Consider the following 111,744-nt stretch of genomic DNA (forward strand, 5'->3'; position numbering starts at 1 on the left):
TGCTCCCGACGTTGGCATTGACCAGCGCATCGAGAGGCGAGACTGTCGCATCTCTAACTGGCCCAACTGTCGCATTACTAAATAGCCCTTACAAACGAAGATCGCATAAGATAGATTATGGAACTAACCGATACCCCGGAAAGCAGCAAGTCTCGATCCCTTCGGCAGTCCGGCTCCGCTCGCCACTACCGGGCAACGGCAAGGATCAAAGTTCGACGGCGACTTCGATCGTCAGGCCGTCATAGGCCGGCTCGACATGCGGCGGCGTTTCCGCCATCACCGTGTCGTAGTCGAGCGGAAGATGCATGTGCGTCAGGATCGCGCGTTTCGGCGCGAATTTCGCGATCCATTCGAGCGCCTGTTCGAGCGACAGATGGCTCGGATGAAATCTGTATTGCAGCGTATCGATGATCAGCACGTCGAGCCCGCCGAGCCTTGCGACACTTTCGGGCGGAAAATCGCTGACGTCGCTGCAATAAGCCACGTCTCCGATCCGGAAGCCCAGCGAATGGATGTCGCCATGGACCTGCAGATGCGGCAGGAAACGGATTTGACCGCCGGGCCCGTCGATGATGATCGGCTCGTCCATGGTCTCGATCAGGAACGGCCGAACGATCGGCGGATAATTGCCGCCAGGCGGCGTTTCCAGGCAGTAGCCGAAGCCCTGGCGGATCCGGTCCATGGTGAACGGATCCGCATGGATCGGAATGCGATGGTGCTGCAGGATGAAATAACCGCGCAGGTCGTCGATGCCGTGCAGATGGTCCGCATGCGCGTGGGTATAAAGAACCGCATCGACCCGCTGCACCTTGGCGGCGATCATCTGCTCGCGAAAATCCGGCCCCGTATCGACCACCACGACGGTGCTGCCGCCGTCGGGCGCGATCTGCTCGACCATGAAGGCGGCGCGGGTGCGGCGGTTCTTCGGGTTTGCCGGGTCGCATGCGCCCCAGTCGCCATTCAGCCGCGGCACGCCGGGCGACGACGAACAGCCGAGAATGGTGAAGCGCCGCCGATATGTCGTCACCGGTCAGAGCCTCGGCATCTTGGAGAAGATGCGGAATGCGTTCTCCGTGGTGATCCTGGCGATTTCCTCATAGCTGACGCCCATGCATTCGGCGAGCACTTCGGCGGTATTGACCACGTAGGACGGCTCGTTGCGCTTGCCGCGCCAGCGTTTCGGCGCCAGATACGGTGCGTCGGTCTCGACCAGCAGCCGGTCGAGCGGCACGGTTTTAGCGATCGCGCGCAGGTCTTCGGATTTCGGGAACGTCAGGATGCCTGAGAACGAGACGTAGCCGCCGAGCTCGACGCCGATCCGGGCAAGCTCGGCTCCGGACGAGAAGCAATGCAGGATGAAAGGGAAGGCCCCCTTCCCGCTTTCCGTGGTCAGGATCTCGGCCATGTCCTCGTCGGCGCTGCGGCTGTGGATGACGAGCGGCAGGCCGGTTTCGCGGGCGGCGGCGATATGGCGGATCAGCCCGGTCTTCTGGTCGGCCGGCGTCTGGGTGTCGTAGAAATAGTCGAGCCCGGCCTCGCCGATCGCGACGATCTTTTCATGCGCGTTGGCGAGCCGCACCAGGTCTTTCGTCTGGATATCCAGCTCTTCGCCCGCATTGTTCGGATGGGTTCCGACCGAGCAGAAGACCGACGGATATTGCTCGGTGAGCGCCAGCAGTCCGTCGAGTTTTCGCACCCGCGTCGAAATCGTCACCATCTGGCCGACGCCGGCCTCATGGGCGCGCGACACGATCGCGTCGCGCTCCTCGCCAAAATCCAGGTGGCAGTGGGTATCGATCAGCATGGAAAAGGCCTTACGCGCTCGCTTCAGGCGCCACATAACGCGGGAAGACCGGCGTCGGTGCTTCGAGCGGCGTACCGGGTGTCAGCCGTCCGACCTCGCCGAGCGCGGCGAAATCCCGCTTGTCGGCCGGCGCGGCCACCAGATCGAGCAGCTTGGCCGAAGAGCCCGGCATGAACGGCTGCAGCAGGATGGCGATCTGGCGCACGACTTCCGCCGTGACATAGAGCACCGTGCCCATGCGGGCCGGATCGGTCTTTTTCAGCACCCACGGCGCCTGCGCCGCGAAATAGCGGTCGGTATCGGACACGACGCCGATGATCGCCGCCAGCGCACGGTTGATCAGCTGCTTGTCCATTTCCTCGCGGCAGATGGCGATGAGGCCGTCGGCCGCCGCCAGCAGCTCCCTGTCGGCATCGGTCAGCTCGCCCGGTTCCGGCACATGGCCGTCGCAGTTCTTGACGATCATCGACAGCGAACGGCTTGCAAGATTGCCGATGCCGTTCGCCAGATCCGCATTGACGCGGGTGGCGATCAGCTGGTCGTTGCAATTGCCGTCCTGGCCGAAGGAAATCTCGCGGCAGAGATAATAGCGCACGTAGTCGAGCCCGAACTTCTCCAGAAGTTCGAACGGATCGACGACGTTGCCGAGCGACTTCGACATCTTCTCGCCGGCGTTGAGCACAAAGCCGTGGGCAAAAACGCGCTTCGGCAAAGGCAGCTTCGCCGACATCAGGAAGGCCGGCCAGTAGACCGCGTGGAAGCGGATGATGTCCTTGCCGATGATATGCACGTCCGCCGGCCAGTATTTGGCACGCGGGCCGTTCGGGTCTTCCATATAGCCGGTGGCGGTGATGTAGTTGGTCAGCGCGTCGACCCAGACATACATGACATGCGCCGGGTCATTGGGTACCTTGATACCCCAGTCGAAGGTGGTGCGCGACACCGACAGGTCGCGGAGGCCCGACTTCACGAAGGAAATCACCTCGTTGCGGCGTTCGTTGGGGCCGATGAAATCCGGGTTTTCCTCGTAATGCTTCAGCAGCCTGTCGCCGTATTCGGAGAGCTTGAAGAAGTAGCTCGACTCTTCCACCCACTCGACCGGCGTTCCCTGCGGCCCGTACCGAACGCCGTCGCGCACCGACGTTTCGTCCTCGGCGTAGAACGCCTCGTCGCGCACCGAATACCAGCCGGCATAGGTGTCCTTGTAGATATCGCCATTGTCGGCCATCCGGTTCCAGATGTCCCTGGAAGCCTCGTGGTGGCGCGGCTCGGTGGTGCGGATGAAATCGTCGTTGGATGCGTTGAGCAGCTTGCCCATCGAGCGGAATTCACCGGAATTGCGCTCGGCCAGCGCTTCCGGCGTGATGCCTTCGGCGCGCGCCGTCTGCTGCATCTTCTGGCCGTGTTCGTCGGTGCCGGTCAGGAAGAACACATCCTTGCCGTCGAGGCGCTGGAAGCGCGCCATGGCATCCGTCGCGATCAACTCATAGGCATGGCCGATATGCGGCTTGCCGTTCGGGTAGGAAATCGCGGTGGTGATGTAATAGGGCGTCTTGTCGGACATCGGGGCACTCGGGCGCGTGGATCTGGGGCACTTGGGGATTCAGCTCATGCCGCTCTTAGCGCATGTTTCGCGGATGCGAAACACAAAGTTCCGGCAGAGGTTCCCACCCCTGCCCTCACGTCAGCGCCGCGCTGCGTCGAGGATCGAGAGGATCGTCTGCTTGCGATCGAGATTATAGGCCTGGGCGATGGTGATCTTCTCGTTCATGTCGCTGACGAGTTTCGCCTGCCGGTCGGCCGTCGGGAGATCGCCGGCCAGAGCGGCGTGGCGCGCGCGGTCGATCAGATGGTCGCTCAGGTGTTCGAGGAAAAAGCCGAAGATCACGTCGCTGTCCTTGCCGGACAGCACGTCCGCCAGCCGGTGCATCGCCTTGCGGGCCGTCGGCCCGTCGGCGGCGATCACCTCCTCGAAGGCGGAGATGATCTCGGTGCCCCCGTAGTTCAGGAGTTTCAGGGCCTGGGAAACGCTGCCCTTGGATAAACCCAGCACCATTTCCTCCGTCTTGCCGCCATCGAGCCGCGTGCCCAGACCTGCCAGCGCCCTGGAAAGGTCCTGGTCACCGAGCGGCGACAGCCGCAGCGACTGGCATCGTGAGCGGATCGTCGGCAGCAGTTTTCCCGGGGCATGCGAGAGGACCAGGAAGAGCGCGCGGCGCGGCGGTTCCTCGAGGATCTTCAGGATGGCGTTCGCGGCATTGCGGTTGAGGTCGTCGGCCGGATCGATGATGACGATCCGCCAGTTGCCGGTGCCGGATGTCTGGGAGAAGAAATGCCCTGCCCTGCGCACCTCGTCGACGGTGATCGCCGTCTTTACCTTGCCGGTCTTTTCGTCCACCGGGCGGGCCAGATGCAGCAGGTTGTGCGAGGCGCCGGAAGCGATCTGCCGGCTGACCGGCGAATTGAGATCGGGATCGGCTAGATGGTCAGGCGCCGTCGCAGGATCGGGATGGGACAGAACGTGGTTGGCGAAACGGAAGGCGAGCGTCGCCTTGCCGATGCCTTCCGGCCCTTCGATCAGGATGGCGTGATGGCCTTTTCCGGAGCGGTAGCCGCGCGCCAGAAAATCCTCGGCTGCGTGATGGCCGTAGAGATGCGGATTGCGCGCCGGCGGCACGGCGCCGTCCAGAATGCCGGCTGCCTCGTCGCTCATCCGACCGATTCCGCACTGCTCTTCTGGGTGAAGCTCAGTTCGCGCACCAGCGGCTCGACGATCGCGAAAATCTCATCGGCGATCTCGTCTTCGGAACGCTCGGCATTGACCACCCGGCAACGTTCCGGCTCCGCTTCGGCGATTTCCAGATAGGCTTCGCGGCGTTTTTCGTGCGTCTCGATCTCCTCGCGCTCGAAGCGATCGGGCGCGCTGTCGGCGCCGCGCTTGCGGGCACGCTTCAGGCCGACTTCGGCCGGCAGGTCGAGGATCAGCGTGCAATCGGGCACAACCCCGTTGATCGCCACCCGCTGCAGCGCCTCGATATAGTCCGGCTCGAGATTGCCGGTGACGCCCTGATAGACCCGCGAGGAATCGATGAACCGGTCGCAGAGCACGATGGCGCCGCTTTCGAGCGCCGGCCGGATCACCTCCTCGACATGGTCGTTGCGGGCGGCGGCAAACAGGATCGCCTCCATGCGCACGCCGAATTCTTCCGCAGCTCCGGAGAGCAGAACGTGGCGCACGGCTTCTGCCCCCGGCGAGCCGCCAGGCTCCCGGGTCATCAGCACGTCATGGCCGCGGCGGCGCAGCTGATCCGCCAACCGGCGAATCTGGGTGGATTTGCCAGCCCCCTCGCCGCCTTCGAATGTTACGAACAATCCGGAATGTTCTGCCACGCGTCTTTCCGCACTCATATTATGCTCAAGCTTATAACCCATATGGGTGCGCTGCGAAACATCGGGTTGTCAAAGCCAGAAGAACATAAGTTCCAGCAGGGCATCCGTCGCCTGGCTGACGAGGCTGCCGGTTCCGACGGGCTTTGCCGTTACCAGCGGCACTTCGCGCACCACGCGGTCGCCGGCCGAAATTCTCAGCACGCCGACATCCTGGCCTTCCGTCACCGGAGCCCTGAGCGGCCACCGATAGACGATTCGCCCGGACAGGCGATCGGGATTGTTGGCGGGGAGGTAAATATCGACCGGCTCCCTGGCGATGAGATCGACATGGCTCGACATGCCGCCATAGACGCTTGCCTGGCCGATCACCTCACCCTGTTTGAACAGGACCCTGGTCTCGAACGAGGAAAGCCCCCATTCGAGCACGCGCCGCGCCTCTTCCAGACGTTCCTTGTCGCTTGCGAGCCCGCCCATGGCCAGGAACAGCCGCGTGCCGTTGCGGGCAACCGATGCCACCAGGGCATAACCCGAACCCTCCGCAAAGCCGGCGCCGAGCCCGTCGACGCCGATCCCGAGCGAAAACAGGGGATTCTTGTTGCGCTGGTAAATCTTGTTCCAGGTAAAGTCCGGCTGCGCATAGATCGGATAGAATTCCGGATATTCGCGATAGATATGGCGGGAGAGCTCGACAAGGTCGCGCGCGGTCGTGCGGCTCTCCGGGTCCGGCAGGCCGGTGGAATTGCCGAAGACGGAGCGCCCGAGACCGAGATCCTTGGCGCGCGCCGTCATCCGGGCCGCAAACTCCCGCTCGGAATGCGAAATACCCTCCGCAAGCACGATGCAGGCGTCGTTGCCATTCTGGACGACGACGCCCTTGACGAGGTCTTCGACGCGGATCTGAGATTTCAGCGCCGCGAACATGGTTGTCGTGCCCGAGGGCGCGCCGCCGGTGCGCCAGGCGAATTCGGAAACGGGAAAAGTGGTATCGCGGGTGATCTCGCCGCGCTTCAATGCGCTGAAGACCAGTTCCATGGTCATCAGCTTGGCGAGCGACGCCGGCGGGAAACCCTGGTTTTCATTGGAAGCAAGCAGGACCGTGCCGGTTTTCGCCTCGACCATGTAGACCTGCTTGGCCTTGGTCACGAAAGCGGGCGGCGGCTCCTGCGCGCTTGCGGCGCCCAAAGGTGCACCGGCTTGCAGGAATACCAGACAGAAAAGAATCAGCAGGCGCCGCATGATCACCCCACGAACCGTTCCTGCCCATGCGTAGCAGCGGCGATTGCACCCCGCAATCGCCCTTCAGTCAGCGCACGGGCTTTTGAGCGGACCTGGGGCCTTCCAGCACCATGTTGCCGAACATGACCTGCGGAGCTCTTCCCTGCGGGGCCGATGCGTAGGCCGATTCCAGGTTCCGCGCCTGCGGCTGCCGTGCCTGAGCTTCGACCGGATAGGAAGAGGCGACCTGACGGGCCGGCGCGGCAACGGCGCCGGCCACCGGCCGCTCCATCGGAAGCGGGCCGACATGCGGCAGCATCGAGAAATTCTCGAACGCCTCGAAGGCCTGGGGCGCGGCGGAGGCCGGCGCCGGGCCGCTCGGCGTGCGGCCCGCCAGCGCGGTCGGACGCGGCATGGGCGAGCCGTAGCTCTGGAGCTGATCGCCGAACGTCTGGTTCGATGCGACCATCACGCCCGTTGCGATCTGGCCCTCCGGCCGGATCGACGGCAGGCGATCGCCCTTGCGGATGTAGGACGCCATCAGGAACGGCATGTCATTCCCGTCCATGCGGGCGCGGCCGACATATTGCACGTTGACGCGCGCCGTGCCGATCCGCTTCATGTCGAGCATCTCTGCCGTCTTGTCGGAAACGTCGATGATGCGACCCGGATGATACGGGCCGCGGTCGTTCACACGAACGATGACCGAGGTGCCGTTATCGACATTGGTCACCCGCGCATAGCTCGGCAGCGGGAAGGTCGGATGTGCGGCCGACAGGTGGTCGCTGTCGTAAACTTCGCCATTGGCGGTCAGGCGACCGTGGAAGGCCGAGCCATACCAGGAGGCAAGTCCGCTCCTGTTATAATTCGGATCTTCCTTGGGAACGTAGGTCTGACCCTTGACCTCGTAGGGCTGGCCGACCATGAAGCGCCCGCCCCCCTTCGGCACGGGCCGGCCATCGCTTACCACGCGCGGGCTGGCCTTAACGCCGTATTCCTTTTCGGAGAAATATTCCTTGCTTCTGGGCTTCGACTTGGTCGGCGCCTCCGTCGTTGCGCAGGATGCCATTCCCGCACAGACCATCGTCACCCCGAGCCATTTCGCACCCAGCGAAAGCTTGCCGCCACTCAAACCCAAACTCATCCGTCCCATGCCGCCTTCACTGCAATAGGCTGCCAGCGGCCCTCGCGACCGCATCGCTTTTCACAGCCATTGAACCGGTCCGGGACATACCCCTATGCCACGGACGCAATGGAGATGAACTCTTGCTAGCAACGTGGCGAAAATGCGAACGAAATCGGGCAAATAGATAAAATTCTATTTGATATGGTTAATGATTTATAAAGATTGATTGTTTGGAAACCAAGTCTAACCGCGCATAGACTTTCCCCCTACGCAATTAGATCTCCGGTTCATCATGCCACTGCGTCTGGAATAACAGATGGCCGGTCAACACCGGGTGGCCCCGTTCGTCGCGGACTTTGATGGAGATCGCCCCGTTCTGCCGGTCGGGCAGTTCATCGCGGGCGAGGTCCGCCAGGATCCGGCTCACTTCCCGCGTCACCCCCTCGCGGGTCGAGACTTCCTGCCCCTGATCGTCACGGACAGCTCCGTCGCCATTGATAAGATCGAAGAAATATCGCGCCATGCCATGCTCGCTGCCTTGATACGACCGACCGAATTACCGGTGCGGAAATTTGTTCCGACCAACGGTCAGCCATTTCAAGGGATCATATGGCGTCCTCATCCGTTTCCATCTGGAAATTGATCTCCATCGAGGAAAACCGTGATCGATCCCCTGCTTCTCAACCTCGAACAGCATGATGTCCTTACCGATGAAGAGCGCGACATCCTCAGGCGCATCGTGGTCCGCGAAAAGCGCTTTTCCGCCGGAGAGGATCTTGTGGTAGAGGGTTCCAGACCGGGCCAGAGCAGTCTGCTCGTCGAGGGGTTCGCAGCCCGATACAAGCTGACGGCTGAGGGCATGCGGCAGATTACGGCGCTCCACGTCGCAGGCGACTTTGTCGATCTGCACGCCTTCCTGCTGAAAACCATGGATCACGGTGTCGTCGCCCTCTCGCCATGCCGCGTCGGCCTGTCAGATCATGCGGACCTCAAGATCGTGACGGAACGCTACCCTCACCTCACCCGCATGCTGTGGCTCGACACGTTGATCCACGGCTCGATCCACCGCGCCTGGATCGTCGCCATGGGGCGGCGCTCCAAGGCATCCCATCTCGCCCACATCCTTTGTGAACTCTATGTCCGGCTGGGGGTGGTCCGCCGCACCGACAGCTGGAGCTTTCACCTGCCGCTTTCGCAAAGCGAGATGGCCGACGTGCTCGGCCTGTCGCTCGTCCACATGAACCGCGTCATCCAGACACTCAGGCGGGAAAGCCTGATCTCCTGGAACAATCAGACCATCACCATTCTCGACTGGGCGCGACTGAAGGAGGTGGCAGAATTCGATCCGACCTACCTGAGCCTTTCGGCGGAGCCGCGATGAGAGGGGTCTGGCAGGATCCGAAAATGCAATACTGGCGGGCGGCGCCCGAGGGAGATGAGAACTATGAGATCGGATTGTGCGCGGTGACGATCCACGTCGCGCCGTCGATCATCACCGACCGGTCGCCGGGGCGGCCCGCGAAGGCGGCACGAACCGCGGCCGAGGCGCGGGCGCGGATGTCGTCGGGCTGATCAGCGAGCGCGCGCGCGAGCGGGCCAACCTCGAACGTCATCTTCACCGCGTCGTCGATCGCCGCGTCGCGCGTCGCGCCCTCGCCAAACGCGATGGAAGCATCGAAAGGCGCTATAGCGATATCGTTGAAACCGGCCGCCGTCAGGATTCGCGCCAACCGCCCCCGGTCGCCGAACGAGAACGGGCCGGGCATTTCGGGATCGGGCGGCGCCGTCGGCGGGATGATGCCCTTGATCGCGGCGATCGGCAGGCGCACCCAATCGTTCTCGGCCATGCCGCGCCAGCAGACGAAAGCGACCCGCCCTCCCGGCTTGAGCGCACGGCGCATATGACTGAACGCGCCCGTCGGATCGCCGAAGAACATCACTCCGAAGCGCGAGAACAGGATGTCGAACGCGCCTTCGGGCAATTCGGTGCTGCTGGCGTCGGCCACTTGGAACAGGACCGGCGTATCCTGCGGCGCCAGCGCGCGCGCTCTGCCGATCAGCGGTTCGGATATGTCCACGCCGAGCACATGGCCCCTCGCGCCGACGCGGGCGGCCAGATCCAGGCTGGACGCCCCCGCGCCGCAGCCGACGTCCAGCACGCGTTCGCCCTCAGCGGGCGCGGCGGCTTCGATCGCGGCATGGCCGAATACCGCCATCATGGCATCGAGCCGGGCTTGGTAAGCGACCCAGCGCTCCCCGCTTTCGCCAGTCCAGTCGGCGACCTGATCGGCATTTTGCTGTGCCATGACATATCCTTGTTCTGCAACCCAAGAAAGGAATCGGTGCGCTCAAACCAGCATCGACTGCTGGGCGAAGATACCCGCCATCGCGCCTTGCCATGTTGCCGTGGTGACCGAGGGGATACCGGGGTTGGCGAGGTCGCCGGCGGCGTAAATGCCGGGCATGCTGGTTTCGCGGCGCTCGTCGGTCTTGAGGGCAATGCCGGTTGGCGTATCGACCGTGGCGAGGCCCAATGATTCATGCAGGCTTGCGGACGGCTTGTTGCGCGGATGCGCGAACAGGATATCGACCGCGACATCGGGGCCGGTATCGAGCTTGATGGTGGCATCATGGCTCCCGTGACGGGCGATCCCGGTGATCCGGCCATCAACGACAGGTACCTGACGGCCCGCCAGATCGGCCCGGATGTCGGGTGCAATGTTGTGCCCGTCGGCGAAGACGGTCAACCTGTCGGTCCAATCGTGAAACAGTCTGACCTGATTCATCGACTGCGGACCCGACCACACAAGGCCCCAATGCTGGCCGGCGACTTCAAAGCCATCGCAATAGGGGCATGGGATGACGGATGTGCCCCAGTTTTCGGCAAATCCTGGAACAGCAGGCATCTGGTCAACAACGCCGTAGCTCAGGATCACGCGGCGCGCATTTAGGGTTTCGCCGTCGCCGGTGAGGACGGAGAAATTGTCGATGGCACCGGAGATGCTCTGGGCGCGGGCATTGACCATTTTGATCGCAGGATATCGCGCGAGTTGCTGCCGCGCCTCGGTCAGGATGGCCGATGGTGGCTTGTCATCGTGGCCGAGCACGCCATGCGAGCGGCCGGCGAAGCGATTGCGCGGCAGGCCGGTGTCGAGAACGGTGACCTTGCGGCGGGCACGGCCGAGCTGCAGGGCGGCGGCGAGACCGGCAAAGCTGCCGCCGATGATGATGACGTTATCCATGGGGATGGGCTCCGTGTTACGGGTGGAGGGGGTTGGGTCTGGCTTGGCGCGCGATGTCGTCCAGCGAAACGCGCTCGAAACGGGCAGCGAACAGGGCTTCGGGATCGGCGAGAAAGTCGCCCATCACTGTATTGATCGACCGGACCCTGCCGCATTCGATATCGCCGGGCAGCCCGGATTTGGAGGACATGGTTGAAACCTACCCAATGGCTTGCATGTTTTGGAAACTGTATGGTATCGTAATTCATGAATTAGGATACTGTCAAGTACTGGAATTGTCGTGACCGAAAACAGCCAGGGCCGACGCGGCCGCCCCGCCAACGAGGCGCTTGGCCAAACGATAGTCGACGCCGCGGGCGAACTCTTTGCGGAACTGGGTTTTCAAGGGACGACGTTGGACAAGGTCGCCCAGCGAGCGAAGATATCCAAGCTCAGCATCTATCGGCACTTCGAGAACAAGGAGGCGCTGTTCAGCGCTTCCTTTGCGGCCCGCTGCAATCAGTTTGTACCACAGGCCCTTTTCGAAGGGGTCGACGGTTCGGCCGAAGATCAGCTCATGGCGGTGGGATCATCCCTGCTTCGCACGCTGTTGCGCCCGGACGTCCGCAATATCGAAGCAGTGGTCCTGGCCGACAAGACGAATCAAAAGTCGTTAAGCCAGCTCCATTACGAAGCCGGCTCTGCCCACATCATCGCCCAAATCGAGGCCCTGTTGCGTCGCTTGCACGCGAAGGCGGTTCTGAACGTGCCCGATCCTCTCCAGTCCGCCCGCTTGTTTGGCGCGCTTTTCAAGGGATCCGATCTCCTGAGTATCGCACGTTTCGATGAGGCGAGAGCAGAGGACGACAACGAAATCGAATCCTATTGCCGGTCGGCCGTCACCATGTTCATCGCCGCGCACGGCGGCAACGCCCACGCGGGCGGATAAGCATCTGATTGCTCCGGGCAGCTTGGCCGGGGCCGTCGTCAAGGCGCTTCGTCATAGTGGGCCGGGCTACACTGCAAGCGGCACGTTTGCGCATGGCCGCGTTTGGGATCTCGATTTTCCCTGCGGATAGCTTGCTCCGGTCGAAAGATACCGCACTGCCGGCCCGGGCACGCAAGTATCGGGCAATAGCGTGGAAACGGCGGTTCCTGCGCCGCATGGCATGTGCGGTGATCGGCGGCGATATCGGATCATGGAGGGACATCGGCGGGGCTGGCGGAAGAGGTGGGATTCGAACCCACGGTACGGTTTCCCGCACGCCGGTTTTCAAGACCGGTTCCTTAAACCACTCGGACACTCTTCCCTGTGCGCTGGCTTTATAACGGGAGCCCGTCCAGCGTCAACCTCGTCTCATTACCGGTCCTCGGCGAAACTCCTGAGCGTTTCTCCCGAAAGCCGGTAGCGGATCCATTCGGACATCGGTTCGGCGCCGATCGCCTCGTAGACGCGGATCGCCGGTTCGTTCCAGTCGAGCACGCTCCATTCGAACCGGCCGCAACCGTTCTCCACCGCGATCCGCGCCAAGCGCTTCAGCATCGCCTTGCCGGCGCCGAGACCGCGTGCCTTCGGCGTCACGTACAGATCTTCGAGATAGAGACCGTTCCTGGCCTGCCAGGTGGAATAGCTGAAGAACCAGATGGCCATGCCGACGGGTACGCCGTCCTGTTCGCAGACCAGTGCTCTGGTCACAGAGGTCTCGCCGAAAATGGAGTTCCCGATCGTCTCGACGGTCGCCGCAACCTCGTGCTCGGCTTTTTCGTAGATCGCCAGTTCGCGGATGAACCCGAGCAGCGTCGCGGCATCCCCGCGGACGGCCTCACGTATGGTCAACGCCATGGAAAACCCTTTGAATTGAATGGGCTGAAGCTATGTCTTGAAGCGGAGTTCGGTGTCAAGACACATACCGCCGCGGTCACTCGGCGGCGGTCTTGATCTCGACGACTTCAACTTCGTAGGAATAACCGTCGAGCATGCCATAGGCCTGTTCGATGTTCTCGATCTCGGTCTCCGCCTTGCCGATCGCATCGTCGATCGCCTCGCAGCGGGACCGCAGCATGCGTCCCAGCACGTCCGCGTCCGGCTTGCGGCCGATCCGGTCGATATGGTTGCGGATGCGGGCGCGGTGCCGCTCCATCTCGAGGATGTGGAAGCGGGCGTTGACGATCTTGTCGGTGAGCTTGCGGCGCATGGCGGCGACCGGATCGAAACTGCCCGGCTCGCGTTCGTCGAGAATGATCTCGTTGACCAGGGTCTCGAGAATCACCAGGCCCTGCAGGTCCTTGGTATCGGCGAGTTCCGGGTCGTAACCCGTATCGTCATAGACCTTGCGGCGGACGGGATCCGAAAGCAGTTCATAGGATGCCGTCAGTTTTCCAAACGCATCGACGTCGCCGCCGGCATCGGGATGGACCGTTTTCGCGCGTTTGCGATAGGCCGACTTGATGGCAACGCCATCCGCCTCGCGCGAAACACCAAGCATCTCATAAGGGTCGATCACAGTGTCACCTGTTTTCGGCAAATCCGATTTCATTGTCTAACGGCTAAGGCCAGTTGCCTCAACCCCTCGCCCACGGTTATGGCCAATTATGGGCAGGGTCACGCCCCTGCCCGTCTTTCCCACAGACCAGTCCGATCGGGCTATGTTCTGCGACGCGGCCAGGCCAGACGGCGGCCTTCGGCGACGGGAGCCATCAGGAAGCTGACTGCCACGCAGGGCAGAAGCACGAGGAAGGTCGCGACAAGGCTGACATGTTCGGCGATGAAACCGAGCAGCGGCGGGACGCCGATCGTCGATAGCATCAGCGTCAGCGACAGCGCCGCAAGATTTTCCGACGGCTTGCCCTTGCCGAGCGCGATCGTCGTCGAGACCGCCAGCGGAAAGGCAAGCGCCACCCCGCAGCCGATCAGGAAAAGCGCAATACCCGCAAGCGTCAGGTTCGGCGTCGCCACCAGAAGCGTGACCCCGGCCGCGACCGAAACGGCCGAGGCCCTGACCAGGATCCGCGGGCCAAAACCGTCCCGCAGCATGTCGCCCGACAGCCGCGTCAAGCCCATGCCGACGGTGAAGGCGGCATAGAGCATGCCGGCAATCGCCGGATCGGCCTTCAACTGTTCGCGCAGGAAAAAGATGCCCCAATCGTAGATCGCGCCCTCGACGATGCAGAGGCCGAAAACCATTACGCAGATCAGCAGGATCGTCCGGTCGGGAAGCACGTAGGCCGAACCTTTGCGGTCGGGCGGCGTCTCCGGCGCCGGCTCCTTCGGCGTAACCCAGAAGACGAACAGGCAGGCGGCAATGACGAAACCGGTGGCGAGCGTCTGCTGCACGAAGGGCGTCACCGCCTTTTCGGCGAGGAAACCGGAACACAAGGATCCCACCAGCAGCCCGACCGACCAGAAGCCGTGGCTGCGGGACAACACCTTGCGGCCGGTGCGCTGTTCGATGCCGGCGGAGATCATGTTGGCGGCGACGTCGAAAATCGTGCGGAAAAAACCGAACAGAAAAAAGCAGATGACAAAGCCCGTGACCGGCAGGACGGTCAGGGCCGGAGTAAGAAGAGCGCAGATCGGCAAGGTGACCAGCGCCGTCAGCCGCGGCGAGAAACGATCGTTGATGCGGCCGGCGATCGGCAGGGCGAGAAACGTGCCGACCGGAGCGCTGAGCAGGGCCAGCCCCAGCGCCGCCTTGTCGATCCCCATCGAGGCCTGAATGGCCGGCAGCCGGGTAAACAGCGAAATGAACAGGATCGCATTGCTGAAATAGAGCAGAGCGGGCGGCAAAAGGCTTTTCATCGAAATTGCATGTCCGGGCGAATCAAAATTCCCGCCGCATTCCTGACAGCGTCGCCGCCCATCGACAAGCGGCGATAGCGGGACCCTGCCCTGCGCCGCCTGCGGGCGGAATATCGCGAAAATGTGCGGATAACGGCTGCGTCTGCATCGACGCGTCATCACCCTGTCATCCTTCGCATTTCGCCTACCTCGAAGAAAGGCGTTGCGCGGAAAATCTGCAGGCGTCATCTTCTCCTTCAGCCGAAAAGCGCTAGCCTTCTGGTGCTCGCCCCTGGAGAAAGTCCGATGCTCGTTCGATTTGTCGTGCTGTGTCTCGCTCTCTGTTTCTTTACAGCAGCCAAGGCCGAGGATCCGGTCGCCAATCCCCAGGCGGTGATCGCGAGCCAGATCGCCGCGCTGATGCATAACGACGCGGAAAAGGCCTATTCCTTCGCCTCGCCCGGCATTCGCAGCCTCTATCCCAACAAGGACCGGTTTCTGGATATGGTCCGCAAGGCCTACGAGCCGGTCTATCACGCCGGCAACTACGCTTTCGGCCGTTCGAAAATGATCGGCGGCGGCGAAGTGGTGCTGCAGGAGGTGATGATCAGCGCCAAGGAAGGCAAGGACTGGACGGCCATCTACGAGATGCGGCTGATGGACGACGGGTCCTACAAGGTCAACGGTGTGCGGATGATCCGCAACACCGCCAGCCAGGGCATCTGATCGCGAGGCTCCACCAGAGGCCGATCGGACGAGCCGATCAGACCGGGTCGATATCGCCCTTGGCCCAGGCTTCCTGCGTCTCGGCATAAAAATCCGCGAACCGGCCTTCGGCGATCGCCTGGCGGATGCCCTTCATCAGGTCCTGATAATAATTCAGGTTGTTCCAGGAGAGCAGCATGCCGCCGAGTGCCTCGTCGGCGCGCACGAGATGGTGCAGGTAGGCGCGGGAGTAGTCACGCGCGGCCGGGCAGTTCGATTCCTCGTCCAGCGGCCGCATGTCCTCCGCATGGCGGGCATTGCGGATATTGACCTTGCCGCGGCGGGTGAAGGCCAGCCCGTGTCGGCCGGACCTTGTCGGCATGACGCAGTCGAACATGTCGATGCCGCGCGCCACCGATTTCAGCATATCGTCGGGGGTGCCGACGCCCATCAGGTAGCGCGGCTTTTCGAACGGCAGGACGGGAAGCGTCGTCTCCAGCATTTTCAGCATGACATCCTGCGGCTCGCCGACGGCGAGGCCGCCGACCGCATAGCCCTTGAGATCGAGCTGCTTCAGGCCTTCGGCCGAGCGGATGCGCAGGTCTGGTTGGTCGCCGCCCTGGACGATGCCGAACATCGCCTTGCCCGGCTGATCGCCGAAGGCGACGCGGCAGCGTTCGGCCCAGCGCAGCGACAGTTCCATCGCCCGCTCGATCTCCTTCGGTTCGGCGGGCAGCGCCACGCATTCGTCGAGCTGCATCTGGATATCGGAGCCGAGCAGGCCCTGGATCTCGATCGAGCGCTCCGGCGACATATGGTGCAGGCTGCCGTCCACATGGCTCTTGAAGGTGACGCCCTTCTCGTCGAGCTTTCTCAAGCCCGACAGCGACATCACCTGGAAACCGCCGCTATCGGTGAGGATCGGATGTTTCCAGCGGATCAGTTCATGCAGGCCGCCAAGCCGCGCGACGCGCTCGGCGCCCGGCCGCAGCATCAGGTGATAGGTATTGCCGAGAATGATGTCGGCGCCGGTGTCGCGCACCTGGTCGAGATACATGGCCTTAACCGTGCCGACCGTGCCGACCGGCATGAAGGCCGGGGTGCGGATCGTGCCGCGCGGCATGGTGATTTCGCCGAGCCTGGCGCCGCCATCGGTGGCCTTGAGATTGAACTGGAAAGTCTCGGTCATCGGTTGTCCCGGAAAAGCAGGCTGGAATCGCCATAGGAATAGAAGCGGTAGCCGGTTTCGATCGCGTGGGCATAGGCCGACCGCATCGTTTCCAGCCCCGAAAAGGCCGAGACGAGCATGAACAGCGTCGATCGCGGCAGATGGAAATTGGTCATCAGCATGTCGACCGCCTTGAAGCGGTAACCGGGCGTGATGAAGATGCCCGTCGCGCCGCTCCACGGTTTGATCGTGCCGTCATCGGCCGCGGCGCTTTCGATCAGTCTGAGCGAGGTGGTGCCGACGCAGACGATGCGGCCGCCGGCACGCTTCACCGCGTTCAGCCTTGCTGCGGTCTCGGCGCTGACATGACCGATTTCCTGATGCATCTTGTGGTCCGCGGTGTCGTCCGCCTTGACCGGCAGGAACGTGCCCGCCCCGACATGCAAAGTGACGAAATGCCGTTCGATACCGGCGGCATCGAGGGCAGCGAACAGGTCCGGCGTGAAATGCAGACCGGCGGTCGGAGCCGCGACGGCGCCCTCCTCGCGGGCGTAGATGGTTTGGTAGTCCTTTTGATCCTGCGCATCTTCCGGGCGTTTCGCGGCGATATAGGGGGGCAACGGAATATGTCCGACCGCCATGATCGCCTCGTCCAATGCCGGGCCGGAGAGGTCGAAGCGCAGCGTCACTTCCCCGCCTTCGCCCTTGTCTTCCACGGTCGCGGCAAGCGAACCGATCAGGCAGGCATTGCCACTATCACCGAATTCGATCCGGTCGCCGATCTTGATGCGTTTGCCGGGCTTGGCGAAAGCCTTCCAGCGATCCGGCGCGACCCGCATATGCAGCGTCGCGGAAACCTGTTGTCCGCCCGCCCCTTCCCGGTGGCGGACGCCCTCGAGCTGTGCCGGTATGACCTTGGTGTCGTTGAAGACCAGGGCATCGCCCGGTTTCAGGAAAGCCGGCAGATCGGATACACGGTGATCGGCAAGCACCGGCTCGCTTTCCGGCCGAACCACGAGCAGCCGGGCGCTGTCGCGCGGGCTTGCCGGCCTCAGCGCAATGTTTTCTTCCGGCAGATCGAAGTCGAAGAGATCGACGCGCATGGATTTTCCAGAAATAAGAAACCCGCCCCGCCGACAGACGGAGCGGGCCATTCTGTTACGTGAGATCAGACGTCGGCGGCAACGCGGACGGAAACGATCGAGTCCGGATCCTTGACCGGCTCGCCCTTCTTGATCTGGTCGATGAAGTCCATGCCTTCGATGACCTGGCCCCAGACGGTGTACTGCTTGTTCAGCCACGGAGCGTCGGTGAAGCAGATGAAGAACTGCGAATTGGCCGAGTTCGGGCTCTGCGAACGGGCCATGGAGCAGGTGCCGCGCACGTGCGGAACGGCGGAGAATTCAGCCTTCAGGTCCGGCTTCTCGGAGCCGCCCATGCCGGCACGGGCCGGGTTGAAGCTCTCGGAACCCTGCTTGCCGAACTTCACGTCACCGGTCTGGGCCATGAAATCGGGAATGACGCGGTGGAAAACGACGCCGTCATAGGCCTTTTCGCGAGCGAGTTCCTTGATGCGGGCGACGTGGCCCGGCGCGAGGTCTGGCAGAAGCGAGATGACGACCTTGCCCTTGGTGGTTTCCATGATGAGGGTGTTTTCCGGATCCTTGATCTCGGCCATATGCTTTCTCCTTGGTACGGCGCCCGATTGTCATCCGCGACGGGGCGCCCTTCGTTTATTTCCAGCGGCTTTACGTCTTGCCGCTTACTTCTTGCCGACGATGACCTTGATCATCTTGTCGGGGTCGGTGACTTCGCCATTGCCGCCCTGGCCGCGCTTGATCTTGTCGACGAATTCCATGCCCGACACGACCTTGCCGACCACGGTGTACTGGCCGTCCAGGCTTGGATACTTGGTGAACATGATGAAGAATTGCGAGTTTGCGGAATTCGGGTCCTGCGACCGCGCCATGCCGACGATACCGCGCTCGAACGGCACCTTCGAGAATTCGGCGGGAATATTCGGCATTTCGGAGCCGCCCATGCCGGCGCGGGCCGGGTTGAAGCTCTTGCCGCCCTGCTTGCCGAACTGGACGTCGCCGGTCTGGGCCATGAAGCCGTTGATGACGCGATGGAAGACGACATTGTCGTATTCGCCCTTGGCGGCGAGCGCCTTGATCTGGGCCACGTGTTTCGGCGCGACTTCCGGCATCAGCTGGATCACCACCGGGCCGTCCTTCAGCTGAATGGTCAGGATATCATCGGGTGCGGCGAGAGCCGGCAGGATCATCGACGCGAGGGCGAGAGCGCCGGCAACGGCAAGACGAAGCAGTTTCATGGAAAGAACTCCGGGGTTCGAAAACGATCAGCGTTTCAGCTTGTTGTTCAGGGCCTTGAGGACCGCGGCAGGCACGAAGGCGCTGACGTCGCCGCCCATCGCCGCGATCTGCCGGACCAATGTGGCCGTAATGGGCCGCGAGGCGGTGCCCGCCGGCAGGAAAACCGTCTGGATATCCGGCGCCATCTGGCGGTTCATGCCGGCCATCTGCATCTCGTAGTCGAGATCGGTACCGTCGCGCAGACCGCGGATCAGAAGGCTGGCGCCATTGGCACGGGCGGCATCGACCACCAGCTTGTCGAAGGCGACGACGGAGACGTGGCCGGCCCTGCCCGGCAGCGCCTCGGCGAGCGAGGCGCTGATGAGCTCGGCACGCTCTTCGAAGGTGAACATCGGCACCTTGCCCGGATGAATGCCAATCGCGACGATCACCTTGTCGGCGACATTGAGCGCCTGGACGAGCACGTCGAGATGGCCGTGAGTCATCGGATCGAACGAACCGGGATAAAAAGCGGTGGTCATGCCGAGGTCCGGGCCTGTTTCAGCGAAATTTCCTGGCGCCTTTTGTCACGGAAGCCGCCTTACCGCAAGCATCTCCAATTCTGAACGAAATATGAATGGCCCGTTCAAGGGCATTTCAGCGGCGCTGTGGTCTTATGACGATCGTGGCGGGCGCAAGACCCGTCGGTATATCGGGAGAAACGACCAGAAATGCTGGCTTTATTGGTGTTGGGAGCCGTGGTTCTCGCTTTTGCACTGGAAGCCTTCATCGTCGCCTTCGGGCCGGAAGACGCCTGAACGATTTCGAATTCTGAACGCCAGATGAACAGAGCATTCAAGATGGCTTCAGAGCGACAAGGTTAAGTAACCCTCAAAATGCGGTGGAACCTGTTTGCGCGATGCGCGTTCAGGCTAACAAGAAGGACAGATGGCGATGATCGCGAGAAGGAAAACGGTCATGCTCGACAAGATCACCATGATCAACCTGGTCTGGACGGCCATGATTGCGGTGATGCTGACGGCAACAGTAACCCTTTATCAAGATAAATCCCAATTGGCAGATCTGAATTATCCGCAGGTAACGGCTCGTTATAGCGATCTCTCTTACTACTGAGGCGGATACACGGACGAGAAAGGAACCCCATGTTCGTGACGTTGACAGTACTCGCAGGTTTGATCAGCATCATGTTCGTGGCTTCCGTGGCCTCAACGATTTCCGAGCTTAGGCGCGAACGCGCCGACATGAAGGATTTCAGGGATTTCGCGCGCCGCCACAGCGCATTCTGACGAATTGCGCCGCGCTTACGATTTGCGCGCTCTGACGATTTCAAAGTAGCGAACCGCGTTCACGCAGACTTCCCGTCGCAAGCGGTTCAAACAAAAGCCGGAGGATTTTCATCCTCCGGCTTTTTTATTTGCCCACTGCTTGATGGGGGTGCGGCTTATTCAGCCGCCCCCTCGTCCGTCGGTCCGGCGTCCGTCGTCCCGGTCTCCGGGGCAGCGGCTCCGAGATCGCCGGTCTCGCTGACGATTTCCTCCGGCAGGCCGTTGCCGTTTTCATCGTCGCCTTCCGGCTCGCTGATGCGCTCGACCGACACGACCTTCTCGTCCTTGGCCGTCGAAAAGATCGTGACGCCCTTGGTGGCGCGGCTGGCGATGCGGATGCCGTTGACCGGCACGCGGATCAGCACGCCGCCATCGGAGACGAGCATGATCTGGTCGTTGTCCTCGATCGGGAAGGCGGCGACCAGTTCGCCGATCTCCGCGGTCTTTGACGTGTCGGTGGCGCGGATGCCCTTGCCGCCGCGGCCCGAAGTGCGGAAATCGTAGGACGAAGACCGCTTTCCAAAACCCTTTTCGGAGACCGTCAGCACGAACTGTTCGTGTTGCTTGAGATATTCGTAGCGATCGTCGGGAAGCTGTCCCTCTTCGGTGACTTCCTCGCCGACCAGCGCGATATCCTCCTCGTCGACGCCTGCGGCACGCCGTTCGGCCGCCGAGCGCTTGAGATAGGCAGCGCGTTCCCAAGGTTCCGCATCGACATGGCCGACAATCGTCATCGAGATGATACGGTCGCCTTCGCCGAGCGAAATGCCGCGCACGCCGATCGAATTGCGGCCGGCAAACACGCGCACGTCATCGACAGGGAAGCGGATGCACTGGCCGAGCGCAGTCGTCAGCAGCACGTCGTCGCCCGGCTCATTAAGGTCGAGGTTCGGACCCTTGCAGGTCTCGACGGAGAGGATCTCATCGCCCTCCTCCTCCAGCTTCATGGCGATCTTGCCGTTGCGGTTCACCTGCACGAAGTCCGACAGCTTGTTGCGGCGAACGGTGCCGCGGGTCGTCGAGAACATCACGTCCAGGTTCTCCCAGGTCGTTTCGTCCTCGGGCAGCGGCATGATCGTGGTGATGCGTTCGCCGGGCTCCAGCGGCAGCATATTGATCAGCGCCTTGCCGCGGGACTGCGGCGTGCCGATCGGCAGGCGCCAGACCTTTTCCTTGTAGACGATGCCGCGCGAGGAGAAGAACAGAACCGGCGTGTGGGTATTGGCCACGAACAGGCGCGTGACGAAATCCTCGTCGCGCGTCGCCATGCCGGAGCGGCCCTTGCCGCCGCGACGCTGGGCGCGGTAGGTGCCGAGCGTAACGCGCTTGATATAACCGAGATGCGACACGGTAACGACCATGTCCTCGCGGGCGATCAGATCCTCGTCGTCCATTTCAAGGCCGGCGTCGAGGATCTGCGTACGGCGGGGGGTGCCGAATTCGTCACGCACGGCAGCGAGTTCGTCCTTGACGATTGCCTGGATGCGCAGGCGCGACGACAGGATGTCGAGATAATCACTGATCTCGGCGCCGATCTTGTTGAGTTCGTCACCGATTTCATCGCGGCCGAGCGCCGTCAGGCGGGCGAGACGGAGCTCGAGGATGGCGCGGGCCTGTTCCTCGGAAAGATTATAGGTGCCGTCCTCGTTGATACGGTGGCGCGGATCGTCGATCAGGCGGATCAGAGCATCGACGTCCTGAGCCGGCCAACGACGGGTCATCAACTGCTCGCGCGCCGTCTGCGGATCGGGCGCGCGGCGGATCAGGAGAATGATCTCGTCGATATTGGCGACCGCGATCGCCAGGCCCACCAGGACGTGGGCGCGTTCGCGAGCCTTGCGCAGCAGGTACTTCGTGCGCCGGCTAACCACTTCCTCGCGGAAGGACACGAAGGCGCGCAGCATGTCGAGCAGTGCGAGCTGTTCCGGCTTGCCGCCGTTCAGCGCCACCATGTTGCAGCCGAAGGAGGTCTGCAGCGGCGTGTAGCGATAAAGCTGATTAAGGATTACATCCGCATTGGCATCGCGCTTCAGCTCGATGACGACGCGGTAACCCTGGCGGTCGGATTCGTCGCGCAGGTCGGAAATGCCTTCGATGCGCTTTTCGCGCACCAGCTCGCCGATCTTCTCGACCATCGTCGCCTTGTTCACCTGAAAGGGAACCTCGGTAATGATGATCTGCTCGCGATCGCCGCGCATCGGCTCGATCGCCGCGACACCGCGCATAATGACCGAGCCGCGACCGGTCTCGTAGGCGGAACGGATGCCGGCCCGCCCGAGGATGAGGGCGCCTGTCGGAAAATCCGGACCGGGAATGATTTCCATCATGTCCGGCAGCTCGATCGCCGGGTTGTCGATCAGGGCGATGCAGCCGTTGATCACTTCCGACAGATTGTGCGGCGGAATATTGGTTGCCATGCCGACGGCGATGCCGCCTGCGCCGTTGACCAAAAGGTTCGGGAATTTCGCCGGCACCACGACAGGCTCGGACAGCGTGCCGTCGTAGTTGTCGCGGAAATCGACGGTTTCCTTGTCGAGATCGTCGAGCAGCGCGTGAGCCGCTTTCTCGAGACGGCACTCGGTGTAACGTTCGGCCGCCGGCGGGTCGCCGTCGATCGAGCCGAAATTGCCCTGCCCATCGATCAGCGGCAGGCGGAGCGACCAATCCTGCGCCATGCGCGCCAGCGCGTCATAGATCGCCGAGTTGCCGTGCGGATGGAACTTACCCATCACGTCCCCGGTGACGCGGGCGCATTTGACGTATTTCTTGTTCCAGTCGATGCCGAGTTCCGACATGCCGTAGAGGATGCGCCGGTGGACCGGCTTCAGTCCGTCACGGACGTCAGGAAGGGCGCGGCTGACGATGACGCTCATGGCGTAATCGAGGTAGGACCGCTGCATCTCTTCCATGATGGAAATGGGTTCGATGCCTGGAGGCAGCTTTCCGCCGCCGGGTGTGCTTTGCTCAGTCAAATCGGATCACGATCTCTGTTCGGAATCAGTTTCTTTTTTATAGCGGAAAGCGGTTCCGAGCGCCAATTTCCACCGTGGTTTTGAACAGCTTTTGCGGCTTTAACGCAGCTTTTGAACGGGGTCGGAACAGGCCGCGACGTGGATGGAGTGGGCTTTCTTTCGCTGTCAGCCTGTCCTAACAATCTTCCGATGCGACTGCAAGGATCGCGGTCTGACAGGGAGAGGATATGGCGACCCCAGATATGCTGGTCAATGCCCTGACCACGATGCTCGTGACACTCGATCCGCCCGGGCTGGCGCCGGTCTTTCTGGGGCTGACCGTCGGCATGACCGCCGTCCAGCGCCGCCAGGTCGCCTTCCGCGGATCGCTGATCGCCTTCGGCATCCTTGCCGTCTTCGCGCTGTTCGGCTCCAGCGTGCTGGGTCTGCTCGGCATCTCGATCGGCGCCTTCCGCATCGCCGGCGGCCTGCTGCTCTTCTGGATCTCCTTCGAAATGGTGTTCGAGAGACGCCAGGAGCGGAAGGAAAAGACATCCCAGGCGGCGATCACCATCGACCATATCCACAATATCGCGGTGTTTCCGCTGGCGTTGCCGCTGATTGCCGGACCGGGCGCGATCTCCGCCACCGTCCTGCTTTCCGGCACCCTGCCCGGTGCCCTCGACCGCGCGCTGCTGATCGGCGTCATCGCGCTGATCATGCTGCTCGTCTACGCGACGCTTTTGATCGCCGAGCGGCTCGACCGTTTTCTCGGCGTCACCGGAAGGGCGATCCTCACCCGTCTGCTCGGCGTCATCCTCGCGGCGCTTTCCGTCCAGTTCGTCGTCGACGGCGTGCGCTCGGCCTTCAATCTCTAGCCTCCGTACCGACGCACGTCCCACTTAGGTAAGACGTGGGCGACAGAACGGAATTTTCTGCTAGAACGCGATCAAAGCCCACCTCGATCGAAAGTTTTTATGATGCGCCGCCTGTTGCGCCGGCTCCTGCCGGAAGCCACCCCCGTCAGCCCCAGAGAAAGAATGCGTGCGGCACTTGGCGCGCTCGCGGGAATTCTGGTGACGGGACTGCTGGGAAGCCTGGCTCTGAAGGCGGATGCGACCCTTCCAGCACTGGTTGCGCCGATGGGGGCTTCCGCCGTGCTGCTGTTTGCCGTGCCTTCCAGCCCGCTTGCGCAGCCCTGGTCGATCCTAGGGGGCAATATTGTCGCGGCCCTGGTCGGGGTGACCGCGGCTCTTTTGATAAGCGACCCGTTCCTGGCGGCGGCTGTGGCGATCGCGGTCGCCATCGCCGCGATGATGACGCTCCGGTGCCTGCATCCCCCGAGCGGCGCGATCGCGCTCACCGCCGTGCTCGGCGGGCCGACGATCCACGCACTCGGATATGGATTCGTGATCTGGCCGGTGGCCGGCAATTCGCTGGTCCTGCTTATGATCGCGCTGATTTTCAACAATCTGACCGGACGTCGTTACCCGCACGCGCACAAGCCGGCGACGGCCGACCACGGCACGACCGATCCCGCCTCGATCCAGCGTATCGGTTTTGCCTCCGCCGACCTCGACGACGTGCTGAAAGAATATGACGAGTTCCTGGATATCGATCGCGACGACCTCGAAACGATCCTGCGGCGGACGGAACTGCGTTCCTACCGGCGGCGCGCCGGCCACCTCGATTGCGCCAGCATCATGTCACGCGATGTGGTGGCAGTGGCCCCGGACAATTCGCTGAAGGAAGCGCACGACCTGATGCGCGTTCACCATTTCAAAGCCCTGCCCGTCACCAACGACAGGGCGGAAGTGGTCGGCATCGTCACCCAGACCGATTTCCTCGACAAGGCATACTGGACGAAAGGTCGGCCGAAGATCGGATTTTCCCAGCGCCTGCGCCTCGTTCTGTCGGGCGCCAGCGCGCCGAACGACACGGTCAAGGACATCATGACGACCCCGGTCAAAACGGTTGGCCCGGACACACCGATCGCCGACGCCATCGTCATCTTCGCCGAAGAAGGATTGCACTACCTGCCGGTAACCCGGGAGAACAACAAGCTGGTCGGGATCCTGTCCCAATCGGACGCGCTGGTCGCGATGCTCGCCGACAAGGCGGCCGCCTGATCAACAATTCAGGCAGCCGCCCGTTTCAGAAACCGATGCCGATCGACCGATCAGAACGGGATGTCGTCGTCGAGATCACGCGAAAAATTGCCGCCCGAGGACTGGCCGCCGGAGGACTGGCCGCCACGGCTCGAACCGCCGGCAGGCCGACGATCGTAGTCGTCACCGCCGCCAAAATCGTTGCCGCCGAAATCATTGCCAACGCGATTGCCGCCACCGCCGCCGTAACCGCCACGATCGCCGCCGCCTTCGCCGCGGCCGTCCAGCATGGTCAGCGTCGAGTTGAAGCCCTGCAGCACGATTTCCGTCGAATAACGGTCGTTGCCGGTCTGGTCCTGCCACTTGCGGGTCTGCAGCGCGCCTTCGATATAAAGCTTGGCGCCCTTCTTCACATATTGCTCGACGACCTTGCAGAGGCCTTCGTTGAAGACCACGACGGTGTGCCATTCGGTCTTCTCGCGACGTTCGCCATTGTTGCGGTCACGCCAGGTTTCGGACGTGGCAATGCGAAGGTTGGCGATCGGCCGGCCGTCCTGCGTCCGGCGGATTTCAGGATCAGCCCCCACATTCCCCACCAGGATTACCTTGTTCACACTACCGGCCATATTCGTCACCTCATCTGCCGCCCGCCTGGCGGCACCAAAAACAATCGCACCACTTTATCCCATCGGGCGCTGCCATTGGGTCTTTGCGATCTTTAATCCACAGGCAAATTTGTTCTTTATTTGTTCTAGTTTATTCCTATAGTGCTGTCAACCGACTCAGGGAACGGCGCTGCATCGCGACAGTTTCGTCTCGACAGCCGCGGATCAATCACTACATAAGGGCTTCAATCCTCCCGAGAGCATGAAGATGAGCGAACTGAAGAGCATTTCCATACGTGGTGCGCGCGAGCACAATTTGAAGGGCATCGATCTCGATCTGCCGCGCAATTCGCTGATCGTCATGACCGGCCTGTCGGGTTCGGGCAAGTCTTCGCTCGCCTTCGACACGATCTATGCGGAAGGCCAGCGGCGTTATGTCGAAAGCCTTTCGGCCTATGCGCGCCAGTTCCTGGAGATGATGCAGAAGCCGGATGTCGATCAGATCGACGGCCTGTCGCCGGCAATTTCGATCGAGCAGAAAACGACCTCGCGCAACCCGCGCTCGACGGTCGGTACGGTCACCGAGATCTACGACTATATGCGCCTGCTTTTTGCGCGCGTCGGCGTGCCCTATTCGCCGGCAACCGGCCTGCCGATCGAAAGCCAGACCGTCAGCCAGATGGTCGACCGCATCCTCGCCTTCGAGGAGGGCACGCGCCTTTACATTCTGGCGCCGATGATCCGCGGCCGCAAGGGCGAGTACAAGAAGGAACTCGCCGACCTGATGAAAAAGGGGTTCCAGCGCGTCAAGGTGGACGGCCAGTTCTACGAGATCGCCGACGTTCCGGCGCTCGACAAGAAATACAAGCACGATATCGACGTGGTCGTGGACCGCCTCGTGGTGCGCTCCGACATTTCCGCACGCCTGGCGGACAGTCTCGAGACCTCGCTGAAACTGGCCGACGGGCTGGCAGTCGCCGAATTCGCCGACAAGCCGCTGCGCGCCGAGGATACCGCAGCCGGCGGATCCGCCAACAAGTCGCTCAACGAGACGCACGAGCGGGTGCTGTTTTCGGAAAAGTTCGCCTGCCCGGTCTCCGGTTTTACCATTCCGGAAATCGAGCCCCGGCTGTTTTCGTTCAACAATCCCTTCGGCGCCTGCCCGACCTGCGACGGCCTCGGTTCGCAGCAGAAGGTGGATGAGGCGCTGATCGTGCCGGAACCCGCCCGCACGCTGCGCGACGGCGCGATTGCGCCATGGGCGAAATCCACCTCACCCTATTACAACCAGACGCTCGAAGCGCTCGGAAAAGCCTTCGGTTTCAAGCTGTCCAGCCGCTGGAACGAGCTTTCCGAGGAGGCTCAGAAGGCCATCCTGGAGGGCACCGAGGAAAAGATCGAGTTCCACTATGCCGACGGCGCCCGTTCCTACAAGACGGTCAAGAACTTCGAAGGCATTGTGCCGAACCTCGAACGCCGCTGGAAGGAAACCGACAGCGCCTGGGCGCGCGAAGAGATCGAACGCTACATGTCGGCCGCTCCCTGCCCGGCCTGCAACGGTTTTCGCCTGAAGCCGGAAGCTCTCGCGGTGAAGATCAACAAGCTGCATATCGGCCAGGTCACGGACATGTCGATCCGGCTTGCGCGCGACTGGTTCGAAGTGCTGCCGGAACAGCTGAACGCCAAGCAGAACGAGATCGCCGTCCGCATCCTCAAGGAGATCCGCGAACGCCTGCGCTTCCTGAACGATGTCGGCCTCGATTATCTCAGCCTGTCGCGCAATTCCGGCACGTTGTCGGGCGGCGAAAGCCAGCGCATCCGGCTCGCCTCGCAGATCGGCTCGGGCCTGACCGGCGTGCTCTACGTGCTTGACGAACCGTCGATCGGCCTGCACCAGCGCGACAATGCGCGCCTGCTCGAGACGCTGAAACACCTGCGCGACATCGGCAATACGGTCATCGTCGTCGAACATGACGAGGACGCGATCCTGACCGCCGATTATGTGGTCGATATCGGGCCGGCCGCCGGCATTCATGGCGGACAGGTGGTCGCCGAAGGCTCGCCCCGCGAGGTGATGGCCAATCCGAAATCGCTGACTGGAAAATACCTGTCCGGCGAGCTCGGAGTGCCGGTTCCCGTCGACCGCCGCAAGCCCAAGAAGGGCAAGGAAATCAAGGTTTTTGGCGCCCGCGGCAACAATCTGAAAAATGTCACCGCCGCCATTCCGCTCGGCGTGTTCACCGCGGTCACCGGCGTGTCCGGCGGCGGCAAATCGACCTTCCTGATCGAGACGCTCTACAAGTCGGCGGCACGCCGCGTCATGGGCGCCCGCGAAATCCCGGCCGAGCACGACAGGATCGACGGTTTCGAACATATCGACAAGGTGATCGATATCGATCAGTCGCCGATCGGCCGCACGCCGCGCTCCAACCCGGCGACCTATACCGGCGCGTTCACGCCGATCCGCGACTGGTTCGCCGGCCTGCCGGAGGCAAAGGCGCGCGGCTACCAGCCGGGCCGTTTCTCGTTCAACGTCAAGGGCGGCCGCTGCGAAGCCTGCCAGGGCGACGGCGTCATCAAGATCGAGATGCACTTCCTGCCCGATGTCTACGTCACCTGCGACGTCTGCCACGGCAAGCGCTACAATCGCGAGACGCTCGACGTCACCTTCAAGGGCAAGTCGATCGCCGACGTGCTCGACATGACGGTCGAGGAAGGCGTCGAGTTCTTTTCGGCGGTGCCGGCGGTGCGCGACAAACTGCAGTCGCTGTTCGATGTCGGCCTCGGCTATATCAAGGTCGGCCAGCAGGCCAATACGCTTTCGGGTGGCGAGGCGCAGCGCGTCAAGCTAGCCAAGGAACTGTCGAAGCGCTCGACGGGACGCACGCTTTACATCCTCGACGAGCCGACGACCGGCCTGCATTTCCATGACGTCGCCAAGCTTTTGGAAATGCTGCACGAACTGGTGAACCAGGGCAATTCCGTGGTGGTCATCGAGCACAATCTCGAAGTCATCAAGACGGCCGACTGGATCATCGACATCGGCCCGGAAGGCGGCACCGGCGGCGGCGAAGTGGTCGCAGCGGGAACGCCTGAGCAGATCGTCAAGGAAAAGCGGTCCTATACGGGCCAGTTCCTGAAGGAACTGCTGGAGCGCCGGCCGGCCAAGAAGGTGGAAGCGGCGGAGTGACGGAGACGATCCTTTCAAGGGTGCTGGGTCTGATCGGGAACGGAAAGTTCAGGGTCTCGCTTCATGCCTTGAGGGAACTGGAAAATGACGGATTGCTCATCGAGGCCCTGATCGACGGAATTGGGAATTGCACCCTGGTCGAGGAGTATCCCGAATACCACAAGGGGCCTTGTGTCCTGATTCTGCAATTTGACGAATTCGCGCGTCCCATCCATCTTTTATGGGGCATTCCGGCGGGGGCGGATGAGCCGGCGGTTCTGATTACTGCCTACCAGCCGGATCCGGATAGATGGAGCGAGGATTTCACCGGAAGGAGGCGGCAATGACAAGGCACGCGTCGCAGCTCATTCGCGAAGGGAATTATGTCGCGGAAGTCGATATCGAACTTCACGAGGATGGCGGGGAATGGTCCCCGACCGTCGGCTTGGACGATATCCGCAAGCTTGACAGGGTAAGACGGGCGCTGAGATCCGGCGATCTCGACGGCGCCGGCCGCGACGCCACCGTCTTTCGGCTGGTGCCGCACCGAGGTTCGGGAGCGCCGGCTCTTGGTTTTCACGATAACGATCAGGACGGGTTTGAATCATGACCAAAGCCGGCACTATCCGCACGGGCATCGGCGGCTGGACCTTCGAGCCGTGGGAAGGCACGTTCTACCCTGAAAAGCTGGCGAAGAAGAAACAGCTCGAATATGCGGCCGGCAAACTGAAGGTCATCGAGGTCAACGGTACCTATTACGGGTCGCAGAAGCCGGAGACCTTCGCCAAATGGGCTTCCGAAGTGCCGGACGGCTTCATCTTTTCGCTGAAGGCCAGCCGTTTCACCACCAATCGCAAGGTTCTGGCCGAAGCCGGGGAATCGATCGAGAAATTCCTGACCCAGGGGCTGACCGAGCTCGGCGACCATCTCGGGCCGTTGCTCTGGCAGTTCGCGCCGACCAAGAAGTTCGAGGCCGACGATTTCGAGGCATTTCTGAAACTGCTGCCCAACAAGCTGGATGGCCTGAAGCTGACCCATGTGGTCGAAGTCCGCAACGACACGTTCAAGGTGCCGGAATTCATCGCGCTGCTTTCGAAATACAATATCGCTCCCGTCTGCGCCGACCATTTCGATTACCCGATGATCGCGGATGTGACGGCAGATTTCGTTTATGCGCGCCTGCAAAAAGGGTCCGACGAGATCAAGACCTGTTATGCGGAAGCGGATATGAAGGCCTGGGCAAAGAGGCTGGAGACCTGGTCCGAAGGCGGCGTGCCGGATGATCTGCCACTGATCGACGGGAAGCGTGAGGTCAAGAAGGAGCCGCGCGACGTCTTCGCCTTCTTCATCCACGAGGGCAAGGTGAATGCGCCTTATGGCGCGATGGCGATGCGCGAACTCCTGGAGAGCCGCGGCTAACCTAGGGATCCAGCCAGACGCCGGCATGGGCGGCGAGATCCTCGGCCGTCATGCCTTTGCCGGACCGCCTTGCCGCTTCGCCATGCAGGTAGACGCCGGCCGCCGCGGCCTCGAAAGCGGGCAAGCCCTGGGCGAGCAATGCACCGATCATGCCGGCCAGAACGTCGCCCGAACCGGCGGTCGCCAGCCACGGCGGTCCGTTGGTATTGATAAAGGCACGTCCGTCCGGGCTGGCGATCACCGTGTCGGCGCCCTTGTAGACGATTGCGGCATGGGAGCGGGCGGCGGCAGTTATGGCCTTTTCCACCTTGCCCAGATTTTTATCCGCGGCGATGTCGGGGAAAAGCCGCGCGAATTCGCCCTCGTGCGGCGTCAGCACCAGATGAGGCTCGCCACCGGCAAAGGCATCGAACAGATCCGAGGGTTTTTCCTTGAAAGAGGTAATGCCGTCGGCGTCGAGCACCAGCGGTCGATCCTTCAATGTGAGTGCAAACTCCCTCGCCTTCTTGCCGATGCCGAAGCCCGGCCCGAGCACGAAGGCAGCAAGCTTTGCGGTTTCAAGCCAGTTCTCCAGGTCTTTGACCTCATCGACCCGATGCAGCATGATCGCGGTCAGCGAGGCCGCATTGACCGGCATGGCATCGCCCGGCGAAGCGACCGTCACCAGCCCTGCGCCGGCCCTCAGCCCCGCAGTCGCCGAAAGCCGGGCAGCGCCGGTCTTGCCCGCCTCTCCGGAAAACACGGCCAGATGGCCGCGGCGGTATTTATGGGTCTCGCTTCCCGGCTCGGCCAGAAAGCCTCGCCACTGGTCGGGTCCATTTTCCCTCGTCTCGCCGGCAGCCTCGCGGATGATGCGGGCTGGAATGCCGATATCGAAAACCTCGATGTCACCGCAGAGCGACCTGCCCGGCAGCAACAGATGGCCCGGCTTGCGGGTCATGAAGGTCACAGTATGGTCGGCCTGGAAAGCGGCGCCGAGCGGCACGCCCCGCCGGCCGCAGAGGCCCGACGGCAGATCGACGGCGATAACCGGCATCTGCGCCTCGGCAACCTTGCGGATCACCTCGGCGACGATCTCCGGCACGTCCCGCGTCAGGCCGGCGCCGAACAGCGCGTCGACCACCACGTCGCCGGTCGCCGGCAGGTAGGCTTCCAGCGGGCCGGATGGCCGATGGCAGAGGTCGCGCGCCTGCCTCGCATCGCCCTTCAGCTTCTGCGGATCACCGAGATGATAGACATCGACGACCCCTCCGGCGTCGAAAAGCGCGCGGGCGGCCACATATCCGTCGCCGCCGTTGTTTCCGGGGCCGCACAGCACGACAAAACGCAAAGCGCCGGGAAAATGCCGAAGCGCCGCAGCCGCGACCGCCTGGCCGGCCCGCTCCATAAGGTCGAATGACGGGATGCCGGATCGGACGGAAGCGGCGTCCGCCGCCGCCATCTCGTCAGGCGTCAAAAGCAATGGGATAAGCGACAAATCCATAGGCGTTATTGAACGCAAAGATGGTCAGAAAACAAGCGCCATCGCTGCCGGCAATGTGCATAAAAAATATGCAAATGCCTAAAATAAGTTCTCGACCTCTCATGTATTCGCGATCACTTATTTTCCCGAAAATCTCCAAAAAACTCCGATTCCTGCGCCGCAACGCACAATTTCTGAGAAAAACGGAAGCAATTTTGCCACGGCAGCTGCCGTTTTATCGGGAATCCGTGCAAAACCGCATTGTTTTTTTGAAAGTGTCGTGGGAGTTTGGCACGATAACTGCATTGCCATGGGCGAGCGGGTAGAGGCCTGCTTCAGGAGAGAAGCGGAGATAGAGTTTCTCATGAAAAAGATCGAAGCGATCATCAAGCCTTTCAAGCTCGACGAAGTGAAGGAAGCCCTTCAGGAGGTCGGCTTGCAAGGGATCACCGTGACCGAAGCCAAGGGCTTTGGCCGCCAGAAGGGCCATACCGAGCTCTATCGCGGCGCGGAATATGTCGTAGACTTCCTTCCGAAGGTCAAAGTCGAGGTCGTCCTGGCGGACGAGAACGCGGATGCCGTCATCGAAGCCATTCGCAACGCGGCACAGACTGGACGGATCGGAGACGGCAAGATATTCGTCTCCAACGTGGAGGAAGTCATCCGCATCCGTACCGGTGAAACGGGCGTGGACGCCATCTAAACGCCCCTGCATCCAAACGCCCCGAGGCCGAAGGCCGGGGCTTCATCGTCATCGCACATCGAGGAAGGTCATATGACGAGCGCAAGCGAAATCATGAAACAAATCAAGGAAAACGACGTCAAGTTCGTGGACCTGCGCTTTACCGACCCCAAGGGCAAGCTGCAGCACGTCACCATGGACATCGCGTCGGTCGACGAGGACATGTTCGCCGATGGCGTCATGTTCGATGGTTCCTCGATCGGCGGCTGGAAGGCCATCAACGAGTCGGACATGGTGCTGATGCCGGATCCGGCGACGGTCCACATGGACCCGTTCTTCGCGCAGTCGACCATGGTCATCTTCTGCGACATTCTCGATCCGATTTCTGGCGAAGCCTATAACCGCGATCCGCGCGGCACCGCCAAGAAGGCCGAAGCCTATCTGAAGGCATCGGGCATCGGCGACACCGTGTTCGTCGGCCCGGAGCCGGAATTCTTCGTCTTCGACGACGTCAAGTACAAGGCCGATCCCTACAATACCGGCTTCAAGCTCGACTCGTCCGAACTGCCGTCCAACGACGACACCGACTATGAGACCGGCAACCTCGGCCACCGTCCGCGCGTCAAGGGCGGCTATTTCCCGGTTCCGCCGGTCGACAGCCTGCAGGACATGCGCTCGGAAATGCTGACCGTGCTCGCCGAAATGGGCGTGGTCGTCGAAAAGCATCACCACGAAGTGGCTTCCGCCCAGCACGAGCTCGGCGTCAAGTTCGATACGCTGGTGCGCAACGCCGACAAGATCCAGATCTACAAATATGTCGTGCACCAGGTCGCCAATGCCTATGGCAAGACCGCGACCTTCATGCCGAAGCCGATCTTCGGCGATAACGGCTCGGGCATGCACGTCCATCAGTCGATCTGGAAGGACGGCAAGCCGACCTTCGCCGGCGACGAGTATGCCGGTCTTTCCGAAAGCTGCCTCTTCTACATCGGCGGCATCATCAAGCACGCCAAGGCGATCAACGCCTTCACCAATCCGACGACGAATTCCTACAAGCGTCTCGTCCCGGGTTATGAGGCGCCGGTTCTGCTTGCCTATTCGGCCCGCAACCGCTCGGCTTCTTGCCGCATTCCGTTCGGCACCGGTCCGAAGTCGAAGCGCGTCGAAGTGCGCTTCCCGGATCCGCTGGCAAACCCGTACCTCGCCTTTGCCGCCATGCTGATGGCCGGCCTCGACGGCATCAAGAACAAGATCCATCCCGGCAAGGCCATGGACAAGGATCTCTACGACCTGCCGCCGAAGGAGCTGAAGAAGATCCCGACCGTCTGCGGCTCGCTCCGCGAAGCGCTCGAAAACCTCGATCGCGACCGCAAGTTCCTGACCGCCGGCGGCGTCTTCGACGACGACCAGATCGATGCCTATATCGAGCTCAAGATGGTGGAAGTCATGCGCTTCGAAATGACGCCGCATCCGGTCGAATTCGACATGTATTATTCGGCCTGATCCGATCAGTGCCTTTTGACCTGGAGACGGCGGGCCGCAAGCCCGCCGTTTGCCATTCCGCCGAGCCTTGACGGCTTGTGCCCCATTGCCGGTGTACCGATGCCCTCCCCCAAGTCTTTGCAGCCGCGCCCGACCGACTGGCTGATCTTCGTCCTCGTGCCCGTCTTCTTTTCCAGCAACCTGATCTTCGGGCGCGGGGTGATCGGCGAGATCGGGCCTTTCATCACCGCCTTCATCCGCTGGGCCGGGTCGACGCTGATCATGGTGCCGCTGCTTTATCTCGACTGGCCGGCCGCCTGGACCTTCGTTCGTCGGCATACCTGGCTCTGGCTGTGGCTGGGTTTCCTCAGCATCGGCATCTGCGGCGGCTTCGTCTATTGGGCGCTGACGCTGACGACGGCCTCGAACGCGACGCTGATCTACACGACATCGTCGCTGTTCATCATCCTGTTCGAATGGCAGTTTTCCGGCCGGCGGATCGGCGGCCGCGAGCTTCTGGGCATGATGGTCGCATTCGCGGGCGTGGCGGCGATCGTGCTGCGCGGCGATTTCGGCGCATTGGCGCATCTGAATTTCAATATCGGCGATCTCGGCATGCTGGTGGCGGCGATTGCTTTTGCGATCTATTCGATCCTGCTGCGCCGCCCGGCCGCCCAGGCGATCCGGCCGTTGACACTGTTCGGGCTGATCGCCTTTTCCGGTTCGCTCCTGCTGCTGCCGCCAGCGATCTTTGAACTCTTCCACGGCGGGCTTTTGCCGACGACCGTTTCGGCCTGGTCGAAGATAACCGGCATCATCCTGTTCGCCTCGCTTGCCGCCTTCTTCTGCTTCCAGCATACCGTGAGGACATTCGGACCGGCGACGGCCGGGATCACGCTCTACATGATGCCACCGGTCTCGATCATCATGGCGGTGATCTTCCTCGACGAGACGTTCGAAACATATCATGCGGCCGGTATCGTCCTCGTTCTCGGCGGCATAGTCCTGGCGACGGCCCGGCCGCGGCGGCAGGCTAAGCCTTAAGTCTATCCCGTGGAACGATGCGGGCCGGTCCGCATTAATCTCTTGATGTCGGAGAATTTTATTCCCACATTAGGATGCGAAAGGACATCGCACCATGAAACAACGCAACGCTAAATTCACCATCGGAGAAGTGGTTCGCCACAAGGTCTTTCCGTTTCGCGGCGTCGTGTTCGATGTGGATCCGGAATTCGCCAATACGGAAGAATGGTGGAATTCCATTCCCGCGGAAATCCGGCCGAGCAAAGATCAGCCCTTCTATCATCTCCTGGCGGAGAATGACGAGACGGAATATGTCGCCTATGTTTCAGAGCAGAACCTGGAACATGACGAAAACGATGCTCCGCTGCGCAATCCGCAGGTCTACCAGATCTTCGATCGCGGCCCATCCGGCCAGTTGAAGCCCAAGATCATACTGGCCCACTGAACCCAACTCCCAAGCAACTTGAAAGCGTCGGCATTCAGCCGGCGCTTTTTTTCATGCCCCGGAATCAGAAAGCCCGGCACATGGCCGGGCTTTGAATTGTGGGCTTTCCGCGAAAAGCTTACTGGCCCTGCTTTGCAGCGTTCTGGGCGTCTTCCAGCTTCTTGCGGGTCTCTTCCGCCTTGCGCTGCATGCCCTCTTCCAGGCTGCGCTGGCTCTGGGCAATCTGTTCCTGCGGCATGGCCGGACCATCAAACACGCCGGTGAAGCCGGTCAGCGGAACCTTGATCGGGTTGGGAGCGCGGCGGAAGTTGATCGAGGTGAAGATCACTTCGCTGCCCTTCTTGAGGCTGGCGATCATGGCGTCCGTCAGCGGCACTTCGGCAGTGCACTTGTCCGGAAGGCAGACGATATAGTCGAGCTTCTGGCCCTTGCCGCCATCGATCTGCATGACGATGCCGGGCGGTACGAGACGCGCGGTCGGGACCGAAACCTGGAGGATCTTGCGGTTGACCTTGCCTTCGACCGTGATCAGGCCGACCGCGGTGATGAGCTGGCCGTTCTGGGCTGCAATGATGTTCTGCACGACGCAGAGATCGTTGTCGTCCTGCTTGGTGCAGGTCTTGAACCAGCCGAGCGGCGGTGCGCCAGGAGCAGCCGCTGCCGGAGCATCCTGTGCAGTAGCTGCAACCGGCAGCGCGATTGCGCCGGCCGAAAGAGCGAGAGCGGACATCGCCGTCCGCAGAACTTGGGTTGCCTTAAGCATCATAACGAGATCCGTCTCCTGAAATCCGCTGGGTACGGCAGACGCCGTCAACTCCCTCGGGGTGTCCTACTGCCTGTGACCTGTCGGTCAAATGAGGCAATTGAATGACCCGCCCGTGTGGGCAACCTGTTACATCGGGCGGGCGTCGATATCCAGTCCTTCTTTCGTATTTTTTGACAAGGAGTTAACGTCGGCGATCACTCTTTTGCGCATGGCGGTGGTTGGTAGGCCTCCTGGCATGCGCTATTTTGCGGGAGAATCAGCGAGGATTTCACCGTCATGGGTCCCATGCGACGCTTCCTTCCCCTCATCGCCGCGTTTCTGATCGGGGTGCCGGCCTTGGCCGAGCCGGTGCATGGAATTGCCATGCACGGCAGCCCGGCATTGCCTTCCGACTACAGGCATTTCCCTTATGTGAACCCGGACGTGAAGAAGGGCGGCAAGATCACCTATGGGGTCGTCGGCACGTTCGACAGCCTCAATCCATTCATCCTGAAAAGCATGCGCACCTCGGCGCGCGGCATCTGGGACCCGGGCTTCGGCAATCTTCTCTACGAATCGCTGATGACGCGCTCCAGCGACGAGCCCTTCAGCCTCTACGGCCTGCTGGCGGAAAGCGTCGAGTGGAACGACGAGCGGAGCTTCATCCAGTTCAATCTCAATCCCAAGGCGAAATGGTCGGACGGTCAGCCGGTCACCCCGGACGACGTGATCTTCTCGTTCGAACTGCTGCGCGACAAGGCCCGCATTCCCTTCTCGTCGCGGCTGGCGCCCGTCGCGAAAATGGAAAAGGTCGGCGAACGCGGCGTCCGCTTCACCTTCAACGAAAAGGCCGACCGCGAATTCCCGCTGATTCTCGCGACCGGCACGCCGATCCTGCCGAAGCACGCGATCGATGCAGCGACCTTCGACCAGTCGACGCTGAAGCCGCCGGTCGGTTCGGGCCCTTACCGGATCAAGTCGGTCTCGCCGGGCGAGCGGATCGTCTATGAGCGAGATCCGAATTACTGGGGCAAGGATATTCCGGCCAAGGTGGGTTTTGACAATTACGACCAGATCACCGTCGAATATTTCCTGCAGGACAATACGCTGTTCGAAGCCTTCAAGAAGGGCGAGATCGACATCTATCCGGACGGCAGCCCGACACACTGGACCCGTGCCTATGATTTTCCGGCCGCCCAGAATGGCGATGTGGTCAAGGATGCGTTCAAGCCGCAATTGCCGACCGGCATGCTCGGTTTCGTCTTCAACACGAGACGGCCGCTATTTGCCGACGTCAACGTGCGGGCCGGCCTGTCGCTCGCCTTCGATTTCGAATGGGCCAACAAGAACCTTTTCGAGGGCGCCTATACCCGCACCGAAAGTTTTTGGCAGAACTCCCCCCTCACCTCGCTCGGCAAGCCGGCGGACGAACGGGAGCTGAAGATCCTCGGGGCGATCAAGAACCGGATCGAACCGGCGGTCCTCGATGGCACCTATCACCTGCCGAAAACCGACGCGTCCGGCGCCGACCGCAAGGTACTGCGCGATGCGGTCGAGTTGCTCAAGAAGGGCGGCTACACGATCCGGAACGGCAGGATGTCGGACGCTTCCGGCCGACCGCTCGCGTTCGAGGTGATGACCCAGAGCCAGGACCAGGAAAAGCTCGCGATCGCCTATCAGCGGACGCTGAAGATGATCGGTATCGACATGTCGATCCGCACCGTCGACGATGCGCAATACCAGGCCCGGTCCGGCAATTTCGACTACGACATGATCGTCAAATCCTATCCGCAATCGCTGTCGCCCGGCATCGAGCAGATCGGGCGCTGGGGATCGGATTCGCGCGATCGCGACGGCAGCTTCAATTTCGCCGGCACCGCTGATCCCGATCTCGACAAGCTGATCGAGACGATGCTGACGGTACGCAGCAAGGAGGATTTCGAGGCGGCGGTGCGGGCTTACGACCGGATGCTGATTTCCGGTCACTATCTCGTTCCGCTCTATCACATCGCGGATCAATGGGTGGCGCGGCGCAAGTATATCGGTTATCCCGAAAAACTGCCGCTCTACGGCTACCAGCTCAACATCTGGTGGGACAAGCGCGCACAGTAATCCAGCCTCTTTCGGTTACCGAAGAAAGGACGCCGCCATGGAGCGCGTAACCATCGACATCGTTTCGGATATCGTCTGCCCCTGGTGCTATCTCGGCAAGGCGCGGATGGAACTGGCGGTCGCGGAAGTTCAGGACGAGATCGGCGTCGATATCAACTGGCGTCCCTACCGGCTCAACCCGGATCATCCGCCCGAAGGCGTCGATCACCAGGCCGATCTGGCCGCCAAATTGGGCGGCAAGGATGCGGTCGAACGTGCCCATGGCATGCTGAAGAAACTCGGCGAAGAGGTCGGCATCACGTATAATTTCGAGGCGATCAAGGTCGGCCCCAATACGCTCGATGCGCATCGCCTGCTGCATTGGGCGATCGTGGAAAGCCGCGAAATCCAGGACAAGGTGGCGACCGCATTGTTCAAGGCGAATTTCGAGGAAGGCCGCAACGTTGGCGACCACGCGGTGCTCGCCGATATCGCCGAAAAATGCGGCCTCGACCGCAAGGTGATCGAGAGCCTGCTGACAAGCGACGCCGACAAGGATACCGTCCTTGGGGAAATCGACGCAGCGCAGAAAATGGGCGTGACCGGCGTGCCGTTCTTCATCATCGATGGCCAGTATGCGGTGAGCGGCGCCCAGACGCCTGACGTCTTTGCCAATGCGCTGCGCGAAATCGCCAAGCTGAAGGCGGAAGCCCGCAAGGGCATGATCTGAACGGATAAACGCGTGCGTACCGACCAGACCCTGAAAGGCGTTCTTCTCGCCTTCTCCTCCTTTGCCGCCTATTCCTGGAGCGATGCAAGCGTCAAGATGATCGAGGGGGCGCTGACTCCCTACGAGATGGGCTTTTTCGGCGCAGTCTTCATGCTCGCCGGCTTTCCCTATCTGATGAAGCCGGGCGACCGCTGGCTCGACGTGATGAGAAGCACGAACCGTCCACTTTGGGTGCTGCGTTTCTTCTCCGCTGCGATGGGAACGGTCGGCAGCGTCGCAGCCTTCACCTATCTGTCGATGGCGGAAGCCTTCGCGCTGATCTTCCTGCTGCCATCCTTCGTGACGATCATGTCGGTCGTGTTCCTCAAGGAGACGGTCGGCATCCGGCGCTGGAGCGCGGTGATCATCGGTTTCGTCGGCGTTCTGGTGATATTGCGCCCGGGCTTCCGCGAGCTTTCGATCGGGCATGTCGGAGCGGTGTTTGCGGGGCTTTCCGGGGCGATCTCGATCATCGTCTATCGCGCCATCGGGCCGTCGGAGAAGAACATCTCGCTCTATGGCGCCGGTGTCCTTGGCGTCCTCGTCATCCTCGGCGTGCTGATGATCCCCGACTTCCGCTGGCCGACCCTGTCGCAATGGGCGATGCTCGCCGGATACGGCCTGCTTGGAGCGCTGGCCACCGTCTGGCTGATGTATGCCGCCAACCATGCGCCCGCCGCCGTGATTGGCCCAACCCAATACAGCCAGATGCTCTGGGCCATCCTGTTCGGTTATCTCGTCTTCGGCGACAGGATCGACCTGCCGATGCTGATCGGCATCCTGCTGATCATCGGCTCCGGCCTGCTGACGCTGGCCCGCGAGCGGGCACGCGACGTGCCCTTGCCCGCGTCGGTCGCGACCGATCCGCAGGCCGCTGCGGTCACAGTCCCGAACAATAAATCCGATATGTAATTATGTTTTCGCCAGTTCGGCAAACTGGGTCATCACCTGAGCCGCGGCCGACAGCCGCTTTTCCGGTGACGGCAGGTCGCGGGTGAGAAACACGCTGTGGTCCGGACGGATCTTCGCCATCGTCCCCTGCTTGGCGATGTAACCGACGAGATTGGCCGGGTTCGGGAACTGCTTGTCGCGGAAGGTGACGACGATGCCCTTCGGACCGGCATCGAGCTTCTCGACATTGGCCTTGCGGCAGAGCGACTTGATATAGACGACCTTTAAGAGGTTCTGAACCTCGGTCGGCATCGGGCCGAAACGGTCGACCATTTCCGCGCCGAATCCGTCGATCTCCGACAGTTCCGTGAGTTCGCCGAGACGGCGGTAAAGGCCCATGCGCAGATGCAGGTCCGGGACGTAGGTTTCCGGGATCATCACGGTGATGCCGACGGAAATCTGCGGCGACCAGCCGGTATCGGTGATCTCGTCGTCGCCCTTTACTTCGGCCACGGCCTCCTCCAGCATCTGCTGGTAGAGCTCGAAACCGACTTCCTTAATATGGCCTGACTGTTCCTCGCCGAGCAGATTGCCGGCGCCGCGGATGTCGAGGTCGTGGCTGGCCAGCTGGAATCCGGCGCCGAGCGTGTCGAGCGACTGCAGCACCTTCAGGCGCCGGTCGGCCATCGTGGTCAGCGTCTTGTTGACCGGCAGGGTGAAGAGCGCGAAAGCGCGCACCTTGGAACGGCCGACGCGGCCGCGGAGCTGATAGAGCTGCGCCAGGCCGAACATGTCGGCGCGGTGGACGATCAGCGTGTTGGCCGTCGGCACGTCCAGACCGGATTCGACGATGGTGGTCGAGAGCAGCACATCATATTTGCCGTCGTAGAAGGCGTTCATGATGTCTTCGAGTTCGCCCGCCGCCATCTGGCCATGGGCGACCGCGACCTTGAGCTCGGGAACATCGGACTGGAGAAAGGCCTGGATTTCCGGCAGGTCGGCAAGCCGCGGGCAGACGTAAAAGCTTTGGCCGCCGCGATAATGCTCGCGCATCAGCGTTTCGCGGATGACCAGCGGATCGAAGGGCGAGATGAAGGTGCGGACCGCCATGCGGTCGACCGGCGGCGTGGTGATCAGCGACAGTTCGCGCACGCCGGTCATGGCGAGCTGCAGCGTGCGCGGGATCGGCGTCGCCGACAGCGTCAGAACGTGGACGTCGCTCTTCAGCTCCTTCAGCCGCTCCTTGTGCTTGACGCCGAAATGCTGCTCCTCGTCGATGATCAGCAGCCCGAGATTGGCGAACTGGATGCCGGCGCCGAGCAGCGCATGGGTGCCGACGACGATATCGACCTTGCCTTCGGCGAGATCCTTCTTGGTCTGGGCGAGTTCCTTGGCGGGCACCAGCCGCGAAGCCTGCTCGACCTTGATCGGCAGTCCGCGGAAACGTTCGCGAAAAGTCTTGAAATGCTGGCGGGAAAGCAGCGTGGTCGGTACGACGACCGCCACCTGTGCACCGTTCATGGCGGCGAAGAAGGCCGCGCGCAGCGCCACTTCCGTCTTGCCGAAACCGACGTCGCCGCAGACGAGGCGGTCCATCGGCCGGCCGGCGCCGAGATCGTCGCGCACGGAATCGATGGCGTTCGCCTGATCCTCGGTTTCGTCATAGGGGAAACGGGCAGCGAATTCGTCGTAAAGCCCTTCCGGCGTGGTCAGGACCGGTGCGCGGCGGGTGATGCGGGTGGCGGCGATGCGGATCAGCGCATCCGCCATGTCGAGCAGGCGTTTCTTGAGCTTGGCCTTGCGGGCCTGCCAGGCGCCGCCGCCGAGCTTGTCGAGCTGGGCTTCCGCCGCATCCGAGCCGTAGCGCGACAGAAGATCGATGTTTTCGACCGGCAGGAAAAGCTTTGCCTGATCAGCGTAATGCAGTTCGAGGCAGGCGCGCGGTGCGCCAGCCGCCTCGATCGTCACCAAGCCGACGAAGCGGCCGATACCGTGTTCCGCATGGACAACCAGCGAACCTTCGTCGAGGCCGGCGACTTCGGTGAGGAAATCCGCACCACGCTTGCGGCGCTTGCCGCGGCGGACCATGCGGTCGCCCAGAATGTCCTGCTCGCCGATGACGGCGATCCTGTCCGTCTCGAAACCGGCCTCGAGGCTCAGAACCGCCGACGCCGCCTCGCCTTTTTCCAGCGTATCGAGATCGGCGAGCTTGTCGATCTGGCGGATACGCTTCAGGCCACGCTCGTCCAGCACCTGCAAAAGACGGTCGAGCGAACCGGCGGACCAGCCGGTGACCAGAACCTTGATGCCCTCTGCACGCTTGTCGGCGATATGCTTGACCACGAGATCGAAGACGTTGACGCGTTCGTCGCGGTCCTTGTCTTCCGTCTGGTTTTTCGCCCAGCGCGGACCGGCATGCGCATCCAAAGTCACTACCCGGCGACCTTCTGCATCCATCTCGTTGAACGGCGTCAGACGCAACGCGTTGACGGCGTCGAGCGCTGCGGCAAACGATTTGCCGTCGAGATAAAGCTGGCCCGGGGAAACCGGCTTGTAGGGGGCAGCCTGTGCGGCAGCGCCCTTGCCCTGAGTGCCGGAATCCCGCCGGGCGTCGTAATAGTCCGCGACGAGTTTCGAACGCTCGTTCGCCGCTTCGCGCGCGGTATGGTCGGTGACGATCCGGAACCCTTTGAGATAGTCGAAGGCGGTTTCGAGCCCGTCGTAGAACAGCGGCAGCCAGTGCTCCATGCCGGGATAACGGCGGCCTTCGGAAACCGCCTGATAAAGCGCGTCGTCGCGGGTCGCGGCGCCGAACAGGGAAAGATAGTTCTTGCGGAAACGGCTGATCGTATCCGGCGTCAGCGTCACTTCGCTCATCGGATTGAGGTCGAGGACGCGTGCCTGGCCGGTCGTGCGCTGGCTCGCTGGATCGAACGAGCGGATCGATTCCAGCGTGTCGCCGAAGAAATCCAGCCGCACCGGTTCTTCGGTGCCCGGTACGAAGACATCGAGAATGCCGCCGCGCACGGCAAATTCACCGACTTCGCGGACCGTCGCGACGCGCTCGAAGCCGTTGCGCTCCAGCCGCGCGGCAATGTCGTCCATGCGGATCTGGTTGCCGGGCTTGGCCGAGAACGCCAGGCTCTCGATGATCTCGGCCGGCGCGATCTTCTGCAGCATCGCATTGACCGTGACGAGCACGATCGCCGCATGCGGCTTTTTGCGATGGGAGATCAGGCCCGATAGCGCCGCAAGTCTGCGGGCGGAGACATCGGCGCTGGGCGACACGCGGTCATAGGGAAGGCAGTCCCAGGCGGGCAGCGTCAGGACCGGGATTTCCGGCGCCACGAAGGAGAGCATCTGCTCCAGATCGGGCATCCGCTGCCCATCCGACATGACATAGGCGACCGCCTGGCCGGCGCGCGCCAACTCGGCGAGAACCAGCGGTTCCATGCCGGGCGGCACATTGCCGATGGTCAGCGGGCTCTGGGCCGCCGCGATCTTCTTCGCGTCGAAACCGGGAATCATCGGGCCAGAATTCATATCTTGTTTCCGAGCCTTGCCTCCAGGGAGGCCTTGGTGACGGGATCGAAATCCGGCGTATAGGCGGCGACGCGCGCGAAAAGCGGCGTCTTCATGCGCTCCGGCAAGGCTTGCGCGCCGGTGATCCAGGCATGCAGATCGTGGTCGTCCTCGCCCATGATCGCTTCGAACTCGTCGAGTTCCGCGTCGCCTAACGCGGCGATCTCGGCCTCCGCGAAGCTGCCGAAAACCAGGTCCATCTCCCTTATGCCGCGATGCCAGCAGCGGTAGAGGATGCGCCGGCGGCGCGGGTCGAGATCCGCGCTGGTGCGGGATAGTCCTGTCATGGCGGTGTCCTTGTTTTGCCGTTCATATAGGACGCTTTTCCGCCCTCGTCACCTTGCCAAATGGGCAAAATCCATCGCATTTTGCGCGCCATGCGTCCCGCCATACTCGATCCGCTGTTCTCGCCCGTCGCCTCGCTTGCCGGCGTCGGGCCGAAGCTCGCCGAACTGATCGCCCGCGTCACCGGCCGCGATGACCCGGACGATTGCCGCGTCGTTGATCTGCTGTTCCATGCCCCCTCCTCGCTGATCGACCGGCGCCACCGGCCTGGCATCGCGCTTGCGCCGCAAGGGGCCATCGTGACGATCGAGGGCCGGGTCGACCGGCATCAGCCGCCGCCGCCCGGCAAATCCAACATGCCCTATCGAGTCTTCCTGCATGACGATACCGGGGAACTGGCGCTCACCTTCTTCCGCGCCAAGGGCAACTGGCTGGAAAAATCGCTGCCGGTCGACGAGATGGTGATGGTGAGCGGCAAGGTCGACTGGTTCAACGGCCGGCCTTCGATGGTGCATCCGGATTTCATTGTGAAAGCCTCCGAAGCGGAGAACCTGCCGCTGGTCGAACCGGTCTATCCGATGACGGCCGGCTTGTCGCCGAAAGTGCTGCGCCGGGCGATCGACGGCGCGGTCGCCCGGCTGCCGGAACTGCCGGAATGGGCCGATGCGGCGCTGACAGCTCGCCAGGGTTTCCCGTCGGTGGCGGAGGCCTTTCGCGGGCTTCACGATCCGCGCGACGCCGCGGATATCGATCCGCAATCCCCTGCCCGCCGCCGGCTCGCCTATGACGAATTCCTCGCCGGCCAGGTGTCCTTGTCGCTGGTGCGCCAGAAGGTGCGCAAGGTTCCGGGCCAGCCGATCCGGGTGAAGGGCGATCTGGCCGCAAGGATCATCGCAGGCCTGCCCTTCTCGCTGACGCCGAGCCAGAAAGTGGCCGTCGGGGATATCATCAGGGACATGGCCGCCGAAGACCGGATGCTGCGCCTGCTGCAGGGCGATGTCGGGGCCGGCAAGACGCTGGTGGCGCTGCTCGCCATGTCCGCGGCCGTCGAGGCCGGCGGCCAGGCGGTGCTGATGGCGCCGACCGAAATCCTCGCCCGCCAGCATTTTGCGACGATCTCGAAGCTTGCCGGTGCTGCCGGCGTGACGGTCGAGGTGCTGACCGGCCGCACCAAGGGCCGCGAGCGCGACCAGATCATCGAGCGGATCGCCTCCGGTGAAGCGCAGATCGTCATCGGCACCCATGCGCTGTTCCAAGATGCGATCAACTATCACAATCTGATGCTCGCCGTGGTGGACGAGCAGCATCGGTTCGGCGTGCACCAGCGCCTGCGGCTCACCGCCAAGGGCATTTCCCCGCATATGCTGGTGATGACGGCGACGCCCATTCCCCGCACGCTGGTACTCGCGGCCTTCGGCGACATGGACGTCTCCAAGCTCACAGAAAAACCGGCCGGCCGCAAGCCGATCCAGACGGTCACCATCCCGACCGAGCGGATCGGCGATATCGTTGCCCGGCTGAGGGGCGCGATCGGCGAAGGAAAAAAAGCCTATTGGATCTGCCCGCTCGTCGAGGAATCCGAAGTTTCCGACCTGATGTCGGCGGAAGAGCGTTATGCGGTGCTCGCCAAGGAGCTTGGGCGCGACGTCGGCCTCATCCATGGCCGCATGAGCGGGCCGGAGAAAGATGCGGTGATGGGCGCCTTCAAGGCCGGCGAGTTGCGGCTGCTGGTCGCCACCACCGTCGTCGAGGTGGGCGTCGACGTGCCGGATGCGACGATCATGGTGATCGAGCATGCGGAGCGATTCGGGCTTGCCCAGCTCCACCAGTTGCGCGGCCGCGTCGGGCGCGGCGACGAGGCCTCGACCTGCATCCTGCTCTACAAAGGCCCCTTGAGCGAGACCGGCCGGGCACGGCTTTCGATCCTGCGCGACAGTGAGGACGGATTTTTGATCGCCGAGGAAGACCTGAAACTGCGCGGCGAAGGCGAGCTGCTCGGCACCCGTCAGTCCGGCACGCCGGGTTTTAGGATCGCCAGCCTGGAGGCGCATGCGGACCTGCTGGAGATCGCCCGCAAGGATGCGGCCTATCTGCTGGAGCGGGACCCGGAACTGACCAGCGAACGGGGGCAGAACATGCGTGTGCTGCTCTACCTGCATCGTCGCGACGAGGCGATCCGTTTCCTGAGAGCCGGATAGATCAGGCCTGCATTTTCGGCGCCGGCAGGACCGCGGTCGGTGCGCCGGGAACGGGCTTGTAGTCGGGTGCGATCAGGCCGCCGGAGATCAACAGCTTGGCGCCTTCTTCCGGCGTCATGTCGAGCATGACGATCTTGCTCTTCGGCACGAACATCAGGAAACCCGCCGTCGGGACCGGCGTCGGCGGCAGGAAGACGCCAACCATTTCCTCGCCATCGGCATTGAGCTTGGCGGCGATCTCGCCCTGCGCGTCGCCGGAAATGAACACCAGCGCCCACATGCCGGGGCTCGGGAACTCGATCAGCCCGCATTTCTTGAAAGAGGTCGACTGTTCCTTCAGCACCGTCTCGAAAATCTGCTTCAGGCTTTTGTAGACGGTGCGCACCAGCGGCATGCGGTGCAGGACCGATTCGCCGACATTGACGATCGAACGGCCGATCAGGTTCTTGCCGAGAAAGCCGATGATGGTGATGAACACCACCGCGATCAGAAGGCCGGTGCCCGGAATGGTGATGTTGAAATAATACTGCGGGTCGTAGCGCTGCGGAATGTAGGGCGTGACCCAGCTATCGGCCCAGTCGATGAAGGTAAAGGTGAGCCAGATGGTGATGGCGAGCGGTGCGCAGATGATCAGGCCGGTTAGGAAGTTGTTCCTGAGGCGGCCGGCCAGCGATATTCGCTCTGGACTGTCGCTCATTCGATTTCCCTGCACACCCTAAGCATTGCCGCAATCATCTGTTGCGACAATGCCGGATGCGATGTTGCGATGCAAGGAAAAGCCGGTGGATATCACTCCACCGTGACGGATTTCGCCAGATTGCGCGGCTGATCGACATCGGTGCCCATGAAGACAGCCGTATGATAGGCCAGAAGCTGGATCGGCAGCGAGAAGATCATCGGCGCGATGATCTCGTCGACATTCGGCAGTGCTATCGTCGCCATGGTCGGAAGCTTGGAGGCCGCCGCCCCCTTTTCATCGGTGATAAAGATGATCTTGCCGCCCCGCGCCGCCACTTCCTGCATGTTGGAAACGGTCTTTTCGAAGAAGCGGTCATGCGGTGCGATGACGATTACCGGCATATGCTCGTCGATCAGCGCGATCGGCCCGTGCTTGAGTTCGCCGGCGGCATAACCTTCCGCGTGGATATACGAAATTTCCTTGAGCTTCAGCGCGCCTTCCATGGCAAGCGGGAAGCTGGTGCCGCGGCCGAGATAGAGCACGTCCTTGAAGCGCGACAGCTCGCGCGACAGCGACTCGATCTGCGGCTGGATGTCGTTCAGCACCCGGCTCATGATCCGCGGCATTTCGGCGAGGTGCCTGACCATCGCCTTCTCGTCGCCCGCCGTCACCGTGCCGCGGGCGCGGCCGGCGCCGATCGCGAGTGCGGCGAGCACTGCCAGCTGGCAGGTAAACGCCTTGGTGGAGGCGACGCCGATTTCCGGGCCGGCGAGGATAGGGAAAATCGCATCCGATTCGCGGGCGATGGTCGATTCCTTTACATTGACGACAGCGCCGATCTTCAGCCCATTGTCCTTGCAGTAACGCAGCGAGGCCAGCGTATCGGCGGTCTCGCCCGACTGGGAAATGAACAGCGCTGCCTGGGATGGCGACAGCGGCAGTTCGCGGTAACGGAACTCGGAGGCGACGTCGATCTCGACCGGCAGGCGCGCATACCGCTCGAACCAGTATTTGCCGACCAGGCCGGACAGATAGGCGGTGCCGCAGGCGGCGATTGCGAGGCCAGAGAGCTTTCCGAAATCGATCGCCGTATCGTTCGCTTTCACCGTATGGGCCGCGAAATCGATATAATGGCTGAGCGCATGGGAGATGATCTCCGGCTGCTCGTAGATCTCTTTCTCCATGAAATGGCGGTGATTGCCCTTGTCGACCATGAAAGCCGCGGCCTGGGAGATCTGGCTCTGCCGCTTCACCGGCTTGCCATCATAGTCGATGATCTCGGCGCCCCTGTGGGTCATGATCGCGCAGTCGCCGTCGACCAGATAGGTAATCTCGTTGGTGAAGGGCGACAAGGCAATCGCGTCGGACCCCAGGAACATTTCGCCGCGGCCATGGCCGATCGCCAGCGGCGGTCCGAAACGGGCGGCCATGATCCTGCCCGGGTCGTCCTCGAACATCACCACCAGCGCATAGGCGCCGGAAACGCGGTTCAGCGTCGCCAGCATGGCGGCGCGGTGGTCGAGGCCCTGGCGGGTATATTTGGCGAGCAGATGCGCGACGACTTCGGTGTCGGTCTGGCTTTCGAAGAGCGCGCCTTCGGCGAGCAGCTCGTCCTTCAGCTCGGAAAAATTCTCGATAATGCCGTTGTGGACGACCGCAACGCCATCGACGAAATGCGGATGGGCGTTGGTCTCGTTCGGGACGCCATGGGTCGCCCAACGGGTATGGGCGATACCGATCGTGCCGGGCAACGGCTCGGCGTCCAGCTTCTTTTCGAGATTGAAGAGCTTGCCCTCGGCGCGGCGGCGATCCATCCGGCCCTCGTGGACGGTCGCGACGCCGGCGGAATCATAACCGCGGTATTCGAGCCTTCGCAGCGCATCGACCAGACGCGCCGCCACCGGCGAATTTCCGACGATCCCGACAATCCCGCACATGAACGACCCTCTTCGCTTCGTTGAACGCTTCCTGAAACCCGGGCGAATTCCTAGCCGATTGCGGGTTTTGCGCAATCGGCCCGCCGGTCACTTTCGATGTCGAAAAGTAACGCGCAAACGTTAATGGCCGGGTTCCTTCCGGGCTTTCTTGGCCGCCTTGAAGGCGAGCGCCCGCTCGCGGAGGATTTTCGCCCGCTCCGGCTTCACTTCCTGGCGGGCACGGCCAAGCGCCAGCGCGTCGGAGGGGACGTTTTCGGTGATGACGCTTCCCGATGCGACATAGGCACCGTCGCCGATCGCGACGGGGGCGACGAGCGACGAATTGGAACCGATGAAGGCGTTGGCTCCGATTCGCGTTTCGTGTTTGTTGACGCCGTCATAATTGCAGGTGATCGTGCCGGCGCCGATATTGGCATGGGCGCCGACAAAGGCGTCGCCGATATAGGTCAGGTGGTTGACCTTGGCGCCCTCGTCGATCCGGGCATTCTTGACCTCGCAGAAATTGCCCACCTTGGAGCTCGTGGCAAGATCGGCACCGGGGCGGAGCCTCGCGAAAGGCCCGACGGTCGCACCGCCGCTCACATGGGCGCCTTCGATATGCGAGAACGCGTGGATCACCGCGCCGCTGTCGATCGTCACGCCCGGGCCGAAGACGACGTTCGGCTCGATCAGCGCGTCCTGGCCGATCTGCGTATCATAGGAAAGGAAGACGGTTTCCGGGGCGATCATGCTGACGCCCGAGACCATCAGTTCGTGGCGGCGGCGCTCCTGCCAGAGCCTTTCGAGCACGGCCAGTTCGGCGCGATTGTTGCAGCCCGCGACCTCCGTTTCCGGCGCATCGACCGCCACGACCTTGCCGCCGCGAGCACGGGCGATCTCGACGACGTCGGTCAGGTAATATTCGCCCTTCGCATTGTGGTTGGCGATGCTTTCCAGCAGCGACAGTGCCTTGCGGCCGTCGATCGCCATCAGGCCGCTATTGCACCAGGTGACCTTGCGCTCCTCCTCGGTCGCGTCCTTCTCCTCGCGGATGGCGGTCAGTTCGCCGTTCTCGACCAGGAGCCGGCCGTAGCCGGTCGGCTTGTCGGTATGAAAACCGATCACCACGACATCGGCACCGGCCGCCAGCCTTTCCCGCGCCTCGGCGAAGGGAGCGGAGGTGACCAGGGGCACGTCGCCATAAGCGACCAGAATGTCGTCGTAACCCCGCGCGATCGCGTCCTTCGCCGCCAGCACGGCGTGGCCGGTGCCGCGGCGCTCCGTCTGCAGGAAGGCTTCCACGGAAACGCCCTCGACAGCGCCGGCCCTGGCAACCCCATCCGCGTCGCGACCGACGACCAGCGCCGCTTCGGTGACGCCCGTCGATGCCACGGCCGCCATCACATGGGCGATCATCGGCCGGCCCGCGATCGGATGCAGCACTTTCGACATCGACGATTTCATCCGCGTGCTGTCGCCAGCGGCGAGGATGACGGCAAGGCAGGAACGGCTCATCGGGATTCTCCTTCTCAGGCAATTTGCCGCTTCATATCAGCAAGGTGATTGAAGTGCGATAAACGCCTTATGTTTGGCCGAAACAAAAAGGGCGCCCGAAAGCGCCCTTGATTTCCTTTTACCCGATCGCTGCCCGTCGCTTCAGGCTCCGGGCGTTCGTCGTTCGAAACGATCCCCTGGATCGTTTCGTCGGCTACGCCGACCACTCCTCACTGCGGCAGCTTGTCGTCCACGCCTTCGACATAGAAGTTCATGCCGAGCAGCGTGCCGTCGTCCGACTTTTCGCCGGCCTTCAGCCAGGCCGAACCGTCCTGCTTGTTGATCGGGCCGGTGAACGGATGCAGTTCGCCCGACTTGATCTTGGCTTCGGTCTCTTCGGCCATCGCCTTCACGTCGTCCGGCATGTTGGTATAGGGCGCCATGGTGAGGATGCCGTCCTTCAGGCCGTCCCAGATCTGCTCCGACTTCCAGGTGCCGTCGAGCAGCGCCTTGGTGCGCTTGATGTAATAGGCGCCCCAGGTATCGACGATCGCGGTCAGCTGCGTCTTCGGGCCGGCGGCGATCATGTCGGAGGCCTGGCCGAAGGCGAGGATGCCGCGTTCGGAGGCGACCTGCATCGGAGCGGTCGTATCGGTGTGCTGGGTCAGGATATCGACGCCCTGGTCGATCAGCGCCTTGGCGGCGTCGGCTTCCTTGCCCGGGTCGAACCAGGTATTGGCCCAGACGACCTTCAGCTTGAAGTTCGGGTTGATCGACTTGGCGCCGAGTTCAAAGGCGTTGATGCCCATCACCACTTCCGGAATCGGGAACGAGGCGATGTAGCCGGCGACGCCCTTCTTGGACATCTTGGCGGCAATCTGGCCCTGGATGTAGCGGCCTTCATAGAAGCGGGAATTGTAGGTGGCGAGGTTGGGAGCGGATTTGAAGCCGGTCGCATGCTCGAACTTCACGTCCGGGAATTTCGCCGCAACCTTGACGGTCGCATCCATGAAGCCGAACGAGGTCGTGAAGATCAGGCTGCACTTCTCGCGGGCGAACCGCTCGATGGCGCGCTCCGCATCCGGGCCTTCCGGAACGTTTTCGAGGAACTTCGTTTCAACCTTGTCGCCAAGCGCCTTGTCGAGCTGCTGGCGTCCGAGGTCATGCGCCTGCGTCCAGCCACCATCCGTCTTCGAACCGACGTAGATGAAGCAGACCTTCTTCTTCTCCTGGGCCTGGGCGCCGGTCGAGAACCCGCCCATCAGGGCGGCCGATGCGGCAAGGGCGATAATCAGTTTCTTCATTTCCTAACCTCTATTGGCTTGAAGACGTTTTGTTTTTGGTTCCGCGGTCACCGGTCGGGGACGAAGGGTTTCCCGAGCGAAGCCGGCGTATTGATGAGCGTCGTGCGACGATTATGCGAAATGATGATCAGCACGACAATAGTCGCCGCATATGGAAGTGCGGACAGGAATTGCGACGGGATGACGATGCCGAGATTTTGCGCCACGATCTGCGCATGCAGTTGCCCGATGCCGACGGCGCCGAACAGGTAGCCGCCTGCGAGAATCCGCCACGGCCGCCAGGAGGCGAAAACGACGAGGGCGAGCGCAATCCAGCCGCGACCGGCCGACATGTTTTCCACCCATTGCGGCGTGTAGACGAGCGAAAGCTGCGCGCCCGCCAGCCCGGCACAGGCGCCACCGAACATGACGGCCAGATAACGGGTGCGGATGACGTTGATGCCGAGCGCATGGGCGGAAGAATGGCTGTCGCCGATCGCCCGCAGCTTGAGGCCGGCGCGGCTCCTGAACAGGAACCAGTTGATGCCGACGACGAGCGCGACCGACAGGTAGAAGATCAGGTCCTGGCTGAAAAGGACGCGGCCGAAGAACGGAATGTCCGAGAGAAGCGGAAAGACGATCGGCTGCAGCTTGATGCCCGGCTGGCCGACGAAAACTTCGCCGATCTGGCCGGACAGCCCGAGGCCAAGGATAGTCAGCGCAAGGCCGGTCGCGACCTGGTTGGCGACCAGGGTCAGCGTCAGGAAGCCGAAGAGCAGCGAGAACAGCCCGCCACCGAAAATGCCCGCGAGGATGCCGACATAGGGGGACCCGCTCAGCTGCGCGGCGGCGAAGGCGCACACCGCGCCCATGATCATCATGCCCTCGACGCCGAGGTTGAGCACGCCCGAGCGCTCGGTCACCAGTTCGCCGAGTGCGGCAACGACGAGCGGCGTCGACGCGGTGATGACGGTAAGAAGGATCGCCTCGAACATCAGGCCCCGGCCTCCGCGGTTTTCGCGCCCGCAAGGATCAGCCGGATCCTGTAGTGGATCAGCGTATCGCAGGAGAGCACGAAGAAGAGCAGCATGCCCTGGAACACCCTCGCCGCCTTGTCGGAGATCTGCAGTGCCGCCTGGGCCGCCTCGCCGCCCAGGTAGGTCAGCGCCAGTACCAGGCCGGAGGCGATGATGCCGAGCGGGTTGAGGCGACCGAGGAAGGCGACGATGATCGCCGTAAAGCCATAACCGGGCGAGATCGAAGGCTGCAGATGGCCGATCGAACCGGAGACCTCCGAAATACCGGCAAGGCCCGCGAGCCCGCCGGAAAGAAGCATGGAGAACCACGCCATCCGACGTGCGGAGAAGCCGGCAAAACGCCCTGCCCGCTCCGACTGGCCGAGCACGGAAACCTCGAAGCCCTTGAGCATGAAGCGCATCATGAACCAAAGCGCCATGGCCGCGACGATCGCGAAGATGAAGGCCCAATGGGCCCGGCCCGAGTCGAGTATTTCCGGCAGCACCGCCTCGACCTGGAAGCTCTTGGTGACCGGGAAGTTATAACCTTTGGGATCCCGCCACGGCCCGCGTACCAACCAGTCGAGAAACAGCCCCGCAATATAGACGAGCATCAGGCTGGTCAGGATTTCGTTGGTGTTGAAACGGGTCTTCAGCAGTGCCGGGATCGCCGCGTAGAGCGCGCCGCCGATCACCCCCATGACCATCATCAACGGCAGGATCGCCCAGGAATGCCACTCGGGATAAAGGACCGGCAGGATCGAACCGGTGATCGCCCCGATGGTGAACTGGCCTTCCGCGCCGATGTTCCAGTTGTTGGAGCGATAACAAACCGCAAGGCCCACCGCGATGAGGATCAGCGGAGCCGCCTTCACCGCCAGCTCATGCAGTGACCACACCTCCAGCAAAGGCTCGACGAAATAGATGTACAGCGAGCCAAGCGGGCTCTTGCCGAGCAGCCAGAACATGATGGCGCCGAACACGAGCGTCAGCAGAAGCGCCAGCAGCGGCGAAATGATCGAGAACAGCGTCGAGACGTTGGCGCGCTTCTGGAGTTCAATGCGCATGCGCCGCCTCCGGAATGGAATGGCTTTCGTGGATACCGCCCATCAGGAGGCCGATGCGCTCCAGCGTCAGCGTGCCGGCCGGATGCGGCTCGGAAAGACGGCCTTCGGAGATAACGGCGATATTGGTCGCCACCTCGAAGATCTCGTCGAGATCCTGGCTGATCACCACGACTGCCGAGCCCGCTTTCGCAAGGTCGATCAGCGCCTGGCGGATACGGCTCGCGGCACCGGCATCGACGCCCCAGGTCGGCTGGTTGACGACGAGCACGGCGGGCTGCCGGTCGAGCTCGCGTCCGACGATGAATTTCTGCAGATTGCCGCCGGAGAGCGAGCTCGCCTGTGGGTCCTCGCCGCTTTTGCGGACATCCATCGCCTCGCAGATGCGGCGCGTGGCGGAGCGGATCGCGTCGAAGCGGATGACTGAAAATGCACCGCCCGAAAGAAAGGCCTTCCTGTCCGACTGGCTGCGGGCAAGGAGAAGATTGTCCGACAGCGCCATGGCGGAGACCGCGGCATGGCCGTGGCGCTCTTCCGGCACGAAACCGGCCCCGAGCAGCCTGCGGCCGTTGATGCCGGTGCGTCCGACCGCCTTGCCGCGGATGCGGATCGCCTCGTCCTCGGCGACCGGATATTCGCCGGAAAGCACGTCGAATAGCTCGCCCTGGCCGTTGCCGGCCACACCGGCAATCGCCAGCACCTCGCCGGCGCGGACCTTCATCGACACGTTCCTGAGCGCGACGGCAAAGGGCGTGCGGGCCGGCACCGAGAGATTGCCGACTTCAAGACGGATGTCGCCGAGTACGGTTCCGGCATCGCGATGCACTTCGGCGACATCAGAACCGACCATCATGCGAGCGAGCGAGGCCGGCGTCTCCTGCTTCGGATCGCAGGCGCCGGTGACCTTGCCATGGCGCAGAACGGTGGCGCGGTCGCAGATGCGGCGCACTTCCTCCAGCCGATGGCTGATATAGAGGACCGAACGGCCCTCGGCCTTCAGCTTGAACAGCGTCTCGAACAGCCGGTCCGCCTCCTGCGGGGTCAGGACCGACGTGGGCTCGTCAAGGATGATCAGCTTGGGGTTCTGCAACAGCGCCCGGACGATCTCGATGCGCTGGCGTTCGCCGACCGACAGGTCCGCCACATGCGCCTTGGGATCGAGCGGCAGGCCATAAGCTTTCGAGAGAGACGCCGCTTCGTCCGAGATCCTTGCCAGCGAAATCTTCGGATCGAGCGACAGTGCGATGTTTTCGGCAACCGTCAGAGCCTCGAACAGCGAGAAATGCTGGAAGACCATGCCGATGCCGAGATGGCGGGCTTCGCCGGGCGAGCCTATCGTCACCGGTGCGCCCTCCCAGAGGATCTGGCCGGCACTCGGCTGCAGCACGCCGAACAGCATTTTCACCAGCGTCGACTTGCCGGCGCCGTTCTCACCGAGCAATGCGTGGATTTCACCGGGTGCAATATCCAAATCGATCGCGTTGCAAGCCGCGAAGCTGCCGAAAAGCTTGGTCAAACCTCGAACCGACAGAAGCGGAACGGCCGCCGGACCTTCGGATAACGTCACTGAACCCCCTCGTTCACTGCGGGCCTCACCTTCTGCGAGGTTTTCACGGCTGCACAGTGTATTGATTTAGCCGACATCCGGCGATCACCCCGGACATTCGACTGATATTGATACCTTTTTTGTTGCTTCGCACAACAGTAAAGACATGGGGGTCCGGGAACGTCCAACTATTTTCCCAGACTGGGGAAAAGCTGGAGCACGCCGCCGATGCAATAGAGATAGATGCCGCTCAGAACGACCCCGTAGACGACCCAGGCCGGCGTCGCGAAATGAAGCAGCAATGAATAGCCGCCGAGTGCGCACCAGACGAGGCAGACCGCCAGATTGAGCGGACGCAGCCGCTTGACGCGCACCGGATGCAGAAAGTTGATCGGCAGGAAGGTCAGAATGACCGAGACCGAGATCACTACCAGAGCCGCAGTGGCGCTCGCATCGATGACGAAAAGCGTGAAGACCACCATGTTCCACACGACCGGAAAGCCGGAGAAAAAATACTCGTCCGTCTTCATGCCCATGTCCGCATAATAGACCGCGCTCGATACGACGATCGCGCCCGCGGCCACAAAGGACCATGGCTCGCCGATCATGCCGCTCTGGTAGAGCGCGAACGCCGGCAGCAACACGTAAGTCACGTAGTCGATGATATTGTCGAGCGTATCGCCCGACCAGTTGGGCAGCACTTCCTTGACCCGCACCTTGCGCGCGATCGGCCCGTCGATGCCGTCGACCAGAAGCGCCAGACCCAGCCACCAGAACATGTCGACGAAACGATGCTCGGCCGCTGCGACCACGCCGAGGAAGGCCAGGAACGATCCGGATGCCGTCAGGAGATGGACCGAAAAGGCGCGGATTTCAGCGTACGGGACTTTTCTGTAATTGAAGATTCGTCTGATCACGCGTCAGTCCCGCCTTTCCCACATTCGGCGAGATATGCGGCCATTCCTCGCGCATTGCAACCAACTTCGCCCTGCCGGCCGGGATAAAGCCTTGCTTTTTCTATGCTGCGCCGCCGTGTCCCATGGATATCCGTCGGCTGACGTTCTAGATAATCGGTAAGGACATTTGCAGAGCAGGACGACGGACATGGAGCATTTCGAGATCGCCGTGGTGGGCGGGGGGCTTGCCGGATCGGTTGCCGCGCTGGCGCTCGCACGGGCGGGACGCAAGGTGGCGATGATCGCGCCCCTTTCCGAAAAAACCGACGAACGCACCACTGCGCTGATGGATCATTCGATCCGCTTCCTCGAACGGCTCGGTCTCTGGGAGACTATCGCGCCGTCGGCGGCGCCGCTCTCCGTCATGCAGATCATCGATGGCACCAAGAGGCTGCTGCGCGCCCCGACGGCGCAGTTCCGGGCGCAGGATGTCGGCCTCTACGCCTTCGGCTACAACATTCCAAACAGGGCACTCTCGGAAACGCTCGATGCTGCGGTGGCCGCCGAGCCTAATATCACCAAGGTGGCGCAGACCGTCGAAACCTTCGATTTCTCGGCCGAAAGAGTGATGCTGACCTTGTCGGACGGCACGATCGCCAGCGCCGATTTCGTGGTGGGTGCGGACGGCCGCCAGTCGAAGGCACGCGAAACCGCCGGCATCGGCGTGCGCCGCTGGTCCTATCCGCAGTCGGCACTGGTGCTGAATTTCACCCATACCCTGCCGCACGGCAATGTCTCCACGGAATTCCACACCGAAAGTGGACCGTTCACCCAGGTTCCCCTGCCCGGCCTGCGCTCCAGTCTCGTCTGGGTGGTGAAGCCGGACGAGGCGCAGCGAATGCTCGGGCTTCCCGTCGCAGAACTCTCGCGGCTCGTCGAGGACCGCATGCAGTCGATGCTTGGCAAGGTGACGGTCGAAGGCATGCCGCAGGCCTGGCCGCTTTCCAGCCTGATGGCCGAGCGGTTCGGCAAGGGCCGGCTGGCGCTGATCGGCGAGGCTGCGCATGCCTTTCCGCCGATCGGAGCGCAGGGCCTCAACCTGTCGCTGCGCGACATCATCGCGCTTTCGGACCTGCTCGTTGCCACCGACGAACGTCCGATCCCGGGCGATGCCGGCGACCGCTTCAACCGGCGCCGCGGGCCGGACATCGTCAGCCGCACCGTCGGCGTCGATCTTCTCAATCGATCGCTGCTGTCGGATTTCCTGCCCGTGCAGATGCTGCGCGCCGCCGGCCTGCATATCCTCACCAGCGCGCCGCCGCTGCGGAACCTGTTGATGCGGGAAGGCATCGAGCCCGGCCGGGGCCTGCGCGCCGTCGTCGACGCCTTACGGAAAGAGATCCGGCGCTAAGGTGCCGGAGTTGATGAGGTAGAGCAGCACCGGCAGCGTTGCCACCGACGCGACGGTGATGATCAGGATGCTGGCGGATGCCCTTTCCTGCCAGACGCCGTATTGCTGGCTGATGACGAAAACATTGGTCGCCGTCGGCAGCGCCGACAGCAGCGTCGCCGAATAGATCCAGACGGGATCGAAATTGCCGATCAGCGACAGGACGATATAGGTGGTCATCGGCAGGAATATCAGCTTGAAGACGGTGATATAGCCGATCTCCACCGGCACCCGTTTGATCGGCCTCAGCGCCAGCGTCACCCCCATGGCAAACAGCGCGCAGGGTGCGGCCGCCTGGGCGAGGTAGTCGATGAGACGCTGGAAGGCAGCCGGCGGCTGCACTGCAAATGCCGCGAAGCAGAAGCCGAGCACCGTCGAGATGATGAACGGGTGCAGCACGACTTTTCGCACGATATCGGCAACGACCTCTCCGGCGGGGCGCTTGTCGCCACCGGCAACCGCCATCATTGCCGGTGCGACGATGAAATGGGCGGCGTTCTCGAAGCAGACGATCAACGCCACCGGCACCGCCGCCGCCTCGCCGAACGCGAGCAGCGCCAGGCCCGGCCCCATATAGCCGATATTGCCGTAGGCGCCGGCAAAGGACTGGATGGTGCAATCGGCAAAGGAATTGCGGCGGATGAAGAAGCCGATCAGGAAGACGACGAGGAAGACGAGGTAGGTCGCGCCGATTTCACCGAAGATGAAGTCGGCGCGGGTCAGCTGTTCGACCGGGGTGCGCGACACGAGCTTGAAGAACAACGCCGGCAGGGCCGCGTAGATGATGAACGTATTCATCCAGCCGAGCGCTTCGGCCGGCTGTTTCGTCACTCTCGCGGCAAGATATCCGATGAAGATCAGACCGAAGAAAGGCAGCAGCAATGCAATGATGTCGGCCATCGGTTTCCTGCCCGCTGACCGGGTGTATGAGAAGACGTTTTCCGTTAGCCGATTTGCATGAGGATTGGAAAGGTCTGCTGGAACCAGATCGCGGCAGATGTGACGAAACCGAAGATGAAGGCGAGCCCGGTCAGAATCAGGAAGACGCCCATGACCTTCTCGACCACGCCGAGATGGCGGCGGAAGCGGGTGAGGAAGCGCATGAAGGCGCCGGAAAAACCGGCGGCGATCCAGAACGGCACGGCAAGGCCGAGCGAATAGATGGCGAGCAGCGCCGCCCCTTCCCCAACTGTATCGCGGGATGCGGCAACGCCGAGGATCGCGCCCAGCACCGGACCGATGCAGGGGGTCCAGCCGAAGGCGAAGGCAAGCCCCATGACATAGGCGCCGGAAAGCGTTGCCGGCTGCCCGCCACCCTGGAAGCGCGCCTCGCGTGCAAGAAGACCGATCCGGAAGACGCCCAGGAAATTCAGGCCCATGACGATGATGATCAGGCCACCGAGCTTGGACAGGAGATCGAGATGCTGGCGCAAGAGCACGCCGATCGTCGAGGCGCCGGCCCCGAGCGCCACGAAGACGGTCGCAAAGCCGAGCGTGAAGAACAGCGCCGATTTCAGCACCGCGCGGCGTGTCCCGCCTCCCGAATCGACGACCGCCGCCCCTCCGCCGCGAAACTGGTCGACCGAAATGCCGGCCATGTAACAGAGATAGGGCGGCACGAGCGGCAACACGCAAGGGGAGAGAAACGACAATGCGCCGGCAAGAAGCGCACTCAGCAGTGATATTTCGGCAATCGACACGTCTGGCTCCGGAAGGCGGGCCTTTCCGGAAGCCCGCGTCTTGGCACTTGAGGTAATGGCCTGACGCTGCGAATGCCAATCACCTTTTCGCACGGCCATGGAAAAGCGTCAGATAGCCGCATTTTTGCTGTTTTTGCGGGTTGACCGCAAGAGGTCACCTGCCTATGTTCCGCGCACTTTCAAGGACGCGCTCACCGCGGCCACGGGAGAGCGTAGCTCAGTCGGTAGAGCAACTGACTTTTAATCAGTAGGTCCAGGGTTCGAATCCCTGCGCTCTCACCAATAAATTCAATGGCTTAATGCGTTAAAACTCAACCCAAAACAAGCTAAAATACCCTTACACTATGCTCGCACAGTTTTGATTGGCAAACGGCATCCCACAAAGTGCTTGGTGACAAGGTCCGTGTGTACCGTCGCCCGAACAGTTCCGTCTGGCAGTGCTCCACCTATCTGGAAGGAAAGGAGTGGCGGGTCAGCACCAAGACCGACAGTCTCGCCGAAGCCAAGGAGTTTGCGGAAGACTGGTATTTCGAGCTGAAGGGCAAAACCCGTGCAGGGGGTCTGAAGAAGGAAAAAACCTTCGCGGATGCCGCCAAGCAATTTTTTCTAGAATATGAGGCCCTCACCAACGGCGAGCGCAATCCCCGTTACGTGAAGGACCATGAGGCCCGGCTAGAGAATCATCTGACACCGTACTTCGGCGACAAGGCGTTGACCGCCGTCACTACCGGATTGCTGCAGGAATATCGGGTGATGCGGTTGCAGACGAAGGGCCGGAACGGCAAGTCCCCTTCCCGCAGCACCCTACACCACGAGACGGTGACCCTCCGCCAGGTCATGAAAACCGCCCTCCGGCACGGCTGGATAAGCCACCTCCCCGACTTCTCGGCGCCCTATCGGGCGTCCAGCAAGATCAACCACCGGGCCTGGTTTTCGCCCGAGGAATACAAGCAGCTATATTCCCATACCCGCGACCGCGCGAAATCGGCATTCAAGCTGAACTGGCAGCATGCGGCCGAGCAGTTGCACGACTTCTCGAAGCTGACATCGCTGCCGCTGAGGCTGCTTTGGAGATTGCCGTCGCGCCAGGCGCTGAGCTTGCTGGTCAGCGTGTCTTCCAGCACTTTTAGCCCCCGCTGGGCATCCTTTTCGCGGATGGCGCGCGCCGCGTCGGCGGATAGCGGAAAGGTCTCCATCTCCTGGGCCACCCGCAGCAGGCTGGCGCCCTTCAATGAGGCCATCTGGCACGCGGTTGCGAGTGTGCAACGATGTAGCGGCGCCTTGTAGCGGACGTACAAAATGACAGCGGTCATGAAGCCGACCACATCGTCCGCGAAGAACGACGACAGCTTCGGATCGACCGGAAACATCTGCTGGGCGATGGAGCGGGCATCCGCCTCGTTGCACACCCGGCTGACCGGATCGAAACGGTGGACGGGTTTGCCGGAATCGCCATCCAAGGGTGCAATGCGGTAAACCGGTCCAAGTTCGCTTCGCCACTTGGATGTTGCCTCGAACAGTTCCCCCTTGGGATCGAGGACGACACAGCTCCCCTGGTAGCGAAGCAGGTTCGGAATGATCGCGGTTTTGCCCTTGCCCGACCGTGTCGGAGCAATGGTCAGCAAATGGCCGTCACCGTCCCAGTGGACGAACCCGGCGGGCGTCGCCTGGCCTTCGTCGCTGAAGGTGCCGAGGAGAAGCGAACATGGATCGTCAAAAGCGCCTCTATCACGCAGATGGGACTTCAGGTCTCCGAGGTCGGCCATCGGGCCGAGCCGTACAGCGGCGGCGGATCGGCGAGCTGGCGCTCGCGTTCCTGGCGGGCCTCCAGGTCACGTTTGGCGCGTTCGATGATCTGTCCTGGATCGCGGCCCGAGCAGATGGCGGCTTCCACCGCATCCGCAACTTCCGGGCCGTAAACCTCTTCGACCTGTCGGCGTGCCGAGCGCGCTTTCAGGTTCCTTCCGGCCTTAACCGCCCAATGACCCCATTTCAGGCCCCGCGATAAATCGCGTCCAAGATCACCCAGCGGATCAAACTTATTGGACATGTCGTCGCCCCCGATCCAACCAGGGCGAGCACAACAACTAAGATTGCATTATCAAGTGAAAATACAACCAGTGGAAATCTCGAGGGCACACCCTCGCTTGGTGAGAAGCATGCGAATCCCGGCCGACAACGGTTTCAGTCAACCGCATCAACAGAACAAAGGATACCCGACACCGGGATTGGCTCGATCCTCCCGTTATCCAGGTCAAATCGCCAAGCATCGGTTATATTCCTGGACTCGAAGGAGTTATCGGGTTGTTTGACGAATTTACCCACTGCCGTCGTGGGATTTCCTGGAAAGTTATTCGACTCACAGATAACGGGCGGAAATATTTGATACCCGCGCTTCAATTTCGATACAGTGACCTGGTCCACCACCTTCCAGGTCGTATCGCGTTCATTCACCGCCATTTTTCGTTGCAGAAGTATAAAATACTTCTCACCGCACTTAAGTGTCGCCGTGACATAAACCGGCTTTCCTTGTTGCTCATTTCCAAGAGTCGTTAAGAGCGTTCCGTCCACCTCCTGGCAACCGGACGGATCGGGAGGGGTAATCATCCCCCTCATATCCGTCACCTCTGCCCAGGCGGATCGTGTGACAATGCTGGCAAGGATAAAGACTGCGAGGCAAAAATGTCGTCTCAATGAAATACACCCTTAAAAGATATTCTCGCTCTCTAGTTGCCTACCATATTGCAATTGCGTTTTCCCAATGAATACGAATCCGTTCGGACCCACCTTATTCCAGTGACGCCCTTCCTCTCTGCCTCGACTTGTCGAGAATTCTGAAATCCCGCCTGCGGCGGCACTATCGGTTTTCCAACGGTCTTAACCGTCAGCGCGTAAAATCAACCGGAACTGGCCGGTGACCGTGCTTGCTTTCGTGGGGGCCGAGGGGCTTTGCCCCTTCTCTCCCCCAAACAGGCCTTCCGCCCAGCTTCCTCCACTCCGCTATGCTTTGTTCCGTGCAGCCGGTTCCCCGCGAAGGCTGTTGTCCCCTTCCAGCCCCACCACTCACGCGGCCCCGGGAAGCAGGACGCGGTCCTGCATCGCAGTCCTTATTCAACAAACAAGGAACACACCTATGAACACTGTCACTCTGGCTGCCGGAGCCGCAGCCGAACATCCCCATGGCTGCCGTCGATATCCGGCACTCCGTCGAAGCCATCCCCCTCAACCGTCTGGCGCCGAGCAAGGCCAATGTCCGGCGCGTCAACGCCGCCGTGGGCGTGTCGGAGCTGGCGGACAGCATCGAGGCCCATGGCCTCATCCATAACCTGACCGTGCGCAAGGCCAAGAAAGGCAGGTATGAGGTCGTTGCGGGTTCCCGCCGTCTGGCCGCCTTGCGCCTGCTGGCCCAGGAGGGGCGTTTGGGCGAGGACGCCGAAATCCCCTGCAACGTGAGGGATGCCGAGAACGACACTGAATTGTCGCTGGCGGAGAACGTGCAGCGGGAACCGATGCACGTCGTCGATGAAATCCTCGCCTACCGCGAGCTTGTCGAAACCGGCATGGCCCCCGAGACCATCGCGACGCGGTTCGGGCAATCGGTCATCACCGTGCGCCAGCGTTTGAAGCTGGCGGGGCTTTCGCCGAGGGTGCTGAAGGTGTTGCGCGAGGACGGCATGAGTATCGAGCAGGCCCGCGCCCTTGCCCTCAGCGACAGCCACGAGGAGCAGGAGCGGGTTTGGTTTGAATCGCTCTCATACAACCGGGACCCACGCAGCTTACGGGCCATGCTGACCCGAGACCATGTGCGCGGTAGCGACCGGCTGGCGCGGTTCGTGGGGCTGGAAGCCTACGAGGCCGCAGGTGGTGGCACCCTCCGCGACCTGTTCGGCGAAGACGCAAGCACGTTCCTGACCGACCAGCCCTTGCTCACGCGGCTTGCCATGGACGCTTTGGAACAGGCGACGGAACCCCTGAAAATCGAGGGCTGGAAATGGGTCGAAACGAGCCTTGATGCATCCCCCTTCTACAGCGGGGACTACGGGCGCATATCCGCAGACGAGGGAGCTGACGGGGGACGAGCAGGCCGAGCTTTCGGCGCTTGGGGAGAATTTCGACGAGGTGCAGGCGCGGATGGAAGCCTACACCGAGGGTGACCCCGCCGTGGAGGCCGACGAGGCACGGCTGGCCGAGATCGAGCAGCGCATCGCAGCCATCCAGCACGCCACCAAAACCGACGATCCGCAGGAACAGGCGTTGGCGGGGTGCATCGTGTATGTTGACCATTACGGCGCATTGCAGGTCGGCCGGGGTTACGTGAAGGCCGAAGATAAGACGGCGCTGGAGCAGCTTCGGCGAGGCGAAAGCGCGGATAGGGAGGACGGGGCCCCTGTCTTGTCGGTACCTGAGCCGGAAACGGGATACTCCGCCGCGCTGGTGGAGGAACTCACCGCCATCTGCACCGCTGCCATTGCGGGTGGAACTGGCGAACCGTCCCCCCGTTGCCCTTGCCCCCCTGCTCTATCCGATGGCGGGCCACATCTTCCATAGCGGCTACACGTCCTTTAATGCAGCGGTGGAAGTGAGCGGACAGCGGAAGAACCTCGCTGCCTCGGTCAAGGAGCCGGGCGAGACCCGTGCCCCTGCGGCATGGCAGGCGATGAAGGAGGCATGGGGTGACACCCTCCCCGGCCAACCTGCCGACCGTGGGTATGGTTGCTCGAACAGCCGACAGACAGGTTGCTCGAACTGCTGGCGTTCGTCACTGCCGCCAACCTGAACGGGGTGAAGGCCAAGCACGACCAGAGCAAGGGGCGACTGGCAAATGCCGACCAGATCGCCATGGCGGTGAGTCTCGACATGGGGGATCACTGGACGGCAGACGCGGCCTTCCTCAACCGCCTGTCCAAGACAGGCATTGCCGAGGTGCTGGCGGAAGTCGGATGCGCCCCGCAAGTGGTGCGGATGATTGAAAAGAGCCCGAAAGCCCAGGCCGTGGCGGAGGCCGAAAAGCAATTACAGGGTAAGGGCTGGCTTCCTACCCAGTTGCGTGTTGCCGGGGGTGAAACCGCCGAGTGAACGAGGCCAGACATGCACAGAATAGCCCGGACATTGGTTCCGGGCTTTTTGCATGACAGCTAAAGGCTGACTTGGCCGGGTTCGACCCGCGCCGCGTCAGCGCGAGGAGAGCCCCAAGCCCTCCCCTCGCACTCTCCTCCCGCCCGTTGATGATTGGCAAATGTGGTGTTGCCGATCCGGACATCATCAAGGGGATCTCGGTCAAGCGACGCTTCGCAAAGGCGCAGGGTAAAGCCACCATCCTATGCTGAAATGAAGGCGCTTTCGCCCTAATGGCGTCTGACTGGGTCAGACTGATGAAGATGCACCGCAAACGTGTCCCAAGGCGGGGTGATGGAGAGCTGGCAGAGAAGGCGGCCCACTTCGCCCGATGATACCCTCCACGCACAATGACATGCATCCGCCTAATCACCTTATACCTCGAAGACCCGGACGAAGTCCGTGAATATCGGGAAGTTCCGCGACACTGCACTTCACTGGTTGAATTTATTACTTGCCGAGCATGGGGCCTACCGACTACGTATACAACCATAGATATTGGATGGTGGGGCAGGCTATGATTACGATTTCAGAAAATACCGTGGTGTTTGATACGCCTGATTTTTTGGAGGTCAGCGGGCGGGTTCTATCCGCTTCTGAAATAAACCAGGCGATAGGGGGTCGAAAGCAAATCAGCATCACGGCCGACACTTTGCACCTCAATGCCCCATTGATCGCCCCCGGAGCAAATGTCCACATCGTGGCGCGAATTGTGTACGGTGGGGATCAAGCAGAGGTCAACGTGAACGGTGCGGATGGCACCAGCGCATCATCAACGGCCAAGCCAAAGCCGGTCGATCCGAACGCGCCACCTCCGGACGGCGCTTCAGGTACGGATGCGGCATCAGGCGGTTCGATTGGCTTCGTTGCTCATAATGTTATCGGCAGGCTCACCTTGCGAGCCGCTGGCGGTCGGGGTGGATCCGGACAACCAGGTGGCGAAGGCGCCGACGGAGCCCATGGCTGGCCTCATGACATTGACGGCGAAGTAGGCGGCAACGGTGGTGCTTCAGGGACGCCAGGTAAAGGCGGGGATAGCGGCAACTCGGGGAACGGCGGGGCGATCCTCGCATTTGTCGATCAAGGGCGAGACAATCTAAGTGTTGAGGTCACGGGCGGTTTAGAAGTCGCCGAAGCGGCAAACGGTACACCCGGACAACCAGGCGGAGCCGGCCGAGGAGGCAGGATTAAGCACTGCGAGGAAGATCTAACGCCCGACCCCGGCGTCACAAACAATCGCGGGATTTATGCTCGACCTATGACTTGCTACTGGACAGAAAACCGCCATCCGAATGGGCTTGGCGGGGTCCAAACTGTTATTGCCGCCAAGGCCCGCAAGGGCAAAGCCGGGGAGCAAGGGCGCGTCATCGATGCCTTCCCAGCTCAGCACACGGTTCCCCTTTCGTATCGTGGATTGCGGCTCTTAACCATCGAAGCGGAAACCCTGCATATCAAGGGCAAGTTAGCCGAGGCGGTAGAATTAGCTGGCTGGTTGTTTGTGCTGTGTACGGCCGCTGGGCCGGGGCGTACGGACGACATCGCATTGCGATGCGCGGCCTTGATCTGGCGGATAGCAGTAGGAGCACCTCCGGCGGGTATTCAAGGCCTGTATGCGCCCTTAACGCCCTTTGAGGTTCTCCTCGGCAGGATTGAGAATATGCTTGCCAGCCGCTCGCGCGCTAACGGCTACGCCGATGACCTCAAACAAGACTACCGCAACGAAGTTGCTATACGAAAAACGGTTAATGCGACGATTGCGGTTGGTGGCCGGATTATTACCGATGCCGAATCGAAGCTTAAAGAAATTGTCAAACGCCGGAATACTATCGTCCAAACCATCGACACGATCTCGGGGGCGTATTGGGACGTCTGGCTGGAAGTCCAGCAAGCTGACAAAGATTTCCGGGAAGAAGTAAGTAGGAAGAATCCCTGTGGAAATTTCTTGAATGCCGTGATCCTGGTTGCGACAGTAGCGGTAACTGTCATTTCCGCCGGCTCCGCGACAGCAGCGGTGGTAGCTGCGGGTGCGGAAGTCTTGAAAGCCGTGAAGAAGGACGAAAAGTCCCAAGCTGCCTTTGACAAAGTTATCGAGGAGTCGGGCGGTGTCAAATCGCGCCTTGCGGGCTACGCGAAAGACGTCGGCGAATTGATCGCTCAAGCTGAGCGCCTCAAGGAGTTCCTTGGCGGAGATGAAATGACACCACCTCAGGACCTCGTTCGTGTTGGCATGTCACGTGAGGACTTCGACAAGATGGTGCAGCCGTATCGTGGTCTTGCCAGCACTGAACGGCTACGCGGCCTCATGGACAAGTTTTTCTCCATGACCGAGACCCGCAACAATCTCCTACTTGAGCACGATCACCTTGTTGTCGAGGCTGCCTCAATCAAGGCCCAGGCTGCTGCTGCCAAGCGCCAACTTGACGAGCTCGTCCGCACTGACGGGGCAGCGCTCCTGGCCAACTCCATCGACGCCTATGAATCAGCGTTGTGGGCAGATCTCGAAACTGGAAAGGTGCTCATGGCAGCCTTGGTGTCAGCCAACCTCGCCTACGAACATATGACTCTGACCAACAGGCAGATTGACCTTTCCAGCGTACGGGGGGATCACCTTGAGAACCAATACATAGCCCTTAGAGGGGAAAACTTTAGACCGACGATCCAAGCCGCCAAAACTGAATCTATGATTGTCATAACCGATAAATCCCACCCCGAGGTGTTTAAGGCGTTGAAAACCGGGGAAGCCGTCGTTTCACTTATGCCTGAGCATGTAGCCGGTCCGCAAAAACGGAGGTGGGACGAACGAGCCCATTCTGTTGGAATCCAGATCGCTGGCATTAGTGCGAAGAAGGGCACGCGCATCGAACTGAGCGCAACGATGATCAATTGCGGCGTGTCTTGGTTCAAGAGGCAGGGCGGAGTACTCTTTTCGATACCTGTTCCGAGCCGTGGTGCAGCCGTAACGGCTTCGACAGCGCTAGATCTCGATGTCGTCCGGAATAGTAACAACCTCAACGACGCCATTGAAACCACGGTTGATGTGTCACCTTTCGGGCTCTGGCGCCTCAGGATCGACGGCATTCAGCAACACCTTAAGTCAATCACCTCGCTGACATTCTTTTTTATTGGAACTTCACGCATTGCCCCCGAAGTGGCAGGCCTCATCGATGTGGAGCGCGCCGCCTTGACGGAAATGCTGAACCGCCCACAAACATCTCTGCTCGGTACGGGAGCCAGCACATCGATCGATACTGATGAAGCATTCGTAAGTACCTCCCATGATCCGTTGCTAGTACGTCCGCAATCACCCAGGGAGCAGAGCGCTTTGATCCGTTCTGCTGAGGATATCACCTATGTCGAACACCGGATGAGGCCAGCTCCTGTTCTTCGGTAAGGGTATATGTTGCTTCAGATCGAGTCGTTAGGGTATTCGCTATGCTACTGGCGCCCCTCACAGTCCAAATTGCCCGGTGGGCAAAGCGGATCAGCAAATCGGGGGCTACACAGCAATTCGATCCGCCGCCCTGACCGCAGATCACGGTCATCTGTGATAATGTCCTTATCACAGATAGGAGTCGATGAATGACCGAAGGAGAACGAGCGGCGATGATAGAGGCTGCCGTTGGTGACCTGAAAGCTGTCGGACGGCACTGGCTACAAGATCCCGACGCGAAAGACGTTCGGAACGCGGTCAGCGAACTTTTGCCCGGGTATACGATCACGGCCCATGAGCCGGAGCCGTGGGACGAGTGGTTTATTGTGGATCACTCTTTTCAAACAATGACCGGCCCGGAGCTTGAGAAAATTGCCCGGGAACAGGCGAGATTGCGAAAACGCAATGTCGTCCGACTCCCGAGCGGCGCCGATCTTCATGGCTACACCGCCCATTCCGTTTTGCGCGATCCTCATGGAGAGCTCGTCGATATAACACCCGTCGAGGACCGCAACTTTGTCCGCCGGCGGTTCATTCCGCACCTGGGCGATGATGCAACGTTTCTCCGCATGAGGACCTTGAACCTCAATATCCTTTGCCAAGGGAACGGCCCGGCGCCAGCGTTCGAGTCGGAGTGGGTCAATCGGCCCATAGATTCAGACGACGCCCTATGAACCACCTCGTCATTCGTTCCTCAGGGTTTCTGCTTCCAGCCATGGTGGAGGCCTTGCCGGAAACCGGCCGGCTGAAATTTTTGGAATTCTTCACGGCGCAGATCCACAACCCCAACACCCGCTGCTCTTACATGAAGGCAGCGGTCGGATTCCTCGCCCGGATGCGGGGCGCGAGGTACGCGGTTGTTAGACGCCATCACGCCGATTCACGTCGCCGGCTGGATTGAGGAAATAACCGGCACGCATTCGGCGCCGACGGTCAAGCAGCGCTTGGCGGCCGTGCGGCACCTGTTTGACTGGCTGGTGGTCGGCCATGTCATGCAGGCGAACCCGGCGCATTCGGTGCGTGGCCCCAAACACTCCCGCAAGCGGGGTAAGACCCCAGTGCTTGCGCCCGAGGAGGCGCGGCAGCTGCTCGACAGCATTCCCACCGATACCCTAATTGGCAAGCGTGACCGCGCCCTGATCGGGCTCATGACCTATACCTTTGCACGGATCGGCGCGGCCACCGGCATGGAAGTGCGCGACCTCTACCAGCAGAACCGCCGGCTATGGGTGCGTCTGCACGAAAAGGGCGGTAAGCAGGTTGAGTTGCCCTGCCATCATTCCCTAGAAACCTACCTGGACCATTACATGGAGGCAGCCGGGCTGAGATATGCGCCCAGAGCGCCATTGTTCCAGACCGTCAGCCGAGGCACAAAGATCCTCTCTGGGCGCCCCCTGCCCCAACAGGATGCCTACGCCATGATTCAGCGGCGGGCCATCGCGGCTGGGATTTCGACGGCGGTGTGCAATCACACGTTCCGCGCCACGGGGATCAAGGCTTATCTTAAGAACGGCGGCACGCTAGAAAAAGCAGCCGACATGGCCAATCACTCGTCGATCCGCACGACCCAGCTCTACGATCGCCGGAGCGACGACGTGAGCCTGGACGAGATTGAGCGGATTCTAATTTGAACGGGCAGATAGAGACCGGGCCAAATGCAAACAGGTGGTCACCACGAGATCACCAGCTCGGGGTATTCAGTCACTAGCGGAGGGCGGAAATCGTCCGGCCGAATATACGTCGGACGCCATATGTAGTGGAACTGCTCCCTATCCAGCCATTCCTCCAGAGCCCTGGCAGCTTCTGTCTCAGATAGATCAAACGGCCATTCCTGGACGATACGATAGTGGCGATGGCCTTCGAATGCCGCCGCATCGATGGCGGCGGCGACAGTGGCTGGCTTGAATATCTGGTTGGCGTAGGCGGTTCGTTTACGTTCTGCCATGAGGTAGTTTCCTTCGGCGCGTTTCATCAGAAGGCACTCCCCAGATAGGTGTCGGTAATCTTGAGGCGGCCATGTCCGAGTTCGGCCGATATCTGGCGCCGCGCAGATCGGTCGGCCTGTTGTTCGGCTGGGCTCATGTCGATCCAGCGCTTCCCGCCCGCGAAGGGACATTTAGTGCCGGTGAGCGCCTCGTAGCGGTGCTGGGCGTAACCATGGCGGAAGCCATGAGTATTCCGCAGCCCGGCCTTGAGGGTATGGTACTCGAACCGCTTGAGCTGTTCGATATAGGTCAGGTGGTCGGGGATCATCGAGCTTTTGCCCTTGATCAGCGTGATCACGTGCTCCAGCACCTGGCGCTGCTCCAGCGTCGTGATCGGCACGGTGCGGGCGCGGCCGCCCTTGGTCCAGCTGGCGTTCAGGGCAACCTGATGGGCGCGGACCGCCGTTTGCGGCTGGAATTTCAGAGCCTCCTCGCGGCGCAGGCCGAAGGCGACCTGAAGCAGGACCGAGGCCCGGATGTAGGGGCATTCGATGGCGCGGAATTTGGCCATATCGAGGGTCTGGGCGCGATTGCGCACGGCTTCGCCGCGTTCGCCGACGCCGTAGGTCCGGTTATCGCGGTGGATGACGTTGGCCTTGCCGACCTTTTCCGCCCACCAGCGCAGGAAGGTCAGGCGATTGCGGATGGTGGCATCGGTCTTGTCTTCGTTGAGCCATTTCTCGACCAATGCTTCGGCGTGTTTCGGCTTCAGCGAGGCGGTATTAGGGAGTTGGTAGCCGAGATCGGCCAGTTCTGCGGCCATCGCGGCAAGGCCGCGCTTGCGGTTGGTTTGCGTGCCGTAAGAGCCGTCACGGTTACGGCGGCACAGCCGTACCAGGTCCATGGTGAGATCGTCCATCTTGCTCAAGTCCATTTTGCGGTGAGTGTTGATGGCCGATGCCTGTCCGTAGATCAGGTCACCCCGCGAAGTATCCGCGGCCGGGGGCCGGAATGCTGGATTAGTCTCCTTTGCGGTAAGAGCCGCCCGAGCCAGCCTGGAGGCTGGCCTGATTGGTTTGCCCTGTTGGGCGGTCGGCATGACCTTGCGGGCATGCCGACAGGGGCCGCCGCCATGGCGGCGCGCGGATAAAGTGAGCGTGCATAGCTCTCTCCTGTTGGTTGGGAAAACGGTGGGTGAGATGGATCAGGCTTTTGCGTGATCTGAGGAGATTGTGGACGGAGCCGTCTAGGAATGGCCAGCCCATTGCTTCCAAAATGATCGATTGAGCGAGACGAAGCGGCAGCTTCATTTCGATGTCATGTGGCATCCTTTGGCGGAAACAGCTGAAACTGTGGGGATGTGGCGGGTCCGTCACTCCCCAACGGATTGGCGAGTGACGGTCCGCCTGACGTCGGCCTTGTCGGACATCGCATGTTCGAGTGGGAGGCGCACCTCCCAAACCCTCGCCTTGGGCCGCTTAAGGCCTCCGGCCACCCAGCGTCCTAGCCGGGGGACTTGGCAACCCCCGCCCCCCTGCTCGTGCGGCTCTAAAGGCCGCAGCGGGAGATATCTTGACCTCCCACACCCTTCCGCCCTGTGGATCGCAAGCAGGCAAGCGATCCACAGGGCTACGCCCGCTAATGGCATGAAGACCGTCTCGCAGCGTCATGCGCCGCGGCTGCTACCCGGGTGTGAATCAAACGCTCCAATTGCGGAATGCACGTCTGGCTGAAAGACTGTCCGGCAGCAGTCACGCTTCAACCGGGCGCCGCCGAGCCACACACAAGCTGACCTTATGCAGACCAGGCAACATAGCAAGCCGCTCTTCGGTGACCTAAGGGAGGAGGACGATGTCTCCAGGGTTCAGTCCGGAAACGACCTCGACGCCGTCTGGAAAGGTCGATCCGAGCAGCACCGGAACCATGGTGTCTTTGCCGGCTCGACGAATCCGGATTTGAGGAGCTGCACCGGCATTGAGAACGGCCAAGGGAGGCACTATCAGCGCGGCGGAGTTGAAGTACGTCTTGACCGTCATACGAGCCGACATTCCGAGCCGTACCGCCTTGCGGAGCGTGTCGTCATCGATCACGAACTGGGCGCGGACGTCGAAGACAGCTGCGTTCGTCCGGCTGACGGTTGCCTCGGCGCTGACATTTACGATCCGCCCTAAGAGCGTTGTGCCGGGAAAGGCATCGCTGATGATGTCTACCGGCTGACCGATCTGAACGCGGTTGACGTCAACCTCATCGACAGCGCCGGTTACGGTGAAGCTGCTGATGTCTGCAATCGAAAACAGAGCAGTTCCCCGCGTGGTGTTCGCTCCCGGCTCAAGTGAGGGGGGGTCTTGATTGTTGCCGGTGGCAGGCGGCCGCGTGAGGATCCCCGACACAGCAGTCGCAACATTCGCGCCTGCCATTTGCGCCTTCAAATCGCGAAGTCGACTTTGTGCGTTTTCGAGATCGAGCGCCAGAAGTTGCCGATTATCGGCATTGCCGCGCTGCAGTGTTGACTCAAGCTCTTCTTTCGCGCTGGCGACCGTACTCTGCTGCGCGTTCCGCTGCTGGACTGTCCCGTCATATTCGTTGCGCGAGATGATGCCCTGGTCCAACAAGCCTTTCAGTTCTGTCAGCTGTCGCTCCAATGCAGCGAGCGATGTCTGCGCTGATTCCAAGGCGCGTTTCGCGCGCAGCACATCGGGACCGCTGTCCCATTTCTCCATCGCCTGAGCCGCCATGGCCGCTTTGAGATAAGCGGATTGGGCATCGCGGTAACGATTTGCGATTTCGCTCGTGTCCATCACAAGGAGCACATCACCGGCCTGGACATGATCGCCAAGCTGCACACGCTTTTCGCGGATCAAACCGTCGAATGGCGCAACGATTGCGACGGCTTTGCCGGCTGCGATTGTGCCGGCAATGTTCAGGTTGGAAGACACCGCTTGCGGTTTGACGGTGATGGCTTGCTCAGGCTGAACACCTTTCGAACTTTTCACCGTAAGCGCCGATTCGTAATTTCCAGACTGCCAGAACCAGGCAGCGCTGCCGAGAACGATGATCGCACTCCCAGCGGCAAGAACCGACCAGAGACGGGCGCTTGACCGCCGGGCATCCGTGCCGCTGACGCGGATTGGCATAGCTGTCGCCTCAGTGCACGGCTGCTGCCGTTGCTCTGTGTTGATGGCCATGGGCCCGCGCTCGGAGTTTAAGTTTGTCATGACTTCATTCTTTCAAACTGATCTGCCATGTGTCCAGCGTCGTGCCCAATTGCAGGTCAAGGCGAGTCAGGGCATTCAGATATCCGATCCGTGCTGCCAACAGTTGGTTTTCCGCCGATCTCAGGCTGTCTTCCAGAGAGCGGACCTGGAATGTCGTCGAACGGCCGGCGTTTAGCTTGACCTTCTCAATTTCGATGGCGCGGGCGGCAAGCTCTCGCGAGCGATCCGCAACGGTGAGCTGCTGCCACAGGAGGTCCACTTCGGAGACACTGCCACGGATCTGCATCTCGATTCCGGCGCGAATATCGGCCAATTGCAACTCAGCCCCGCGATAACCGGTATCGGCCTGCACGAGCTGTTGCTGCTTGGCGAGATCATTGATCGGAAAATTGAAGCGCAAGCCACCCATGATCTCAGTGACATTCCGGGTCGGACTGCCGCTCGCGAACTCACCGCCGAATCGGCCGCGGGCAAAGAGCGAAATATCCCAAAGCTGCTCGTTCTTGGCCACGACGATTCCGAGCCTGCTCTGCTCGATCACGTAGAGCTGGCCTTGATAGTCCTGTCGCTCTGTGAGCGCCACCCGGATCAGGTTGTCGACCCGGGTGTCCACCGTCTTTAAGGAGATCGTTTCCCGCGCGACAATTCTCGTCGATAGATCAAGGCCAAGAAGATTGAGGAGCGCCAAGCGTGCAGTTTCAACGCTTTGCCTTGCCTGAAGGACGCGAAGCTTCTGGGTTTCGAGATCGGCCTCGGTTTGTACGGCGTCCATTTCCGCCATACGGCCGGATATGATCAGGGCTTGGTTGATCCCCAGGAGATCCTCTGCCCGCACCACAGCATCATCGGCGAGCTTCAATTCCTCCTGCGTCAGAAGCAAATCCCGATGGGCGAAGATAATGCTGCCGATTGTCTCCGACACGGTTGCTCGCAGCCGCAAGCGATTGATGCTTTCTCGCAACCGAGCTTGCTGGACGGGTGCCATGTTCACCTCAACGCCGGCGCCGCGCAGAAGTGGTTGCTCCACGTTGATTTCCGCCGCCGAGCTTGCTGTGCGTCCCCCTTCATTCCAAGTCGCTGAGTTGTTCCAGGCAAAGTCGAACGTCGCACCGGTCGGAGTCAGAAAGGTTACGCCAGGAGCAACACCCAGTGTCGTGCTTTTCACGTCGCCGATCCTCTGGCGAGCAACCTCGCCTTGCACTGAAAACTGCGGCGTGAAGCGATCCTCCGCTACCCGAAGATCAAATTTCTGGGCGATCCGATCGATATACGCGCTTTTGATCGACCGATTGTTGCGCAGCCCGAGGAAGACAGCGTCCGCAAGGGTCAAGGGAGCCCCTCTAAGAACCGTGCGTTTCGACTCGGTCAGGCTTGCCGCTTTGTCCGGCGTTGCCACTACCATTGTCCCAGGGTCATAATCAGGGCGTGGAATGGGGATCGGGATCTTCGATCCACCCAAAGCTGGCGAGGCAATGCCGAGGCCAATGATGATCGCCGAGCCTGCGCCGGGTAATTTCATCACTCGCTCCTCAGAGCCGTCACAGGGTCAAGGCGCGCAGCCCGCGCCGCGGGATAGATGCCGAAGAACAGGCCCACGACCAGTGCCATGCCGGCCCCAAGGGGAAGCGCAAGCGGCGCCGCCTCGAATTGCCATCCGGAGCTATCCGTGAAGATCCAACCCGCCACGTAGCCGAGGCACGTCCCAACCCCACTACCGATCAATGACAGGATCAGGGTCTCGCAGAGAAACATCAGCCTGATATCCTTGCGACGCGCGCCGACTGCCAATCGCAGGCCGATTTCCTGCCGACGCTCCATGACACTCATCAGCATAACGTTCATAATACCGACACCCCCGACAACCAACGAGACCGCCCCGATCCCAAGAATGAGCGTGGCGTAGATGCGCATCTGCTCCTCGATGCTGGCGATCATCTCCCGCGCCGTCGTTACCTGCATGAAACCATTCGGCATGCGCTTCGTGAAATAGTTGCGCAAGGCTTCCGCCGTTGCCTGATCGCTTGCGCCTGGCGCCAATCGGGCGGCAATGTTGCCAATGACTGGGTTGGAGATGAGCCGCCGGGCGGCCGCAAAGGGGACTACGATCGAGCGGTTGAATTCGATGTTCAGGATGAAATTCGAAGGCGTATCCTTCAAGGTGCCGATTACAGTCAGAACCTGTCCCCCAAAGCTGATCTGATCGCCCGCGGCTACCGGTCTTCCGCTCGCCCTGTCAATTCGGGCGGCAATTTCTGAGCCGATGACAGCGAAGGGGGAAAAGCGATCGAGATCCGATGTGGCACGACCTTGGTCAATGCGAGCTTTGCCGAGCGTGTAAAGCCCATCCGTTGCGGCGATAATCGTTGCCTGAATATCGATCCGGCCAGATCGCACCTTTCCTCCCGTCTGCACAATTGCGGAAACTTCAGATACGCCAAGACCCTGTTTCGGAAGATCGAGAACCATACCAATCGGCACCTGTGGCACGGCCTCGGTACCGGTAGCTTGCGGCTGAATCATCACCAAATCGGTTCCGAGAGTTTCGAACTGACTCAATGCGGCTTTGCGGGCATTGTGGCCGACGTGAAGCATAGCAATCACTGCGGCCGTGCCGATCGCGACCCCCATCAACGCCAATATGCCGCGGCCTTTCACCAGACGGATGTCACCCAGGGTCTCCCGCATGATTTCAACCGCGATGCCTGTTCCGGTCATGCTGAAACGCTTTTGGGCGTCGAGGAATTTTCATCCAGCACCCGGCCGTCGCGCATCACGATCCGGCGTGGACAGCGTGCCGCGATCGTTGGGTCATGGGTTACGAGGATGACGGTCATTCCGAACTCGACATTCAGTTTCAGGAACAGGGACATGATCTCATCGGCCGTTCCGCTGTCGAGGTTTCCTGTCGGCTCATCCGCGAGCAAAATCGATGGATTGCCCACCAACGCCCGAGCGATTGCAACACGCTGGCGCTGGCCGCCAGATAGCTCTTCGGGGCGATGGGCAGATCGGCCCGCCAGCCCAACCAGATCCAAAGCACCTGCCGCCAATATGCGCCGCCTACCCTTCCCCGTCCCCCGATACAGCAACGGAAGTGCGACATTATCGAGCGATGAGTACCGCGGCAGGAGATGAAACGCCTGAAACACGAAGCCAATCGTTTCGTTACGAAGGCGAGCAGTGGACTCTGGGGTGAGACCGCTGGTCTTTATACCGTCAATTTCAATCTCCCCATTTGTGGGCCGATCGAGCAGTCCGATCAGGTTCATAAGCGTCGTCTTGCCTGACCCGGATGCTCCGGTCAGAGCACAGAAGTCCCCGCGTTGCACAGTCAGCGTGACATTCTCAAGAACAGAAACAGTGTTGCGTCCCCCATATGTTTTGCTGACGGCTTTAAGTGCGAGCATGCCGCCCCCTAAAACGATTACTCAGCCTCAACGGGCAGCCCATAAAAATCCACAATCAAATGTCTTTGCATTACGCTAGTAAGCGCCCCAAACCCCACCCTGGGCTTTGGGCCTTAGTAAAATTCCGCAGCCCTCAATACACGAGATAGGTGAACTCTGTGCCGTTCTGCTGAATACTGGCATACTTACCGGTTTTCTTGTCACGCATCATGCCATCGGTATCGATGGTAATGTAGTCTGCGATGAACTTGTCTTTCCCTTTGGTGTCGAACGTGCCTGCTTCGCCTCTTACCCTGCCATCAGCGTAGTACATCATGGTTTTGGTCAAGGTCGAGGTCACCCCCATGTCGGACATGTTATAAGACTGGAGCGTACCGTCTTCTAACGCTTTCAAATAAGCCTGCGCACGCACCGCGTTGGGCCCACTTCCCTTGGCCTCTTCCTGTTCATTCAATACCGTTTTCAAGGCCATCTGCTCATCAGAAGAGAAAGCCCCCTCCCCAGTTGCCGTCTCTGTGTATTCGCCATTTGCTGTATATTCCCGCACCGCGTTTTTCATCTGGAACAGCGTGGCTTTTTTGTCTGGCTCCGATGCGAGCGCAATGATCGTGCCGATCGCATTACCCGTCCTCATCACGTCATCGGTATGCCCGGTGGCGTCTTGGAGCAGCTTCACCGCGCTCGATGCCGGATCAGTAGCTGAAGCGCTGCCGACGCCAAAAAGAAGCGAAACGGAGCTAGCGGAAATGGAGTTGATGCCGGAGACCATGATTTGCTTCCTCGAATGAACGGGTTGTGGAAATTTCCCCAGCATCCGGGCGGAAAGCTTCATGCGGCTGGAAAAGCATCATGCCTGACTATTCATTATCGCGCACTCCTTAAGATTTCATTAAACTCTACCTGCGGTTTTGCTAAAACATGACCATCTATCACGATCACGAACTGTTGATCGGATTGCCGATGAGATAATTTCCTTCTTTGAGTTGTATAATGCAATTTTTGTGCGCAGATTTCCGCCCGCCGCGCAACCGGCGGCATTTGTGAGAGGTTATTTATGCAAAAGTTCTTGAAAGCACTATTTCTTACCGCATCCCTCATGGGTTGTGGTGTGGCGGCCGCCAATGCGGCAACCGTGAAGTTGAAGATATACAACTCTTCAGCGAAAACGATTAACGTAGACGCAATTCCGAGCTGCATTAACTGCACGACATCGACGACGACATCAATCCAGGGGGTTGGCACGACATACGCAACGGCAAACCCCGGCGCTGCTACCATGACCTACAGCATCGATTACTCTGCCTATTTCGGCCCGAGTTTCATTGAGCGAGGTTGCAGGGCAGAGATTGTTGTTGAATTGAATGCGGCCGGGGCAGTGACCGGCATTTCCTCTTACTCTTGGTCCAGATATATCGGGTCTCCCACTTGCACCGTCCTCGACCTGGAAATTGACAATACCGGCGCAGTAGATTGGAAAGTTGAATTCTACGCTCCTAATACGTGATATCAGAAGCTTGCGAGGACCAGTCTTGGTCCTCGCAAGCCGACTTATCAAACCAATGAGTCGCGTCGTCCCATTTTCAGTTACGTGAGGGTCGCCAAGGTAACCGTACCGGTAGCCCCCTCCTCAGGTACACTATGCTCGCACAGTTTTGATGGGCAAACGGCATCCCACAAAGTGCTTGGTGGCAAGGTTCGTGTGTACCGTCGCCCGAACAGTTCAGTATGGCAGTGCTCCACTTATCTTGAAGGAAAGAAATGGCGGGTCAGCACCAAGACCGACAGTCTCGCCCAAGCCAAGGAATTTGCTAAAGACTTGGTATTTTGAACTTAAGGGCAAAAGCCGCGCCGGAGGTCTGAAGAGGGAAAAGACCTTTGTCGATGCCGCCAAGCAGGTTTTTTTCTGGAGTACGAGGCAATCACCAGGGGAACGGGATGCTCGCTACGTGAAGGACCATAAGGCCACGCTGGAGAATCCCCTGATACCCTACTTCAGCGACAAGGTGCTGAGCCCGGTGGCCAATACCGGGGGGGCGGCCCCCGGCTCGAACGGCGGGCTATCTTAGCTGTGAGGCTAGCTGGGTCGGGGTTAACGGATGCCGATGCGTACCCATTCTTGTTTGTATTGGCCGGCAGGAAGCAACTTGATTTCAAGGATGGCAACACGTTGCCCCGATTTCAAAATTGACCGCACGCCGGTCCAGTCTGCCGGTCGAGCACGGGCGTTGATGTCACGGTTGGCGATCAGCACGTCGCCGACCACCGGGGCGGCCTGGTACCGGCCAGTTGCAGGATCGTTGAAGAACGAAGTCTTGTCACCGACATCGCGGAACGCGACCCAGGTGTTGGCGATCTCAGAACTACCTCCTGGGGTGTGAGTGACATTGGGATTAACTGTCTGAGGAATGTTCGCCTGCGGATTGCTATGCTGAGTGTTACCCGGCTGGGAATTGCCGCCTTGAGGCTTGCTATCCTGGGGCTTCACGCCTGGCGGACTTGCAAAGCGCGGATTGCTTAGTGCGGCAATCTGGTTGAGCGTCTGCCGATAAGGGGACCCTGGTCCGACGTAGGTGAGAACGACAGCCGGTTCGTTTGGCTGAAGCGCTTTCACCCGTTCGGTATCCCAGCTGATCGCCCAATCACCGCCCTTGGTGAGCGCGATCGTCGGGCGCACCTCCTTCAAGTTCTTCAACTCGTCGATCCTTTTGGCCGACTTTTCGGCCCATTGTTTTGCATCGGCGCAGGTCATGCCCGTCTGCGTGGTACAGAAGGTATCGAGCCTGGTTTTAGCGGGATCGACATAGTTTTTATCGACATAGGTTTGCCCCGCCTGAACTATGACCGCACCGCCGCTGCGGACAAATTCATTCAGGCTGTCTTGCGTCGATCCGCCGGAGGCGGCAACCGCGACACCGCCCATCGCACCGGTGACAGCTGCCTTCTTCAGAATTTCTCCCGCGGTGTCCTGCGGCAGGGCCGAGGCGTTAGCCCCGCCGATCGACATAACATATGCCTGCGTCCCTGCAGCTAGAGCCAGTTCGACATTACCGTCGCTGTCGTTATAGGCCTTCCAGGCGGCGTAGGCGGCCGCACCCGCCGGACCACCGTAGGCCGTCGCGGCAGCTTGTGCAGCCTGACTGAGGATCTCGTTTTCACGCACTGCCTGGGCCGCGTTGTCATTCGTGGCTTTCAGCCTGTCCGTGCCGATATGCCACATTGCATCGACGACCTTGCCCTCGCGGACCCGCTTTTCCGCAGCCGACAGGATGTCGCCAGCGCCCTTAGTTTCCCGTTCGGCAAAATTATAGGCCGCATGCGCGGCATCGACGATGTCGTTGGCCGTCTTACTCAGATTGTCGGCCGTGTCGGCTATAGCTTTGTTGGTGCTTTCCAACGAGTCGTTCACCGACTTCCGCAAATCCTCGGCCGCCTGCCCAGCTGCTGTCACCACATTGACGACCGACTGTACGGCGACGGTATCGCCAGCCTTAATCAACTCCTTGAAGGCACCTTCGGCCACCGGCGCGATCACCTTTATCACCTCCTCTTGCGTAGGCACTCTTACCGGCGGAACAGGTGATGGGATCGTTGGCACTCGCGGCACAATATCTGGAACGCAGCCGCAAACCTTTACGAGAAAGCCTACGCATTCCTCGTGCTGGCCGTTCGGACAGGCATACGCCTGAACTGCAGAAGTAAGTAAAAACGCGGGAATTAGGAAGTATCGCATGCTCTTGCCCTCAAGGAAACGCAAATCCCGTCGATAAACCTAGAGTAGAAAATACTTCGCTGTCAACCTGCCTGAAGTCAAGGCTTTCGGAGATCAACGATTTCATCTCTTGCAGTAATAAACCTCCCAGATGAACTCGATTCCCACCCGGGCCGTAGCTAGGGTTGGGACATGCGAACTTGTCGTCGTCGGCGAAGGTCGCGACAATTCAGCGTTAAACTTTCTTCATCTCCACCGACGTGGTCTTTCATTACAATCGCGTCACGTTTCTCCAGCGATCCCGCGATTGCGTTGAAGTAACCCGAATTCCCGCAAGTCATTGAAAAACAACATCTGCGCAAGCAACGCCACAGCCTGGAGCGCAGGATTGGGCCCAAAATTCGGCAAAGCGCGGCGCTGGAACCTTATTTATTATTAAGCTGACCTGCGCCGCTTCGGGGCGTATTTCTATCTGCAAGACTGAATGCTGCCGGCGACCAGTTGATGTCGCGACGGCAGGGGCAGTTCCAGGACCGTTCACCAAAGGTGGAGCTCTCACATGCGCTCAACTGTTCCGACAAACCAGTATTCCACGGTGCCGTCGGCGCCCTGCCCGGTCTGGCACCTCACCGGACCGCCCGGCGATCGCTTTCGATCGTATGGAGCCCGGGTTGTTTCGCCTGTCTCCCGGTGATCCGGCCTTCTGAAGCAGCGGCTTTGCTCTGAAACCGCTTTCAGCCTCGCAACCTTCAAAATCCAACCGATCAGTCGCCCGCCTCTCGGGCGGCGTCGATTCCTCATGCCCTGAATGCGCCCGCCTCCCGGCGCCGGGACATGCAGACAAAAGCAGAAAGGAAGACCTTCATGTCCAATATCCTTCGCAGACATCGGATCGCAGTACTTCTCGGCGCCGCCATCGTTGCGGTCCCGCTCGCCATTCCGGTCATCCAGGGCACCAATGCGGCGCATGCGGCAACGATGGCAACGGCCGCTGCCGGCTCCGTTTCCGGCGTCGTCGCTCCGGGCGGCTCGTTTGCGCCGATCGTTTCGGCCGACAAGCCGGCGGTCGTCACCATTACCACCACGATGAAGGCGCAGAACGTCGCTTCCGACGACGGTTCGCCCTTCGGCGACGATTCGCCGTTCGACGAGCAGTTCCGGCAGTTCTTCGGCCAGCAGGGCATCCCCGTGCCTCGCCAGATGCCGCAGCAGCGGCAGGCGCCGCGCGCGGAGGCTCTCGGCTCCGGCTTCGTGGTCACGGCTGACGGCTACATCGTCACCAACAACCACGTGATCGACAACGCGATCGACATCAAGGTGACGCTCGACGACGGCACCGACGTTCCGGCCAAGCTGATCGGCGCCGATCCGAAATCCGATCTCGCCGTCATCAAGATCAAGGCGCCCAAGCCGCTCGCGACCATCGCCTGGGGTGATTCGGACAAGCTCAATGCCGGCGACCAGATTCTCGCGATCGGCAATCCCTTCGGCATCGGCACGACTGTCACGGCCGGCATCGTTTCGGCCCGCGGACGCGATCTGCACAGCGGTCCATACGACGACTTCATCCAGATCGACGCGCCGATCAACCATGGCAATTCCGGCGGCCCGCTGGTCGATCTCGAAGGCAAGGTGGTCGGCATCAACACCGCGATCTACTCGCCGAATGGCGGCAGCGTCGGGGTCGGCTTCGCCATCCCTTCCGATCAGGCCCAGAAGGTCGTCGCCAAGCTGATGAAGGACGGCTCGATCGAACACGGCTTCATCGGCGTGCAGATCCAGCCGGTGACGGCGGATGTGGCGGGCGCCATCGGCCTCGACAAGCCGGAAGGCGCGCTGGTCGCCAATGTCAACGACGACACGCCGGCTGCCAAGGCCGGCGTCCAGACGGGCGACGTCATCACCGCGCTCGGTGGCCAGGCGATCAAATCCCCGCGCGACCTGTCGCGCATGGTGGCCGACCTGACGCCCGGCGCCAAGGAGGGCCTGACCGTCTGGCGCCAGGGTGAAAGCCGCAATCTCAGCATCACCGTCGGCGGCAACCAGCCCGACCAGCAGCAGGCGTCCGCCGACAAGGGCGACAAGTCCATGCAGGGCGCCCAGCGGGTGCCGACCATCGGCATCGGCCTTGCCGACATCACCCCCGACATCCGCCAGGCCCTCAACCTGCCGCGCCGGGAAAACGGGGCCGTGATCGAAAGCGTCGCTCCCGACAAGCCGGCCGCCGACGCAGGCCTGCAGCCCGGAGACATCATCGTCTCGATCAACCAGCAGCCGGTAAAATCCGCCAAGGAAGCCAAGGCGGCGGTTGCCGAAGCCGGCAAGTCGGGGCGCAAGTCGGTCCTCTTGCTCATCCAGCGCGGCGAGAACCAGACCTTCGTCGCGGTTCCCTTCTCGATCGGTTGAGCTCTGCCCCTTCTTCGTCCATCAACGCCGCCCCGTTTTCGCGACCGGGCGGCGTTCCTGGTTCGCGGCTGGCCGCTCGCCTTGCGAGACGCATTCCAAAGCAGCGACCAGTTCGGCAAACCTTTTCCTCGCCCGAGCCAGAACGAGCGCGTCGGCGATCGGCCTGTCCACCACATCCTCAAGCACCCGGACAACCCGGCGCGCGGCGGCTCTCGACTCGCGGGACGCCGTCTCGCCGACCGCGATTTCGGCCGCGAGAAAATACATCCGCCGATAGCTGCTGGCTTCGGCGGCTGCCTTGATCCACGTCCTTTGAGATTCAGTCATGCCGCCTTAGATGGGAGAGGCCTTTCGAAAGTCAGGCGAGCGATGACGGTAGAGTCAATCTCATTTTAACCAAAACCCAGGGATGAATTAGCTCAGACTCATGAAATCACTGCCGGAACCTTAACGAGTGCAAAGACGTTTGCTCGGCCGAAGGAGCATCCATATGCGCATTATATTCATCGTCATGATCGTTTCGGTGCTCAGCATCCTGGCTTTCAAATATGCCGACCAGTCACTCGGCGGCGGCGAAATCATGGCTTCTCCCATGGAACTCTCGGCCCGGAACTGAAGAGTGCATGACGCGGTCGATCTCTTGACGGCGGCCTTCGGAGCCGCTTGACCGTTCCGGCCTCGCCGCCATAATCCTGCGGTCCCGTCCAAATACAATTTCCCACTACGAGAGGTTTTCATGGCCAAGCCAAAGATTGCGATCATCATCGGCAGCACGCGCGACGTCCGTTTCGGCGACAAGCCGGCACAGTGGATTTACGACACCGCATCGAAGCGCGACGACATGGATTTCGAGATCGTCGACCTGCGCGATTTCCCGCTGCCGTTCTTCAACGAAAAGGCGTCGAACGCCTGGGTTCCCACCGAAAGCGAAGTCGGCCGCCGCTGGCAGAAGAAGGTCGCCGAGTTCGACGGCTATATCTTCGTCGTCGCCGAATACAACCGCTCGATCACGGCGGCGCTGAAGAACGCGCTCGACTATTCCTATCCGGAATGGAACCGCAAGCCGGCAGCGGCAGTTGGATACGGCAGCGTCGGCGGCGCACGCGCGGTCGAACATTTCCGCACGATCGCGGTCGAGCTCCAGATGGTCCCCACGCGCCCGGGCGTCCACATTCAGGGCGCCGATTTCTTCGCGGTCTGGCAGCAGGGCAAGGCGCTTTCGGAACTCACCCATCTGGAACCCGGCGTGAAGACAATGCTCGACGATCTTTCGTGGTGGGCGACGGCGCTCAAGACGGCGCGCGAAAAGGCCTGACTGCTGTTCACGCAGCATTGATTTCAGGGTTCCGGCGCAAGCCGGAACCTTCCCATCTCCCGGGTGTTGTCAGGCAATAGAGGAGTGTTGCCATGCGCACCCAAAATGTCCTGATTGCCTTGGGATCCGCCATCGCAGGCGGGTTGGTCGTCGCCCTTCTGATGCATCCGGCCGGCCCCAGCGTGGCTGCGAAATCAGACCGGCTCAGCGGTTCTCCGGCTGAAACCGCCTTCCTGCCGGAACGTTTCGGCGTTCCCGGTACCATTCAATAAGCCGGACACCTCAAGGTGTGATCTGAAACGGAAAGCCGGCGCCCCTTAAGAGGCACCGGCTTTTTGTGTCCAGCCAATCAATGAACGGCCTTGCCGCCCTCTTCCTCTTCGAATGTCACCGCGACATTGCCATCGGCCGACAGGCGAACCCTGTTGCCTTCGATATCGGCGACAAGTTCAAGCGGGACGAAGTGATGGTGGCCCCGATGGCCGCCCTCACCGCTGTCCTTCCTGGTCAGCTTGATACGGCTGCCTTCGACGCGGTCGACCGTTCCGACATGAACACCGTCCGCGCCGATGACTTCGGCATGTTCCTTGATTTTCGCAGCATCGATCATGGGAAATCTCCTTTTCTGCGTTCCGACAACGCATGACTGGAGATATCGATGCATGCTCTTCGTTAAACGCCCGCTACCTTATCGATTACTGATGCAGGGTGTAGGTGTCCATCTTGCAGATGTCCTGCGTGTCTTCCATGTCTTCGAGTTTGGAATCCTCGGAGAATTCGAAGCGCAAGTCGTATTTGCAGGCGCGGCGGCCATCGCGGATGGTGATCTTGACGCTCTGGCCCGGCTCCAGCACGTCATCGCCGAAAACGTCTTCCTCCCAGTTATCCACGCCTTCCGGAGAGGTATAAAAGCGCTCGAGCGTACCCTTTGTCTTGTTGATCAGGGTGAACACAAGATCGTCCGCGGCGTGGGAGGCACCCGCTGACACCAGAATAGCCACAACAGCGGCGGCTAATCCGCAAAATTTCTTAACCATGACACAGCCCCTCTACCCTTGATTGGGTGTAGTACTACTACAGGCCGGCCATTAAATCATGATGAAGCTTCGCGTATTCTTGCGACGATGCAGGTTACCGATATTTAAGTTTCATGCGATCGGGTTTCATGTGATTGAGAGACTTGAAGAATCTCATCCGCCGACCATGCTTCCGGCGGATTTGCGCCACATCACGGCGAAGCGGGAGATTTAGCCCCGGTTGCATCCCTATCCAGCAAAGGACAGACCGTTGAACGTGCAGAACACACCCGACCCGGCAGCAAAGACCGGCGACGCGCCCGACCTCGCCGCGATCCTGGCCACGTCGGGAGCCGGGCGCAAAAAGCGTCGCTGGATCTGGCCGACGGTCTTTATCGCGCTCGTTGCCGCCGCCGTCGGCGCATACAGCTATTCCGGCGGCAGCGGACCGCGCTACGACTACACGACGCAGCCGACCAAGCGCGGCGGACTGTCGGTCATCGTCACCGCGACGGGCTCGGTTCAGCCGACCGATCAGGTGGACATATCCAGCGAATTGTCCGGGACCGTCCGTAAGGTCAATGTCAGCTACAACAGCACGGTCAAGCAGGGCGATGTCCTTGCCGAACTCGATACCAACAAACAGGAAGCGGATGTGCAGAGCGCCCGCGCCCAGCTGGCTTCGGCACGCGCCAACGTATTGAAGGCGGAAGCCGAGGCTGCCTCGGCCAAAAACTCCTTCGACCGCCTGACAGGCCTCGTCAGCAATCGCATTTCGACCCAGCAGGAACTCGATGCGGCGAAATACGCATACGATTCGGCGCTCGCGACCAAGGCCATCAACGAGGCTGCCGTATTGTCGGCGGAGGCCAACCTGCGACTGGCGGAGGTCAATCTTTCGAAGCTCAGGATCGTTTCGCCAATCGACGGCATCGTGCTCACCCGCGACGTGGATCCGGGCGCGACCGTCGCCTCCTCGCTCAATGCGCCGGTGCTGTTCACCATTGCCGGCGACCTCAAGCGCATGGAGCTGCAGGTGGCCGTCGACGAGGCGGATGTCGGGCATGTCCAGGAAGGCCAGACGGCGAAATTCTCGGTCGATGCCTATCCCGAGCGCAATTTCCCGGCAACCATCGAGGCGGTGCGGTTCGCGTCCGAAACCGTCTCCAATGTCGTCACCTACAAGGCGATCCTGACGGTCGACAATGCCGACCTGCTGCTGCGCCCAGGCATGACGGCAACCGCCGACATCACCGTCCAGTCAGTCACCGACTCGCTGCTGATACCGAACGCGGCGCTGCGATATGCGCCGCCGGCCACGGCGCGCAGCCGCGGGAATTTCCTCACCCGGCTGTTTGCGCCGCCACGTCCGCGCAGCAATCGCGGCAGCGAAGATGCCTCTGGTGCGGCCCGCGCCGTCTGGGTTCTGCGTGCGGGCGTGCCGACGCGGGTACAGGTCGAGACCGGTCCGACCGACGGCCAGTTCACGGTGCTGAAATCCGGCGAGATAAAGGATGGCGATCTCCTGATCACCGATGCCGTCGCCCGGGCGACCTGAGGACGGCTCCGGTGACACTTCCTCCCATCATCGCCTTCAGGCAGGTCTCGAAATTCTACGGCCACGGCGAAGCGACGATCCGAGCCCTCGACCGTGTCGACCTGTCGATCGCGGGCGGCGAATTCGTCTCGATCATGGGGCCGTCCGGCTCGGGAAAATCCACGGCGATGAACATCATCGGCGGGCTCGATATCCCCTCCTCCGGCGAATACCTGTTCCAGGGCATCCCGACCAGCGGTTTCGACCGCGCGCAGCTGACGCTGATGCGGCGCCACATGCTCGGCTTCGTGTTCCAGGGGTTCAACCTGCTTGCCCGCACATCGGCGGTCGAGAATGTCGAGCTGCCGCTCGTCTATCGCGGCATGGATCAGCGCGAGCGGCGCAAGCGTGCGCTCGTCGCGCTGGAACAGGTGGGCCTCAAGGGTCGCGAAGGCCATACGACCCAGGAACTGTCCGGCGGCCAGCAGCAGCGCGTGGCGATCGCGCGCGCCATCGTCACCGATCCCGCCGTTCTGCTCGCCGACGAACCGACCGGCAATCTCGACACCAGGACCAGCATCGAGATCATGGAACTGATCAGCCGGCTCAACCGGGACAACGGCATCACCGTCATCATGGTCACCCACGAGGAGGACATCGCCGCCTACGGCAAGCGGCTCTTGCGCTTCGTCGACGGCCATCTCGCCTCCGATCAGGCGCAGGGGAAGGAGCACGACCATGTTCTTTGAGACCGCCAAACTGGCCTGGCGGGCGATCAGCCGCAACATGCTGCGCTCCTTCCTGACGGTGCTCGGCGTGGTGATCGGCGTCGCGGCAGTGATCGCCATGGTCACCGTCGGCAACGGCACGACGGCAAAGGTTCAGGCGGAGCTGTCGCGCCTCGGCACCAACACGCTCTTCGTCCGCCCCGGCCAATGGGGGCCGGGACGCGCCAGCAGCGAGGCCAAGCGGTTCAACGACAAGGATGTGCTGGCGATCCGGGAACAGGTGACAGGGCTTCGCGCCGTGGCGCCCGTGAACCGCGGCACGGCGACGGTGATCGCCGGCGGCGCCAACCACTCGTCGAGCGTGATCGGCACCAACAACGACTATCTGATCGCCCAGGACTGGGACCTTTCGCTCGGTCGGTCGTTCCTCGCCAACGAGGACCGCGGCAGTCAGGCCGCCTGTATTATCGGCGAGACCCTGCGCAAGGAGCTGTTCGGGGCGGGAAATCCCATCGGACAGAACATTCGCGTCAGCAATGTCGCCTGCCCGGTCGTGGGCGTGCTCGCCGCCAAGGGCCAGTCCGGCATGGGCGACGACCAGGACGATACCGTCATCATGCCGCTGAAGCTGCACCAGCGGCGAATCGGAGGGACGACGACGATCAGCAGCATCATCCTCTCGGCACAGGGCGGCGTGGCGACCAGCAAGATCCAGTCGGACGTCGAAAGCCTGCTGCGCGAGCGGCGCAGGATCGCCATCGGCCGCGACGACGACTTCTCGGTCAACGACATGTCGCAGATCGCTGCCGCGATGACCGGCACGACCGTGCTGCTGACCGGCCTGCTCGGGGCGGTCGCGGCCGTCAGCCTGCTGGTCGGCGGCATCGGCATCATGAACATCATGCTGGTTTCGGTGACCGAACGTACCCGCGAGATCGGCATTCGGCTGGCGATCGGCGCGCTGGAACGGCAGGTGCTGACGCAGTTCCTCGTCGAGGCGGTGATGCTGTCGATCTTCGGGGGTGTCAGCGGCATCGTGACCGGCCTGGCGCTTGCCTATGGCGTCGTGAGCGTCCTCGGCGTGCCCTTCGTCGCCAGCCCGACGATCATCCTGCTCGCCTTCGCCTTTTCCGCGGCAATCGGCATGGTGTTCGGTTATTTCCCGGCCAGGCGTGCGGCTCAGCTCAACCCGATCGAGGCGCTCCGCCACGAATGAGCCGGGGCGCGCGGGCCTCCCATCGCCCCGTCCGCAACAGTGCATACGTCTCGCTGATATATCAGCTTTGCTTGCTATTCCGAAGACGACATGGCACTTTGTGATATATCAGGGAGGGCAGTTGCATGGCATCCGAGGCGGAACCGCTCAGCAGGCAGGCGTTTCGCCGGCTCGAAAACCTGATCGTCACCATGGAGCTGCAACCCGGCGCGCTGGTTACGGAAAAGCAGCTGATCGGCCTCGCGGGCCAGGGCCGCACGCCGGTGCGCGAGGCGATCCAGAAACTCGAATGGCAAGGCCTGATGCGGGTGCGCCCGCGCGTCGGCCTGCAGATCACCGAGCTCGTCGAGAGCGACCACGAAAACATCATGCAGGTGCGGCGCCAGCTCGAACCGGTTGCCGCGATGCTGGTTGCGGAACACGCCGGCGAGGAACAGCGCAGCGCCCTGCTCGACTGCGCCAAGGCAATGGGCACCGCAACGGCGACCGGCGACATCGCCGGCTTTCTGGAAGCCGACAAACGTTTCGACGAGATCCTCGAAGACGCCTGCCCCAACCGGTTCCTCATGTCGGCGCTGGCGCCGCTCCAGACCCATTCCCGGCGGCGGTGGTTCTCGACCGCTTCAGTCGAACGGATGGATCAGGCGGTTACGCAGCATGTCGCCGTCATCCGGGCCATCAGATCAGGCGACGCGGAGGCCACGCGAAGAGCGATGGAAACTCTCCTCGCCTATCTTACCGATTCATGAGGGAGATCAGACGCGGGCTTCGGCTTCGCGCTGTTTGGCAAGCGCTGCGAGATCGGCAGGCTTCAACTCGACCGACTCGCCGCAGCCGCAGGCGGACGTCTGGTTGGGATTGACGAAGGTGAAGCCGGAACGCATCTGCGTCACCTCGAAATCCATCTGGGTGCCGAGGAGATAGAGGACCGCCGAAGGCTCGATCCAGACGGCTGCGCCGTCATGCTCGATCCTGTCGTCCTTGGCGTTCGGCTCGGTGACGAGATCGACGGAATATTCCATGCCGGCACAACCGCCCTTCTTGATCCCGACCCGCAGGCCCTTGGCCTCCGGTCCGGAATTGGCGACGATCTGCTTGACGCGGGCCGCTGCGGCATCGGTCATGGTCATAATGGCAAAGCCCATGGGCTCATTCTCCTTCCGCACACGGATTCAAGGTCCGGTGTTTCACATCACTAACTTAAGCGGTGCCGCTTAACGCTTCAATACCCCGAAGACCCGTTCACCTGACGAGTTTTCGCCAATCGCGCGCACCATGGACAACACGTACGATTTCCGCATCGTCCCCTACTTGCCTGAAAAGAATGACATATTTCCCGAACGGAAACATCCGCAATCCCTGGCGTACATACTCGACCGAAACCCCGGTCCCCGGAAACTCGCCGAGCCTTCGAGAACGCTCCAGTACGCCGGCAACCCATTTGCGGGCGGCATTCGGATTTTCGAGAGAAATGTGAAGCGCGATAGACGAAATATCCCTGCGAGCGGCCGGCAGAAGACGAAAACTCATGGCTCCCGCCGCGCGATTTCCTGTTCAAGCTCTGAAGCTATCCGGCGAAAGGCTTCCTCGCCATCGATCGGTTCACCGCTGGCTAAACCTTCGTCCCAGAGCATACCCAACTCCTCGGCGGCAAAACCGTGGATCAAGCGCTTTGATTGCCATTCGGTCAGAGCTGAGATCACGACCTCGTCGACAGATGAGAACTCGCCGGATTCCACCATGCCCTGAACCATATCGCCCAGTTCCGGCGTAAGCTCCACGCTGATCTTTTCCATCTTGCCCATGCGGTACCTGCCAATCACCGATCAGCCATCCTACCGCCGAATCTGGATCAATACCAGCCGACGGCGACCTGCGCTTCTTCCGACATGCGCTCCGGCGTCCACGGCGGATCGAAGGTCATCTCGACTTCGACGCCGGACACGCCTTCGATGGCGCCGACGGCGTTTTCCACCCAGCCCGGCATTTCGCCGGCAACCGGGCAGCCGGGTGCGGTCAGCGTCATGACGATCTTGACCATGCGGTCGTCCTCGATGTCGATCTTGTAGATCAGGCCGAGTTCGAAAATGTCGGCCGGGATTTCCGGGTCGTAGACCGTTTTCAGCGCTCCGATGATGTCGTCGCTCAGGCGCGCCAGTTCATCGGCCGGGATTGCGGACTGGATGATCCCTTCCCGGGCATCCCACTTCAGTTCCGTTTCGTCGACAGCCATGACAAGGCTCCCTCAACAAGAAATTAGCCAAAGAAATTGCGGGCGTAGTCGAGCGCGTCGGCCAGCGCATCCACTTCGGCACGGGTATTATACATGCCGAACGATGCTCTGCATGTGGAGGTAACGCCGAAGCGCTTCAAGAGCGGCATGGCGCAATGGGTGCCGGCGCGCACCGCAACGCCCTTGCGGTCGATCACCATCGACACGTCGTGGGCGTGGATGCCGGCAAGCTCGAAGGAGAAGATGCCGCCCTTGCCCGGCGCGTTGCCGATGATGCGCAGCGAGTTGATGGCGCGCAGGCGTTCTGCTGCATAGGCCGCCAGATCCGCCTCGTGGCGGGCGATCGCCGCGCGGCCGACCTTCTCCATGTAATCGAGCGCATAACCGAGCCCGATTGCCTGGACGATCGGCGGCGTGCCGGCCTCGAAACGGTGCGGCGGGTCGTTATAGGTGACGATATCCTCGGCGACCTCGACGATCATCTCTCCGCCGCCCTGGAACGGGCGCATCTCGCGCAAACGATCCGACTTGCCGTAAAGCACGCCGATGCCGGACGGGCCGTAGAGCTTGTGTCCGGTCATCACGTACCAGTCGCAATCGATGTCGCGGACATCGACCGGCATGTGCACGGCCCCCTGGCTGCCGTCGATGAGGACCGGAATGCCGCGCTCATGGGCGATGCGGCAGACTTCCTTGACCGGGACCACGGTGCCGAGCGCGTTCGACATATGGGTGATCGCGACGAGCTTGGTCTTCTCCGTCAAGCTCTTTTCGAAATCCTCGATATGGAAAGCGCCATCGTCGTCGACCGGCACCCAGACCAGCTTGGCGCCCTGCCGCTCGCGGATGAAATGCCAGGGCACGATGTTGGAATGGTGCTCCATGATCGTCACGACGATCTCATCGCCCTCGCCGATGTTCGGCATGCCCCAGCCATAAGCGACCGTGTTGATCGCCTCGGTCGAGTTCTTGGTGAAGACGATCTCGTCGACCGAACCGGCGTTCAGGAACCGGCGCACCTTTTCGCGCGCCGCCTCATAGGCGTCGGTCGCGGCATTCGAGAGGAAATGCAGGCCGCGATGGACGTTCGCATATTCGTTGGAATAGGCGTGGCTGATCGCGTCGATCACCACCTGCGGCTTCTGGGCCGAGGCGCCATTGTCCAGGTACACGAGCGGTTTGTTGCCGTGCACCATGGTCGACAGGATCGGGAAATCCCGCCGGATGGCTTCGACGTCGTAGGCAGTAACCGGTGTCGTCTGGTCCATTTCAGACCCTTTCATGTCGCTCTCAAGGAGCTACCGCAGAAGGTTTATCGCAGCCTTGCCGCTTGCTCCACGTCATCCTCGGGCTTGTCCCGAGGATCTATCCGCGCCTACCTTTTTGAACCGGCTGGGACCCTCGGGACAAGCCCGAGGATGACGCGAAGTGGCATGGCCTTAGTCAGTCAGCGGCCCCAACTTGCCGGGGACACTGTGATCATTCCCTCAGGCGTGCTTTTCAAGCCAGGCCGAAATGACGCCTTCCAGTGCCTCGACCAGCTTTTCTTCTTCAAGCTCCTCGACGATCTCGGCGACGAAAGCGTTGACCAGCATGGCACGGGCCTTCTTTTCCGGAACGCCGCGGGCCATCAGGTAGAAGAGATGGCTGCTCTCGATATCGGCAACCGTCGCGCCATGGCCGCAGACCACGTCGTCGGCGAAGATTTCGAGTTCGGGCTTGGCCGAGAACCCGCCGTCGTCGGTCAGCAGAAGCGTGTTGCAGGACATCTTGGCGTCGGTCTTCTGGGCATCCGGAGCGACCCGGATCATGCCCTGGAACACGCCGTTGGCGCGGTCGAACACGACGTTGCGGATGATCTCCGTCGAATTGGTGTGCGGCACGTTGTGGCCGAGCACCAGCGTGACATCCGTGTGGCTTTCGGCGCCGAGCAGGTTGACGCCGCGCAGCATCAGTTCCGCACCTTCTCCGACCACGTCGATGCGCAGTTCCTGGCGCACCAGCTTGCCGCCGGCATTGATGACGAACAAACGCAGCTTGGCCTTGGTGCCGAGCTTTACCCGGATCTGGCCGAGATGGGTATCCTCCGAAGCCTGCTGCTGCAGGATGATCCATGTGATGTCGGCGCCGTCCTCCAGCGTGATGTCACTGATCGAGGACACCAGCGCCGCACCCTCCGTCACCGACCGGTGACGTTCGATGATCGTCGCCCTGGATGCGGCACCGAACGAGACCGGGAAGCGCGTATGCACCTGACCCGCGGCATGCAGGGCCTGCAGTTCGATCGGCGCGTCCAATTCCGTATCGGCCGGAACGGTGAGCGCATAACCATCGCGCACGAAGCTGCCGTTGATACGGCCGATCGCATCGTCCTTGTCGAGCGCCGTCAGGCCGGCAGCGGCCGAACCGTCGGCGAGCCTGTCCTTGAAGAGTTCGATCTCGACGCCGTCCACGGCGGCCTTCGCATCTGCCTCGCCCTGAAGGATCGAGAGGACCTTCGATCCCTCGACCAGCGGCGCGATCGGATCGATGGCCGAAACCTGCGCCGCGTCCGGGACGCTGCGCATCAGGTTCTTGAGGTCGGTATAATGCCAGGCCTCGATGCGGCGGGTCGGCAGGCCGGCCTTCTTGAGCTCGTCCAGCAGCCGGTCACGCGTGCCGATGACGGCGCCATTGCCGGGCAGTTCGCCGATCTGGGCGCCGAAGGCTTCCACCAACGCGGTTTCGGCAGCCGTGAGACGGCTTGTCGTCTGCATGTTCATGACAACATCCTTCCCTTCAGGCCGCTTAAGCCGCTTCTCCGATGATGTCGGCATAGCCGTTCTCTTCCAGCTCGAGCGCGAGCGCCTTGTCGCCGGAGCGGATGATCTGGCCCTTGTAGAGAACGTGGACCGTGTCCGGCACGATGTAATCGAGCAGGCGCTGATAGTGGGTGATGACGATCGTGGCGCGATCCGGCGACTTCAGCGCGTTGACGCCGTCGGCAACGATCTTCAGCGCGTCGATGTCAAGGCCGCTATCGGTTTCGTCGAGGATGCAGAGCTTCGGCTCGAGCAGCGCCATCTGCAGGATCTCGGCCCGCTTCTTTTCGCCGCCGGAGAAACCGACGTTCAGCGGACGGCGCAGCATGGCCTGGTCGATCTTCAGCTTTTCGGCAGCGTCCTTGACGCGGCGCATGAAGTCCGGCGTCGTCAGTTCCGCCTCGCCGCGCGCCTTGCGCTGCTCGTTCATCGCGACCTTCAGGAACTGCATGGTGGCGACGCCCGGAATTTCGAGCGGGTACTGGAAGGCGAGGAAGATGCCCTTGGAGGCGCGCTCGGCCGGGTCGAGTTCCAGAATGCTCTCGCCGTTATAGAGGATGTCGCCCTCGGTGACTTCGTAATCCTGGCGGCCCGACAGGATATAGGAGAGCGTCGACTTACCAGAGCCGTTCGGGCCCATGATGGCAGCGATTTCGCCGGCCTTCACGGTCAGGTTCAGGCCGCGGATGATTTCGGTGCCGTCTTCGGCGATACGGGCGTGCAGGTTCTTGATCTCAAGCATAATTCTTATCCTTCCGGATTTATTCGGTGACGCGTCAGAGCGCGATATTCGGACAGCGGGCCATCAGCCCACGGAGCCTTCGAGCGAGATGCCGATCAGCTTCTGGGCCTCGACGGCGAATTCCATCGGCAGCTGCTGGATGACGTCCTTGACGAAGCCGTTGACGATCAGCGCAATGGCTTCCTCTTCGGGAATGCCGCGCTGCATGACGTAGAACTTCTGGTCCTCGGAGATCTTCGACGTCGTCGCCTCGTGCTCGATCTGCGCCGATGCGTTCTTTACGTCGATATAGGGCACCGTATGGGCACCGCACTGGTCGCCGATCAGAAGACTATCGCAATTGGTGAAGTTGCGCGCATTCGCGGCCCGGCGGTTGATCGAGACCTGACCGCGATAGGTATTATTCGAATTGCCGGCGGAAATGCCCTTGGAGATGATGCGGCTCGACGTGTTCTTGCCGAGATGGATCATCTTGGTGCCCGAGTCGATCTGCTGGTAGCCGTTGGACACGGCGATCGAATAGAACTCGCCCCGAGAATCGTCGCCGCGCAGGATGCAGCTCGGATATTTCCAGGTGATCGCCGAACCGGTCTCGACCTGGGTCCAGGAGATCTTCGAACGGGCGCCGCGGCAATCGCCGCGCTTGGTGACGAAATTGTAGATGCCGCCCTTGCCCTGCGCATCGCCCGGATACCAGTTCTGCACCGTCGAATACTTGATCTCGGCATCGTCGAGCGCGACGAGTTCGACGACGGCGGCGTGAAGCTGGTTCTCGTCGCGCTGCGGCGCCGTGCAGCCTTCGAGGTAGGATACGTAGGCGCCTTCCTCGGCAATGATCAGCGTGCGCTCGAACTGGCCGGTGTTCTTCTCATTGATGCGGAAATAGGTGGACAGTTCCATCGGGCACCGCACGCCCTTCGGCACGAAGACGAAGGACCCGTCGGTGAAGACGGCAGAGTTCAGCGTGGCGTAGAAATTGTCCGACTGCGGAACGACCGAGCCCAGATATTTCCTCACGAGCTCCGGATATTCGCGGATCGCTTCGGAGATCGACATGAAGATCACGCCGGCCTTCTGGAGCTCCTTCTTGAAGGTGGTGACGACCGAGACCGAGTCGAAGACGGCGTCGACGGCAACCCGCGGCGTCTCGACGCCGGCGAGAATTTCCTGTTCGCGCAGCGGAATTCCGAGCTTCTCGTAGACCTTCAACAGCTCCGGGTCGACTTCTTCAAGCGACTTCGGGCCGGCGCTGCTTTTCGGCGCGGCGTAATAATGGAGGTCGTTGAAATCGATCTTCGGATATTCGACGCGCGCCCAGGTGGGCTCTTCCATGGTCAGCCAGCGGCGATAGGCGTCGAGACGCCATTCCAGCATCCAATCCGGCTCCTGCTTCTTGGCCGAGATGAAACGGATGATCTCTTCCGAAAGACCTTTTGGCGCCTTGTCCACTTCGATGACGGTTTCGAAACCGTATTTGTACTGGTCCACATCGATCTGGCGAACCTGATCGATTGTTTCCTGCACGGCAGCCATGTTCTTACTCCAAATCTTGCCGGTTCAAATTCCGGCAATTCTTGTCATCATTCCGGGGGGACAGTCGTCACCCTCATGTAGGCGCCAGAAGGCGGTTTTCACACCTTTTGGCAAGCGGAAATTTGCACTTGCGCAATTTTGGAAGCGGTCATGCCGCCTCGCCCGCCGGTTTTCGCCGGCCGGCTATTTTGGCGAAGGCGGCAAGCGCCCGCGCGATGTCGTCCTGTGTCGTGTCGGTCCCGAGCGAAATCCTTAGCGCCCCGAGCCTGGGATCCTGCCCCATGGCCGTCAAAACATGGCTTTCGCCAACTTTTCCCGCGGAACACGCGGAGCCGGCAGAGAGCGCGATACCTTCGAGATCGAAAGCGATCTGGCCGGTTTCCGACTTCAGCCCCGGCAAAGTGAAAAAGCAGGTATTCGCCACGCGCAAAACTGTTTCGCCATGGATGATGGCATCGGGGGCGGCCTGGTGCATTCCCGCTTCCAGCCGGTTGCGAAGCTCTTCGATCGACGCGTTGCGCTCGCGGAGATTTTCGCGCACCGCCTCGGCCGCAGCGCCAAAACCGACCACCGCGTGGAAATTCTCGGTGCCCGAGCGGTGCCCCTTTTCCTGACCGCCGCCGCGGATCAGGGGTTTGGGCATCAGCACCTCGCCGCGCGAGACCAGCGCTCCGACGCCTTTCGGACCGCCGATCTTGTGCGACGACAGGATCAGGAAATCGGCGTCGAGGACATTGATATCCACCGGAATGCGTCCGACAGCCTGAACGACATCCACGACCATCAGGCCGCCATGCGCGTGGGCGATGGCGGCCGCCTCCGACACGGGCTGGATGATGCCGGTCTCGTTGTTGACCAGCATGACGGCAACCATCGGCATGCCGGTGCTGCGATCATGCGCAGCCAGCAGCGCTTCGAGCGCCGACAGATCGACGATACCGGCCGGCGTCACCGGCACTTCGGTCACCTGAACCGGATCGAAACGGCCACCCTCCCGGATCGCCGGATGCTCGATTGCGGAAACAAAGAGGCGGCTGACCGCCAACGGCGCCCGGCCCATCCGAAAATCAGCGGTCAGCACGTGATTGGCGGCTTCCGTCGCACCGCTGACGAAGGTCACATGCGCCGGATCGGCGCCAACCAGCGCCGCCACCTGCCGGCGCGCCTTGTCGACTGCCGCGCGCGCCGCCCTGCCCTCGCCATGCACCGACGAGGCGTTTCCGGGCAATTGCAGCGCTTCCAGCATGGCCGCGCGGGCCGGCGCGCTCAAGGGCGCCGTCGCGTTCCAGTCCAGATATGTGCGGTTCAGCGCCATTGCCTGATCGGCTTCCGTTTCTAGATAGATGTTGAATTACACATAGGCGGACGGGGGACCCGCATTTTCCTTGAAATTTCCGTCAGCCTTGCCTTATGAGACATCGCATCGGGCGCGCATTTGGATGCCGCCCAAAGTTTCGAATGGTTCTAAACTGAGTTTTAGAAAAGCTGAGCGCATTCGTCAAGTCAAACTCGACGCGAACTCGTTTGAACCTGAACATATTGACCGGAGTACCGATGCCCGAAGTCATTTTCAACGGCCCAGCCGGCCGCCTTGAAGGTCGTTATCAGCCATCCAAGGAAAAGAGCGCCCCGATCGCCATCGTTCTGCACCCGCATCCGCAGTTCGGCGGCACGATGAACAACCAGATCGTCTACCAGCTCTTCTACATGTTCCAGAAGCGCGGTTTCACAACACTCCGGTTCAATTTCCGCAGCATCGGTCGCAGCCAGGGTGAATTCGACCACGGCGCAGGCGAACTTTCGGATGCCGCGTCGGCGCTCGACTGGGTCCAGAGCCTGCATCCCGATTCGAAGAGCTGCTGGGTCGCCGGTTATTCCTTCGGCGCCTGGATCGGCATGCAGCTTCTGATGCGCCGGCCAGAGATCGAGGGTTTCATGTCGATCGCGCCGCAACCGAATATCTACGACTTCTCGTTCCTCGCCCCCTGTCCGTCATCCGGCCTGATCATCAACGGCGACAGCGACAAGGTCGCGCCCGAAAAGGACGTCAACGGCCTCGTGGAAAAGCTGAAGACCCAGAAGGGCATCCTGATCACCCACCGGACGGTCGAGGGCGCCAATCACTTCTTCAACGGCCAGGTGGAAACGCTGATGGCCGAATGCGAGGATTACCTCGATCGCCGCCTCAATGGCGAACTGGTGCCGGAACCGGCCGCGAAGCGCATTCGCTGAGCTTTTCGAAAGACAGTTGGAAACGGCCGCTTCGGCGGCCTTTTTTTTATTTGTGGGCGTTGATCGCTGCCGGCTCCGGATAGCCGGCGGGCCGTGCCTGCTTGACGCGATTGCGGCCGGAGCGCTTGGCCTGGTAGAGAGCCGCATCGGCGTCCCGCATGGCGCCCGCAAGAGCGTCTCCCGGCGCAAGCTCCGCCACGCCGAAACTCGCGGTGACCGCGAAGGAAGACGGGAGCGCGCTCACGGTTATCTCCATCGTCCCACCCCGCAATGCCTGCGCAAACAGCGTCGCCATGTCGAGCGTCGTATTGGGCAGGAAGATGGCGAATTCCTCGCCACCGATACGGCCGACCACGGCGTTCTTGGCGGCGCGTGTCCGCAACAGATCGCCGAAGGCCTGGATCACCAGATCGCCGCCGTGATGGCCATAGGTATCGTTGATGCGCTTGAAATGGTCGAGATCGCAGATGATCACCGCGTGCCCGCCCTTGGGCGCCAGTGCCATCGCGGCCTTGACGCCATTCTCGAAGCCGCGACGGTTGGCGAGACCGGAAAGCGTATCCTTTTCGGAATTGCTGCGCTCGTCCGCCATGATCTCCAGGACCAGAACCGACAGCAGCGTCAACCCGACGGCGACCACGAGAACGGCCGTCGAACTCTGCGAGATCAGCGCGTAATTGGTGCCGATGTAATCCTTGGCGGTCGTGCCGGCCCCGGCAATCACCGCAAGGCTCGCCTTGGCGAAAAAATGCAGGCCCGTCGCCACCAGCAGATAGCCGAGCGCCCTGTCGATCGCCAGCCGGCGGGTGGACGAAAACACGGCCGCGGCGCTCGTCAGCAGCATCAGGGCAAATGGCGTCTGGTAGGAAAAGGCATGCGCCGCCGTTCCGCGCGGCAGATCGTAGATCAGCAGGTCGACAACGATGCTCGCCAGCAGGAAACAGCCGGCCCGGCCGGGCGCGACCTTCCGGCCGTAGAGTTCTCCGATGCCGATCCTCAGCAGGATCATGCCGCCGAGCACCGATGCGAAGGCGCCGATCGCCCAGAATTTCGTCAGACTGGTATAGGCGACCAGTAGTTCGCAGACTGCCGACAGCGAAGCGACGGTAAAGGCGGCGGCAAACCAGAGCGCAGCCGTTCGCGAGCGGCTGCGCGTCGAAACCACAGCGAAAACCGCGCCGAAGCAAATGGCGATGATAAAATTCACCGCGAGAAAAAAGGCAGCCCCGTTCATCAGCCCATCAATGCAGCAGACCTGCACGCCACCCGGTTACCGTGTCCCGGGCCGGATGTTAAAAGCCCACGAAACAAGAAATCGTTAATGCCTAAAACATTGGTGGCGTGCCAGCCTGGTTTATCGCGCGAAAATTGCAGAACGCCGCGATCCGCCGCGGCGCATTCGGCACGTTGATAGCAGCCAGCATCACTTTTGAAGTGATTACCGGCAAAAACAGTGCTAGAGGCGCGGCCACATATCCCAAACCTCACCCTGCCAGAGTTAGATCATGTCCAGGTTCAAGTCCGATTTCCTCCGCACGCTCGACGAGCGCGGTTTCATCCACCAGGTCTCCGACGAGACCGGTCTCGACGAGCTGTTTTCGAAGGAAATCGTCACCACCTATGTCGGCTACGACGCGACCGCGACCAGCCTTCATATCGGCAACCTGATTTCGGCCACCATGCTGCACTGGCTGCAGGAGACCGGTCACCGGCCGATCGCGCTGATGGGCGGCGGCACCTCGATGGTCGGCGACCCGTCGTTTCGGGACGAACAGCGCAGGCTGCTGACGCCGGAGGCGATCAACACCAATATCGAAGGCATCAAGAAGATCTTCTCGCGTATCCTGCGCTTCGGCGAAGGCGAGAACGATGCCCTGATGGTCAACAACGCCGACTGGCTTCTGAAGCTGAACTATGTCGAGTTCCTGCGGGATGTCGGCCGCCATTTCTCGGTCAACCGGATGCTGTCCTTCGACAGCGTCAAGCTGAGGCTCGACCGGGAGCAGTCGCTCTCCTTCCTCGAATTCAACTACATGATCATGCAGGGCTACGACTTCGTCGAACTCAATCGGCGTTACGACTGCCGGCTGCAGATGGGCGGTTCGGATCAATGGGGCAATATCATCAACGGCGTCGATCTCGGCCACCGGATGGGAACGCCGCAGCTCTACGCCCTGACGACACCGCTTCTGACGACCAGTTCGGGCGCTAAAATGGGCAAGACCGCCTCGGGCGCCGTCTGGCTCAACGAAGACGTCTTCAGCCCCTATGATTTCTGGCAGTACTGGCGCAACACCGAAGACGCGGACGTCACCCGCTTCCTGAAGATCTTCACCCGCCTGCCGCTCGACGAGATCGCCCAGCTGGGCGCACTCGGCGGCTCGGAAATCAACGAGGCGAAGAAGATCCTCGCCACCGAGGCGACCGCCATCGTGCATGGCCGGGAAGCGGCGGACGCCGCGGCCGAGACTGCCAGGACGACGTTCGAGGAAGGCAGGCTTTCCGACAACCTGCCGTCGGTCGATGTGCCGACTGCGGATCTCGAAGCCGGGATCGGCCTGCTGTCGCTCGTCGTGCGCGCCGGCCTTGCCGGCTCGAACGGCGAAGCGCGCCGTCACGTCCAGGGCGGGGCCGTGCGGATCAACGACCAGCCGGTCAGCGACGAGCGCATGATGATCGGCACCGGCGAGATCACCGGCGACGGCGTGATCAAGCTCTCGCTCGGCAAGAAGAAGCACATCCTCGTTCGCCCGGCCTGAACCGGGCGCGTCGATAGCACATCGAAAAGGGCCGCCGCGAGCGGCCCTTTTTATTGGAACTCGAAGATCTGGCGGAAGATGCCGGGGGCGATCAGCGACAGCGGGTTGACGGTGAGTCTCGGCTTCTCGAAGGGACCTTCGAGCTTGAAGGTGATGCCGAGCAGGCCGCGGTCGCGGCCGTTGCCGAGAATGGCGCCGATCAGCGGCAGTTCGCCGAAGAGCCTGTTCAAACCATAGGCCGGCATGAAGGTGCCGGTCATTTCCATATTGCCCTTGGCGTCGCGCACCAGGCCCTGGAAGGTCGCCCCGATCTGTTCTCCCCGCAGCACGCCGTTTTCCACCGCAAACGAGCCGTTGCGGTAAAGCAGGCTCGCGAAGCCTCGCTGGAACTTTGCGGAATTGACGTCGATATTCTTCTTCGTCGCGGTGTTCAGGCTGCGCCCCTCCTGGTCCGTCGTCGCGACAAGCGATTGAAGCTTGGCTTCGTTGACCAGCGAGAAGTTGCGCAGATCGATCGCGCCGCTCCAGGCGTCGCCCTGCGCCTTCAGGCGCAGGTTCAAGAGCCCGCCACGCATGTTTTCGTAGAGATTCATGAAGCGGATGATCGCGCCGGCGTCGCCGCTGGTGATCGAGATCGTGTCACCCGCATTCATCTCGCTGACGACAGCCTGGCCGCTTTCCGTCGAGCCGGAAAAATCGGCCGCCGAAATAGTGCCGCCGCGGCTCGAGAACAGGAACGACACGTTTGAGAGCGTCTGGTCGTTGAACCCGATCATGCGTTCGAGCTTGCCGCGCACCGTGGCGTTGCTCGTGTCGTCGTTACCGCGCTTGGCTCCGCCGCCGCTTTTTCCGCCCGCGCGGATCTTGGTGACGACGGGGCGCATATCGACGACGCCGCCGCTGATCGAAACGTCGAAACTACCCTTGGTGCGTTTGACGTTCACGGCATAATTGTCGGCGGGCGAGAGCTGCATATGCGAGAAGTCCGCCGACGTCAGGCTGCCGCCGTTGAGCGCCAGGCTGCCGCGTGCACCAAAACCGTCGCCGGAGAGTTCGAAATTGCGGATATCGGTATGTTCGCCCGTGCCCGCGAGCTCGAATTGCGCCTTGGCCGGAATGCCGCCTCCCTTCGTCCAGCCGAGCCACGGCACGGAAAGGGTCGCACGGCTGAGATCGAGCGAAACCGCCTGGCGGGCCTCATCGATACGGGTCAGTTGCGCCGTCACAGTTCCGTCGATCACGTCGGACAGACCGGGAGCGAGCTTTTCGCGCTGATCGTTGTTCAGCACGGTCTTGATGATCCGCTCGCGCTTTGTCGGGGACGCCGGATCGACCGGTTCAACCAGCGTGATGTCGGCCGGCACGTCGTCGATCGTCCCCTTGGCGGCAAGCCGCGCCGTCTGGGTGTCGATATCGAGCGTGCCGTCCAGGCCGGCGATCCTGCGGCCGGAAAACTGCGGGCCAAGACCGACATCGTCGAGCTCGATATGGGCCGACCAGGTCGGCTTCGGCGGCTTGTGGGCCAGGATCAGACCCATGCGGGCCTTGAGGTCGACGCGGGCCTGGCCCGAAAAATCCTCCGGCTTGAACTCCGTTCCCTTCAACGCATTGATCGGCTTGAAGTTCGCAAGCTCCGTCACCGCATCGGCCGGTCCCGCGATCTTGAGCGAAAGATCGGCCATCAGCGGCTTGGCATAGGTCGACGGTATCGAGAACCGTCCGCCTTCAACGGCGACGAACCGGCCCGACGGGAAGAAGGAGGAGGCGCGCGCGACATCGACCTGCATCACCTCGCCCTTCAAATCGAAGCGCCCGTCGATATCGCGCAAGGGGGGGACGTCGCCGGGCAGGTTGATGCGGGCATTGGCAAGGTCGAAGCCGATCTGCAGCTCGTTCTTGTCGAGCTCCATCGGAATGCCGGGTCCCTTCATCCGGCCGGCCGGAATGAAAACGGCGATCGAACCGTTGGTGATGGTGCCGCCGAACATGTTGTCCATCACCCAGTCGCGCGGCTTGCGGGCCATCCAGAACGGCCAGAGCTGCTTGACGCCGGTCACTTCCATATGCGGCAGTTGCGCGCCGAAGCTGATCTCGGGAGACTGGTTGCCGAACCGCACCTTCAGGGCACCGGCCATGCGGCCGAGAGGGCTGGAAACGGCCATTTCATCGAACTGAAGCTCGCGGTCGGCCGAGAGGTAACGCCCGTTCGCCTTGAGGTCGAAACGCGCCGGCTGCTCGCTTGCCGAGGCGCCGACGGCCGTTCCGCCGCTGATCAGGACATCGACGCCGAAACCCGGACGCTTGTCGTCCGCGTTGAGCCGGTTGAGATCGATCATCGCGCCCGTGAACGGCAGGATCGTCGGTCCGAAACGCACTTCGGATTTCCGCAGCTCGATCGAGTTCTTCGAGAAGTCGTAGGCAATGTTGATATTGGCGCCGCTCAAGGGCTGCTGGATGCCGTCGAAATAGAAATGGCCGGGTGACTGGCGAAGCGTCGCCGTGATCGCCGGCTTGACGGTCTCGCGTGAGCGGACCGCCGAAAGATCGAGATCGAGGGAACCTTCGATCCCCTCGCGCGGCTGGCCGTCCTCGGTTTTCTGCAGCATGAAGGACGTCACTTCGAGGCCCGTCAGCTTCGCCGAAAGCGACGACGTGACGCCTTCGACGGTCTTGGACGCTGCCACGAGAACGGCTTTGCGGCCATTGAGGCTGATCGCGCCGTTGATCACGACCTCGCCTTCGGCGCTGCGCGTCAGATCGATATCGTCGACGACCAGCACGATCGGCTTGCGTCCGGGTGCCGCCGGCAGCAGGATTTCGATACCGGCTATGCTGACGGAACCGGTCCCGGTTCGTTCGATCAGCGCCCGGGCTTCGTCGAGGCGCTGGAAGATCTCTTCCAGCAGCGCCGGCATGGCATCGATGCGAACTTCCGAAATCGGCAACGGATCGCCGGAGGGTAATTGCGCCGTGTCGAGACGGATATGCTCCGCCTCCATATGTTTGATCGAGATGCGCCCGCCGAGCAGCGCCAGCGGATCGATCGCCATGCGCATGGCGCCCGCGCGGCTCAAGTGTTCGCCGGTCGCCTGTTCGACGATATCGACGTCACGGGCCTCCAGCGCAAGACGCAAGCCCGAATCGAAACGGATGGCGGTCGAGCCGACGCTTGCCACGTAGCGCGGACCGATCGCATCGTTGATCGCGTTCTGGGCACGCGACGACAGCGTGCTGTCGACCATGCCGCCTTCGATCGCGAAAACCGCGCTGCCGATCGCAAAAAACACCAATAGAAGGAAAAACAGGACGCTCTTGCCGAATCGTCTGCCGCGCCGGCCTGGCGGCGGGCAGCTCACGATGATCGGATCCTCGACCTGCGCGGAGGGCAATTCATGCAGCGGAGTGATTTCTTTCCGGCTGAAACTGACCCTTTCTCCACGAATTTCCGACATCAGGCTGAGAACTCATCTTTCTGCATTCGCATTGGTGCCGGGCGCGACGGCTCTGGACGTCGCCCGGGCGACTATATACCGATTGCGGCGAATATCACTCAAGATACCGGCGAAAGAAAGGAAATCCATGGGCGACTTGACGATCGGCAATATCGCACCGGACTTTGAACTGCCCCGCGACGGCGGCGGCACCGTTTCCCTCAAGACGTTTTCGGGAAAACCCGTCGTCCTCTATTTCTATCCCAAGGACGATACCGAGGCCTGCACCAAGGAGGCGATCGCGTTCACGGGCCTTTTGCCGGAATTCGAAAAGGCTGGCGCTTCGGTGATCGGCGTGTCGCCCGACAGCGTCAAGAAACATGACAAGTTCGCCATGAAGCATGCCCTTTCGGTGATCCTTGCGGCCGACGAGGACACTGCCCTTGCCAATCTCTACGGGGTCTGGAAGGAGAAGAGCATGTATGGCCGCACCTATATGGGCGTGGAACGCACGACCTTCCTGATCGGCGCGGACGGACGCATCGCCCGGATCTGGCCGAAGGTGAAAGTCGCGGGCCATGCCGAGGAGGTGCTCGAAAGCCTCAAGGCGCTGTAAGCGGGAGACAATCCATGTCGGGCGAGTTTTCGATCACGTCGCTTCGGGGCGGCGCCACGACGGCGATCCTGTCGGCCGATCTCGACATCAAGACGCGGCTCGCGCAGGAGACCGCCACCCGCTGGTTCGAGCGGCGGCTCTCGCTGCGCTCTCCGCTCGATCCGCCCCTGCCCGAGCGTCCCGGCCGGCCGGCAAAGCCCGAGCTGGTGCCGCCCAAGGCGGTCGGCAAGCGGTCGCTGCACACTGCCAGCGGCCGGATCGCGACGCTGCATGCGATTGCCCATATCGAGCTCAATGCGGTCGACCTGGCGCTCGACATCGTCGCCCGGTTTGCGACGGAGCCGGTGCCGAACTCCTTCTTCGACGGCTGGATGCAGGTGGCCTTCGAGGAGGCGAAACATTTTCGCATGGTACGCGCCCGGCTGAACGACATGGGCGCCGACTATGGCGACATGCCAGCCCATGACGGGCTGTGGCAGGCCGCCCATTCGACCCGCAACGACCTCACCGCCCGGCTCGCCGTCGTGCCGCTCATTCTGGAGGCGCGCGGGCTCGACGTGACGCCGTCGCTGCAGGCCAAGATGCGCGAGACCGGCGACCTCGAAAGCGCTGACATCCTCGACGTCATCTACAATGACGAGAAAGGCCATGTGGCGATCGGCGCCAAATGGTTCCGCTTCCTCTGCGCCCGCGAGCGCAAGGATCCGGCGGCGACGTTCCAGCAGCTGGTCCGAGCCAATTTCCGCGGCGCGCTGAAGGCGCCGTTCAACGATATCGCCCGCGCGGAAGCCGGTTTGACGCCGTCGTTCTACCGGTCGCTGACCTCGACCAGCTACGCCTGAGCGCCCCGAATTAAAGCGTTCGTTAACCATATCCATGTGTAATCCCGCCAATGGAACAGCGGCTGAACGAGTCGCATCTCCGGGAGATCCGCGTGGCGAAGGGAACCGAAAACCGGGTATTTGGGAAGCGGGCGCCTCAGCACGTTCTCATTTTCGCCAGCGGTGAGAAGATCCGCCACATGACGGTGCGGCCCTGGATGGCGGCACTGGCCTTCTGCTTTCTCGGCGTTTTCGCGATCGGCTATCTCGGCGCCACCTCCTATCTGGTGATCCGGGACGACCTGATCGGTGCGACCATGGCGCGACAGGCCCGCATGCAATACGACTACGAAGACCGGATCGCGGCCTTGCGCGCGCAGCTCGATCGCATCACGTCGCGCCAGCTGCTCGACCAGCAGGTGGTCGAACAGAAGGTCGAAAAGCTGCTGGAACAGCAGAACGCCCTCTTTTCCCGCCATGGCAAGCTGGGTTCGCTTCTGAACCGCGCCGAGGAATCCGGCCTTACCGCTCCGGAAACACCGGCACCGACGGCACTTCAGCCACCGGCCAGGGAACGCCAGGCTTCGCTTAGCGGTGGCGGCGGCGGCATCCAGGCGATCGAGAAGCTGCTCTCCGGCGAGACTTCCGCCGCACCGCTCCAGGCGCCCGCTGCGCTCGGTTATGCGCCGCTGCGGGAAAACATCGCCGATCGCGCCGACCGGGTCTTCTCCAAGGTGACACTGTCTCTGAAGACCATCGAGAACGAACAGCTGGCCAAGATCGCCAACCTGACGACGGGGGCTTCGGAAACCGCGGACGCGATCGCCGCGATCCTGAAGCGGACCGGTGTCGAGGTCGCCTCGCTCGACAAGGCAGCTGACCCAGCGGCCGAGGGGGTCGGCGGACCCTATGTCGCGCCGCAGACCAATGTCGGCGCCTTCGATGCATCGCTCGACGAGCTCGACGCCGCGCTCAGCCGGCTGGAAAACATGCGGGAGACGGCGCGCGACCTGCCCTTCGGCAATCCCGCGCCCGGCCGCCCGGTCACCAGCCGGTACGGCAACCGCATCGATCCTTTCCTCGGCCGCCTTGCGCTGCATGCCGGCATCGATTTCCAGGCGTCCACCGGCGACGACGTGAAAAGCACGGGCGCCGGCAAGGTCATCGCCGCCGGCCCCACGAGCGGCTACGGCAACATGGTCGAGATCGACCATGGCCAGGGCATCACCACCCGCTACGGCCACATGTCGAGGATCCTGGTGAAGGAGGGCGACGAGATCGCCGCCGGAGACGTCATCGGAAGGGCGGGCTCCACCGGCCGCTCGACCGGCCCACATGTCCATTACGAGGTTCGCCGCGACGGAAACCCGATCGATCCGGTCCACTTCCTCAATGCCGGCATGAAGCTCACGTCCTACCTCAATTGAGGTGGGTTCCCTGCCAAAAGGCAATCCGGCGCCGGCTGACCGGTAGCCGGCTTGGCCGGTGAATATCTTCATTCACCAATCCGGCGGCCAATCGCCTTGCTTTCCTTGACTTTTGGACATTTTGGTCCTATGTCGCGGGCCAGTTGTCGGCCGGCATGCGCCGACTCCCATAGTGTTCGCGAAGAACCGGAACGGAAACAGAATTCCCTTTGACCACATTTGCTGATCTTGGCCTGAGCCAGAAAGTCCTCTCCGCTGTCACAGACGCGGGTTATACGATCCCCACGCCGATCCAGGCGGGAGCAATCCCGCATGCGCTGCAGCGCCGCGATATCTGCGGCATCGCGCAGACCGGCACGGGCAAGACGGCCTCCTTCGTTCTCCCGATGCTGACGCTTCTGGAAAAGGGCCGCGCCCGCGCCCGCATGCCGCGCACCCTGATCCTCGAGCCCACCCGCGAACTCGCAGCCCAGGTCGCCGAAAACTTCGAGAAATACGGCAAGAACCACAAGCTCAACGTCGCGCTCCTGATCGGCGGCGTATCGTTCGAGGAGCAGGACCGCAAGCTCGAGCGCGGCGCCGACGTGCTGATCTGCACGCCCGGCCGGCTGCTCGACCATTGCGAACGCGGCAAGCTTCTGATGACCGGCGTCGAAATCCTCGTCATCGACGAAGCCGACCGCATGCTCGACATGGGCTTCATTCCGGATATCGAACGGATCGCCAAGATGATCCCGTTCACCCGCCAGACGCTGTTCTTCTCCGCGACCATGCCGCCGGAAATCCAGAAGCTCGCCGACCGCTTCCTGCAGAACCCGGAACGGATCGAGGTCGCCAAGCCCTCCTCGACCGCCAAGACGGTGACGCAGCGGCTCGTGGCTTCGCACAACAAGGATTACGAGAAGCGCGCCGTGCTGCGCGATCTCATCAAGGCCCAGGAAGACCTCAAGAACGCGATCATCTTCTGCAATCGCAAGGTCGACGTGGCGGATCTTTTCCGTTCGCTCGAACGGCACGGCTTCTCGGTCGGCGCGCTGCATGGCGACATGGACCAGCGCTCCCGTACGACGATGCTGCAGAATTTCCGCGACGGCAATATCCAGCTTCTGGTCGCGTCCGACGTCGCCGCGCGCGGCCTCGATCTGCCGGATGTCGGCCATGTCTTCAACTTCGACGTACCGATCCATGCGGAAGACTATGTCCACCGCATCGGCCGGACCGGACGCGCCGGCCGCTCGGGCCGGGCATTCACCCTCGTCACCCGCTCCGACACCAAATATCTCGACGCCATCGAAAAGCTCATCAACGAGAAGATCGAATGGCTGAACGGCGACATCTCCGCCCTGCCCGCCCCCATGGAAAGCCATGACAACGAACGTGGTGGCCGCAAGGGTCGCGATCGTGATAAGGAGCGCGGCCGCGGCAGACGAAGCGATTCGGCACGTGCCGATTCTGGACGCGGGGATTCGAGTCACAAGGCTGACACGAAGATCCAAGATAATCCGATTGAAGCAGTCGAAGAGGCATTTGTGGAAGCTAGGGTGGAAAACGTGAAACCGGAGCGCAAGGCAGACAGGAAGCCCCAGAACAATGGTGGCAACCGGCACACGCGGCCAAGCCCGGCACCCGCCAACGACGACAACCGCGAGCGTCGCCAGCGCTACCACCGCGACCATGATGACGGCCCGACCCCGGTCGGCTTCGGCGACGACATCCCGGCTTTCATGCTGATCGTCGCGAACGCCGCGAAAGCCTGAAAAAACGTCCGTGGCAAAACCCGGCATTGATTTCCCCGGCGTCGGCGCCGGGCTCGTTATCCTGCGCGACGACGGCAAGGTTTTGCTTTGCCGTCGGCTGAAGGCGCCGGAAGCGGGCTTCTGGAACATTGTCGGCGGCAAGGTCGATCCGATGGAGCCTTCGTCCGAGGCCGCCCGCCGCGAGGCGGAGGAGGAAACCGGCCTCAAGATCGGCAAGGTCGACTTTCTCTGCATGGCGGAGGAAATCATCGAGGCCGACCGGCAGCACTGGGTCTCGCTGATTTATATGACCCGTGATTTCACCGGCGAGCCTTCGCTCACGGAGCCGGACAAATTGTCCGACATCGGCTGGTTCGATCCGAACGATCCGCCGCAGCCGCTTTCGGCCTTTTCCGCCAGAGCCTTTGCCCATCTTCCAAGGTGAAATCAAACGAAAGCCGCTTCGGAGAACCGAAGCGGCCGACTTGATGAAATCATTTTGACAGAATTTCCGGACGGGCCCCCGATCGAAAGATAAGGCAGTCCACGTCCCTCAATACGAAGCGGACGGTAGGCGCTTCATAGCCTGCCAATCAAGATGCTAAATCTAGTACTTGAGGACGAACTCAGGACTTCGCGTTGAAACGGACGGCGGCCTCGAAGGCGAGTCGCACCCATTTCCGCATCTCGTCGGGATCGTCAAACGCGTCCTCCGGCACCGACCAGTAGGGCATCAGCACGGGTTTGCCCTTCTTTCCCTCGTAAAACCATTGCTTGGCGCCGGCGCCTTCGAATTCCGGCGCGCTCACCGCATCGGCCTTCAGCATGATCTCGCCGCGCAGGTCGATGGCGACGATCAAACCATCGTAATAGATGCCTTTGCCGCCGAACATGCGGCGGATCGAAACGGGCCCAAGCCCTTCGAACATTTCCTCGATGTCGCGATTGTCCATTCGCCTACCTTCTCAAAACGCCGCCTGCGGCCGTCACCGCCTCGGGTGTATCGACATCCAGATGCGCGGCAGGCCCGATGTCCACGTCAATCACCGAAAGCCCCGAGTTTTCGATGATCGCGCGGGCACCGACATCGCCTTCCAGCCGCAATACGGCATCGTAAGCTATGCGTGGAAGGATGATCGGGTTGCCGCGTTTTCCATCCGAGACAGAACGGACCACGACACCGCCACCGGCCTGGCGAAAGGCCGCGATCAGCATGTTCAGGTGCTCCGTGGTGACGCCCGGCATGTCGGCCAGCATGACCAGAATGCCGTCCTTCCCGGCCAGTTCAGGGCTTGAAAAGCCGGAAACCAGCGAACTTGCCATGCCGGAGCCGTAGTCCGGATTGAAACGGGAGCGCAGCCCCAAGCCGGACAACGCCATCTCGATCTCGTCGCGGCGATGGCCGATCACCGCGACGACAGGCGAGGCCTCGGATGCCAGCAGTATTCCGGCGGTGCGGCGGACGAGCGGAACGCCGCCGAACTCGGCGAGCAGCTTGTGCGGCCCGTCCTTGCCCATGCGCCGCGCCTGGCCGGCCGCGAGCATCAGCGCGCCGACCGACAGCGTCGCCGCTTTTCCGCCCATGGCATCGCGCGGCCTTGGCCGGGTCGGGATTTCCATCAGCAATCCCCCGACGCCCATGCCGGTAATGTCGAAGGAGGTCGGCGTCTCGCCGGCCATCAGCCGGTTCAGCACCCAGTCGAAACCGTTTTCCTTCGGCGAGCGGGCACAGCCGGGCGCGCCCAGCACCGGGACATTGCCGATCCGTCCGAGCACCAGGAGATTGCCCGGATCGACAGGCATGCCGACGTGATCCACCTCGCCGCCCGCGCCGCGGATGGCGGCGGGAATGACATCTTCCGGATCGGCCACCGCCGAAGCGCCGAATACGATAATCATAGCCGGCTCATCAGTTTCGTCGAGGTTAAGGCGTTGAAGAACCTCAGTGAGCCGGGTCGCGGAATGCGGAATCCGGATCTCTTTGATTAGCCGGCTACCGGATGGCGCCAGCCTCTGCTCCAGCAGTTTGGCGGTGCGGTCCATGACCGACACCTTCAGCGAAGGAAGTTCGGTCGCGATCAGCGTCACCGCGCGGGGACGGAAGGCCTTTACCTCGAAAGCGACCGATTCCGCCAGCAGCGCCGCCGCCGCAGTGACCTTTGCGCCGCTCACGGCAAGCGGAATGATCTTGACGGTCGCCACCATGTCGCCGGCGCGCACGGCCACATGGTCGGCAAGACAGGCAAGCGTGATCGCCGGGTCAATGCGGTTCAGCGCATCGACCACCGACTTGTCGGCGATGAACAGCCCATCAACCTTGGCATAAATGTTGACGCGGCCGGTGGTCGCCTCCGAGAAACGCAGATTGTCCGGCGCGATCGCCTCGACAATCGCCTGCGCCGCGTCGTCCTCCAGCATGTCGCCCGGTTCGAGCCGGACTGCGACCACGGATTGGACGCCTTCTTCCGAAAGCCGCGCGATATCATCCGCCGACAACATCTGCCCTTTCGGCATGCGGCCCGCGGGGAGCCTTATGCTGTGGGCGAGAACCACGCCTTCCGCCTCGCCAAGTTCGAACGTCCCGTATCGCATGCGCGTCACCCCGCAGTGACGAGATCGCGCCGGCGAAACGCCTGGACGATCTGGGCAAGCGTCGCGAGCGCGATTTCGGCGGGGCTCGCGGCACCGATATCGAGCCCGATCGGGGCTGCGATACGGCCGATCTCGTTTTCGGTGCGGCCCATCTCCTTCAGCCGCTCGACGCGCTTTGCATGGGTCTTGCGACTGCCGAGAGCGCCGACATAGAAGCACCCCACCCTCAACGCTTCCGACAGCGCGAAATCGTCGATCTTCGGGTCGTGGGTAACGGCGGCCAGCGCCGTGTAGGCGTCGAGCGGGCGAACCTTCAGCACGTCTTCAGGCCAATCGGCGATCAGTTCGACGCCCTCGAAACGTTCTTCCGTCGCAAAGGCCGTGCGCGGATCGATGATCGTCAGGTCATATCCGGCAACCGGAGCCAGCCTGGCGAGCGCCTGGCTGATATGCACGGCGCCGATCACCACGATGCGCGGCGGCGGCAGGTGGACATTGAGGAACAGGGACTGTCCTTCGATCTCGACGGTGCCGGCCTTGCCGCTGCGAAATGCCTTGGCGATCTCCTCGCCAAGCGGACCGGAGGCGGCCTCGCCTTCGAGGATCACCATCACCGCGTCGCTGGCGAGATCGGTCACGACCACGGCAGCCCTGCGGGAACGCCTGGCGGCGTTGAGCTTCGTCAGTGTTTCGAGCTGCATCAGCCGAGCCTTTCCACATAGACCCGGATGCGGCCGCCGCAGGACAGGCCGACCCGCCAGGCGGTTTCGTCGGCGACGCCGA

Annotated in this window: 109 protein-coding genes, 2 tRNA genes and 1 pseudogene (1 of these 112 only partly in view); 44 read left to right on the forward strand and 68 right to left on the reverse strand. The window is 61.7% G+C overall.

Going from position 1 to position 111,744, the window contains the following annotated elements; genetic code table 11:
* Window positions 1-205: 205 nt before the first annotated feature.
* From J2X76_RS19265 to J2X76_RS19300, 8 genes are all read right to left on the reverse strand, one after another.
* A complete protein-coding gene (locus tag J2X76_RS19265; protein WP_310218904.1) occupies window positions 206-1,027 on the reverse strand; it encodes an MBL fold metallo-hydrolase in 822 nt (273 codons plus the stop codon).
* Between the two features lie 3 nt (window positions 1,028-1,030).
* Window positions 1,031-1,804 carry a TatD family hydrolase gene (locus J2X76_RS19270; protein WP_310218906.1) on the reverse strand — a complete coding sequence of 258 codons (774 nt, stop codon included), beginning with the start codon at window positions 1,802-1,804 and terminating at the stop codon, window positions 1,031-1,033.
* Between the two features lie 10 nt (window positions 1,805-1,814).
* Window positions 1,815-3,368: a methionine--tRNA ligase gene (metG, locus tag J2X76_RS19275; protein WP_310218907.1), complete on the reverse strand. Its 1,554-nt coding sequence runs from the start codon at window positions 3,366-3,368 to the stop codon at window positions 1,815-1,817.
* Window positions 3,369-3,488: 120 nt separating this feature from the next.
* Complete coding sequence (locus J2X76_RS19280; protein ID WP_310218909.1) at window positions 3,489-4,517, reverse strand: DNA polymerase III subunit delta'; 1,029 nt, start codon at window positions 4,515-4,517, stop codon at window positions 3,489-3,491.
* Entirely contained in the window at window positions 4,514-5,212 is a 699-nt protein-coding gene (gene tmk, locus J2X76_RS19285) for a dTMP kinase (RefSeq protein WP_405030067.1), read from the reverse strand. Before tmk ends, J2X76_RS19280 begins: the two co-directional genes overlap by 4 nt.
* Before the next feature lie 51 nt (window positions 5,213-5,263).
* Complete coding sequence (locus J2X76_RS19290; protein WP_310218910.1) at window positions 5,264-6,430, reverse strand: D-alanyl-D-alanine carboxypeptidase family protein; 1,167 nt, start codon at window positions 6,428-6,430, stop codon at window positions 5,264-5,266.
* A 67-nt stretch (window positions 6,431-6,497) separates the two neighbouring features.
* A complete protein-coding gene (locus J2X76_RS19295; RefSeq protein ID WP_310218911.1) occupies window positions 6,498-7,553 on the reverse strand; it encodes a septal ring lytic transglycosylase RlpA family protein in 1,056 nt (351 codons plus the stop codon).
* 256 nt (window positions 7,554-7,809) lie between these two features.
* A complete protein-coding gene (locus tag J2X76_RS19300) occupies window positions 7,810-8,058 on the reverse strand; it encodes a DUF6894 family protein (RefSeq protein ID WP_310218912.1) in 249 nt (82 codons plus the stop codon).
* A gap of 138 nt (window positions 8,059-8,196) precedes the next feature.
* Between J2X76_RS19300 and J2X76_RS19305 the strand changes: the two genes are divergently transcribed.
* The gene (locus J2X76_RS19305) at window positions 8,197-8,916 is read left to right on the forward strand and encodes a Crp/Fnr family transcriptional regulator (RefSeq protein WP_113285698.1); all 720 of its coding nucleotides are present in this window, start codon (window positions 8,197-8,199) and stop codon (window positions 8,914-8,916) included.
* 61 nt (window positions 8,917-8,977) lie between these two features.
* Here the strand turns inward: J2X76_RS19305 and J2X76_RS19310 are convergent, their stop codons facing one another.
* Genes J2X76_RS19310 through J2X76_RS19320 form a run of 3 tightly spaced genes read right to left on the reverse strand, consistent with a single transcriptional unit; the run spans window position 8,978 to window position 10,967 of the window.
* Window positions 8,978-9,841, reverse strand: a complete 864-nt coding sequence (locus J2X76_RS19310; protein ID WP_310218913.1) for a class I SAM-dependent methyltransferase — start codon at window positions 9,839-9,841, stop codon at window positions 8,978-8,980.
* Between the two features lie 42 nt (window positions 9,842-9,883).
* Window positions 9,884-10,777, reverse strand: a complete 894-nt coding sequence (locus J2X76_RS19315) for an NAD(P)/FAD-dependent oxidoreductase (protein ID WP_310218914.1) — start codon at window positions 10,775-10,777, stop codon at window positions 9,884-9,886.
* A gap of 16 nt (window positions 10,778-10,793) precedes the next feature.
* Entirely contained in the window at window positions 10,794-10,967 is a 174-nt protein-coding gene (locus tag J2X76_RS19320; RefSeq protein WP_310218915.1) for a hypothetical protein, read from the reverse strand.
* A 90-nt stretch (window positions 10,968-11,057) separates the two neighbouring features.
* Between J2X76_RS19320 and J2X76_RS19325 the strand changes: the two genes are divergently transcribed.
* Window positions 11,058-11,705, forward strand: coding sequence for a TetR/AcrR family transcriptional regulator (locus J2X76_RS19325; protein ID WP_310218916.1), 648 nt, complete (start codon window positions 11,058-11,060; stop codon window positions 11,703-11,705).
* A 271-nt stretch (window positions 11,706-11,976) separates the two neighbouring features.
* Here J2X76_RS19325 and J2X76_RS19330 read toward each other — a convergent pair.
* From J2X76_RS19330 to J2X76_RS19345, 4 genes are all read right to left on the reverse strand, one after another.
* Window positions 11,977-12,066: transfer RNA gene (locus tag J2X76_RS19330), tRNA-Ser, on the reverse strand.
* A gap of 50 nt (window positions 12,067-12,116) precedes the next feature.
* On the reverse strand, window positions 12,117-12,599 hold the full coding sequence (locus J2X76_RS19335; protein ID WP_310218918.1) for a GNAT family N-acetyltransferase: 483 nt from the start codon (window positions 12,597-12,599) through the stop codon (window positions 12,117-12,119).
* Window positions 12,600-12,675: 76 nt separating this feature from the next.
* Window positions 12,676-13,260, reverse strand: coding sequence for a J domain-containing protein (locus J2X76_RS19340; RefSeq protein ID WP_162732345.1), 585 nt, complete (start codon window positions 13,258-13,260; stop codon window positions 12,676-12,678).
* Window positions 13,261-13,400: 140 nt separating this feature from the next.
* A complete protein-coding gene (locus tag J2X76_RS19345) occupies window positions 13,401-14,555 on the reverse strand; it encodes an MFS transporter (protein WP_310218919.1) in 1,155 nt (384 codons plus the stop codon).
* A gap of 285 nt (window positions 14,556-14,840) precedes the next feature.
* Here J2X76_RS19345 and J2X76_RS19350 point away from each other — a divergent pair, with 285 nt between their 5' ends.
* The gene (locus J2X76_RS19350) at window positions 14,841-15,260 is read left to right on the forward strand and encodes a DUF4864 domain-containing protein (RefSeq protein WP_310218920.1); all 420 of its coding nucleotides are present in this window, start codon (window positions 14,841-14,843) and stop codon (window positions 15,258-15,260) included.
* A gap of 37 nt (window positions 15,261-15,297) precedes the next feature.
* Here the strand turns inward: J2X76_RS19350 and tgt are convergent, their stop codons facing one another.
* From tgt to coaD, 5 genes are all read right to left on the reverse strand, one after another.
* On the reverse strand, window positions 15,298-16,428 hold the full coding sequence (gene tgt, locus J2X76_RS19355; RefSeq protein ID WP_113129659.1) for a tRNA guanosine(34) transglycosylase Tgt: 1,131 nt from the start codon (window positions 16,426-16,428) through the stop codon (window positions 15,298-15,300).
* The gene (gene queA, locus J2X76_RS19360; RefSeq protein ID WP_310218921.1) at window positions 16,425-17,510 is read right to left on the reverse strand and encodes a tRNA preQ1(34) S-adenosylmethionine ribosyltransferase-isomerase QueA; all 1,086 of its coding nucleotides are present in this window, start codon (window positions 17,508-17,510) and stop codon (window positions 16,425-16,427) included. The genes tgt and queA overlap by 4 nt, the downstream gene beginning before the upstream one ends.
* Before the next feature lie 65 nt (window positions 17,511-17,575).
* Window positions 17,576-18,085 (reverse strand): peptidylprolyl isomerase, encoded by a 510-nt coding sequence (locus J2X76_RS19365; RefSeq protein WP_310218922.1) that lies wholly within the window; start codon window positions 18,083-18,085, stop codon window positions 17,576-17,578.
* Between the two features lie 84 nt (window positions 18,086-18,169).
* Window positions 18,170-18,742: a peptidylprolyl isomerase gene (locus J2X76_RS19370; RefSeq protein WP_310218923.1), complete on the reverse strand. Its 573-nt coding sequence runs from the start codon at window positions 18,740-18,742 to the stop codon at window positions 18,170-18,172.
* Window positions 18,743-18,769: 27 nt separating this feature from the next.
* Entirely contained in the window at window positions 18,770-19,264 is a 495-nt protein-coding gene (coaD, locus tag J2X76_RS19375; protein ID WP_113129655.1) for a pantetheine-phosphate adenylyltransferase, read from the reverse strand.
* A gap of 436 nt (window positions 19,265-19,700) precedes the next feature.
* Here coaD and J2X76_RS19380 point away from each other — a divergent pair, with 436 nt between their 5' ends.
* Both J2X76_RS19380 and J2X76_RS19385 read left to right on the forward strand, forming a co-directional pair.
* Window positions 19,701-19,856 (forward strand): hypothetical protein, encoded by a 156-nt coding sequence (locus tag J2X76_RS19380; protein WP_162732337.1) that lies wholly within the window; start codon window positions 19,701-19,703, stop codon window positions 19,854-19,856.
* Window positions 19,857-19,885: 29 nt separating this feature from the next.
* Entirely contained in the window at window positions 19,886-20,029 is a 144-nt protein-coding gene (locus tag J2X76_RS19385) for a hypothetical protein (protein ID WP_162894745.1), read from the forward strand.
* 155 nt (window positions 20,030-20,184) lie between these two features.
* Here J2X76_RS19385 and gyrA read toward each other — a convergent pair whose 3' ends face one another.
* Window positions 20,185-23,040, reverse strand: coding sequence for a DNA gyrase subunit A (gyrA, locus tag J2X76_RS19390; RefSeq protein ID WP_310218925.1), 2,856 nt, complete (start codon window positions 23,038-23,040; stop codon window positions 20,185-20,187).
* Between the two features lie 227 nt (window positions 23,041-23,267).
* On the opposite strand from gyrA, the gene J2X76_RS19395 reads away from it, so the two are divergent.
* Both J2X76_RS19395 and J2X76_RS19400 read left to right on the forward strand, forming a co-directional pair.
* Window positions 23,268-23,897, forward strand: coding sequence for a MarC family protein (locus tag J2X76_RS19395; protein WP_113129653.1), 630 nt, complete (start codon window positions 23,268-23,270; stop codon window positions 23,895-23,897).
* 102 nt (window positions 23,898-23,999) lie between these two features.
* Window positions 24,000-25,148, forward strand: coding sequence for an HPP family protein (locus tag J2X76_RS19400; protein ID WP_113129689.1), 1,149 nt, complete (start codon window positions 24,000-24,002; stop codon window positions 25,146-25,148).
* Window positions 25,149-25,198: 50 nt separating this feature from the next.
* Here the strand turns inward: J2X76_RS19400 and J2X76_RS19405 are convergent, their stop codons facing one another.
* The gene (locus J2X76_RS19405; protein WP_113129652.1) at window positions 25,199-25,753 is read right to left on the reverse strand and encodes a single-stranded DNA-binding protein; all 555 of its coding nucleotides are present in this window, start codon (window positions 25,751-25,753) and stop codon (window positions 25,199-25,201) included.
* 247 nt (window positions 25,754-26,000) lie between these two features.
* Between J2X76_RS19405 and uvrA the strand changes: the two genes are divergently transcribed.
* Genes uvrA through J2X76_RS19425 form a run of 4 tightly spaced genes read left to right on the forward strand, consistent with a single transcriptional unit; the run spans window position 26,001 to window position 30,320 of the window.
* Window positions 26,001-28,922, forward strand: a complete 2,922-nt coding sequence (uvrA, locus tag J2X76_RS19410; protein WP_113129688.1) for an excinuclease ABC subunit UvrA — start codon at window positions 26,001-26,003, stop codon at window positions 28,920-28,922.
* Window positions 28,919-29,248, forward strand: a complete 330-nt coding sequence (locus J2X76_RS19415; RefSeq protein ID WP_113129651.1) for a DUF4258 domain-containing protein — start codon at window positions 28,919-28,921, stop codon at window positions 29,246-29,248. Before uvrA ends, J2X76_RS19415 begins: the two co-directional genes overlap by 4 nt.
* The gene (locus J2X76_RS19420; RefSeq protein WP_113129650.1) at window positions 29,245-29,511 is read left to right on the forward strand and encodes a hypothetical protein; all 267 of its coding nucleotides are present in this window, start codon (window positions 29,245-29,247) and stop codon (window positions 29,509-29,511) included. The genes J2X76_RS19415 and J2X76_RS19420 overlap by 4 nt, the downstream gene beginning before the upstream one ends.
* The gene (locus tag J2X76_RS19425) at window positions 29,508-30,320 is read left to right on the forward strand and encodes a DUF72 domain-containing protein (protein ID WP_113129649.1); all 813 of its coding nucleotides are present in this window, start codon (window positions 29,508-29,510) and stop codon (window positions 30,318-30,320) included. Before J2X76_RS19420 ends, J2X76_RS19425 begins: the two co-directional genes overlap by 4 nt.
* Before the next feature lies 1 nt (window position 30,321).
* Here J2X76_RS19425 and J2X76_RS19430 read toward each other — a convergent pair whose 3' ends face one another.
* Window positions 30,322-31,803: an NAD(P)H-hydrate dehydratase gene (locus J2X76_RS19430; protein ID WP_310218928.1), complete on the reverse strand. Its 1,482-nt coding sequence runs from the start codon at window positions 31,801-31,803 to the stop codon at window positions 30,322-30,324.
* A 343-nt stretch (window positions 31,804-32,146) separates the two neighbouring features.
* Here J2X76_RS19430 and J2X76_RS19435 point away from each other — a divergent pair, with 343 nt between their 5' ends.
* The 4 genes from J2X76_RS19435 (at window position 32,147) to hspQ (ending at window position 35,414) form a co-directional block, all read left to right on the forward strand.
* Complete coding sequence (locus tag J2X76_RS19435) at window positions 32,147-32,485, forward strand: P-II family nitrogen regulator (protein WP_007753933.1); 339 nt, start codon at window positions 32,147-32,149, stop codon at window positions 32,483-32,485.
* 72 nt (window positions 32,486-32,557) lie between these two features.
* The gene (gene glnA, locus J2X76_RS19440; RefSeq protein WP_007753930.1) at window positions 32,558-33,967 is read left to right on the forward strand and encodes a type I glutamate--ammonia ligase; all 1,410 of its coding nucleotides are present in this window, start codon (window positions 32,558-32,560) and stop codon (window positions 33,965-33,967) included.
* Window positions 33,968-34,066: 99 nt separating this feature from the next.
* Window positions 34,067-34,990 carry a DMT family transporter gene (locus J2X76_RS19445; protein ID WP_310218929.1) on the forward strand — a complete coding sequence of 308 codons (924 nt, stop codon included), beginning with the start codon at window positions 34,067-34,069 and terminating at the stop codon, window positions 34,988-34,990.
* Between the two features lie 94 nt (window positions 34,991-35,084).
* Entirely contained in the window at window positions 35,085-35,414 is a 330-nt protein-coding gene (gene hspQ, locus J2X76_RS19450; RefSeq protein ID WP_113129646.1) for a heat shock protein HspQ, read from the forward strand.
* A 118-nt stretch (window positions 35,415-35,532) separates the two neighbouring features.
* Here the strand turns inward: hspQ and J2X76_RS19455 are convergent, their stop codons facing one another.
* A complete protein-coding gene (locus tag J2X76_RS19455; protein WP_113129645.1) occupies window positions 35,533-36,180 on the reverse strand; it encodes an invasion associated locus B family protein in 648 nt (215 codons plus the stop codon).
* Window positions 36,181-36,465: 285 nt separating this feature from the next.
* Between J2X76_RS19455 and J2X76_RS19460 the strand changes: the two genes are divergently transcribed.
* Genes J2X76_RS19460 through J2X76_RS19470 form a run of 3 tightly spaced genes read left to right on the forward strand, consistent with a single transcriptional unit; the run spans window position 36,466 to window position 39,931 of the window.
* Window positions 36,466-38,271: an extracellular solute-binding protein gene (locus tag J2X76_RS19460; RefSeq protein WP_113129644.1), complete on the forward strand. Its 1,806-nt coding sequence runs from the start codon at window positions 36,466-36,468 to the stop codon at window positions 38,269-38,271.
* Window positions 38,272-38,308: 37 nt separating this feature from the next.
* A complete protein-coding gene (locus J2X76_RS19465) occupies window positions 38,309-38,980 on the forward strand; it encodes a DsbA family oxidoreductase (protein WP_310218931.1) in 672 nt (223 codons plus the stop codon).
* Between the two features lie 12 nt (window positions 38,981-38,992).
* A complete protein-coding gene (locus J2X76_RS19470; protein ID WP_310218932.1) occupies window positions 38,993-39,931 on the forward strand; it encodes a DMT family transporter in 939 nt (312 codons plus the stop codon).
* Here the strand turns inward: J2X76_RS19470 and mfd are convergent, their stop codons facing one another.
* On the reverse strand, window positions 39,932-43,438 hold the full coding sequence (gene mfd, locus J2X76_RS19475) for a transcription-repair coupling factor (protein WP_310219369.1): 3,507 nt from the start codon (window positions 43,436-43,438) through the stop codon (window positions 39,932-39,934).
* Window positions 43,439-43,449: 11 nt separating this feature from the next.
* Window positions 43,450-43,779, reverse strand: a complete 330-nt coding sequence (locus J2X76_RS19480; RefSeq protein WP_113129641.1) for a succinate dehydrogenase assembly factor 2 — start codon at window positions 43,777-43,779, stop codon at window positions 43,450-43,452.
* A 90-nt stretch (window positions 43,780-43,869) separates the two neighbouring features.
* Between J2X76_RS19480 and recG the strand changes: the two genes are divergently transcribed.
* On the forward strand, window positions 43,870-45,975 hold the full coding sequence (recG, locus tag J2X76_RS19485) for an ATP-dependent DNA helicase RecG (protein WP_310218934.1): 2,106 nt from the start codon (window positions 43,870-43,872) through the stop codon (window positions 45,973-45,975).
* Window position 45,976: 1 nt separating this feature from the next.
* Here the strand turns inward: recG and J2X76_RS19490 are convergent, their stop codons facing one another.
* The 8 genes from J2X76_RS19490 to pcsA form a co-directional block, all read right to left on the reverse strand.
* A complete protein-coding gene (locus tag J2X76_RS19490; RefSeq protein WP_113129640.1) occupies window positions 45,977-46,672 on the reverse strand; it encodes a DUF502 domain-containing protein in 696 nt (231 codons plus the stop codon).
* A gap of 92 nt (window positions 46,673-46,764) precedes the next feature.
* A complete protein-coding gene (gene glmS / locus J2X76_RS19495; RefSeq protein ID WP_310218936.1) occupies window positions 46,765-48,591 on the reverse strand; it encodes a glutamine--fructose-6-phosphate transaminase (isomerizing) in 1,827 nt (608 codons plus the stop codon).
* Between the two features lie 120 nt (window positions 48,592-48,711).
* Entirely contained in the window at window positions 48,712-50,085 is a 1,374-nt protein-coding gene (glmU, locus tag J2X76_RS19500) for a bifunctional UDP-N-acetylglucosamine diphosphorylase/glucosamine-1-phosphate N-acetyltransferase GlmU (RefSeq protein ID WP_310218938.1), read from the reverse strand.
* Between the two features lie 209 nt (window positions 50,086-50,294).
* Complete coding sequence (locus J2X76_RS19505; RefSeq protein WP_113129637.1) at window positions 50,295-51,368, reverse strand: BMP family ABC transporter substrate-binding protein; 1,074 nt, start codon at window positions 51,366-51,368, stop codon at window positions 50,295-50,297.
* A 47-nt stretch (window positions 51,369-51,415) separates the two neighbouring features.
* A complete protein-coding gene (locus J2X76_RS19510; protein ID WP_310218939.1) occupies window positions 51,416-52,342 on the reverse strand; it encodes an ABC transporter permease in 927 nt (308 codons plus the stop codon).
* Entirely contained in the window at window positions 52,342-53,430 is a 1,089-nt protein-coding gene (locus J2X76_RS19515; protein ID WP_310218940.1) for an ABC transporter permease, read from the reverse strand. Before J2X76_RS19515 ends, J2X76_RS19510 begins: the two co-directional genes overlap by 1 nt.
* Complete coding sequence (locus tag J2X76_RS19520; RefSeq protein ID WP_113285598.1) at window positions 53,420-54,994, reverse strand: ABC transporter ATP-binding protein; 1,575 nt, start codon at window positions 54,992-54,994, stop codon at window positions 53,420-53,422. Before J2X76_RS19520 ends, J2X76_RS19515 begins: the two co-directional genes overlap by 11 nt.
* Before the next feature lie 167 nt (window positions 54,995-55,161).
* Entirely contained in the window at window positions 55,162-55,890 is a 729-nt protein-coding gene (gene pcsA / locus J2X76_RS19525) for a phosphatidylcholine synthase (protein WP_162732343.1), read from the reverse strand.
* A 187-nt stretch (window positions 55,891-56,077) separates the two neighbouring features.
* Between pcsA and J2X76_RS19530 the strand changes: the two genes are divergently transcribed.
* The gene (locus J2X76_RS19530) at window positions 56,078-57,280 is read left to right on the forward strand and encodes a UbiH/UbiF family hydroxylase (RefSeq protein WP_310218942.1); all 1,203 of its coding nucleotides are present in this window, start codon (window positions 56,078-56,080) and stop codon (window positions 57,278-57,280) included.
* Here J2X76_RS19530 and J2X76_RS19535 read toward each other — a convergent pair.
* Together J2X76_RS19535 and J2X76_RS19540 are read right to left on the reverse strand one after the other, a co-directional pair.
* On the reverse strand, window positions 57,257-58,219 hold the full coding sequence (locus J2X76_RS19535; protein ID WP_310218943.1) for an AEC family transporter: 963 nt from the start codon (window positions 58,217-58,219) through the stop codon (window positions 57,257-57,259). The genes J2X76_RS19530 and J2X76_RS19535 overlap by 24 nt on opposite strands.
* A 44-nt stretch (window positions 58,220-58,263) precedes the next feature.
* A complete protein-coding gene (locus tag J2X76_RS19540; protein WP_310218944.1) occupies window positions 58,264-59,019 on the reverse strand; it encodes a cytochrome c biogenesis CcdA family protein in 756 nt (251 codons plus the stop codon).
* Window positions 59,020-59,225: 206 nt separating this feature from the next.
* Between J2X76_RS19540 and J2X76_RS19545 the strand changes: the two genes are divergently transcribed.
* Window positions 59,226-59,301: transfer RNA gene (locus J2X76_RS19545), tRNA-Lys, on the forward strand.
* 398 nt (window positions 59,302-59,699) lie between these two features.
* Here the strand turns inward: J2X76_RS19545 and J2X76_RS19550 are convergent.
* The 4 genes from J2X76_RS19550 to J2X76_RS19565 all read right to left on the reverse strand — a co-directional run bounded on the left by J2X76_RS19550 (window position 59,700) and on the right by J2X76_RS19565 (window position 61,626).
* Window positions 59,700-59,858, reverse strand: coding sequence for a hypothetical protein (locus J2X76_RS19550; RefSeq protein WP_310218945.1), 159 nt, complete (start codon window positions 59,856-59,858; stop codon window positions 59,700-59,702).
* Between the two features lie 54 nt (window positions 59,859-59,912).
* The gene (locus J2X76_RS19555; RefSeq protein WP_310218946.1) at window positions 59,913-60,785 is read right to left on the reverse strand and encodes a type IV secretory system conjugative DNA transfer family protein; all 873 of its coding nucleotides are present in this window, start codon (window positions 60,783-60,785) and stop codon (window positions 59,913-59,915) included.
* Window positions 60,764-61,069 (reverse strand): hypothetical protein, encoded by a 306-nt coding sequence (locus tag J2X76_RS19560; RefSeq protein WP_310218947.1) that lies wholly within the window; start codon window positions 61,067-61,069, stop codon window positions 60,764-60,766. Before J2X76_RS19560 ends, J2X76_RS19555 begins: the two co-directional genes overlap by 22 nt.
* A gap of 134 nt (window positions 61,070-61,203) precedes the next feature.
* On the reverse strand, window positions 61,204-61,626 hold the full coding sequence (locus tag J2X76_RS19565) for a hypothetical protein (RefSeq protein ID WP_310218948.1): 423 nt from the start codon (window positions 61,624-61,626) through the stop codon (window positions 61,204-61,206).
* 572 nt (window positions 61,627-62,198) lie between these two features.
* Here J2X76_RS19565 and J2X76_RS19570 point away from each other — a divergent pair.
* The 3 genes from J2X76_RS19570 to J2X76_RS19580 all read left to right on the forward strand — a co-directional run bounded on the left by J2X76_RS19570 (window position 62,199) and on the right by J2X76_RS19580 (window position 64,095).
* Window positions 62,199-63,173, forward strand: a complete 975-nt coding sequence (locus tag J2X76_RS19570) for a ParB/RepB/Spo0J family partition protein (protein WP_310218949.1) — start codon at window positions 62,199-62,201, stop codon at window positions 63,171-63,173.
* Complete coding sequence (locus J2X76_RS19575; RefSeq protein WP_310218951.1) at window positions 63,151-63,567, forward strand: hypothetical protein; 417 nt, start codon at window positions 63,151-63,153, stop codon at window positions 63,565-63,567. The genes J2X76_RS19570 and J2X76_RS19575 overlap by 23 nt, the downstream gene beginning before the upstream one ends.
* Window positions 63,568-63,756: 189 nt before the next feature.
* Window positions 63,757-64,095 (forward strand): hypothetical protein, encoded by a 339-nt coding sequence (locus J2X76_RS19580; RefSeq protein WP_310218952.1) that lies wholly within the window; start codon window positions 63,757-63,759, stop codon window positions 64,093-64,095.
* 269 nt (window positions 64,096-64,364) lie between these two features.
* Here J2X76_RS19580 and J2X76_RS19585 read toward each other — a convergent pair.
* A pseudogene (locus J2X76_RS19585) lies at window positions 64,365-64,492 on the reverse strand (damage-inducible protein DinB); the annotation flags it as partial.
* 159 nt (window positions 64,493-64,651) lie between these two features.
* On the opposite strand from J2X76_RS19585, the gene J2X76_RS19590 reads away from it, so the two are divergent.
* The 4 genes from J2X76_RS19590 (at window position 64,652) to J2X76_RS19605 (ending at window position 69,195) form a co-directional block, all read left to right on the forward strand.
* Window positions 64,652-67,525 (forward strand): hypothetical protein, encoded by a 2,874-nt coding sequence (locus tag J2X76_RS19590; RefSeq protein WP_310218954.1) that lies wholly within the window; start codon window positions 64,652-64,654, stop codon window positions 67,523-67,525.
* A gap of 188 nt (window positions 67,526-67,713) precedes the next feature.
* Window positions 67,714-68,238: a hypothetical protein gene (locus J2X76_RS19595; protein WP_310218956.1), complete on the forward strand. Its 525-nt coding sequence runs from the start codon at window positions 67,714-67,716 to the stop codon at window positions 68,236-68,238.
* Entirely contained in the window at window positions 68,235-68,465 is a 231-nt protein-coding gene (locus tag J2X76_RS19600; RefSeq protein ID WP_310218957.1) for a hypothetical protein, read from the forward strand. The genes J2X76_RS19595 and J2X76_RS19600 overlap by 4 nt, the downstream gene beginning before the upstream one ends.
* Window positions 68,422-69,195, forward strand: coding sequence for a tyrosine-type recombinase/integrase (locus tag J2X76_RS19605; RefSeq protein ID WP_310218958.1), 774 nt, complete (start codon window positions 68,422-68,424; stop codon window positions 69,193-69,195). The genes J2X76_RS19600 and J2X76_RS19605 overlap by 44 nt, the downstream gene beginning before the upstream one ends.
* Window positions 69,196-69,233: 38 nt before the next feature.
* Here the strand turns inward: J2X76_RS19605 and J2X76_RS19610 are convergent, their stop codons facing one another.
* The 8 genes from J2X76_RS19610 to J2X76_RS19645 form a co-directional block, all read right to left on the reverse strand.
* On the reverse strand, window positions 69,234-69,536 hold the full coding sequence (locus tag J2X76_RS19610; RefSeq protein WP_310218960.1) for a hypothetical protein: 303 nt from the start codon (window positions 69,534-69,536) through the stop codon (window positions 69,234-69,236).
* A complete protein-coding gene (locus tag J2X76_RS19615; RefSeq protein WP_310218962.1) occupies window positions 69,536-70,408 on the reverse strand; it encodes a phage integrase N-terminal domain-containing protein in 873 nt (290 codons plus the stop codon). The genes J2X76_RS19610 and J2X76_RS19615 overlap by 1 nt, the downstream gene beginning before the upstream one ends.
* A gap of 916 nt (window positions 70,409-71,324) precedes the next feature.
* On the reverse strand, window positions 71,325-72,674 hold the full coding sequence (locus tag J2X76_RS19620) for an HlyD family efflux transporter periplasmic adaptor subunit (protein WP_310218963.1): 1,350 nt from the start codon (window positions 72,672-72,674) through the stop codon (window positions 71,325-71,327).
* 34 nt (window positions 72,675-72,708) lie between these two features.
* Window positions 72,709-74,223, reverse strand: coding sequence for a TolC family protein (locus J2X76_RS19625; RefSeq protein ID WP_310218964.1), 1,515 nt, complete (start codon window positions 74,221-74,223; stop codon window positions 72,709-72,711).
* Window positions 74,223-75,419 (reverse strand): ABC transporter permease, encoded by a 1,197-nt coding sequence (locus J2X76_RS19630; protein WP_310218965.1) that lies wholly within the window; start codon window positions 75,417-75,419, stop codon window positions 74,223-74,225. Before J2X76_RS19630 ends, J2X76_RS19625 begins: the two co-directional genes overlap by 1 nt.
* Window positions 75,416-76,111 (reverse strand): ABC transporter ATP-binding protein, encoded by a 696-nt coding sequence (locus J2X76_RS19635; RefSeq protein ID WP_310218966.1) that lies wholly within the window; start codon window positions 76,109-76,111, stop codon window positions 75,416-75,418. Before J2X76_RS19635 ends, J2X76_RS19630 begins: the two co-directional genes overlap by 4 nt.
* A 133-nt stretch (window positions 76,112-76,244) precedes the next feature.
* Complete coding sequence (locus J2X76_RS19640; RefSeq protein ID WP_310218969.1) at window positions 76,245-76,880, reverse strand: hypothetical protein; 636 nt, start codon at window positions 76,878-76,880, stop codon at window positions 76,245-76,247.
* A gap of 95 nt (window positions 76,881-76,975) precedes the next feature.
* On the reverse strand, window positions 76,976-77,389 hold the full coding sequence (locus J2X76_RS19645) for a hypothetical protein (RefSeq protein WP_310218971.1): 414 nt from the start codon (window positions 77,387-77,389) through the stop codon (window positions 76,976-76,978).
* Here J2X76_RS19645 and J2X76_RS19650 point away from each other — a divergent pair.
* Complete coding sequence (locus tag J2X76_RS19650; protein WP_310218972.1) at window positions 77,388-77,615, forward strand: hypothetical protein; 228 nt, start codon at window positions 77,388-77,390, stop codon at window positions 77,613-77,615. The two genes, J2X76_RS19645 and J2X76_RS19650, sit on opposite strands and share 2 nt — an antisense overlap.
* Before the next feature lie 585 nt (window positions 77,616-78,200).
* Here the strand turns inward: J2X76_RS19650 and J2X76_RS19655 are convergent.
* Window positions 78,201-79,643 carry a hypothetical protein gene (locus tag J2X76_RS19655; RefSeq protein WP_310218974.1) on the reverse strand — a complete coding sequence of 481 codons (1,443 nt, stop codon included), beginning with the start codon at window positions 79,641-79,643 and terminating at the stop codon, window positions 78,201-78,203.
* A gap of 1,041 nt (window positions 79,644-80,684) precedes the next feature.
* Between J2X76_RS19655 and J2X76_RS19660 the strand changes: the two genes are divergently transcribed.
* Window positions 80,685-82,226: a DegQ family serine endoprotease gene (locus J2X76_RS19660; RefSeq protein WP_310218976.1), complete on the forward strand. Its 1,542-nt coding sequence runs from the start codon at window positions 80,685-80,687 to the stop codon at window positions 82,224-82,226.
* A gap of 21 nt (window positions 82,227-82,247) precedes the next feature.
* On the opposite strand, the gene J2X76_RS19665 is transcribed toward J2X76_RS19660, so the two are convergent.
* Window positions 82,248-82,553, reverse strand: coding sequence for a hypothetical protein (locus J2X76_RS19665; protein WP_310218977.1), 306 nt, complete (start codon window positions 82,551-82,553; stop codon window positions 82,248-82,250).
* A 163-nt stretch (window positions 82,554-82,716) separates the two neighbouring features.
* Between J2X76_RS19665 and J2X76_RS19670 the strand changes: the two genes are divergently transcribed.
* The 3 genes from J2X76_RS19670 to J2X76_RS19680 all read left to right on the forward strand — a co-directional run bounded on the left by J2X76_RS19670 (window position 82,717) and on the right by J2X76_RS19680 (window position 83,813).
* Entirely contained in the window at window positions 82,717-82,842 is a 126-nt protein-coding gene (locus J2X76_RS19670; protein ID WP_310218978.1) for a hypothetical protein, read from the forward strand.
* 120 nt (window positions 82,843-82,962) lie between these two features.
* A complete protein-coding gene (locus J2X76_RS19675) occupies window positions 82,963-83,541 on the forward strand; it encodes an NADPH-dependent FMN reductase (protein ID WP_113285592.1) in 579 nt (192 codons plus the stop codon).
* A gap of 92 nt (window positions 83,542-83,633) precedes the next feature.
* Window positions 83,634-83,813, forward strand: coding sequence for a hypothetical protein (locus tag J2X76_RS19680; RefSeq protein ID WP_113129628.1), 180 nt, complete (start codon window positions 83,634-83,636; stop codon window positions 83,811-83,813).
* Between the two features lie 77 nt (window positions 83,814-83,890).
* Here the strand turns inward: J2X76_RS19680 and J2X76_RS19685 are convergent, their stop codons facing one another.
* Window positions 83,891-84,151: a DUF2171 domain-containing protein gene (locus J2X76_RS19685; protein ID WP_113129627.1), complete on the reverse strand. Its 261-nt coding sequence runs from the start codon at window positions 84,149-84,151 to the stop codon at window positions 83,891-83,893.
* Between the two features lie 85 nt (window positions 84,152-84,236).
* Window positions 84,237-84,578, reverse strand: a complete 342-nt coding sequence (locus J2X76_RS19690; protein ID WP_310218979.1) for a hypothetical protein — start codon at window positions 84,576-84,578, stop codon at window positions 84,237-84,239.
* A 250-nt stretch (window positions 84,579-84,828) separates the two neighbouring features.
* On the opposite strand from J2X76_RS19690, the gene J2X76_RS19695 reads away from it, so the two are divergent.
* The 4 genes from J2X76_RS19695 to J2X76_RS19710 all read left to right on the forward strand — a co-directional run bounded on the left by J2X76_RS19695 (window position 84,829) and on the right by J2X76_RS19710 (window position 88,787).
* On the forward strand, window positions 84,829-86,115 hold the full coding sequence (locus J2X76_RS19695) for an efflux RND transporter periplasmic adaptor subunit (protein ID WP_310218980.1): 1,287 nt from the start codon (window positions 84,829-84,831) through the stop codon (window positions 86,113-86,115).
* 11 nt (window positions 86,116-86,126) lie between these two features.
* Window positions 86,127-86,843 carry an ABC transporter ATP-binding protein gene (locus tag J2X76_RS19700; protein ID WP_310218981.1) on the forward strand — a complete coding sequence of 239 codons (717 nt, stop codon included), beginning with the start codon at window positions 86,127-86,129 and terminating at the stop codon, window positions 86,841-86,843.
* Window positions 86,833-88,038, forward strand: a complete 1,206-nt coding sequence (locus tag J2X76_RS19705; protein ID WP_310218983.1) for an ABC transporter permease — start codon at window positions 86,833-86,835, stop codon at window positions 88,036-88,038. Before J2X76_RS19700 ends, J2X76_RS19705 begins: the two co-directional genes overlap by 11 nt.
* Before the next feature lie 125 nt (window positions 88,039-88,163).
* On the forward strand, window positions 88,164-88,787 hold the full coding sequence (locus J2X76_RS19710) for a GntR family transcriptional regulator (RefSeq protein WP_113129622.1): 624 nt from the start codon (window positions 88,164-88,166) through the stop codon (window positions 88,785-88,787).
* A gap of 6 nt (window positions 88,788-88,793) precedes the next feature.
* On the opposite strand, the gene sufA is transcribed toward J2X76_RS19710, so the two are convergent.
* The 9 genes from sufA to J2X76_RS19755 all read right to left on the reverse strand — a co-directional run bounded on the left by sufA (window position 88,794) and on the right by J2X76_RS19755 (window position 96,662).
* Window positions 88,794-89,183 carry a Fe-S cluster assembly scaffold SufA gene (gene sufA, locus J2X76_RS19715; protein WP_310218984.1) on the reverse strand — a complete coding sequence of 130 codons (390 nt, stop codon included), beginning with the start codon at window positions 89,181-89,183 and terminating at the stop codon, window positions 88,794-88,796.
* A gap of 97 nt (window positions 89,184-89,280) precedes the next feature.
* Complete coding sequence (locus J2X76_RS19720; protein WP_310218986.1) at window positions 89,281-89,568, reverse strand: type II toxin-antitoxin system RelE/ParE family toxin; 288 nt, start codon at window positions 89,566-89,568, stop codon at window positions 89,281-89,283.
* On the reverse strand, window positions 89,565-89,843 hold the full coding sequence (locus tag J2X76_RS19725) for a type II toxin-antitoxin system ParD family antitoxin (RefSeq protein ID WP_310218988.1): 279 nt from the start codon (window positions 89,841-89,843) through the stop codon (window positions 89,565-89,567). Before J2X76_RS19725 ends, J2X76_RS19720 begins: the two co-directional genes overlap by 4 nt.
* Before the next feature lie 47 nt (window positions 89,844-89,890).
* Window positions 89,891-90,271, reverse strand: coding sequence for an SUF system Fe-S cluster assembly protein (locus tag J2X76_RS19730; RefSeq protein ID WP_113129620.1), 381 nt, complete (start codon window positions 90,269-90,271; stop codon window positions 89,891-89,893).
* A gap of 23 nt (window positions 90,272-90,294) precedes the next feature.
* Entirely contained in the window at window positions 90,295-91,539 is a 1,245-nt protein-coding gene (locus tag J2X76_RS19735) for a cysteine desulfurase (protein ID WP_310219370.1), read from the reverse strand.
* A gap of 219 nt (window positions 91,540-91,758) precedes the next feature.
* Entirely contained in the window at window positions 91,759-93,033 is a 1,275-nt protein-coding gene (sufD, locus tag J2X76_RS19740) for a Fe-S cluster assembly protein SufD (protein ID WP_310218989.1), read from the reverse strand.
* 25 nt (window positions 93,034-93,058) lie between these two features.
* A complete protein-coding gene (gene sufC, locus J2X76_RS19745) occupies window positions 93,059-93,814 on the reverse strand; it encodes a Fe-S cluster assembly ATPase SufC (RefSeq protein WP_113129617.1) in 756 nt (251 codons plus the stop codon).
* 63 nt (window positions 93,815-93,877) lie between these two features.
* On the reverse strand, window positions 93,878-95,347 hold the full coding sequence (gene sufB / locus J2X76_RS19750; RefSeq protein WP_113129615.1) for a Fe-S cluster assembly protein SufB: 1,470 nt from the start codon (window positions 95,345-95,347) through the stop codon (window positions 93,878-93,880).
* A gap of 148 nt (window positions 95,348-95,495) precedes the next feature.
* Window positions 95,496-96,662: a cysteine desulfurase family protein gene (locus J2X76_RS19755; RefSeq protein WP_310218991.1), complete on the reverse strand. Its 1,167-nt coding sequence runs from the start codon at window positions 96,660-96,662 to the stop codon at window positions 95,496-95,498.
* Window positions 96,663-96,901: 239 nt separating this feature from the next.
* Here J2X76_RS19755 and J2X76_RS19760 point away from each other — a divergent pair, with 239 nt between their 5' ends.
* Complete coding sequence (locus tag J2X76_RS19760) at window positions 96,902-97,579, forward strand: alpha/beta hydrolase (RefSeq protein ID WP_113129613.1); 678 nt, start codon at window positions 96,902-96,904, stop codon at window positions 97,577-97,579.
* Between the two features lie 46 nt (window positions 97,580-97,625).
* On the opposite strand, the gene J2X76_RS19765 is transcribed toward J2X76_RS19760, so the two are convergent.
* The gene (locus J2X76_RS19765; RefSeq protein WP_113129612.1) at window positions 97,626-98,813 is read right to left on the reverse strand and encodes a diguanylate cyclase; all 1,188 of its coding nucleotides are present in this window, start codon (window positions 98,811-98,813) and stop codon (window positions 97,626-97,628) included.
* 271 nt (window positions 98,814-99,084) lie between these two features.
* Between J2X76_RS19765 and tyrS the strand changes: the two genes are divergently transcribed.
* Window positions 99,085-100,338, forward strand: a complete 1,254-nt coding sequence (tyrS, locus tag J2X76_RS19770; RefSeq protein WP_310218993.1) for a tyrosine--tRNA ligase — start codon at window positions 99,085-99,087, stop codon at window positions 100,336-100,338.
* Window positions 100,339-100,388: 50 nt separating this feature from the next.
* Here tyrS and J2X76_RS19775 read toward each other — a convergent pair whose 3' ends face one another.
* Entirely contained in the window at window positions 100,389-103,790 is a 3,402-nt protein-coding gene (locus tag J2X76_RS19775; protein ID WP_310218994.1) for an AsmA-like C-terminal domain-containing protein, read from the reverse strand.
* A 127-nt stretch (window positions 103,791-103,917) separates the two neighbouring features.
* Here J2X76_RS19775 and J2X76_RS19780 point away from each other — a divergent pair, with 127 nt between their 5' ends.
* The 5 genes from J2X76_RS19780 to J2X76_RS19800 all read left to right on the forward strand — a co-directional run bounded on the left by J2X76_RS19780 (window position 103,918) and on the right by J2X76_RS19800 (window position 108,814).
* Window positions 103,918-104,385, forward strand: a complete 468-nt coding sequence (locus J2X76_RS19780; RefSeq protein ID WP_310218995.1) for a peroxiredoxin — start codon at window positions 103,918-103,920, stop codon at window positions 104,383-104,385.
* Window positions 104,386-104,399: 14 nt separating this feature from the next.
* Window positions 104,400-105,227 carry a ferritin-like domain-containing protein gene (locus tag J2X76_RS19785; protein ID WP_310218997.1) on the forward strand — a complete coding sequence of 276 codons (828 nt, stop codon included), beginning with the start codon at window positions 104,400-104,402 and terminating at the stop codon, window positions 105,225-105,227.
* A gap of 92 nt (window positions 105,228-105,319) precedes the next feature.
* Window positions 105,320-106,633: a peptidoglycan DD-metalloendopeptidase family protein gene (locus tag J2X76_RS19790; RefSeq protein WP_310218998.1), complete on the forward strand. Its 1,314-nt coding sequence runs from the start codon at window positions 105,320-105,322 to the stop codon at window positions 106,631-106,633.
* A gap of 209 nt (window positions 106,634-106,842) precedes the next feature.
* Window positions 106,843-108,390: a DEAD/DEAH box helicase gene (locus J2X76_RS19795; protein ID WP_113129607.1), complete on the forward strand. Its 1,548-nt coding sequence runs from the start codon at window positions 106,843-106,845 to the stop codon at window positions 108,388-108,390.
* Between the two features lie 10 nt (window positions 108,391-108,400).
* Window positions 108,401-108,814 carry an NUDIX domain-containing protein gene (locus tag J2X76_RS19800; protein WP_310219000.1) on the forward strand — a complete coding sequence of 138 codons (414 nt, stop codon included), beginning with the start codon at window positions 108,401-108,403 and terminating at the stop codon, window positions 108,812-108,814.
* Window positions 108,815-108,995: 181 nt separating this feature from the next.
* On the opposite strand, the gene J2X76_RS19805 is transcribed toward J2X76_RS19800, so the two are convergent.
* The 4 genes in view from J2X76_RS19805 to J2X76_RS19820 are tightly spaced (at most 5 nt apart) and all read right to left on the reverse strand, a layout consistent with a single transcriptional unit that may run on beyond the window.
* Window positions 108,996-109,322: a TfoX/Sxy family protein gene (locus J2X76_RS19805; RefSeq protein WP_113129605.1), complete on the reverse strand. Its 327-nt coding sequence runs from the start codon at window positions 109,320-109,322 to the stop codon at window positions 108,996-108,998.
* 4 nt (window positions 109,323-109,326) lie between these two features.
* The gene (locus tag J2X76_RS19810) at window positions 109,327-110,961 is read right to left on the reverse strand and encodes a molybdopterin-binding/glycosyltransferase family 2 protein (protein ID WP_310219003.1); all 1,635 of its coding nucleotides are present in this window, start codon (window positions 110,959-110,961) and stop codon (window positions 109,327-109,329) included.
* A gap of 5 nt (window positions 110,962-110,966) precedes the next feature.
* Entirely contained in the window at window positions 110,967-111,662 is a 696-nt protein-coding gene (locus J2X76_RS19815) for an XdhC family protein (protein ID WP_310219004.1), read from the reverse strand.
* Window positions 111,662-111,744, reverse strand: partial view of an XdhC family protein gene (locus tag J2X76_RS19820; RefSeq protein WP_310219005.1) — the 3' end only. It continues 244 nt past the right edge of the window; the window shows 83 of its 327 coding nt (coding positions 245-327); the start codon falls outside the window, past its right edge; its stop codon occupies window positions 111,662-111,664. The genes J2X76_RS19815 and J2X76_RS19820 overlap by 1 nt, the downstream gene beginning before the upstream one ends.

This window comes from Neorhizobium sp. 2083, from assembly GCF_031455615.1.
GTDB lineage: Bacteria > Pseudomonadota > Alphaproteobacteria > Rhizobiales > Rhizobiaceae > Neorhizobium.

Excerpts from the sequence above, each read along its gene's own strand:
- J2X76_RS19535 (WP_310218943.1), bottom strand. The coding sequence starts at position 58,219 with ATGGCCGACATCATTGCATTGCTGCTGCCTTTCTTCGGTCTGATCTTC.
- J2X76_RS19370 (WP_310218923.1), bottom strand. The coding sequence starts at position 18,742 with ATGAAACTGCTTCGTCTTGCCGTTGCCGGCGCTCTCGCCCTCGCGTCG.
- J2X76_RS19300 (WP_310218912.1), bottom strand. The coding sequence starts at position 8,058 with ATGGCGCGATATTTCTTCGATCTTATCAATGGCGACGGAGCTGTCCGT.
- J2X76_RS19315 (WP_310218914.1), bottom strand. The coding sequence starts at position 10,777 with ATGGATAACGTCATCATCATCGGCGGCAGCTTTGCCGGTCTCGCCGCC.
- J2X76_RS19630 (WP_310218965.1), bottom strand. The coding sequence starts at position 75,419 with ATGACCGGAACAGGCATCGCGGTTGAAATCATGCGGGAGACCCTGGGT.
- J2X76_RS19465 (WP_310218931.1), top strand. The coding sequence starts at position 38,309 with ATGGAGCGCGTAACCATCGACATCGTTTCGGATATCGTCTGCCCCTGG.
- J2X76_RS19710 (WP_113129622.1), top strand. The coding sequence starts at position 88,164 with ATGGCATCCGAGGCGGAACCGCTCAGCAGGCAGGCGTTTCGCCGGCTC.
- J2X76_RS19550 (WP_310218945.1), bottom strand. The coding sequence starts at position 59,858 with ATGACCTGGCGGAGGGTCACCGTCTCGTGGTGTAGGGTGCTGCGGGAA.
- J2X76_RS19615 (WP_310218962.1), bottom strand. The coding sequence starts at position 70,408 with ATGGACGATCTCACCATGGACCTGGTACGGCTGTGCCGCCGTAACCGT.
- J2X76_RS19405 (WP_113129652.1), bottom strand. The coding sequence starts at position 25,753 with ATGGCCGGTAGTGTGAACAAGGTAATCCTGGTGGGGAATGTGGGGGCT.
- J2X76_RS19480 (WP_113129641.1), bottom strand. The coding sequence starts at position 43,779 with ATGACAGGACTATCCCGCACCAGCGCGGATCTCGACCCGCGCCGCCGG.
- J2X76_RS19365 (WP_310218922.1), bottom strand. The coding sequence starts at position 18,085 with ATGGCCGAGATCAAGGATCCGGAAAACACCCTCATCATGGAAACCACC.
- J2X76_RS19775 (WP_310218994.1), bottom strand. The coding sequence starts at position 103,790 with ATGTCGGAAATTCGTGGAGAAAGGGTCAGTTTCAGCCGGAAAGAAATC.
- J2X76_RS19815 (WP_310219004.1), bottom strand. The coding sequence starts at position 111,662 with ATGCAGCTCGAAACACTGACGAAGCTCAACGCCGCCAGGCGTTCCCGC.
- tgt (WP_113129659.1), bottom strand. The coding sequence starts at position 16,428 with ATGACCGAGACTTTCCAGTTCAATCTCAAGGCCACCGATGGCGGCGCC.
- J2X76_RS19805 (WP_113129605.1), bottom strand. The coding sequence starts at position 109,322 with ATGGACAATCGCGACATCGAGGAAATGTTCGAAGGGCTTGGGCCCGTT.
- J2X76_RS19610 (WP_310218960.1), bottom strand. The coding sequence starts at position 69,536 with ATGAAACGCGCCGAAGGAAACTACCTCATGGCAGAACGTAAACGAACC.
- J2X76_RS19660 (WP_310218976.1), top strand. The coding sequence starts at position 80,685 with ATGTCCAATATCCTTCGCAGACATCGGATCGCAGTACTTCTCGGCGCC.
- hspQ (WP_113129646.1), top strand. The coding sequence starts at position 35,085 with ATGAAACAACGCAACGCTAAATTCACCATCGGAGAAGTGGTTCGCCAC.
- J2X76_RS19420 (WP_113129650.1), top strand. The coding sequence starts at position 29,245 with ATGACAAGGCACGCGTCGCAGCTCATTCGCGAAGGGAATTATGTCGCG.
- J2X76_RS19385 (WP_162894745.1), top strand. The coding sequence starts at position 19,886 with ATGTTCGTGACGTTGACAGTACTCGCAGGTTTGATCAGCATCATGTTC.
- J2X76_RS19505 (WP_113129637.1), bottom strand. The coding sequence starts at position 51,368 with ATGAAGAAACTGATTATCGCCCTTGCCGCATCGGCCGCCCTGATGGGC.
- sufB (WP_113129615.1), bottom strand. The coding sequence starts at position 95,347 with ATGGCTGCCGTGCAGGAAACAATCGATCAGGTTCGCCAGATCGATGTG.
- J2X76_RS19400 (WP_113129689.1), top strand. The coding sequence starts at position 24,000 with ATGCGCCGCCTGTTGCGCCGGCTCCTGCCGGAAGCCACCCCCGTCAGC.
- J2X76_RS19680 (WP_113129628.1), top strand. The coding sequence starts at position 83,634 with ATGCGCACCCAAAATGTCCTGATTGCCTTGGGATCCGCCATCGCAGGC.
- J2X76_RS19270 (WP_310218906.1), bottom strand. The coding sequence starts at position 1,804 with ATGCTGATCGATACCCACTGCCACCTGGATTTTGGCGAGGAGCGCGAC.
- sufD (WP_310218989.1), bottom strand. The coding sequence starts at position 93,033 with ATGAACATGCAGACGACAAGCCGTCTCACGGCTGCCGAAACCGCGTTG.
- glmU (WP_310218938.1), bottom strand. The coding sequence starts at position 50,085 with ATGAGCCGTTCCTGCCTTGCCGTCATCCTCGCCGCTGGCGACAGCACG.
- uvrA (WP_113129688.1), top strand. The coding sequence starts at position 26,001 with ATGAGCGAACTGAAGAGCATTTCCATACGTGGTGCGCGCGAGCACAAT.
- J2X76_RS19760 (WP_113129613.1), top strand. The coding sequence starts at position 96,902 with ATGCCCGAAGTCATTTTCAACGGCCCAGCCGGCCGCCTTGAAGGTCGT.
- J2X76_RS19810 (WP_310219003.1), bottom strand. The coding sequence starts at position 110,961 with ATGCGATACGGGACGTTCGAACTTGGCGAGGCGGAAGGCGTGGTTCTC.
- J2X76_RS19670 (WP_310218978.1), top strand. The coding sequence starts at position 82,717 with ATGCGCATTATATTCATCGTCATGATCGTTTCGGTGCTCAGCATCCTG.
- J2X76_RS19675 (WP_113285592.1), top strand. The coding sequence starts at position 82,963 with ATGGCCAAGCCAAAGATTGCGATCATCATCGGCAGCACGCGCGACGTC.
- J2X76_RS19730 (WP_113129620.1), bottom strand. The coding sequence starts at position 90,271 with ATGGCTGTCGACGAAACGGAACTGAAGTGGGATGCCCGGGAAGGGATC.
- J2X76_RS19570 (WP_310218949.1), top strand. The coding sequence starts at position 62,199 with ATGGCTGCCGTCGATATCCGGCACTCCGTCGAAGCCATCCCCCTCAAC.
- tyrS (WP_310218993.1), top strand. The coding sequence starts at position 99,085 with ATGTCCAGGTTCAAGTCCGATTTCCTCCGCACGCTCGACGAGCGCGGT.
- J2X76_RS19625 (WP_310218964.1), bottom strand. The coding sequence starts at position 74,223 with ATGAAATTACCCGGCGCAGGCTCGGCGATCATCATTGGCCTCGGCATT.
- J2X76_RS19555 (WP_310218946.1), bottom strand. The coding sequence starts at position 60,785 with ATGGCCGACCTCGGAGACCTGAAGTCCCATCTGCGTGATAGAGGCGCT.
- coaD (WP_113129655.1), bottom strand. The coding sequence starts at position 19,264 with ATGACCACCGCTTTTTATCCCGGTTCGTTCGATCCGATGACTCACGGC.
- J2X76_RS19460 (WP_113129644.1), top strand. The coding sequence starts at position 36,466 with ATGCGACGCTTCCTTCCCCTCATCGCCGCGTTTCTGATCGGGGTGCCG.
- J2X76_RS19350 (WP_310218920.1), top strand. The coding sequence starts at position 14,841 with ATGCTCGTTCGATTTGTCGTGCTGTGTCTCGCTCTCTGTTTCTTTACA.
- J2X76_RS19345 (WP_310218919.1), bottom strand. The coding sequence starts at position 14,555 with ATGAAAAGCCTTTTGCCGCCCGCTCTGCTCTATTTCAGCAATGCGATC.
- mfd (WP_310219369.1), bottom strand. The coding sequence starts at position 43,438 with ATGATTCCCGGTTTCGACGCGAAGAAGATCGCGGCGGCCCAGAGCCCG.
- tmk (WP_405030067.1), bottom strand. The coding sequence starts at position 5,212 with ATGAGTGCGGAAAGACGCGTGGCAGAACATTCCGGATTGTTCGTAACA.
- J2X76_RS19765 (WP_113129612.1), bottom strand. The coding sequence starts at position 98,813 with ATGAACGGGGCTGCCTTTTTTCTCGCGGTGAATTTTATCATCGCCATT.
- J2X76_RS19425 (WP_113129649.1), top strand. The coding sequence starts at position 29,508 with ATGACCAAAGCCGGCACTATCCGCACGGGCATCGGCGGCTGGACCTTC.
- J2X76_RS19645 (WP_310218971.1), bottom strand. The coding sequence starts at position 77,389 with ATGGTAGCAGCGCCGGGGTTTGCCGTTGCGTATGTCGTGCCAACCCCC.
- J2X76_RS19620 (WP_310218963.1), bottom strand. The coding sequence starts at position 72,674 with ATGGCCATCAACACAGAGCAACGGCAGCAGCCGTGCACTGAGGCGACA.
- J2X76_RS19320 (WP_310218915.1), bottom strand. The coding sequence starts at position 10,967 with ATGTCCTCCAAATCCGGGCTGCCCGGCGATATCGAATGCGGCAGGGTC.
- J2X76_RS19290 (WP_310218910.1), bottom strand. The coding sequence starts at position 6,430 with ATGCGGCGCCTGCTGATTCTTTTCTGTCTGGTATTCCTGCAAGCCGGT.
- glmS (WP_310218936.1), bottom strand. The coding sequence starts at position 48,591 with ATGTGCGGGATTGTCGGGATCGTCGGAAATTCGCCGGTGGCGGCGCGT.
- J2X76_RS19530 (WP_310218942.1), top strand. The coding sequence starts at position 56,078 with ATGGAGCATTTCGAGATCGCCGTGGTGGGCGGGGGGCTTGCCGGATCG.
- J2X76_RS19595 (WP_310218956.1), top strand. The coding sequence starts at position 67,714 with ATGACCGAAGGAGAACGAGCGGCGATGATAGAGGCTGCCGTTGGTGAC.
- J2X76_RS19705 (WP_310218983.1), top strand. The coding sequence starts at position 86,833 with ATGTTCTTTGAGACCGCCAAACTGGCCTGGCGGGCGATCAGCCGCAAC.
- J2X76_RS19600 (WP_310218957.1), top strand. The coding sequence starts at position 68,235 with ATGAACCACCTCGTCATTCGTTCCTCAGGGTTTCTGCTTCCAGCCATG.
- J2X76_RS19490 (WP_113129640.1), bottom strand. The coding sequence starts at position 46,672 with ATGAGCGACAGTCCAGAGCGAATATCGCTGGCCGGCCGCCTCAGGAAC.
- J2X76_RS19780 (WP_310218995.1), top strand. The coding sequence starts at position 103,918 with ATGGGCGACTTGACGATCGGCAATATCGCACCGGACTTTGAACTGCCC.
- J2X76_RS19455 (WP_113129645.1), bottom strand. The coding sequence starts at position 36,180 with ATGATGCTTAAGGCAACCCAAGTTCTGCGGACGGCGATGTCCGCTCTC.
- J2X76_RS19640 (WP_310218969.1), bottom strand. The coding sequence starts at position 76,880 with ATGGTCTCCGGCATCAACTCCATTTCCGCTAGCTCCGTTTCGCTTCTT.
- recG (WP_310218934.1), top strand. The coding sequence starts at position 43,870 with ATGCGTCCCGCCATACTCGATCCGCTGTTCTCGCCCGTCGCCTCGCTT.
- J2X76_RS19560 (WP_310218947.1), bottom strand. The coding sequence starts at position 61,069 with ATGTCCAATAAGTTTGATCCGCTGGGTGATCTTGGACGCGATTTATCG.
- J2X76_RS19380 (WP_162732337.1), top strand. The coding sequence starts at position 19,701 with ATGCTCGACAAGATCACCATGATCAACCTGGTCTGGACGGCCATGATT.
- J2X76_RS19335 (WP_310218918.1), bottom strand. The coding sequence starts at position 12,599 with ATGGCGTTGACCATACGTGAGGCCGTCCGCGGGGATGCCGCGACGCTG.
- J2X76_RS19445 (WP_310218929.1), top strand. The coding sequence starts at position 34,067 with ATGCCCTCCCCCAAGTCTTTGCAGCCGCGCCCGACCGACTGGCTGATC.
- J2X76_RS19785 (WP_310218997.1), top strand. The coding sequence starts at position 104,400 with ATGTCGGGCGAGTTTTCGATCACGTCGCTTCGGGGCGGCGCCACGACG.
- J2X76_RS19690 (WP_310218979.1), bottom strand. The coding sequence starts at position 84,578 with ATGGTTAAGAAATTTTGCGGATTAGCCGCCGCTGTTGTGGCTATTCTG.
- J2X76_RS19735 (WP_310219370.1), bottom strand. The coding sequence starts at position 91,539 with ATGGACCAGACGACACCGGTTACTGCCTACGACGTCGAAGCCATCCGG.
- J2X76_RS19665 (WP_310218977.1), bottom strand. The coding sequence starts at position 82,553 with ATGACTGAATCTCAAAGGACGTGGATCAAGGCAGCCGCCGAAGCCAGC.
- J2X76_RS19565 (WP_310218948.1), bottom strand. The coding sequence starts at position 61,626 with ATGATTACCCCTCCCGATCCGTCCGGTTGCCAGGAGGTGGACGGAACG.
- J2X76_RS19435 (WP_007753933.1), top strand. The coding sequence starts at position 32,147 with ATGAAAAAGATCGAAGCGATCATCAAGCCTTTCAAGCTCGACGAAGTG.
- J2X76_RS19515 (WP_310218940.1), bottom strand. The coding sequence starts at position 53,430 with ATGCGCATTGAACTCCAGAAGCGCGCCAACGTCTCGACGCTGTTCTCG.
- J2X76_RS19755 (WP_310218991.1), bottom strand. The coding sequence starts at position 96,662 with ATGGCGCTGAACCGCACATATCTGGACTGGAACGCGACGGCGCCCTTG.
- sufA (WP_310218984.1), bottom strand. The coding sequence starts at position 89,183 with ATGGGCTTTGCCATTATGACCATGACCGATGCCGCAGCGGCCCGCGTC.
- J2X76_RS19430 (WP_310218928.1), bottom strand. The coding sequence starts at position 31,803 with ATGGATTTGTCGCTTATCCCATTGCTTTTGACGCCTGACGAGATGGCG.
- J2X76_RS19650 (WP_310218972.1), top strand. The coding sequence starts at position 77,388 with ATGACCTACAGCATCGATTACTCTGCCTATTTCGGCCCGAGTTTCATT.
- J2X76_RS19510 (WP_310218939.1), bottom strand. The coding sequence starts at position 52,342 with ATGTTCGAGGCGATCCTTCTTACCGTCATCACCGCGTCGACGCCGCTC.
- J2X76_RS19295 (WP_310218911.1), bottom strand. The coding sequence starts at position 7,553 with ATGAGTTTGGGTTTGAGTGGCGGCAAGCTTTCGCTGGGTGCGAAATGG.
- glnA (WP_007753930.1), top strand. The coding sequence starts at position 32,558 with ATGACGAGCGCAAGCGAAATCATGAAACAAATCAAGGAAAACGACGTC.
- J2X76_RS19720 (WP_310218986.1), bottom strand. The coding sequence starts at position 89,568 with ATGAGTTTTCGTCTTCTGCCGGCCGCTCGCAGGGATATTTCGTCTATC.
- J2X76_RS19395 (WP_113129653.1), top strand. The coding sequence starts at position 23,268 with ATGGCGACCCCAGATATGCTGGTCAATGCCCTGACCACGATGCTCGTG.
- metG (WP_310218907.1), bottom strand. The coding sequence starts at position 3,368 with ATGTCCGACAAGACGCCCTATTACATCACCACCGCGATTTCCTACCCG.
- J2X76_RS19280 (WP_310218909.1), bottom strand. The coding sequence starts at position 4,517 with ATGAGCGACGAGGCAGCCGGCATTCTGGACGGCGCCGTGCCGCCGGCG.
- sufC (WP_113129617.1), bottom strand. The coding sequence starts at position 93,814 with ATGCTTGAGATCAAGAACCTGCACGCCCGTATCGCCGAAGACGGCACC.
- queA (WP_310218921.1), bottom strand. The coding sequence starts at position 17,510 with ATGCGCGTCGATCTCTTCGACTTCGATCTGCCGGAAGAAAACATTGCG.
- J2X76_RS19310 (WP_310218913.1), bottom strand. The coding sequence starts at position 9,841 with ATGGCACAGCAAAATGCCGATCAGGTCGCCGACTGGACTGGCGAAAGC.
- J2X76_RS19590 (WP_310218954.1), top strand. The coding sequence starts at position 64,652 with ATGATTACGATTTCAGAAAATACCGTGGTGTTTGATACGCCTGATTTT.
- J2X76_RS19575 (WP_310218951.1), top strand. The coding sequence starts at position 63,151 with ATGGAAGCCTACACCGAGGGTGACCCCGCCGTGGAGGCCGACGAGGCA.
- J2X76_RS19635 (WP_310218966.1), bottom strand. The coding sequence starts at position 76,111 with ATGCTCGCACTTAAAGCCGTCAGCAAAACATATGGGGGACGCAACACT.
- J2X76_RS19685 (WP_113129627.1), bottom strand. The coding sequence starts at position 84,151 with ATGATCGATGCTGCGAAAATCAAGGAACATGCCGAAGTCATCGGCGCG.
- J2X76_RS19725 (WP_310218988.1), bottom strand. The coding sequence starts at position 89,843 with ATGGGCAAGATGGAAAAGATCAGCGTGGAGCTTACGCCGGAACTGGGC.